The sequence below is a fragment of the Solidesulfovibrio fructosivorans JJ] genome, from assembly GCF_000179555.1.
GTDB lineage: Bacteria > Desulfobacterota > Desulfovibrionia > Desulfovibrionales > Desulfovibrionaceae > Solidesulfovibrio > Solidesulfovibrio fructosivorans.
Map to the genome: position 1 here is coordinate 1 of NZ_AECZ01000007.1, position 111308 is coordinate 111308.

Here is a 111308-nt window from a genome sequence, read left to right on the forward strand (position 1 = left end):
GACGGGCCCGCGTCATCTTGCAGACGCGGACCCGTCCCATACGCCGACGCGGACCCGATCAGACCTTACGACGACGCTGCCCCGATCAGACCCAGACCTTCGTAAGGAACCCGTTCCTGTCGGCTGGGCGGAGAAGACGATAGGAAGCGCGGAAGGCCGAAGCCTTCATCCAAATGTTTAAATGTTTACGTGTGATTCCGTCTACGCACACGAGAGGCCCGTCGCCTAAGCGGTTTTGCGCATCGCCCGTTGTAGGTGCGAAGCGTATAAGCGCGGAGTACCTAAACAAGCTCTGTAGGTGCGCGCGTGACGCGAGTGTATCCATTCAATCGACAACACGGCTTGCCCGGTTTCGCGGTGCAACTCAAGATACGGTCGGAGCTCGAGTAAGCAAACTCCTCACCCGCCATGGCCACAGCGTTGTGACTTTTCAATGGGCCGGGGCTTGGGCGCGTCTGAAGCTTGCGCCCGATCCTCTCATTCTGCCCATCACCGCCAAAATTATTATTGTTGTGAACTAGCCGGCGCAAAAACCAACACCTCTCCCCAGGGCGCGCGTGTGGTCATGACGGCCTTTTTCCCGGCCAGACAGGCCGCGGCGGCCGGGGATTCCATGACCACCGCCACGTCGAACCGGTCCACCAGCCGGCGCAGGGAAGGGCATTGGCGCATGTCGTAGCCTTCGCCGTCAAGGACGGTTGTTGGCGCGTCCTCGCCCATGACCAGCCAGTGCTGCCTGTGCCCGTAAAAAAGGATCGGGTAGACCCAGCTGTCCTTGCCGGCGATGAGCAGCCCCCGGCCGCCGGGATAGAGTCCCCGGGACAGGTAGTCGAGCAAGAGCGGGCCGTGAAAATAGGCGTCGTAGACGCCGCGGCGGCCGCCTGGACGGTCGAAAAGCGACGCCTCGAAGGGCGGATCGACCTTTGGCAGATATGTGGCGTCCATAATCGGTCGGTCCTGGTTGGCCAGGGTCGCCGCGCCGAGGGTCAAAACAGCCACGGCGAGGGCCGGCAGCCGGATCCATTTTCGGTCATGCCACCAGCCTTTGCCGGTGGCCAGGGCGGGGGCGCTTGCCGCGAAAAAAAGCGTCAGAAAGCGGTTGTTGAAGGAAAACCAGGTGATCGTGGCGCAAAGGGCCAGGAAAAAGGCCCACTGGGAGGCGGCGGCCAGTCGGGCAAGCGTATCGTGTCGGCGAAAAAGGGCCAGCAGGGCGCAGGGTATGATGAGCAAGGCTCCGAGCGGGCCGAAGCCCGCCGAATCCTCGCGCAGGGCGTTACCCGGGGCGAAATAGGCGTTATAGGCCATGGTCGCGCCCGGTCCCTTGCCTGGGCCGTAAAGGGCCGTGTGGAGGTCGTGGCGGGCCGTGAACCACCATTCCCCCGGAATATCGACGAGATTGAGGGCGTATCGGGTGAGGTTCGCCGCCGCGCCCCGCAACCCGTCATGGTTTTCATGTCTGGCCACGGCCTGGCGCGGACCGAAGGCGTCGCCGTAGCGGGTCAGGTTGATCCACTGGCTGCCAAGGCTGAGGGCCAGGATAACGAGTATGCCCAGGAGGCCGAATGCCAGGCGCAGGGGAGCCCGTTGCGCCCAGTTTCGCGCCATTTTGGCCAGTTCCCGGCGCCGCGCGATGAAAAGGAGCACGGTGAGCGTGCCTCCGAAGAAGGCGAAATGGGTCTTGGTCGAAAGTCCGTAGCAGGCGCAGATGACGAAAAAGGCCAGGCTGCCGGGACCGAAACGATCGAGGAGCCGGGCCGCGCCCAGCAGGCAGGCCACGGCCATGGCCGCCGCGCCGATGTCGTTTTTGGTGGACGTGGCTTCCAGGGGCAAAAGCGTCAGCGAGGCGATGATGAGCGCCGCGCGCAGGGCGAAACGGGTGTTGCCGTGGCGTCTGGCCAGGGAAAAGCTCCCCGTGATGATGGTCAGGTAGGAGAGCAGGGAAAAAATGGCGATGGCCCGGTCCGTGTGGTAGCGCAGGAAGAACCAGTGGAGCAGGTCGAAGCCCGGGCTGAAGGACACCTGCCGGAAGGTGTTGATATGCTCTGGTGCCAGGGTGTTTTCCCGCATCATGATGCACACCCGGGCCAGATTGTAGGTCATGGAATCCCAGTTGGCCGGCGGGGCGATCCAGACCGTCAACGCCAGCAGGGCGCAGGCGACAGTCAATATCCAGGCGCTGCCGGATGTGGCGGCGACGCGGCCGGCGGCGCGAAGATCCGGGAAAAATCGCCTCTTGCCACAGCGCAGGGCATAGGCGAAAAAGACGGCCGCGGCCGCATCCAGGAGCCAGGGGAAGCGGGCCAGGCCCAAGGCGAAAAAAAGCTGGACGACGATCCCCAACCCGGCCAACGTCAGGGCCAGCGCGCGCGTCAGCGCCTCGCCGATGCCGTACGCCGGGTCCTGCAGCCTGTACCAGGAAACAAAAACGCAGCCCAATGCGGCCAGCAAGAAAAGGGCGATGCAACTTTCGAGCATGGACCCCCCGCAGAACCTGCGCCGGAAAGCCAGGACGCGGCCAAGGGATGTTTCAGGAACGACGCGATCGGAAAGAAACAGGCTCACGCATGCATGGCGGAACGTTGCACGCAACAGTGCAAGCCCGGAATCGGGACAAGCGGTCCTTGCCAAACGCCGGCATCGGCATTATCTGACTCCCTCCCTCATTTCAACCCTCGCTGGAAGCGCCCAATATGTCTGAGCGAACACCGCATATATCACTTCCCCTTGAGCGGCTTGTGCCCCGCGTCCTCGACATCTCACCCGAAGAGATCGAGGCGTGGCCCGAGGACGCCAGGAATCTCGCCGTGGCCGTGGCCGCCGAACTATTTCTCGTACGCGCCAACCCTTTCATCAATCCCGACGACGTCAAGGCGTCCGTGGAGAAGCGTCTGGCCGGGGCCAACCCCAAGGCCTGGGGCGACTACCCGCGCCTGATCAAAAAGGCTTACAAGGCCTTTTGGGACGTCTACGAATCGGACAGGCGGTTCCGGGAAAACCTGGTCGAGCGCTTGCGCCGTTTTCTGCCGCCCGAAGACGTGGTCACCGCCGCCCACTCCCTGGTCGAGTGCTCCACCGACGCCACGGATTTGCGCATGGAGATGCCGATCTGCATGCTCCTGCCCGAAACCGCCGACCATATCCGCCAGATTCTGCGTCTGGCCTACGAGCTGGAATTCGCCATCATTCCGCGCGGCGGGGGCTCGGGACTGACCGGCGGGGCCGTGCCGGCCCACAGGCGTTCTGTCATCCTCAGCCTCTCCAAGTTCAAAAAAATTCTGGCCATCGACAAGGAAGCCAAGACCCTTTGCGCCCAGACCGGCGTCATCACCATGCAGGCCATCAAGGCGGCCGCGGCCAAGGGGTTGCTTTTCACCGTGGACCCGGCTTCCAAGGCGGCCTCGTCGCTTGGCGGCAATATCGCCGAGAACGCCGGCGGTCCGTTCGCCTTCGAGTACGGCACCACCCTCGACAACATTATCAGCTACAAGATGGTCGAGGCCACGGGCGAGATCATCGAGGTGCGCCGGGTCAATCACCCGCGCCACAAGATCCGCCCCGAGGAAACGGCGGAATTCGAGATTCTCGATGGGGAAGGCAACGTACGCGACGTGGTGCGCCTGCCCGGGGGGGACATCCGCGCCCCCAATCTCGGCAAGGACGTGTCCAACAAGTACCTCGGCGGGCTTCCGGGCGTGCAGAAAGAGGGCGTGGACGGTATCATCACCGAGGCCTGTTTCGCCCTGTACCCCATCCCCAAGTATTCGCGCACGCTGTGCCTGGAGTTTTTCGGGCGGTCGATGAAGACCGCCATGTGCGTCATCCGCGACGTGGTGGGGCTTCGCAACCGTATCCGCGAGGAAGGCGACGCGGTCAAGATTTCGGCCTTGGAGGAGTTCAACTCCAAGTATGTCAAGGCGATCAATTACGCCAAAAAGTCCTCGCAGTATGAGGGCGACCCGATTTCGGTGCTGCTGCTCCAGCTCGACTCCGACGACGAGGACGCGCTCATGCGCGCGGCGGCCGACATCGTGGACATCGTCGATCCGTACGACAATGTGGACGTCTTCGAGGCCAAGGACGCCAAGACGGCGGAGTTGTACTGGGAGGACCGGCACAAACTGTCGGCCATCTCCAAGCGTACCTCGGGATTCAAGATCAACGAGGACGTGGTCATTCCGCTGTCCGTGGTGCCGGAATTCGCGGAGTTTCTGGAGGACTTGAACCTCCACTGCATCGCCCGCGCCTACCGCACGGCCCTGCAAAACGCCAGCCGGCTGCCCGGCATTTCGGCTTCGGACGAGTTCGTGGCCATGGAGCTGGAATTTTGCGACCGGGTGCTGCGCGGCAAGATTTCGGGTCGGGAGCTGTCGGATTCGGAAGTGGAGGTGCAGACCCACTATTTCTTCACCGACCTGGCCTCGCGCTATCCCCGGCTCAAGGACCAACTCGCCGCCATCCACACCGAGATGACCGCCACCCGCATCGAGGTGGCGAGCCACATGCATGCCGGCGACGGCAACTGCCACGTCAACATCCCGGTCAATTCCAACGATCCTGAGATGATGCGCCAGGCCTGGGAAGCGGCGGAAAAGGTCTTTGAAAAGGTGACCGGGCTTGGCGGCGCGGTTTCTGGCGAGCACGGCATCGGCATCACCAAGATCGCCTTTTTGGACGAGGCCAAGATCGAGGCGCTTCGGGCCTACAAGAAGCGGGTGGACCCGAAGAACATCATTAACCCGGGCAAGCTGACCACCCGGACGCTGCGGGTCGAGCCCTACACCTTTTCGTTCAACAGGCTCATCCGCGACATCAAAAAGACCGCGTTGCCGGACAAGGATACGCTGATTTCGATTCTAAGCGGCATTCAGTTTTGCAACCGTTGCGGCAAATGCAAGCAGGTCTGCCCCATGTTCGCCCCGGAACATGGCATGCTCTATCACCCGCGCAACAAGAACATCGCCATCGGGGCGCTGATCGAGGCCATCTACTATTCCCAGATCAGCCACGGCGAACCCGACCCGGCGCTTTTGGACAAGCTGCGCAAGCTGGTCGACCATTGCACGGCCTGCGGCAAGTGCACGAGCGTGTGCCCGGTGAAAATCGAGTCCGGCCAGGTGGCTCTCGGGCTGCGCAATTTCCTCGACCAGCAGGGTTGCGGCGGCCATCCCATCAAGCACAAAATTCTGTCCTACCTCGTGGAGGACGTGGAGAACCGCGCGCCCAAGGCGGCCAAGCTCGCGGCCTACGGCCAGCAGTTCCACAACAAGGTCATGCCGCTTTTGCCCCGGTTCTGGCGCAACCGCATCGAGAACCCCGGCCTGCGCGGCCCCAACCCGAATCTCGGGCTGCGCAACCTGGAGGAGCGGCTCGATCTCGACAAGGGCTCCATCTTCATTCCCCAGGAAGGACGCGAGGCCCCGGAAACCGTGCTGTATTTCCCGGGCTGCGGCGCGGCGCTTTTTTCCAGCGCCATCGGCATGGCCGCCATCCATCTGTTGCTTCGGGCCGAAGTGGCGGTGCTCGTGCCCCATCGGCACCTGTGCTGCGGCTATCCGCTTCTGGCCGCCGGCATGGGCGAGGCCTACCGGCAGAACCGGGAGCACAACCGGGCCGCTTTGGCCGCGCTTTTGGCCGAGGCCGAATCGCTTGGCCTCTCCCCGGCCTATTGCCTCACCAGCTGCGGCACCTGCCGGGAAGCCCTGGAGGAGCACGATCTTGTGACCCTTCGCCCCGATCTTGCGCACATGGACGTGACCCAGTTCCTGCTCGACCGGTTGGAATTCCCGGCGGGCGAGGACAAGTCGCCCATCCTCTACCACGCCGCCTGCCACAGCGAATGGGCCGGCGTGGCGAAGAACAAGGCCGCTGGCATGTATATGGCCGCATTGCGCAAGGTCACGGGCCGGCCTGTGGAGCTTTCGCGCAACTGCTGCGGCGAGTCGGGCATGGGGGCCATGACCACGCCGGCCATCTACAACCGGCTGCGTGAACGCAAGCGCATCACCCTGGCCGAGGATCTGGCCGAGGCGTCGGAGGCCATGCCCATCCTGGTCGGCTGTCCGTCGTGCAAGATGGGCATCAGCCGCATCCTGTCCGAGATGCACGACAAGCATCCGGTCATGCACACGCTGGAATACCTGGCCGAGGCCCTCGACGGGCCGAAGTGGAAAAAGGTGCTGCGTAAAAACGTCAAGGCCGCCCGCGTGCGGGGGTAGACGCCGCCGCATGCCGCGACTGCTCGCCATCGACTACGGCCAGGCCCGGGTGGGACTGGCCGTTACGGACCCCGAAGCCCGGGTCGTCTTCCCACTGCGCACGCTGGCCTGGGAAACCCGGGACGCCTTGTTTCACGAACTGCTTGCGGTTATAAGCGACCAGGCCGTCACACGCATCGTGGTCGGCTACCCCATGCGGGCCGGCGGCGACGAAGGCCTCACCGGACGACAGGTGCGCAACTTCGTATCCCGGCTCACCCGGCGCACCACCGTCCCTGTGGAACTCGTCGACGAAGCCCATTCCACCGAAGAGGCCGCCGAACGACTGCGGGAAGCCGGATACGCCGGCAAGGAACTCCTCGCCCGTGTCGACGCCCAGGCGGCGGCCGTTATCCTGGAGCGCTATCTGCGCGGCGGAGCGTTATGCTGCGAACCATCCTCCTCGGAATCCTGATCTGTATCCTCGTCGTGGGCGGCCTCGTCGGCTACCACGCCTACAATTTCCTCACCATCCCGCCCCAATCGCCGGGCGAAACGAAAACCGTCACCATCGAACCGGGACAATCCTTCGACGCCACGGCCAAGATGCTCGTGGCCGAAGGCGTGCTGCGCGACGCCGCAGGCTTCAAACTCCTGGCCAAAGTCACGGAAATGGGCGGCAAGATCAAAGCCGGCGAATTCGAAGTCAGCACCGGCTGGACCCCCTATAAGCTGCTCAACTACCTGACCACCGCCAAAAGCATCCAGCACAAGCTCGCCGCCCCCGAAGGCCTGACCATGCGTCAGATCGCCAAACTGGCCGAGCAGGCCGGCCTGTGCTCCAGTCAGGCTTTCCTCAAGGCCGCCCGCGACCCGCAACTCCTGGCGAAATACCATATCCCGGCCAAAACCGCCGAGGGCTTCCTCTTCCCCAACACCTACCTCTTCACCCGCAGGCAGGACGGCGACGGCGCCTATGTCGTTGAAGCCATGCTCAAGGAATTCTGGCGCCAAGCCAACTTTGTCTGGCCCACCGCCAAACCCGAAGGCAAAAATCTTCTCGACGCCGTCACCCTGGCCTCCATCGTGGAAAAGGAAACCGGCGTCGATGCCGAACGCCCTCGCGTGGCCGGCGTCTTCCTCAATCGCATGGCCAAAGGCATGCTGCTCCAAACCGACCCCACCATCATCTACGGCCTCGGCGACAAATTCACCGGCAACCTCACCCGCGCCCACCTCGAAGACCCCACCAACCTCTACAATACCTACGTCCACCCCGGACTCCCCCCAGGCCCCATCTGTTCCCCGGGCCTCAAATCCCTCCAGGCCGTCGCCGCGCCCGAAATTCACGACTACTACTATTTCGTCGCCAACGGCCAGGGCGAACACAAATTCAGCAAGACCCTCGACGAGCACATCAACGCCGTGAACAGGTTTCAGCGCCACAGCCGGAAATAGTGTCTGGTGACGCCTCCGGCGGCCAGGGGAGGCTCTGCCTCCCCTGGACCCCACCGCCGGGGGACTTGATGTCCCCCGGACCCCCTTTTACCGGGTTGGGCTGGTGAGGCGGGAGTGTGGTCGGGGGTGAGGGAAGTCGGTTGGTATTGTTGGACGGCGGGACGCCGTATGTTTGTTGCCGCAATCGGCCTGGCGGCACGAGGCGCGTTGCGCCTCGACGCCGGACACGATTGCGGCAACAACCGCGCCAGCGGCGAAGCGCCGCATTTAAGAAAACCAGCTTTTCTTAAAGTTCGCCCCAAAGGGGCGACGGCGTGGTGGAGGCGGAATTTATTTGGAACGAGCTTGTCGCGAAGCGACATGCACCGTCCCAAACAAATTCCGCCTCCATCTTCAACCATCCGACTCCCGCCTGCCAGCGCCATACCCGCCCGGCCAAAGCACACCGGAAGGGGGGCCCGGGGGGCCCGTGGCCTCCCGGCGGGTCCAGGGCAGCGCCCTGGCGGGGTCTGGGGCGGAGCCCCAGCCTGTCGATGTCTAAAAGTTGAAGTTCAGCTTTTTCTTGAGGGCGTCGAGGTTGCGGCTGGCGCAGGCGCGGGCTTTGGCGTTGCCTTTTTCGAGCAGGTCCGAGACGAGGTCGGGGTCTTTGTCGAAGGCCTTGCGCCGGTCGCGGATCGGTTCGAGGAAGGCGGCCATGGATTCGACGAGCAGTTTTTTGCAGTCGCCGCAGCCCCAGGTGGCGTGGGTGCAGCCTTCGACGATTTCGGGCAGCCGGGTCTGGTCGGTGAGCAGCTCATGGTAAGGGTAGAGGTTGCATTCCTTGGGATCGCCGGGGTCGGTGAGACGGGCGCGCTTTTCGCAAGTGAGCATGCTCATGACTTTTTTCTTCATGGTGCCCGGGTCTTCGGCGAGGCCGATGGAGTTGCCGTAGCTTTTGCTCATCTTGCGGCCGTCGAGGCCGGCGAGTTTGGCGTCCGGGGTGAGCAACGCCTGGGGCTCGGGAAAAAAGTTGCCGTAGAGGTGGTTGGCCCGGCGGGCGATTTCCCGGGTGAGTTCCATATGGGGCAGCTGGTCCTGGCCGACGGGCACGAATCCGGGCCGGTAGATCAGGATATCCGAGGCCATGAGCACGGGGTAGCCGAGGAAGCCGTAGGTGGCGAGGTCCTTGGCGGCCAATTCGGTCAGCTGGTCCTTGTAGGTGGGGTTGCGTTCCAGCCAGGACACGGGGGTGACCATGGACAGGAGCAAATGGAGTTCGGCGTGTTCCTTGATCTGGGACTGTTGGAACAGCACGCATTTTTCCGGATCGAGCCCGGCGGCGACCCAGTCTTTGACCAGTTCCGGCACGAAGCCTTTGATGCGCTTGGGGGTGGCGTATTCGGTGGTCAGGGCGTGCCAATCGGCCACGAAGAAGAAGCATTCGTGGGTATCCTGGAGGGCGACCCAGTTTTTGAGCACGCCGAAGTAGTGGCCCAGGTGCAAGGGGCCGGTGGGGCGCATGCCGGAAACGATCCGTTTGTTTTCCTTGGGTGTGTTTTCGCTCATGGGAAGTGATCCGTTCGCCGTGAAGGGGATGGGGAAGGGACCGGCCGGGCCGGTCTAGACCAGTAGTTGATAGAGAAAGGAGACGGGGGGGAGGATGATCTTGCCGAGCACCCCGATCACGGCCAGCAGGATGAGCAGCAAAAATCCCCAGCGGCCGAACTCCTGGTAGCGAAGAGCCATATGCGGCGGCAGAAAGCCGGCCAGGATGTTGCTGCCGTCGAGCGGCGGCACGGGGAGCAGGTTGAAGATGCCGAGCGCCAGGTTGACCGTGACCCCGGCCGCGCACATGTAGAGCAGCGGTTCCAGGATGCGGTAGGCCATAGTGCCCTGGACCACGCCCACGGCGATGTATTCGATGCCGTGCACGGACAGGGCGAAGAGTATGGCCAGCAGGAAGTTCATGGCCGGCCCGGCCAGGGCCACGAGCATCATGCCGCGCGCCGGATTGCGGAAATAACGCGGGTCGACGGGCACGGGCTTGGCCCAGCCGATCATGCGCGTGATCAGGAAGGCCAAGGTGCCGAGCACGTCGAGGTGGCGGAGGGGGTTTAGGGTGAGCCGTCCGGCGAGTCGGGCCGTGGGATCGCCCAGCCAGTTGGCGACGAAGCCGTGGGCCGCCTCGTGGAAGGTCACGGCCATGAGCACCGGGACGACCAGCAGGGCGATTTCCTGGATTGTTTGGGAAATATCCGGAGACATGGAGATGGCGGCTAGCACGAACCGCTGGCCGGGGCAAGAGGCGTGTCCGCAGGGATTGTGGGCCGCCCCGGAGACGCTGCCCGCGCTCCGGGGCGGAAAAAGTATCGCGCGGCGGCTTAACCGGCCTTTTCCATGGCCATGGCCACCTTGTTCTTCAGTTCGCCGAGGTCCACGGATTTGACCACATAATAGTCGGCGGCAATGGATTTAAGGTCGTGCTGGAAGCTGTCGTAAGCGGTGCTCAGGATGACGGGCACGCTCTGGTCCTTGCCGCGGATTTCCTGAAGCAGGTCCAGGCCCGAGCGGTTGCCACCGAGCTTGATGTCGAGCACGACCACGTCCGGCGCGACTTTGGCCATGAGCGGCAGGATGTCTTCCTCGCCGTCCGAGGTCACGACCTCGTAGCCCTCTCCCTCGAGTTCTTCCTGATAGAGCATCCGAATGTGCTTCTCGTCGTCGACGACCAATATCTTCCCGCTCATAAGTACAGCTCCTTGCAGCACGACACGTTGTCGTCATTCTCTGCGTTTCTCGACTTGATCTTATGCGGAAAAGCCCGACCCCGGTCAACCGTTTTCCCGGATCGCTGCCTTGATTCCCAAGCCCCGCCGCGCTACACGGCCAGACCATGATTACCGTTACACTGGGTTCGGAAAAACAACCAGTCACTTATCCGAAAATCAAAACCGTGTTGCAATTGCTCCATAAACTCAACCTCCGCGTCAACGATGCCCTGATCATCCGCGACGGCGAGCTGCTCACCCCGGACAGGCATCTGCACGACGGCGACCATGTCACCGTGCGCCCCGTGACCTCGCGCGGATAGGCGGAGGCGGGGGCTCCGCCCCCGCACCCCCGCCAGGGCGCTGCCCTGGACCCGCCGGGAGGCCATGGGCCCCCCGGTCCCCCCTCCCGGTGTGCTTTGGCCGGGCGGAGGCTGCGCAGGCTGGCGGGAGCGCGGAGTGTGGAGAAGATGGAGGCGGAATTTGTCGGGACGGTGCATGTCGCTTCGCGACAAGCTCGTCCCGACAAATTCCGCCTCCACCACGCCGTCGCCCCTACGGGGCGAAGGGGATAGAATTATTGCTTTTGGATTATGGGGGAGGGTAATAGCCTTGTCCCCCATTGCAACCCTTTAAGAGTTTTTGGGGAGGGTGGGGGGGTGCGGGGGGAGGGGACCCCTTTTTGCAAAAAGGGGTCCCCTCCCCCCGCATCTCGCTCCTCCTCTCCCGGAAATATCCATGAAGTGCAAACGATGCGGCGAGACGGCGGCGGTAAAGCTGCCGAGCCATCATGCGGGCTTTTGTCCGGAGTGTTTCGAGCGGTTCTTCAAGAAGCAGGTGGAGACGGCCATACGGCGTCACGGGATGATACTGCCGGGCGAGAAGGTGCTGGTGGCGGTTTCCGGCGGCAAGGATTCGCTGGCGCTGTTACGGGTGTTGTCCGATCTGGGCCATGACGTGGCCGGGCTGCATGTGCATTTGGGGATCCCGGACAGTTCGGACCCGGTGTGCGAGCGCACCGAGGCGTATTGCCGGGAAAACGGCTTTGCGCTGCACGTGTTGCGCATGGCGGATGTGGGGCTGGCCATTCCGGAGGTGAAGGATGCGGTGCGCCGGCCGATCTGCTCGGTGTGCGGCAAGATCAAGCGGCATTATTTCAACCGGTTCGCCTACGAAAACGGGTATGCCGCCCTGGCCACGGGGCATAACCTGGACGACGAGGTGGCGCGGCTTTTTGCCAACGTGCTGCGCTGGGATGCGGCCTATCTGGGCGGCCAGGGGCCGATGCTGCCGGCCGAGGGACGCTTTGTGCGTAAGATCAAGCCGCTTTATCGCCTTACGGAGTTCGAGACGGCGGCGTACTGTTTTTTCAAGGGCATCGACCACTGGAAGGCGGCCTGTCCGTATAGCGGCGGGGCGAGCTTTACCGGGCACAAGCGGCTTTTTGCCGACCTGGAGGACAGGAGCCCCGGCCAGAAAACGGCCTTTTACGAGGCGTTTCTGGCCAAGGGCAAATCGCATTTCGCCGGAGTGGGCGAGGAGAACGGGCCGGTGCTTACGCCCTGCGAACGGTGCGGCTATCCGTCATCGAGCGAGGTCTGCGGCGTGTGCCGCATCCGGGCGCTGGTGGAGAGGGCTGGGGAATAGGACGCGCTTCAGCGGCCTGCCAGCGCCTCGCCGAGGGCGTCCAGGAATCCCCGCAGCATGTCCGGACTGATGTCGCCCATGTGCCCGATGCGGAAGATGGGCCGCTTGCCGGCCGCTTCCAGGTCTTCGTTGAGCTTGGCGTAGCCGGGGTCGAACAGGTAGCCCTTCGCGCGCATGGTCTCCTTGACGTCCTTGAGGTCGGCGAAGCTCGTGCCTTCGGGCGCGACGGCCGTGGTCACGGTGGGGGAGCGGAAGCCTTCCTGGGCGAAGGCGGCGAGGCCGGGCTCGGCGGCGACAAAGTCCAGGGCCATGTCCCGCATGGCCTCGTGGCGGGCGAAGCGGGCGGCGATGCCTTCTTCTTTCACGATGTATTCGAGCTGGACGAACATTTGGTTGCCGAGGGCGCCGTTGGGCGTGGACTGGGTCTGGAACTTCGCGGCCCGGCCGAGGTGGGAGAGGATGTCCGAGGCGTGTCCCCGGGCCGTGACGTGCTTGGCCTTGTCCACGGCTTCGGGGCTGACGAACCCGATGCCGAAGCCGGCATGGAGCCCGAGGGATTTCTGGGTGGCGGTGCAGTACATGGCGCAGCCGGATTCCCGGATGCCGGTCGGCGCGCCGCCGAAGATGCTCACCCCGTCGACGATGGGGAGGGCGCCGCGCGCTTTGACGGCCCGGCAAAGCGCGACCACGTCGTTGGCCACGCCGGTCGAGGTCTCGTTGTGGGTGATGGCCACCACGGCCGGCTTGTGTTCGTCCATGGCCGCCTCGATGGACGCGACGTCGGCGGCGCGGCCGGGCTCGAAAGCGAGCAGGGCGGCGTTTTTGCCGTTCTCCAGCGAAATCTTGTGCCACATGTCGCCGAAAGCGCCGACCGACACGTGGAGCACTGTTTCGTCCGCGGCGACAAGGGAGCGGATGGCCGCTTCCATGGCCGTGGAGCCGGAGCCGAGAAAGAGGATGGTCTTATAGTCTTGCGGCAGGTCGGCGATGGCCGCGAGGTCTTCGAAAATGGGGCGGAAGCGTTTGGCGTTTTCCGCATCGCGGTGGCCGAATTCCGGCCAGGCGGCGGCCGCGCGCACCTCGGGCCGGATATAGGTCGGACCGGTGATGAAAAGCTTGAGTCCCGGAAAAGGCGCGTCTGGCATGGTCATACTCCCTGGTTGCTGTGGGCGCGCACGATACGGCAAAAGCCCGGCCCGGGCAATCGGGCCGATTCGAGGATAACTGGGGCATGCATCATGCAGGGGAAGGAAGGGCGGCCGGAAAAATCGGCCGTTCAAGGAGTCCCGCCATGCTGCGCTACCTCGTGCCGCTTCTGGCCCTTGCGGCCGCCGCCTGCGCCCCCATTGCCAATGGCGAGCTGGAGCGGAAACTCGACTTCGAGACCAACAACTGCCTGACCCAGGTCCCGGAGCGGCAGGATTTTCGGACCTTTCGGCAGAAAATGCCGTCCTTTCTCTTGCCCTGACCCGTGACGCCGGCGGGGCCGCGCCCCGCGTTTCGCCCCTGACCGCGGGCATGGCAGGGGCCATATTCGCGGCCACGGGGCGGCGGTTGCCCCGGCTGCTTTTCGCGGGTGTGTGGTCGAAAAACGAAACGTGTCCATGGTCCCGGGAAGGTGTCGACCGCGAGAGAAACGGACGGCGTCCTTCCGGGGCCACGGAAGCAGTATGCGGGGCGGGGCGTATTTTGCACCTACGCCAAACGGCCGCGGCAGACGGTTATGAAGCGGGTTTGTTCGGCTCGGAGGCCGGCGTCTCGTCGGAAGCGGGGTCGGTTGCTGTTTCGGGCTCGGGATAGACGATTTCTCCCGTGGCCTCGTCGAAGTAGGGGCCGTCCTCGACCGAGGGGCGCGCGGATTTGCGCTGGAGTTTTTCTTCCTTTTTTTTCTTCTTGGCCAGTTCCTTGGCGCGCTTGGCGAAGGTATAGGCGTTTTTTGCCACTTGTCCTCCTGTGTCAGGTGTTCGGCTCTTGAGGCGGGATGCGGGATCGTGTCCCGACGCTACGGAGTGATGGAGACGGGACGATACCGTCTCTTGTTCAGGATAGCCGAAAGCAGCCAGGGGGGAAAGGGGAAATCCCGACCCCCAAAACGCATCCATGCTCCATCTTGCCCGCCGGCCCGGCTGACGCTATAGCCACCCGATGCACGAGCCCGAAATCATCCTCATTCGCGTTTCCGGCGAGGACAAGCCCGGCCTGACCGCCGCCGTTGCCGCCGAACTAGCCCGGCACGGGGCGGATGTCCTCGATATCGGCCAGTCCGTCATCCACGACACCCTGTCCCTTGGCATCCTGGTCAAGTCGCCGGCCGGGGGGGAATCCACGCCGTTTCTCAAGGATCTGCTTTTTTGCGGCCACAAGCTCGGCGTCAACCTCACCTTCAACCCGGTCGACGCCCCAAGCTACGAGTCCTGGGTCGACGCCCAGGGCAAGGAGCGGCGCATCGTGACCTTGCTGTCCCGGCATCTGACCGCCGCCCATATTGCCGCCGTCACCGGCGTCATCGCCCAAAACGGGCTCAATATAGACGTCATCACCCGCCTTTCCGGCCGGGCCTCCCTTGATCCGGCCAACAGCCCGCGCACGGCCTGCGTGGAATTTTCCGTGCGCGGCACGCCGGCCGACCTGACGGCGCTCAAAAGCGAATTTCTGGGCATCGCCGCCGAAATGGGCGTGGACATCGCCATTCAGGAAGACAACGCCTTTCGCCGTAACCGCCGGCTTGTGGCCTTCGACATGGACTCGACGCTTATTGCCGCCGAGGTCATCGACGAACTGGCCAAGGCCGCTGGCGTGGGCCAACAGGTGGCCGCCATCACCGAATCGGCCATGCGCGGCGAGATCGATTTCAAGGAGAGCCTGCGCCGCCGGCTGCGCCTGCTGCGGGGGCTTTCGGCCAATACCCTGGAGACCGTGGCCGCCCGGATTCCGCTCAACGATGGAGCCGAGCGCCTCATCGCCAACCTCAAGCGCTTCGGCTACAAGATCGCGATCATCTCCGGCGGATTCACCTACTTCGGACAGCGTCTCCAGGAGAAGCTCGGCATCGACTACGTGTTCGCCAACGAGCTGGAGATCGAGGACGGGGTGCTCACCGGCGAGGTGGTGGGCGACATCGTGGACGCGACCAAAAAGGCCGAGGTGCTGCGCATGATCGCCGAACGCGAGGGGCTTTCCCTGCAACAGGTCATTGCCGTCGGCGACGGAGCCAACGACCTGCCCATGCTCGGCATGGCCGGGCTCGGTATCGCCTACCACGCCAAGCCGGTAGTCAAGAAGGGCGCCGGGCAGGCCATCTCCACCCTGGGCCTGGACAGCATTTTGTACCTTGTCGGGGTTCGCGACCGCGACACATTATCGTAACGTATTTTCCCAAAAAAGTTTCCTCCTTCCGGCGGGTTGACGGCCCTAGGCCAAATTGTCACAATTCGAACATGAAGGCGTCACCGCAAACGGTTCGTGACAAGGGTTACGTCTGCAATTGCCACGCGGCGTGAAGCCGCCGCCAACCCGGGAGCCCGCTTTGGAAACCCCGCTCGACAATGCCATCCACAAACTCAAGGTGGATGTGCTGCAAATGATGCATCTGGCCCAGGATGCCGTGCGCAAGGCCGTGGCCAGCTTGCTGGAGCATAACGCCGCCAAGGCCCGGGAGGTCATCGACGCGGACCGCGAGATCAACGACTTCGAGTGCCGGGTCGATTCGGAAAGTCTCAAGATTCTCGCCCTGCACCATCCGGTGGCCAAGGATTTGCGCTTTATCGTGGGCTCCATGCGCATGCTGGTCAATATCGAACGCCTGGGCGACGAGGCGGTCAACATCGCCGAGCGGGTCTTGGTCCTGACCAGCGAGCCGCGCCAGCCCCTGCACGCCAATGTCCAGCAACTGGCCGATTTGGCCCTGGACCTGTTGCGCGCCTGCATAGCCTGCTACATGGACCTCGACGCCGAGGCCGCCCTTGGCGTCATCGAGCAAAACGCCGCCGCCTTGGACCTCAACGTGCGCATTTTCCGCGAAGTGACCAGCGAGATGATCCGCGAGGCCCGGCCCGTGGAGCGCGCCGTGCAGGAATCCTTCGTCGCCCACAGCCTCAAGCGCATCTGCGACCAGTGCGCCAATATCGCGGAGTCGACGATATTTATCCGCAAGGCTATCGACTACAAGCACAAGGGCGGTCCCCAGGGCTGATTCGCCCGGTCCCCGGGGCCGCGTCCCGCCGACCTCCGTTTTCTCCGCCTGTTGGGGCGGTTTCATTGCCGCAATTGGCCGGCCGTGTCGACGCGTGGCGCGCCTTCCGGCGTGTCGAAGCGCACGGTGACGGCACCGTCGCGGTTTGTGGCGTACACGGCGCAGCCCAGGCGCTCCAGGGTGGCCGCGACTTTTCCGGCCGGGTAGCGCCCGCCGTCGCCGCAACTGGCGATGGCCACGCGCGGGGAGACGGCCGCATAAAAGCGTTTGGCCAGGCCGGTCACGGAGCCGTGGTGCGGTAGGACCAGCACGGCGGCGTCAAGCGCTTCCCCGGATGCGGCCAGCCGGCGCAACACCCCACGCTCGGCGTCGCCGGGAATGACGGCCAGTCCCCGGCCGTTCCAGGTCAGCCGCAGGATGAGCGAGCCGTTGTTGCCGTCCAGGGCGTCGTCCGGACCCGGGTGCAGCACGGCAAGGCGCAGGCCGTCACCGAGGTCGAAGGCGTCCCCGGCGGCCAGGGACGCGTGGGGGATACGCCGTTTCGCCAGGGTGCCTTCGATCGGCACGGCCAGATTCCCCTCGGGCGCGCCGCCGTTGTCGTAGTAGTTGCCGATGGAAAAGCGGTCGAGCAGCGAGATGAACCCCTTGATGTGGTCACGGTGCGGATGGCTGGCAAAGGCCGCCGCAAGCCGTGGCGGCCGGCCGTCGGTCAGAAAAGCCCCGACCACGGCCCGGCCCACGTCGAAATTGCCGAAGAGTCCCCCCGCATCCACCAGCAGTCGTCTGCCGCCGGGCAGCGCGAGGGCCACGGACTGGCCCTGGCCCACGTCGAGGACCGTGATGCGTACGACCTCCCGCATGTCGGAAAAGGAGCGCCAGACCGTGGGAAAGACCAGGAGGACGAGGCTTGCCGCCATGGCGGCCACGGGCCGCCGGCCGCCGGAGACGGCCATGGCCAGGGCGGCCAGCAGTCCCAGACAGCCCAGCGTTTCGATCCAGCCCGGGCGCAGCACGGCCGAGGATAAAAGCAGCCCGTGGGCATTGGCCGCCGCCAGCAGGCGCATGAGCCCTTCGCAACAGGCCGCCGCCGCGCCGAGGAGTCCCGCGCCAAGTCCGGCCAGCCCTGGAAGGATCGATGCGACCAGCCCGGCGAGCGCCAGGGGCATGGCCACGCCGCCGAGGACCGGCAGCCACAGCAGGTTGATCCAGGGATTGGGCGTCAGATCGCCGTAGAGGCGGGAGATAAGCGGCATGACGGCCGCCTCGGCGCAAAGACTGACCCACAGCGTGCCCCCTACCCATAAGAAGACGGATTTGGCCGGTCCCGTAAACGGCACATGGCGCGAAAACCGGGGGAAAAGGGGCCAGAATACGCCGATGCCGGACACGGCCAGGGCCGAAAGTTGCAACCGGGGATCGTAGGCGGCTAGGGGCGAGACGAGAAGGATCGCGGCCAGGGCCAGAAACAGGCCGTCCAGAAGGGCCCTGTCGCGGCGCAAGAGCGCCATGAGCCCGAACGCGGCGAACATGAGCGCCGCCCGGGTAAGCGACGGCGTCAGCCCCCCCAGCCAGCAGTAGGCCGCGACCGGCGGAGCGGCGAAAAGCGCTATCAGGTGCGGCCGTGGGATGGAAAGGTGGATGCGTGGCCACAGCCGGCCGAGCAGCGCGGCGAGCGCCGCGCCCATGGCGGCGACGAAGCCCACGTGCATGCCGGAAAGGGCCAGCGTATGGGCCAGCGAGGCCCGTCGCACCAGATCGACGTCGGTTTCCGTCAGCCCGGAGCGGTCGCCGAAAACAAGGGCCGCCACCATGGCCCGGCCGGCCCGGCCGGCCGCGTCGGCATGCTCCGGCGGGACTAGGTTGTCCATGACCCGGCGCCGCAAGGCTTCGCGCCATACGGCCGGGAGATCGCGGCTTGGCGCGATGCGCCGCACCTGCCCGTCCTTGTCGCCCCGGGCATAGGCCCGGAAAAAGACGTCCTCCAGTCGCCTGGAAAAGGCGTAATCGGCGGTACCGGGGTTTTCGAATCCTCGGGTCGGCCGCACCCGGGCCGTGACGGCGAGGCGGTCGCCGGGGATGGGCCGGAAGGCCGGACGGTCGATGGTCAGAGACAACCGGCCGGGGAGCGGGGCGTCCTTGCAATCCGGGTCGGACAGCTGGACGTCCTCCAGGGTTACGGACAGGCGCGCCTCGGGATTGGCCCCGACAGCCGCCACGCGTCCGGTGACGGTCAGGGGCGCATGCGACGTCAGGCAGGGCGCGAGGTCTCGGGGAACGGCCGGCAAGGCGACAAGACCGACCAGCAATCCAAGCGCCCAGGTTCCCGCTATCGCCGCAATGGGGGGGCGTCCCTTGGCCGGTCGGGGAAAGGCCAGCAACAACAGGAGCGCGCAGAAGGCGGCCGTGAGAAAGTGCGCGGCCAGAATGCCCGCGCCGTAGGCCAGCAGGCATGGCTGCCAGGGTAGAAGCGGCGGCACGCGCGACGGCCCCTTGGGTTCTTGACGTTTGGCGCTTTGCCCCATGGCGAACCGCACCTTGCTTTTGTTGAGAAATCTTTACAATCGTAGAATCGTTGCCGCGCCAGGGCAAGGCCGGCTTGTCATGGTCGTGGCTTGCGGTTAGGAATGGTTGCAAAGAGGGAAGATCCCGCCGACCATGGCCGGGGAGGAGTGTACGTGCCGCGACCGATCCTGCTTGCCCTTGCCGTATGTTGCCTCGCCGCCTGCTGGGGCTGTGCCAGAGTCGAACCCATCATCACGCCCCAGGAATACGCGGCCTCCTGCCAGTCCGACCCGGCCGGGGCCGATGCGGCCTGCGCCTCCCGCGTCTGCGCCGTCTACCAGGCCGTGGTGACGGATTATTATGAGAACAAGGACGGTTGCCGGGCCGCTTGCAAGGCCAGGGCCGAGGAGCTCTCGCAAAGCGCCCCGGCCGCGTGCGGCGCCAAGATCGAGGCCGCCAGGGACGCCTGCCTGGAATTTTGCCAGCGCAAGTTCTTTCGGTGCAACTGCACCAAATAGCGTTGCGACCGTTCGGTTGGAACGCATTGCGCGCCGCCGCCCCGTCGCGGCGGCCAAACCATGCCAAAGGAGCGAGGTATGGCCGTGAAGAAAATCTTGATGCTTGTCGGCGACTATGTCGAGGACTACGAAGTCATGGTCCCCTTCCAGATGTTGCTCATGGTCGGCCATGACGTGCACGCCGTGTGCCCGGGCAAAAAATCCGGCGAACAGGTGCGCACCGCCATCCACGATTTCGAAGGCGACCAGACCTACAGCGAAAAGCCCGGCCACAACTTCACCTTAAACGCCAATTTCGACGATGTGGATCCGGCCGCTTACGATGCCTTGGTCGTGCCCGGCGGACGCGCTCCGGAATACATCCGCCTCAATCCCCGCGTCATCGAGATCGTCAAGCATTTCGGCGCGGCCAAAAAGCCCATCGCCGCCATCTGTCACGGGCCGCAGCTGCTGGCCGCCGCCGGCGTGGTTTCCGGCTGCTCCTTGATGGCCTACCCGGCCGTGCAGCCCGAGATCGAACTCGCCGGCGGTACCTATGTCGGCCCTAACGAAACCTTCACCAGCGCCACGGTCAGCGGCAACCTGGTGACCAGCCCGGCCTGGCCGGCCCACCCGGAATGGATTCGCAAGTTTCTGGAACTGCTCGGCACCAAGATCGAGCCCTAGGCCCGGTTTTTTGAAGCGGCGATGGTGATTCAGGAAAAATAATTTCCCAAATACGTAATTCACGAAATGCGCCTGGACGTGTTTCGAGGATGCGACACTGACCGAAGAATGCAGTTCGTCGGCCGCCGCCACTTGTCATATGTCGCACAGGGCGATCCAGGCCCACCCGGATCGCCCTTGATTCTTCTCTTTTTTCCCCTGTCCAAGGGTGGTATAGCCCTAGCCGTCACGCGGCCCGGCGGTCGATCCGACCACCGCCGGGACAACGAGGAGCTATGATCGATACGTTAAAGTTGGAACGGCTGCGGCAGGCCATCGGTGATTTCGCCGTCAATAAAGGAAAGATACTGCTCGTCCTTTCCTTTCTTCTTTTTATCGTGGCCGCCTACTATGTCGTCGATTTCGTCACCGAAGACAGCTTGGCCGTAAAATACAAAAAAACCACCGCCCTGGTGGAGGAAGTCCAGGAAACTAAAAACGTCCTGACTATCGTCACCAGCCAGGGCTTTTTCGTCGTCGACCCCGGTCTACGTTCGGATAAATTTAAAAATATCGCCGACTTCTTCCGTAAGGTGAAGGAGGACGGCTCCCCCGTGCGCATCGACTACAAGGACGTCGGCAACGACAAGGTCATCGAAAACGTTTTCTACCGGGCCGAATCCACCAAATTCGGCAAGATCGGTTCGTTGAAGTAGCCGCGCGGCGGGGTGGGGCTCTGCCCCAGGCCCCGCCGGGGGGCGGGCGCGCCCCCCGGACCCCCCTTCTCGGCTTTGGCTGGGTGGGGGAGGCATTGGCTTGGCGGGAAATCGGTTGGGAGAAGATGAAGGCGGAATTTGCCGGGACGGTGCCGCCGCTTCGCGGCAGGCTCGCCCCGACAAATTCCGCCTTCACCATGCCGGTCGCCCCAAGGGGGCGACACTTAAAAAATATCTTGTTCTTAAAATGCGGCGCTTCGCCGCTGGCGCGGTTGTGGCCGCAATCGCGTCCGGCGTCGAGGGGCGCAAGCCCCTCGTGTCGCCGGGCCGATTGCGGCCACAAACAGTCGAGGCCCGTCGCCGAAAAAACACCAACTCCACCCCCTCCCACCATCACGACCCGGTAAAAGGGGGTCCGGGGGACATCAAGTCCCCCGGTGGGGTGCAGGGGCAAAGCCCCTGCCGCCTGGACCCATCCGGCACCCTGGCTCCTTCCGACTCCAACCTCAAAAAAACGAATAACATAACAAATACCCTATGCCCCAACCCATCCCCCGCAAATCCGGTCCGGAGATTCGGGCGGCCCGCTTGTCCCTGGGGGTTGCCGTCATATTGCTGTGCGTCAAGATGGCGGCCTGGTGGCTGACCGGCTCGGCCGCCATCATGTCCGACGCGTTGGAGTCCATCATCAACGTCGTGGCCGCCGGGTTCGCGGTGGTAAGCGTGTCCGTGGCCGCCACGCCGCCGGACGAGGGCCATCCGTACGGGCATGGCAACATCGAGTATTACGCGGCCTGGCTTGAGGGCATGCTGATTTTGCTGGCTTCGGTCGGCATCTTTTACGAATCCTGGGACAAGATCTTCCATCCCGCGCCCGTGCCGCATCTGGGCGGCGGCATCGCGCTTTTGGCCGGGGCTGGCCTGGTCAATTTGTGGCTGGGACTTATGCTGTTGCGCGAGGGACGGCGGGCGGGCTCACTGACGCTTGTGGCCGACGGCAAGCATGTGCTGACCGACGTGTACACGTCGGTCGGGGTGCTGGTGGGCTTGGGGCTGGTCTGGGCCACGGGCTGGCTGTGGCTGGACGGCGCGGTGGCTTGTCTGGTCGGGATCAACATCGCCTGGGCCGGCGTGGACCTGGTGCGCCGGTCGGTCTCGGGATTCATGATCGAATCCGATCCGGAGTTGCTCGAGGGCATTTGCGCCCTGTTGTGTGAAAACCGCCATCCGGCCTGGATCGACATCCACCGGTTGCGGGCCATCAAGACCGGGCGGCGGGTGCATGTGGACATGCATCTGATTTTGCCCCGCGAGATGCCGCTTTTCGAGGCCCATGCCCAGGTCGACGCCGTGGAGGCTCTGCTTCATTCCTACCTGGGGCCGGACGCCGACATCATGATCCACGCCGACCCGTGCAATGACGGGCGGTGTTCGGCGTGCGACGCCGACCCGTGCGATTTGCGCACCGCGCCGGCCAGCGCCACGCCGGTCTGGACGCCGCAGACCACGGGCGCCCCCGGCGCAAAGGGGCGCTGACGCGCCGTCGCGGCCGCCGCTTTACAGCCGCTTTCCCCGGCGCTACCAACGAAGCCATGGTTTTGCGCGCCCTGATTGTCGACGATGAAAAGCCGGCCCGTGACGAGTTGGCCTATCTGCTCGACGCCCATCCGGACATTGTGGCCACCCAGGCCGATTGCGCCGACGCCGCTCTGGCCGCCATCGAGGGCGACAAGCCCGACATCGTGCTGCTCGATATCCGCATGCCCGGCCAGGACGGGTTCGAGGTCCTGCGACAGGCCAGGGATTTCGCCCAGGTGCCGCTCTTCATCTTTGTGACCGCCTACGACGAGTATGCCATCAAGGCATTCGAGCAAAACGCCGTGGATTACCTGCTCAAACCCGTCGCCCCCGAGCGTCTGGCCGAGAGTTTGGGCCGGGCCCGGAGGAGATTGGCGGCCGGACGCGGCCCCATGGCCGCCGCGCTGACCTCGCTTTTGGAGGGGCTTGGCCGGGGGACGCGCACGGCGCGGGTGGCGGTGGAGCGCCATGGCCGCATCGCGCTTTTGCCCACGGCCGAGGTCCTGTGCCTCGATGCCGACGACAAGGGTATCGCCGCCCTGACCGACCAGGGCCGTTTCCCTTGCCATGGGCTGCCGACGCTGACCAAGGCCGAGGAGCGCCTGGCCGGGCTGCCCTTTTTCCGGGCCAATAGGGCGGTCATGGTCAATCTGGAGCGCATCGCCGAGCTTTCGCCCTGGGTCGGCGGCAAATATCTTATCGTGCTCGACGATGCGGACCGCACCGAAGTCACGGTCAGCCGCAACCGGGTGCGGGAGTTCAAGGAACGGTTGGGATTGTAGGGGGAAGCCATGCAGATCGCCCTGTTCGCCCCGGAGGTCCCGGAACTTTTCATCACCTTGTCCCAGCGTTTCGGGCTCCTTTTGGCCGGCGGCTTCGCCATCATGACGCTTGCGCCCTTCGAGCGCATGAACATCGCTCGCGCCCGGCCGCTTTGGAGCACCCTCACCGCCATCGTGCTGTTCGGCGTCTTCGGCATCCTCGGCACCTACACCGGCAACTATGTTTTTCATTCCTACGCCAACCTGCGGGCCATCGGCGTGATTACGGCCGGGCTGTACGGCGGGCCGGTGGTCGGCATCGGGGCCGGACTCATCGCCGGCGGCGAGCGCTACCTCATCGATATCGGCGGGTTCAGCGCCGTGCCCTGCGCCCTGGCCACCATCCTCGAAGGCACGGCGGCGGGGCTCGTTGCCCGGCGTTTCCCCGGCAGGAGCCTGGACTGGGGCGTGGCCATGGTGCTTGGCATCCTGGGCGAATCCGCGCACATGGGCCTTGTGCTGGCCTTGTCGCGGCCCTTTGCCGAGGCGGTGGAGCTGGTGCGGGTCATCGGCGTGCCGATGATCGTGGTCAACGCCGTGGGCGCGGCCATTTTCGTCAAGGCGCTCCGGTTGCAGCGGCGCCTGCGCGAGCAGCGCGATTCCAGCGAGGCCCGGCGCATCCTGTCCATCGCCAGCCAGACCGTGGCCCATCTGCGCGGCGGCCTGACTCCGGAGTCGGCCCGGGCCACGGCCGCCATCATCCTGGCCGAGACGGGCGTGGCCGCCGTGGCCATTACCGGCGAGGCCACCATCCTGGCCCATGTGGGCGTCGGCGAGGACCATCATCAGGCCGGGAGCCACTGGCGCACCAAGGGCACCCGGCTGGCCTTCGAGACGGGCACGGCGCTGTTTCTGCGCGACCGCGACAGCATCGGCTGCGACAAGGCCGGCTGTCCGCTGTGCGAGGCCATCATCGTGCCGCTGCGCAAGGGCGAGGCCATTCGCGGTTGCCTCAAAATCTACGGCACCAAGAACCGTCCCCTGGACCAGCCGCTCTTCGAGTTGGCCAAGGGGCTGGCCGAGCTTTTTTCCACCCAGCTCGAGCTCGAGGACATCGGCATCACCAACCAGCTTTTGGCCCATGCCGAGATCAGGCGCTTGCAGGCCCAGATCAACCCCCATTTCCTGTTCAATTCCTTAAACACCATCGCCTCTTTTTGCCGCACCGCCCCGGGGCAGGCCCGGGATCTGCTGCTCGACCTGGCCCGCTACATGCGGCGCAATCTCGACAGCTCGCGGGGGCTTGTGCGCCTAAACGAGGAAATGGAGCAGGTGCGCTCCTATCTGGCCATCGAGCAGGCCCGATTCGGCGAGCGCATCACGAGCGAGATCGAGCTGGAGGACGGCTGTGACGCCTGGCTCGTGCCGCCGCTGCTCATTCAGCCCCTGGTGGAAAACAGCGTGCGCCACGGCTTGCAAGGCCGCCGGCAGGGGGGGCGGGTGCGCATCAAGGCCCACCGGGAAAATGGCCATCTGTGCGTGATGGTGGAGGACGACGGCCTTGGCATGAGCCCGGACACCATCCGGGAAATCCTCTCCCCGCGCGACCTCGAATCCATGACCGAGGGCGTGGGGGCCCGCAACTCCAACCAGCGCCTGGTCCAGCTCTTCGGCCAGGAATACGCTCTGCATATCGAGAGCGCCCCCGGCCGGGGCAGCCGCATCTCGTTTCGCGTCCCGCCTGCGGGAACGGCCGTCGGCGCGTGTCCGCCACCCCCGCAAACCGTCACTTCAGCCCCGTAATTATCCCTTTCGGCCTCACGGTATTGTTGTCGTCCCCCGGCCCATGCCAGAGCAGGGCCAACATCGGAAACGGGCTAACCGCAGGGGACGTCCAAAACACGGGAGGCAGTCATGAATGCGTTGACACTCGTCTTCGCCGCCCTGTGCGTATTTGCCATAGGCTACCGCTTTTATGGGATCTTTTTTGCCAAAAAGGTTCTTGGCGTCAACGACGCCCGTCTGACGCCGGCGGTGACCATGGCCGATGGGCACGACTACGTGAAGACCAACAAGTATGTGCTGTTCGGGCACCATTTCGCGGCCATCGCCGCCGCCGGACCGCTGATCGGCCCGGTGCTGGCCGCCCAGTTCGGCTACCTGCCGGGGGCGCTGTGGATTCTCGTCGGCTGCGTCCTGGGCGGGTGCGTCCACGACACGGTGGTGCTGTTCGCCTCGGTGCGGCACAAGGGCCGCTCCCTCGCCTATATCGCCTCCCAGGAAGTGGGCAAGGCCACGGGCTCGGTGGCCGGGTTCGCGGTGCTTTTCATCCTGCTTTTGACCCTGGCCGGTCTGTCCATCGCCGTGGTCAACGCCATGCACAACAGCCCCTGGGGCACCTTCACCGTTTTCGCCACCATCCCCATCGCCATCATCATGGGCGTGTACATGCAGCATGCCCCGGGCGGCGGCGTGGTCGGCGGCTCGGTGATCGGCGTGGTGCTTTTGGCCCTGGCCATCATCGTCGGGCCCTATATCGCCGCCAGCCCCTTCTGGTCCTCGATTTTCAACATGTCGCGCCCGACCATCGCCGTCACCATCCCGGTCTACGGTTTCGTGGCCTCGGTGCTTCCGGTCTGGCTGCTTCTGTGCCCGCGCGATTACCTCTCCACCTACCTGAAGGTGGGCACCATCGGCGCGCTGGCCATCGGCATCTTCTGGGTGCATCCGCAACTCGTCATGCCGGCCCTGACCGCCTTCGACGCCGGCGGCGGCCCCATCATCCACGGCCCCGTGTTCCCGTTCCTGTTCATCACCATCGCCTGCGGCGCGCTGTCGGGCTTCCATGCCATCATCGGCTCCGGCACCACGCCCAAGATGCTCGACAGCGAGCATAACCTGCTCTTTGTCGGTTTCGGCGCCATGCTGATGGAAGGCTTCGTGGCCATCATGGCGCTTATTGCCGCCTGCGTGCTGGTGCCGGCCGACTATTTCGCCATCAATACCCCGGTGGCCGTGTTCGCCAAGCTCGGCATGACCCCGGTCGACTTGAACAGCCTGGCCCAGGCCGTGGGCGAAAACATCCAGGGCCGTCCCGGCGGGGCGGTGTCCCTGGCCGTGGGCATGGCCCATATCTTCTCCTCGATCCCGGTCATGTCCCACCTCATGGCCTACTGGTACCACTTCGCCATCATGTTCGAGGCCGTCTTCATCCTGACCGCCGTGGACGCGGGCACCCGGGTGGGCCGGTTCTTCCTGCAGGAGATGATCGGCCAGGTGATCCCCAAGTTCCGCGAGAAGCACTGGGTGCCGGGCATCCTTTTCACCTCGGCCATCTTCACCTTCGCCTGGGGCTACTTCGTCTACACGGGCAACATCTCCACCATCTGGCCGCTTTTTGGCATGTCCAACCAGCTCTTGGCCGCGGTGAGCCTGCTCATCGGCACGACCATGATCATCCGCATGGGCCGGGCGCGCTACGCCTGGACGACGGCGATCCCGGGACTGGCCATGGTCGGCATCACCTTCTGGGCCGGCTACCTGCAGATCACCGGGACCTACCTGCCCAAGGGCCTGTACCTGCTGGCCTCCCTGGCGGTGATCATCCTGGTCCTCATGGCCATCGTCATCGTCGGCACCGTGCGTCGCTGGATGGAGCTGCTCGGCGTCGAGACGCCTGTCGTCGACACCTATGGCGAGAAGGTGCTGGAAGTGGTTCCGGAGTAAACGGAAACAATCCCGCCTCGCGCGGCGGGATGCGAGAGAGCCGGGGCGGCGTGGTCGCTCCGGCTTTTTTATGCGCCGACCGCCTGGCGCAGGACATCGATGAGCCGGCCCTTGCGAATGGGTTTGGTCATGAAGCCGTCGCAGCCGGCGGCCAGGCCTTTTTGTTCGTAATCGGCAAAGGTGTGGGCCGACAGCATGAGGATGGGGGTACGCCGGGACCCGTTGGCCGCTTCCAGACGCCGTATGGCCTCGGCGGCGGCGCAACCGTTCATCACGGGCATCTCCATGTCCATGAGGATCAGGTCGAAAGCGCCGGGCGTGAAAAGGGCCAGGGCCTCGCATCCCGTTTCGGCCATGACGATTTCATACGGTTCGTTTTCCAGGAAAAGCCGAATCAGTTCTCGGCTGGAAACGGAATCTTCGGCGATAAGCAGGCGGAAGCGTTTTTCGCTTTCCCGCAAGGCCGCTTCGGCTTCCTTGCGGGTGAGGAATTCCCCGCCCGTGCTTTGGGTCCGGTTCCACGAACCTTCCTCGACAGACGGCGGGACCTTGCCGATGGAGGTCCCATGGTCTTGCCGGGCGCGCGCCATGAAGGCGGCTCCCGGGGTGGGCTGGTACAGGGCGCAGAGGACATCGGCGTCGGGACAGGGGTGAGCGAAGACCGTAACGCGACAGACTTGCCGGGCACCGTCGGGCCGCAGCAGGGTGGCGGGATGCGGACGGCATGCCGCCTGGGCCTGCGACGCATTTTTGTATATTGCCAAAAAATCCAGACAGGCTGCAATGTCCTCGGGCGCATGCAGCGCGGCGATGCAGCATCCGCGCAGAGAGTCCCGGGAACGTCCGGTAAGTTCGCAGGCGGCATTGTTTGCGTCACGGATATCGCCGCTTTCGGCATTGATGAGTAATACGGCGTCCGTTAGAGCTTCAATAAAGATGGAATCGCCCAATATGCTCGAAAGAAAAGAGGAGTCGATGGTGTTGTCGTTACCTGAGGATTGGACTTGGTACGGCGCCTGCTTGGGGATAGCAATCATCTATTTTGATTTGTAATATGAATTGTTGTTCAATATTCTGATAATATCGCGTTCTTATTTTTGATTCGTTGCAAATAGTTAGGAAATACTATTGAATTTGCAATGGTTATATATACCATACTTTACATATAAGAATACCCTCATATGGGGCATTATGCAAGATGCTCCCGGCCATGCGTAGTGCCGTCTCTCGCTCCTGGATTCCCACTTTTGGGGTATAAGGGCCTTGGGTTGTGCCCGCGAGGGCAAGGCTCGGCGTTGTTGAGGGTGTGGAATCGGCCGGAGAAAACGCGCGGCATGAGATCCGCGAGAGACAAGAAAATGATGTCGGTTTGGCCGTATCGTGTTATGAATGTTTATTTCGTACTACTAGCCAAGGGTTCCAAAATAGCCTATCCATACGGTGCTGCCGCGTCGGATCCCCATGGACCGGGCGCGAAGGCGACAGACCAACTTCCGCAATCTGCTGGCAAGGGGCCGCCCCCGCGCCGAGGATGACGCCATGAATCAGGACACCTGCCAAGCCTTCCTACGCCCTCGGCGTTCGAAGGCTTTTTTTATTGCCCGGGGAGGGTGGACATGAACAGACGCATCGGCGTGATCGGCATCGTCATCGAAGAGCCCAAGCATGTTTCGGAAAAGGTCAATGCCATCATCAGCGATCACGGCCACCTCGTTCTCGGCCGCATGGGCATTCCCAAGCCGGAATACCAGGTCGGGGTCATGTCGCTGATCATCGAGGGCACAACCGACGAGATCGGTTCGTTAACGGGCAGGCTCGGGAATCTCCCCGGCGTGACAGTCAAATCCGCGCTCACGACCAAGACCTTGCACAAGGAGCAAGACCATGATTGACGAATCCCAGCGCACTTCCGACGCGTTCATCGACGAGGGCCGCATTGCCGCCGCGCTGGCGGCCGCCAAAACGGCTTCCAAAGACAAGGACGCCGTCTTCGGCATCATCAAGAAGGCGCTCGAATACAAGGGGCTTACGGCCGAGGAAGTGGCCGTGCTGCTCGAAGTGGACGACTCGGACCTGCTCGATTCCATGTACAAAGCCGCCAAGACGGTCAAGGAAGCCATCTACGGCAAGCGCATCGTTCTTTTCGCGCCCCTGTACCTGTCGAGCTTTTGCGTCAACAACTGCGTCTACTGCGGCTATAAGCGCAGCAACAAGGAACAGTTGCGCAAACGCCTGTCCATGGACGAAATCAAGCGCGAAGTGGAAATTCTCGAATCGCTCGGCCACAAGCGCCTGGCCGTGGAAGCCGGCGAGGACCCGAAAAACAATCCCATCGAATACATCACCGACGCCATCAAGGCCATCTACAGCATCCGTGACGGCAACGGCTCCATCCGCCGCGTCAATATCAACATCGCCGCCACCACCATCGAAGACTACCAGAAGCTCAAGGCCGCCGAGATCGGCACCTACATTCTGTTTCAGGAAACCTACCACCGCGAAACCTACGCCAAGCTGCATCCCTCCGGACCCAAGCACGACTACAACTGGCACACCACCGCCATGGACCGCGCCCAGACCGCCGGCATCGACGACGTCGGCATCGGCGTGCTCTACGGCCTCTACGACTGGAAGTACGAAACCGTGGCCATGTTTCTGCACGCCGAACACTTGGAAAAGACGTTCGGCGTCGGGCCGCACACCATCTCCGTGCCCCGTATGCGTCCGGCCGGGGCCGTCAACCTCGACACCTTCCCCTATCTCGTCGATGATCCGGCTTTCAAAAAGATCATCACCACCATCCGCCTCGCCGTGCCCTACACCGGCATGATCCTCTCCACCCGCGAGGACCCGGATTTTCGCGACGAGCTCATCGACTGCGGTATCTCCCAGATCAGCGCCGGCTCCTGCACCGGCGTCGGCGGCTACCAGAAGACCGTCGTCGAACACGAATCCACCCATAACACCAACAACGGCCAGCAGTTCGAGCCCAGCGACCAGCGCTCCCCCAACGAAATCATCCGCATGCTCTGCCAGCGCGGCTACGTTCCCAGCTACTGCACAGCCTGCTACCGTCAAGGCCGCACCGGCGACCGGTTTATGTCCCTGGCCAAGGTCGGAGCCATCCAAAACGTCTGCCTGCCGAACGCTCTGCTTACCTTTAAGGAATACTTGATCGACTATGCCGACCCGGAAACCAAGGCCGTCGGCGAGGAACGCATCAAGGAAGCCCTGGATACCATTCCCAAGGAAGGTATCCGCGACCTGACCATCCAACGTTTGAACGACATCGAGTGCGGGCGCCGCGATCTGTTTTTCTAACGGTGATTGCCGGGTTGCCTCCGGCGGCCAGGGGAGGCGCTGCCTCCCCTGGACCCCTCCGCCGGGGGGCTTGATGCCCCCCGGCCCCCCCCCCTTTACCGTGTTGGTTTGGCAGGGTGGGGTGTAGGGGAGGCAGCGCCTCCCCTCCCGACGGGTGGGGGCACGCGCCCCCCCCCCCACCCCTACAGTTGCGGGGCGTGCGGAAGGGCCGTATCGTCCGGCCCGCCATGTTGTTGTATATCCACGTACCGTTTTGCCGGGGCAAGTGCCGGTATTGTTCGTTCGTGTCGCGACCGTTCGATATGGGGCAGGTCGAGGCCTATGTGGCGACGTTGCTTTTGGAGATACGGCATTGGGGACGAAAGCTGTCGCGGCCGAAGCTGGAGACGATCTATTTCGGGGGCGGCACGCCGAGCTTGTTGCCGCCGTGGGCGCTTGCGCGGATCATGCCGGAATTGCGCCGACAGTTCGATCTGGACGATGTGGTCGAGTGGACGTTCGAGGCCAATCCGGATTCGGCCGTGGACGGTCCGTATCTCAAGTCGCTTTTGAAGTATGGCGTCAACCGGCTGAGCCTCGGCGTGCAAAGCCTGTCCGACGCGGATTTGCGGTTTCTCGGCCGGCCCCATGACGCGGGGCAGGCAATCGCCGCGTATGGGTTGGCCAGGCAGGTGGGGTTTAAAAACATCAGCCTGGATTTCATCTGGGGCCTGCCGGGGCAGCGGGAAGCGGTCTGGCTGGAGCAGTTGCGCACGGCGGTCAAGCTGCGGCCTGAGCATTTGTCGTGTTACGGGTTGACGGTGGAGGCCGGCACGCCCTTGGCCGAGGACGTGGCGGCGGGGGATGTGACGCTGCCGGGGGAGAACGAGCAGGGGCGCATGTATGTGCACGGGGCCGAGTTTCTGGAGGAAGCGGGCTACCTGCAATACGAGATCTCGAATTTCGCCCGCATGGGCTTTGTAAGCCGCCACAACAGCGGCTACTGGGAAGGCAAGGACTATCTTGGGCTTGGCCCGGCGGCGGTTTCCACGCTTGAGGGCGTGCGCCACGAGAACCCGTCCGATTTGCGGGAGTGGGGGGGGCTGGTGCGGGCCGGCAAGTGCGGTCAGGGCGGCGCGGCCCTGACCGAGGCGGAAAAGACCCGGGAAATGGTGATGCTGTCCTTGCGCACGGCCAAGGGGTTGCGCCTGGCCGCTTACCGCAAGGCCACGGGCCGGGATTTTCTCAAGGACAACGAGGGACTCGTCACGGCGCTGCGTCAAAACGGGCTTATCCGCATCAGCGCCGGCCATCTGCGGCTAACCAAAAACGGCTTTTTGGTCAGCAACGTCATCCTGGAGCGTCTTTCCTACTGAATACCCTTGGTATCCGGGGTGTCGCGCGCGGCCAGGTCCTTGGTCTGCGGGGCCTGGTCCAGAAGGGCTTCCAGTTTTTCGACCTGCCGCTTGAACCGGGCCAGTTTGGAGGCCGGCAGGGGATCGGCCTGCATTTTGGGGTTGGCCAGGGCGTTGACCGGCTTGCCGTTCTTATAGATGCGGAAGTCCAGGTGCGGGCCGGTGGCGAAGCCTGTCTGGCCCACGTAGCCGATGACCTGTCCCTGGGCGACCTTGGACCCTTTGCGGATTCCCTTGGCGAAACGGCTGAAGTGGTTGTAGCGCGTGACCCAGGTGCGGCTGTGGCGGACGGTGACGTAGTTGCCGGCGGCCCGGTTGCGGCCGCGCTCGACCACGACCCCGGCCCCGACGCTCCAGACCGGCGTGCCGGTGGGCGCGGCGTAGTCCACGCCGTAGTGCGGCTTGCGGACTTTGAGGATGGGGTGCAGGCGCGAGCTGGTAAAACGCGAGGTGATGCGCAGAAAGGACAGCGGCGCGCGCAAAAAGGCCTTGCGCAACGCCCTGCCGTCGGCGTCGAAGTATTCGGGCTTTCCTCCCCGGCCGAGCAGGGCGAAGCCTTCGTAGGTTTTCCCCTCGTTCACGTAACGGGCGGCCAGCACCCGGCCGATGCCGATGAGCTTGCCTTCGGCGTAGCGTTTTTCCACCACCGCGCGGAACGTGTCGCCGGGCTGCACGTCGCGGCAGAAGTCGATGTCGCTGGCAAAGACGTCGGCCAGGGCCACGGCGGTTTGGGCGTCGCCGCCGGCCTCCTCCACGGCCTTGAACAAGCTTGATGCGACCGTGCCGGCCATGACGCCGGTGCGCGTCTCGCATTGTTTGGTCTCGACGCGGGCTTGCAGGTCGCCTTTTTCGCCGTCGATGACCAGGGTCTCGGTGGGGCTGATGTCGTATTCGAAGGTCACGAGTTCCTTGTCGCGCACGGTGAGCCGATAGGGCTGTCCGGACTGGATGCTGGCGAAGGAAAAATCGTCGGGATTGTCGAGTCCGGCCAGGGCGCCCGCGTCGACGTAATCGCCAAGGATGCCGCCGAGTGTCTGGCCGGGTTTGATTGAACCCTCGAGCACTTCCTCGGAAGGGTCTTCCTCGGTGCGGGCGAAAAGGTTCTGGCTGGGATCGCAGTACTGTTCTGCCCAGGGCGGGCAGGCTTCGATGAGCGGAGTCGACCGCTTGGGGGCGGCGTTGTGGAAGAAGGCCAGATATACGGCGCTTCCCCCCGCGACGAGGACCAGGAACGCAAGCAGGCGGATGCGGCCGCGTTTGGGCTTGAAAAACATCCGGGAACTACCTTGGCGCATGAAAAAATTCCGCATGCGTCTCTCACGGGATGGCTTGGCGTTTCAAAAAAGGCCGGCCGCGCCGTCGTTCCGGATACTGCCCCGGAGCGACGGCGCGGCTGCGGCGGTAATCTCTACAACCAGGAATCCACGAGCTTCGGGTGCTCGGCAATGAACTTCTTGGCGTTTTCGTAGGGCTTGCCGTTTTCCTTGTTGGCGGCCATGAGGGCCTGCAAGTCGGACATGGACAGCTTGTACTTGGACAGGAAGGCGTAGACCTCGGGCTTGTCTTCCTTGAGCCCCTTGCGGACGATGGCGTCGATGGTTTCGTCGCCGCCGAAGACGCCCTTGGGGTCCTTCAGATACTTGAGGTGGAAACGGCCGAACATCCAGTGCGGGGTCCAGCCGGTGATGACGATCCACTTTTTGTGCTTGACCGCGTCGGCCAGGGCGGCGGTCATGGTGGCGTCGGAGCCTTCCACCAGCTTGTAGCCTTTGAGGCCGTAGTCCTTGATGGCCGCTTCGGTCTTGCTCATGATGCCCGCGCCGGGGTCGATGCCGATGATTTTGCCGTTGAATTTGTCCTTGGCCCCTTCCAGGTCGGCGATGGAATCGATGGTCACGTAATCCGGGACGACGAGACCGATTTTCGCGCCGCGAATGATGACGCCGAGGTTGACGATCTTGTCCTTGACCTTTTTGAGGTAATTGCCGTGGGTGACGGGCAGCCAGGCGGTGACCATGCCGTCCACATCGCCCGAGGCCACGGCCTGCCACATGGCGGCGGCGGACACGGGCAGGATCTCGACCTTCTTGTGCAGCTTTTCCTCAAGCACGGCTTTGACCAGATTGGTGGAGGCCGTGGCGCAGGCCCATTCCACATAGGCGAGTTTCACGGTGTCCTTCGAAGCGGCCGGCGCGGGCGTGCCCCACAGCACGGCGGCTACGGAAACGAGAGTGGCGGCGATGACGTACCAGGCGGTCTTTTTCATGGGGCCTCCTTGGTTTGCGGTTTCGGGTTTCAGGAGTTTTTCGAACCGAGTTTCTGCGTCACCCGGTCGAGGATGACGGCGACGATGACAACGGCCAGGCCGGCTTCGAAGCCAAGTCCCGGCTCCAGGCGCTGGATGGCCTTCCAGACCTCGCCGCCGAGGCCCCGGGCGCCGATCATGGCCGCGATGACCACCATGGAAAGCGACAGCATGATGGTCTGGTTGATGCCGGCCATGATGGTGGGCAGGGCCAGAGGCAGCTCGACCTTGCGCAGGCGCTGCATGCGCGTCGCCCCGAAGGCGTCGGCGGCTTCGGTCAAGGACTCCGGCACCTGCCGGATGCCGAGGCAGGTGAGCCGTATGGCCGGGGGCATGGCGAAGATGACTGTGGAAAAGATGGCCGAAACCGGTCCCAGGCCGAAAAAGGGAATGGCCGGGATCAGGTAGACGAAGGCCGGCATGGTCTGCATGAAATCGAGCAGCGGCATGATGATGCGGCCCCACCCCGGGCGCATGGCGGCCAGGATGCCGAGCGGCACGCCGATGGACGTGGCGATGACCGTGGAGAAAAGGACCAGGATGATGGTGGAGATGGTGGGCTCCCAAAGCCCGAGGTCCCAGACCAGGGTCAGGCCGAACAGCGCCAGCAGGCCGATGCGCCGCGAACCGAGACGCCAGGCGAGGATGGCTATGACGATAATCAGCGCCCAGGGCGGTACGGCCATGAGCGCCGTGCCCATGGCGTCGATGGCGGTCTCGAGGATCAGGGAAATGGATTTGGTCAGCGGCGCCAGATGGTCGGACAGAAAGTCGATGCTGAACTCGATGCCCTGGCCGAGAGGAATGCGCGGAAGTTCATACGCCATTTTCGCCCCTCCCCTTGTCGGCCAGGCCGGCCAGAAGCGATCCCTGGACGATGATGCCGAGCAGTTTGTTGTTGTCGTCGACCACGGCCACGGGGTCGCGGTCCGCGGCCAGAAGCGGCATGACGTCCTGGACCGATGCGTCGGGAGAGACGCGTTTGTCGACCCGGCGCACGACGCCGTCGAGGCTGCGTTCGCCGCGCCGGGCGGCGTCCGAGGCGTCCACGGCCGTGACCATGCCCTCCAGGCGTTTGTCGCGGCCGATGACGAAAAGGCTGGAAATGCCGGCCTCGGCCATCTTGTGCAGGGCGAGCCTCGGGCCGTCGTGGCGGGCCAGGGCGGTCACGGCCGGGGACAGCATGACCGAGCGGGCGGAGAGCACCTTGGAGAAATCCACGTCTTCCACGAAACGTTCGACGTAGCGACTGGCCGGGTTGGTCAGGATGTCCTCGGCCGTGCCGGTCTGCACCACGGCCCCGTCTTTCATGAGCACGATGTGGTCGCCGAGCTTGACGGCCTCGTCGAGGTCGTGGGTAATAAAAAGAATGGTTTTCTTGACGGTGTCCTGCAGCGAAAGCAACTCGTCCTGCATGTCGCGGCGAATCAGCGGGTCCAGGGCGGAAAAGGCCTCGTCCATGAGCAGGATGTCCGGGTTCAACGCCAGGGCCCGGGCCAGGCCCACGCGCTGCTGCATGCCGCCGGAAAGTTCGGCGGGCTTGCGGTCTTCCCATCCGGCCAGGCCCACCTGCTTGAGCGCCTCCATGGCCCGATCATGGCGCGTCGCCTGCGCAACACCCTTGATCTCCAGGCCGAATTCCACGTTGGCGGCCACGGTGCGATGGGGGAGAAGGGCGAAATTTTGGAAGACCATGCCGAACTTGGTGCGTCGAAATTCCGTGAGTTCGCTTTCCGAGAGGGCGCCCACGTCCTGGCCGTCGATGACGACCTTGCCGCTGGTGGGCTCGATGAGGCGGTTGATCATGCGTACGAGAGTGGATTTGCCGCTTCCGGAGAGACCCATGATGACCATGATCTCGCCCTCGTCCACGCTGAACGAGACGTCGGCCACGCCCACGGCCTGCCCCGTGGCGGCCAGGATGTCCTTCTTGGACCGGCCCTGGCGTAGCAGGGAGAGGGCTTTTTCCGGTTTGTCACCGAAAATCTTTACTAAATTTTCTATGATTATTTTTTCCATGCGTATCCTGGGTACAGGTGAAAGAAGATGAAAACATATACTGATCGTGATGAGGTTATCATCTCAAGAAATAAGGTCAAGGCGACGAATTTCTATGGAGTATCGGAAGTAATGATGTGTATTTTTTAAGTGAAAGACAGGGAAGGCGTGTGCTGTTGATTTTGTATTTTTCAAAAAAAGTGGTAGAAATGGCAATGCATAACGCAAAAATTTTTTATTGCAGTGTCACATTTCTATTGCTTGGACTGATTGTGCTGATGCAGTACGGCCGGGCTCTGTGTTGGCCGCCGCTCTCCCTTTTTTTCGTATCTGCCGCCGTTTCCGGCCCGCCAAGCCCCGGTTGGGCCGTCACGACCGGGGTCTGGGCCCGGAGGCCTCGTTGCCGCATGTCGGGATGTCCGCTCCTTCTGGCCGGACTGCTGCTCCTGGCCGCCTGTTCTTCGGCTCCCGAGCCGCCCTCGGGTGTCGCCGGTTTGCGCTTCGGCGATCCGCCGCCGCAAAACGCAACGCCCGAGCGGGTGCCGCTGCCCTCCGCCGTGGCCGGGGATTTGCGCTTTTACACCCTGCCGACGGACGAAGCCGCCTTGGACGGCGTGCGCCTGCCGCGGCCCGTGCTGGCTTTTTACCGGGGCCGTTTTTTTTCGGCCGCCGCCACACTGGGATCGTCCGGCGACGCGGTCGCGCTTCGCCAACGCCTGACCAAGGCCTACGGCGCGCCCTATTGCCGCGACGCGGCCAAGCTGGCAATTTGCCTGTGGCGCGTGGGCGCGGTGGATGCCGTTTTGGAAGTTCCGGAGGCGTCGCCGGCCCGGTTCATGCTGCGCCATCGGACGATGGCGGATCAGGTCGCCGCCGCGACCGGGCGGGCAAAGGACATGCCCGGCGGGGAAGGCCCGCCCGGAAAATAGACATCCCTTACGACGTAAAAAATAAAAGGTTTTCATGGACTTGCTCGGTAATGAAAAACGGCCCCTGGCCGAACGCGTTCGTCCCGGGGCCCTCGACGGTTTCGTCGGCCAGACCCACGTCATCTCCAGGCTCACGACCATGCTGGCCGCGCCGCGTTTGCCGAGCCTGCTTTTTTTCGGCCCGCCGGGCTGCGGCAAATCCACCCTGGCCCTGATCCTGGCCCGGGCCAAGGAACGGCCTTATGTGCGGGTGAGCGCTCCGGAAGCGGGGTTGGCGGCGCTGCGTGAGCTTATCAAAGGCAAGGAGATTTTGATCCTCGACGAGCTGCACCGGTTTTCCAAGGCTCAGCAGGACTTTTTTCTGCCACTTCTCGAAACCGGGGAGATCGTGCTTCTGGCCACCACCACGGAGAACCCGTCGTTTTCCGTGACGCGGCAGCTTCTTTCCCGGCTGCACGTCTTTCGGCTGCGGCCCTTGTCCCAGGCCGAACTGCTTGTCCTGGCCGAGCGGGGGGCCAAGGAGGCCGGCATGGAGCTTGCGCCGGAGAGCCTCGAGGCCGTGGCCATGCTTTCTTCCGGCGACGGGCGCACGCTCCTGAACCTCATCGAATACACGGCCGCCTTGCCCGAGGAAAAGCGCGCCCCGGAGGAGCTCAAAAAGCAGCTGCCCGAGGCGCTCGCCCGGGGCGACCGCGACGGCGATTCCCACTATGAACTGGCTTCGGCCATGATCAAGTCCATCCGGGGCAGCGATCCGGACGCGGCGCTTTATTACCTGGCCTGCCTGCTCGAATCCGGCGAGGACCCGCGCTTTTGCTGCCGCCGACTCATGATCTCCGCCTCCGAGGATATCGGCCTGGCCGACCCCATGGCGCTGCCTCTGGCCGTTTCCGCCGCCGAGGCCGTGGAGCGCATCGGCATGCCGGAAGGGTTCATTCCCCTGGCCCAGACCGCCGTCTATCTGGCGCTTGCGCCCAAGAGCAACAGCTCCTACGCCGCCTATCTCGCCGCCAAAAAGGAAATCATGCAGTTCGGGCTCAAACCCGTGCCCCTGCACCTGCGAAACCCATCCACGAAGCTCCAGCGGGAATGGGGGTTCGGCAAGGGCTACAAATATCCCCACGCCTACCCCGAAGCCTGGGTCGACCAGGATTATCTGCCCGAGGCGCTTATCGGCCGGCAGTTCTACCAGGCCAAGGACCAGGGCCAGGAGCCGCGTCTGGCCGCCCGGCTGGCGCGGCTGCGCAAAAGGCAGGGATAAGGAAGGCGGCCGCGTCTGGGTAAACGCGCCCCAGGCCGGAGGAAAAAAGGACAAATGTCGCCAACGGCCTCCCTTGCCCCAAGGCGGTAAAAAAGCTATTTTTTCCAAGGCCACGGCCTCGGCGCCGGAGCCGTTTTCGGAAAGGCCTTCGGGCGCGCCGTCGCGTCCGGGGCTTTCCCCCACCCGGCCGGGGGCAGGCAAGCCCCGGCCCCTACCCGCGGGTGCGCCCATGACCGATCCCCGTTTCGAGGCTTTCTTCGCCGGCCCGGCCCGGCAGTTCCTGGTGCGCGCCATCGACCTCGCCCTGGAGGAAGACGGCGAGGACCGCACTTCCATGGCTGTTTTCACCACTGACGACCGCCTGCGCGCCACCATCGTGGCCAAGCAGGAGACGCTGGTCGCCGGCCTGCCCATCCTGCCCCTGGTGCTAAAGCGCATGGGCGAGGCGGAGCGCTGCCAGACGGACCTCAGGGTCGCCGACGGCGACAAGGTGCCGGATCGGACCGTGGTCGCGGTCATCGACGGCCCGGCCGTAACCTTGCTCAAGGCCGAGCGCGTCATGCTCAATTTTCTGTGCCACCTCTCGGGCATCGCCAACATGGTGGCCAAGGGCGTGGCTGCCCTGGCCGGCACGAAAACGCGCCTGCTCGATACCCGCAAGACCCTGCCCGGACTGCGCTATCCCGAGAAATACGCCGTGCTGGTCGGCGGCGGGGTCAACCACCGCCTGGATCTGGCCGCCATGATCATGCTCAAGGACAACCACATCGACCGGGCCGGCGGCATCGCCCAGGCCATGGCCGCCGTGCGCCGCGCCTACAGGGACGATCCGGCCGCCATGCCGCCGGTGGAAATCGAGTGCCGCAGCCTGGACGAGGTGAAGCTGGCCGTGGCCGAGCGGCCGGCGCGGCTCATGCTCGACAACATGCCCCCGGACGTCATGCGGCAAGCCTTGAAACTCGTCCCGGAGGACATCGAAACCGAGGTCAGCGGCGGGGTGGAGCTTTCCGCCCTGGGCTCCATCGGCGCCCTTGGCGCGGATTTCGTGTCCGTGGGGCGCATCACCCATTCCGCCCCGAGCGCGGATTTCAGCATGCTGCTTTAAGGAGCCCCCATGAACCCTTCCCTTGCCGAGCGGATCACGGCGATCCGCCGCAGCCGGGGCGAGTCCCTGGCCATCCTGGCCCATCATTACCAGCGCGACGCGGTGGTGGCCCATGCCGATATTCTCGGCGATTCCCTCGAGCTTTCCCGCAAGGTGGCCGGGCTCACCGCCCGGGACATCGTTTTTTGCGGCGTGTTTTTCATGGCCGAGACCGCGGCCATGCTGGCCAAAGAGGGCCAGCGCGTGCTTATCCCGGCCCCGGACGCCGCCTGCGTCATGTCCGAGATGGCCCCGGCTTCCCTCGTCGCCACGGTGCTCGATCGCATAAGCGCCGCCGGCCGCGACGTGCTGCCGCTCACCTACGTCAACTCCTCGGCCGCGGTGAAGGCTGTCGTCGGGGCGCGCGGCGGGTCGGTGTGCACCTCGGCCAATGCCGGGAAAATGCTGCGCTGGGCGCTCGACCAGGGCCGGGGCGTGCTTTTTCTGCCGGACAAGATGCTCGGACAAAATACCTGCGACACCCTGGGCGTGGCTCCCGAGCGCCGGCATATTCTCGATATCCGGGGCGGCGGCGCGCAACTGGATTTGCGGGCGGCCCGGGAGGCCGAGGTGCTTTTGTGGCCCGGCCAGTGCGTCATTCATTCGCGGTTCAAGGCCCGGGACATCGCCGCCGCGCGCAAGGCCCATCCCGGCGTCAAGGTGGTGGTCCATCCCGAGTGCGCCCCGGAAACCGTGCGGGCCGCCGACGCCGCCGGTTCCACCTCCTTTATCATCAAATACGTGGCCGAGGCACCCAGGGGCGCGGAGATCGTCATCGGCACGGAGATCAATCTGGTGTCCCGGCTGGCCCGGCGCTACCAGGGCGAAAAAAACATTCGCCCGCTTTGCGTCTCGAGCTGTTCGAACATGGCCAAGGGGACCGAGGAAAACCTGCTGGCCCTGCTCGAAGGGCTGGACGCGGCCGCGCCGGTGACCGTTTCGGACGCCGTGCGCGTGCCGGCCACGGCCGCCGTGGCGCGGATGCTCGAAGTTTCGGCCTGACGCGTCGCCACTGTCGGCCGTAGGGGAGGATGATTTATGGTCTACCGCATGCACACAGGCGCCCTGGTCGTCGGATCGGGGTTGGCCGGACTCACGGCGGCGCTGACATTGGCCGACGCCGGCCTGGAAGTGATCCTGCTGACATCGGGGGAAGACCTCGACGACGGCAACAGCGCCCTGGCCCAGGGCGGCATCGTCTTTCGCGGGGAGGAGGATTCGCCCCAGCTCCTGGAGCGCGACATACTGACCTGCGGCTGGCGGCACAACTACCCGCGCGCCGTCAAGTACCTGGCCAAACGCGGCCCGCAGGTGGTCCAGGAACTTCTTATCGACCGCTTGCAGTTGCCCTTCGACCGCAAGGCCGAAGGCGGGGGCTACCATCTGGGCAAGGAAGGCGGGCACAGCGTGGCCCGCATCCTCCACATGGCCGACCGCACCGGCCGGGCCATCATGGAAGGGCTCATAGCGGCGGTGAAGGCCAATCCGGCCATCAAGGTCCTGGCCCGGCGCACGGCCGTGGACCTGCTCACTTCGCACCACCACGCCACGCTTTTGGAATTCAAGTACCAGCTGCTCAACCAGTGCCTGGGGGCCTACGTCTTAAACGAAGTCTCGGGGCAGGTGGAAACCATCCTGGCCGATTACACGGTCCTGGCCACGGGCGGCTGCGGCCGGCTGTTCCTGCACACCTCCAACACCCGCTCCTCCATCGGCTCGGCCTTGGCCATGGCCTCGCGCGCCTTCGCCAAGGTCATGAACGTGGAGTACGTGCAGTTCCACCCGACCACGCTCTTTCACCGGGCCGAACGCCGGCTGCTCGTCACCGAGGCCCTGCGCGGCGAAGGGGCGCGGCTCGTCAACGACAAGGGCGAGCCCTTCATGCCGCGCTACGACCCCAGGGCCGACCTGGCGCCGCGTGATATCGTGACCCGGGCCATCCTGGCCGAGATGCTCAAGACCGACCACGACTGCGTCTATCTGGACGCGGCCAGCTACGTCAAAGGCCTGGAGACGCATTTTCCCACCGTCTACAAGGGCTGCCTCCAGCTCGGCATCGACATCACCAAGCAGTCCATCCCGGTGGTCCCGGCCGCCCACTACTTCTGCGGCGGCGTACTCACCGACACGACCGGCCGCACCACCCTGGAGCGGCTCTACGCCGCCGGCGAGTGCGCTTGCACCGGTATCCACGGGGCCAACCGCCTGGCCAGCACCTCGCTGCTCGAGTGCCTGCTGTGGGGCTACAGCGTCGGCCACGACATCGGCAAGCGGGCCGGACACAAGGCGTCGCTCGGCCGCCGGCTGGTGGACAGCATCCCGGACTGGGTCAGCCCCGGCTCCAACCGCAATGAGGACCCGGCGCTCATTGCCCAGGACTGGGCCACCATCCGCAACACCATGTGGAACTACGTGGGCATCAACCGGTCGAGTTCGCGCCTCAAGCGGGCCTTCGAAGACCTGCGCGAACTCAACAAGCACATCCACGATTTCTACCGCGAAACGCCCCTGTCCAAGGCCATCGTGGACCTCTTCCACGGCTGCCAGGCCGCCTACACCATCACCATCGCGGCCATGCAAAACCGCCGTTCCCTGGGCTGCCACTACCGTATCGATTAGAGGAAAGAAGATTGGGAAAAGAAAGTGCGAGAGGGGAAACCCTTTAAAAAAGGGTTCTCCCCTCTCGCGCTCTCTCTTTCCTAAATTTTTCAACGGGGAGGGATGTCCTCGTATCAGGGCAATTTTTTGAGAAGTTTTTGGAGAGGGGGTCCGGGGGAGAACCTTTTTTCAAAAAGGTTCTCCCCCGGCTTCATTTCACGAAATCACTTCCCCGGTCTCGGGCCGCCGCCCTGGCCGCCGGGACGTCCGCCGCCACCCTGCTGGGTGCAGGCGGCATAGCCAACGTTGCAGTTGTTGATGCAGTTGGCCACGCCGGCGCAGATCATGACGCAGCGCTGGTAGCTTTGCATGCAGCTGTTGTTGCCGCCGCCTCCGCCGCCGCCCATCGGGCGACCCTGCCCTTGCATGGGCGGTCCTTGCGCCAGAAGGAGGTCACCGGCAGCCGCCGGCGTGGCCGTGGCGAAGGCGAACAGGAAAAGGAACAACACGCCTGCCAGGAGTGTGGTGGTTCGAAAGCCCATGGGTGTACCTCTTGTTGGGGGTTATATCACACCATGGGCATGAAACCACGGAGCCATTCATGCGTCAAGGCCGTGGGCGGAAGCCGCAAGAAAAGCGCTCCGGCCGGTGGCTGGTTCCGGGCGGGCGGCTTGTGAACTCAGTCGAGGGGCGTTTTGGCCGAGGGATCGATTTTTTTGACCTGGAGAAAGTCCTCGCGGGCTTTTTCCGGTTCCCCCATGGCCTCGTAGACCTTGCCCCGGTTGAGGTAGATGTCCGGATCGTCGCCGTTGATGGCGATGGCCAGGGTGTAGTTGGCCAGGGCGCTTTGCAGGTTGCCCTTTTTGAACCAGGCCGCGCCCCGGTTGTTGAGGGCCTTGGCGTTGGCCACGTCGATGTCCAGGGCCAGGGAATAATCCGCGATGGCCTTGTCGTAATGGCGCAGGGCGAACTGGGCGTTGCCGCGGTTGAAGGCGGCCGGCGCGTAGTGGGGATTTTTTTGGAGCGCGGCGGAATAGTCGTCTATGGCCGCGAGCATGTCGCCGTCGGCCTTGCGGGCGTTTCCCCGGGCCACATAGAAGAGGTAGGCTTTTTCCTCGGGCAGCTCGTTGGAATCAATGGCTTCGGTCAGGTCGGTGATGGCCTTGGCGTAGTTGCCCTTGGCCAGGGCGTTAAGCCCCGTCTTGGCCTGGTCCAGGCCGCCGGCCGGGACTTTTCGCGGCGTGGCCGCGACCAGGAAGCAGACGCTTAGGGCGGCGGCGAACAGATGGGTCGGGCGCATCAGCTGTCTTCTCCGTCGTGGCCCGGCTCGAAGGCCGGAACCTGCAATTCCCGGTCGATTTGGTCCGCGTCGTCGGCCGAGTAGCGCACCATGTTGCGCAGGTGGAAAAAGGCGTTTTCGTCCATGCTCTCGAAATCGATGGCAACGCCTTCCTCGTTGGCGCGCACGATCTGGCCCTTGAGCCTGACGGTGATGTCCTTGGCCAGACTGAAGACGAGGGTGCACTCGCGCCCCTCGGCCAGCCGGGATTCCGGACAAAAAAGCGCGCCCTTCATGCTGATGTTCTGGGTGCTGACCGGTATTTTTTCGCCGTCGATGTAGACGTAGGCGTCGAAGTGGGCGCTGACCCGGCTGCGCCGGCGTTTGTCCTCTCCCATGCTTCTCCTCGGTGCCGGGCAAGGCTTCCCGGCTGTTTGGCGCGTGGCCAAGCATGCGCGCCTTCCCCCTCATAGCGGGTTTGGGCGGTTTGATAAAGCCGGAATCATGCCCGCGACAGGGCGCACAGGGGCGGGGCGAGCCATGCCGTGACGTATAGAGTAAAATTATTCAAGCAGGTTGCGCATGCAATGGGGAAATGGCTGTTTCAGGGATTCGCCACGAGGCCCAGGGCCAGGACAGCCAGGCCCGCCGTTTCGAAGCGCAGCACCCGCTCGCCGAGGCTTAGGGGCGCATAGCCCGCGTCCTGGAAGATGGCCGCTTCGGCGTCCGTAAGCCCGCCTTCGGGCCCGAGCACGAAGAGCGCCTCGCCCGGCGCGCCGACGTCGTCCAGGCGGATACGGCGATCGAGTCCCGGCGCTTCCCACAGGAGATAGCGGCGGTCGAAGTGGTGGGAACAGGCGGCGACAAGCCCGGCCGCCCCGCCTGAAACCGTGTCCAGTTCCGGCAGGTTGGCCGCGCCGCACTGCTTGGCCGCGGCAACAAGCGTCGCCTGCCAGGATTCCTTGGGCGCCTCCGGCATGCGGCCCTGGCTGCGGGCGGCCTGCCAGAAGAAGATGCCGGCCGCGCCCAGTTCCACGGCTTTTTCCAGAAAGAAATCGCGCCGGGTGGATCGGGAAAAGCCGGCGGCGAGATACAGGCGCGTCGCCGGAAGCGGGGCCTCGGCCAGGGACCGCGCCTCCAACTCCACCCGGTCCCGGGACACGGCGGTGATGCGGAAAAGCCCCTCCCGTCCCAGGCCGTCAAAGGCCCGGATGATTTCCCCGGCCTTTTTGCGCAACACCTTGGCGCAATGCGCCGCCTCCCCGCCGGTCAGGGCGTAGGGCTCCCCGAAGGCCCCGGGGGGAATGTAAAATGCGTCGGGTCTGCCCATGCCAGGCTTCAAAACCCCCGTAGAAGTTTTTGAAAGGGGTCCAGGGGGAAACTTTTTGAAAAAAGTTTCCCCCTGGCCGCCGGAGGCATTTTTTTTACCCCGCCACGCTTTTGCGGGCGGTGCCGGACTTGTAGAAGGGCAGGGCGCGGCGAATGGCCGGCAGTTCGGCCCGGGCGGCCGTGACGATGAAGTTCTTGGCTTCGGCCGCGTCGGCGGCGACGTAGGCCAGGGCGATGGCATGACCGAGGCTCGGGGCGAAGGAGGCGCTTGTCACCACGCCCACGGTCTTGCCGGCCTTGTCCTTGACCGCGTCGCCGTGGCGGGCGCTGCGACGCCCCGGGATCTCCAGGGCGATGAGTTTTTGACGGACGGCCCCCGCCCCCTTTTTGCCCGCGTACTCGGCCGGGGACGTGAGCAACCAGCCGTAACCGGCCTCGGCCGGGGTGTGTTCCTCGTCGAGGTCCTGGCCGTAGAGGGGGTAGCCCATTTCCAGGCGCAGGGTGTCACGCGCGCCGAGTCCGGCCGGTGCCACCCGGGGATCGGCCAGAAGGGCCTCCCACAGGGCCACGGCCTTGTCGGCCGGCAGGAAGAGTTCGTAGCCGAGTTCGCCCGTGTAGCCGGTGCGGCTGACCATGAGTTTTTGGCCGTCGAAGTCCGTCCAGGCGAAGTTGAAGTATTTGAGTCCCGAAAAATCGCCCGGCACGCGGTCCCGCAGCACGTCGAAGGCCAGCGGCCCCTGCAAGTCGATCTTGGCCGTCTCGGCCGAGGCGTCGGTGAAGGTGAGCCCGGCCGGCAGCCGCGATTTGACGGTCTCGAAATCCACGGCGATGCGCGCGCCGTTGACCACGAGCATGTAGCTGTCGACATCCAGGCAATAGATGATGAGGTCGTCGACCACACCGCCGGCGTCGTTGAGCAGGAAGCCGTAGCGGCATTTGCCCGGGGCCAGGGTCTCCAGGTCGTGGGTGACGGCCAGACCCAGGGCCGACGCCGCGCCTTCGCCCGAGAGGTGGAATTCGCCCATGTGGCAGATGTCGAACACGGCGGCCTTGTTGCGGGTCTGCTCGTGCTCGGCCAGGATGGAGGCGTACTGCACGGGCATGTCGAAGCCGGCAAAAGGGACCATCTTGCCCCCATGTTCGCGGTTCCAGTCAGAAAGAGGCGTTTTTTCAAGGTGTTGCACGTAAATGCTCCGCTTGTGGGTTGCGGTATGCGCGAGACGTCAGTTTTGCGCCACCAGGGGAACGACGAGGCCCTGTTCCTTTTTGGTCTTGCGGATGGCCCGGAACTCGTCGAGCAGGGCCACCAGACGGCCGTAGGTCTTTTTCACGGATTGGCCGTAGGCGGTCAACTCCGTGTCCTTCTTGCGGATGTAATGGCGCAGCAGGTAGCGATCGTTGAGGATCATGTCGCCAAGGGAAAGCACGCGCTCCACAAGGGGATCGAAGTAGTTGACGATCTCGAATTTGAGGTCGTTCAATATCTCTGTAAAGAGCGTGAGCATGCGTTGGTAAGTGAGATACTCTCCCTTGTAGTTTCGGTCCTGAAGATCCTCAAGCATCTTTACCTTGCGGGCTTGCTGGATGTAGCTGTATTTCGACCAGACTTCCTGGTAGAGTTCTCGCACGGCGTTAAAATCATCATAATGGTCGGCGCTTAACAGATAATTGTCGAGCACCTTGACGACATTGGAGTAGAATTCGTCGGAATAGCCGATGATGCGGCGTTGGTGCTTGGACAGCCAGGAATATAGAAATTTGAGTTTCTTTTCGTGGGTGTCGGTGTTTTCCACGATCTCGTTGCGCTTGTAGACGATGCGGCCGTTATACTCGCCGCGCACGATGTCGTTCAAGCGGAGAAAGAGGCTGTAGGTGTCCTTGACGAGATTGAGCTTGGAAAACGCCTTTCCGGTGATGGGGTGGATGATTTCCTGCGCGGCCACGGACAGAGCCCGGTCCTGGCGGACGTTGTTGGGGTCGTATTTGTGCTGGCGGTAGACTACCCGCACGATGACCACCCGCCGGTCGGGGTCGATGAAATAGCCGCCGTCGCCGAGGACCTTGATGGCCTCGGTCTGGGTCTTGTCCACGCCGACCAGGGCGATTTTTTCCACGCGCGGGTAGAACCGGGCCTCGGGATGGGAGTAGAGCGAGGTGATGGTCCGGTCGGTCTGGCCGAGCACCCGCACCATGAATTTCTCGCCCATGCGGAAAAGGCGCCGGGCGAAAAGGGCCGAGGACGTGCGGCGCTCGGACACGATGGGAAAGCCGTAAAGTTCCATCAAAAACTGGTAGACGAAATTGCGGTGCCGCTCGTAGCGCCGGTCGTCGCCGACCAGAAATTTCTTGATGTTGAGTCCGAAGCGCTTGAGCTCGGTGTCCAGGTAGGACGGAAAGGAGCAATAGACGCCGGACAGGTAGAAGTCGTTCTGGCTGTCGAGGGACATGACGTGGGCCCGGTCCATCTGAAGGATGGTGGGCAACAGCGCGGCATAGTTCTCGAGGCTCGTGACGTCCACATCCGTGAAGCCCTTGCGAAACTGGTCCTGGGCCGACTTGGGCAGGTGGGCGCAAAACGCCCGGGTGTTTTGGCCGAAGATGGAGGTTTCGAGCGGACACTGGTCCCGGTAGGCCTCGTTGGCGTAGTCGAGCAGGCAGTGCAAAATGTCGTATTGGAAGATTTCCTGGAAATACTTGAGCGGCCGGCCGAGGGCCACCATGGAAAAGCCGGGCAGTTCCTTGTATTCGAAAGCGTCGGCTTCGAAGGACGGCAAAAGCTCGCGGAAATCCACCACCGGGTAGTTGCTGTGCTCGAAGTAGGGCTTGATCAGGCACAGCTTGATATGGACCCAGTCGAGAAACCGCTTGAGGCCGGACAGGGATTGGACGCGCAAAATCTCGCCTTCCTTCGGGCGTGGGGCGTCCTGAAAGAAGGAGGTTTCGGCCACCTGGCTGAATGCCTTGGTCCAATCGAAACTCATGTTTGTCCCGCGTGTTCGTGGGGGTACTCGTGCGCCCCGGTCAGCCATCCCCTGGCCGGGCGCGTTAAGCCGGAATAAAATATTTAGATAACCTACTTTGTATTTTTTATAAAGAGGTCCCGTCGAGGTGTGTGCGCCCGATGCGGCGAAAGTTTGACGCGACAGGGCACGCCTCGTATGGTGGCGGGAAATGGCGCGGTCGGGCATGGGTCCGGCCGGGAAACAAAAAAAGCCTGATTGGCGACCGGTCGCGACGCTGTATGGCGGGCCCGCGCCAAGAGCCGCTTTTCGCCATACGGAAAGAAAACGCCCCGTTTGCCGCGGCCTGCCTTGCCCCGGCGGGAACGCCCGAAGCGACAGAAATGGACGCACCGTTTTACGACCAGCTCCTGGCCATTGTCGGCAACGTCTTCGACGCCTATTCGGCCGTGCTTTTTCTGCCCGGTCCGGGTGGGGAGGAGTGCCGCATCCAGGCTTGCTTCAGCCTCAGCGACAACCTGAACCGCGAGGCGGCGGTCGCGCCGGGCATGGGACTTGTGGGCTGGATACTGCGCGAGGGCAAGCCGCTTCTCATCAGCAATTTCGACCAGCGCCGCGGGGTGCTCGGCTATTACCGGAACGGGGAGGAGGAGCGCATCCGGGCCTTCATGGGCTATCCCGTGGCCACGACCGGCGGGGCGCTTTGCCTGGATAGCCGCAAGACCTACACCTTCGGCGACAAGGACCTCAAAATCCTCTCCCAGTTCGCCGATCTGGCCGGCTACCATCTGGCCAAATCCCGCGAGGTGGAAACGAGCCTTTACGAGCATCGTTTCTACCAGTGCCTGCGCCTTATCGCCACGTTGCACAAGACCCACCCCAAGTGGACGGCCTTTCGTTCCGGGCTGCTGGAGCTTCTGGCCAGCACCACGGGCTACCGCTATTGCATCCTGACCGTGCGCGACGAATCCGGTCGCTCGTATTTTCTGGAAGGGGCCAATGAAAGCCCGTTTCCCGGCGGACGCGACGCGGCCCGGCGTTTCCCGGTGGGCCAGGGGCTGGTGGGCTGGGTTTTCAAGAACCATACCCCGGTTTTTTCCGGCGACGGCGACGAGGCCGGCGCGGCCCGGCTGCCGCTTTTCGGCCTGGACGCTCCCGGCGGGGATTACAAAAGCGTGCTGTGCCTGCCCATCCGCTTCTCCAAGAAAACGCGGGGCGTCCTCACCCTGGCCGACCCGCGTCCGCTGCCCGTCACCGAGGAGCTCAAGGCCTTCGTGGGCATGGTGGCGGAAAATCTCGCCCTTTTTCTGGAAAACCTGCATCTGCGCACCCGTGTCGATCCGCCTTCGGCATAGACTTTTCGGGTCCCGCCATCTACTATGCCGCAATTGTGGCAACGTGGGGCCCAGGCCCCGGGAACCCGAACTCCAACTCGAGCGTGGGCATGTTTTTTAGCAAATTCTTCAATTTTCTCGGGAAAGACCTGGCCATGGACCTGGGAACGGCCAATACCCTCCTCTATACGGCCACGGAAGGCATTGTCTTAAACGAACCCTCCGTGGTGGCCATCGACATCCGAAGCGGCGAACTGTTGGCCGTCGGCGCCGAAGCCAAGGAGTACCTGGGGCGCACCCCGGATCGCATCCGGACCATCCGCCCCATGAAGGACGGCGTCATCGCCGACTTCGAAGTGACCCGGGCCATGATCGCCTATTTCGTCCGCAAGGTGATCAAGGGCATGCGCTTCGCCAAGCCCAAGATCGTCATCTGCGTGCCCACGGGCATCACCCAGGTGGAAAAGCGCGCGGTCATCGAGTCGGCCCAGATGGCCGGGGCCCGCGAGGTCAAGTTGGTGGAGGAGCCCATGGCCGCCGCCATCGGGGCCGGGCTGCCCATCGAAAAACCCACGGGCAACATGGTCGTGGACATCGGCGGCGGCACCACCGAAGTGGCTGTGGTGTCCCTTTCCGCCATCGCCTACGCCGAATCCGTGCGCGTGGCCGGCGACGAGCTTAACGAGACCATCCAGCGCTTCGTACAGGACGAGTTCCAGATTCTCATCGGCGAGAACCTGGCCGAGGAGATCAAGATCACCATCGGCTCCGCCATGCCCCAGCCCGAGACGTTGTCCATGGAAGTGGCCGGCAAGTCGCTCATCGACGGCACGCCCGCCTCGGTCACCATCACCGACGAACAGGTGCGCGAGGCCATCCGCGAGCCGGTCAACATCATCGTGGGCGCGGTGATGAAGGCCCTGGAGAAGACCCCGCCCGAGCTGGTCACGGACATTTCCCGAAACGGCCTGCTCCTGGCCGGCGGCGGGGCGCTTTTGAAGGGCCTCGACGCCCGCATCAGCCAAGTCAGCAACCTGTCGGTCATGCTCGACGACGCGCCCCTGACCACGGTCGTGCGCGGCACGGGCCGGGCCATGGAAGACCGGCTGCGCTACCGGGACGTGTTCATCAACTAAAAGGAGCGCGGCGGACGGGATGGCCTTGGACATCACGGAAATTCTCTTCCCCATGCGCGCGGCCGTGGCCGCGGCCGGGGAGCGCATCCGGGACGATTTCGCCAATCCGGCCGATGTGCGCCACAAGGGCCGCATCGACCTGGTCACGGCCACGGATCTGGCCGTGGAGGCCCTGCTCAAGGAGCAACTGGCGGACATCCTGCCGGAGGCGACTTTTTTGGCCGAGGAGACGGCGTCCGTGGCCGACATGTCGGGGCTGACCTGGATCATCGACCCCGTGGACGGCACCACCAACTTCGCCCACGGCTTTCCCTTTGTCTGCACCTCCGTGGCGCTCTATGACGGCCCGACCGCCCTGGCTGGCTGCGTCTACGCCCCCATCCTGGGCCAGTTTTTCTGGGCCGGGCGGGGCCTTGGCGCCTACTGCCACGACGAGCGCATCCATGTTTCCGGTACGGCCGAGCCCATCGCCGCCCTGGTCGCCACCGGCTTTCCCTACGCCATCCGCGAAAATCTCGACGAAATCACGGCCGACCTGCGCACCATGCTGGCCGAGACCCAGGGTATCCGCCGGCCTGGTTCGGCCGCCTTGGACCTCGCCTACGTGGCCTGCGGCCGGGTCGACGCCTTTTACGAGATGGCGCTCAACCCCTGGGATGTGGCCGCCGGGGCGCTGCTCGTGACCGAGGCCGGGGGTACGATCAGTTCCTACCGGCCCTCGCGCCCCTACGCCCTGGGCGATTTCCGCATCCTGGCCAGTAACACCCGCCTGCACGACGCCATGCTCACACTGTTGGGTGAGTAGGGAGTAGGGAATGCACCGGGGGGAACCCTTTCTGCAGAAAGGGTTCCCCCCCGGGCCCTCTTCCCAAAGACTTCTAGTGATGACAACTGGTTGTCGATATTCCATCCATAACCGGTAAAAGGTTTGGGAAGGGGAGAGCGCGAGAGGAGAGAACCCTTTGCAAAAGGGTTTCCCCTCTCGCATCCTCCTCTCCCTTTCCTACTCTGTTGGACTGAACAGGGCTTTTTCCTCGAAAAAGCGCACCACGGCCGGGGTGAGCATATCGCGGTAGCTTCGGGTGAGGGCGGCCAGTTCTCCGGCGTCCACGAACATGCCGCCCGCGACTTCCTCGGGATTGGGGCGGGGTGTTTCCGGGATGCGGCCGGCGGAAAAAAGCGTCACGAATTCGTAAGCCGTTTCCTGGGATGCCGGGATGGCGTCGATGAAGGTGAGCGTCTTGGCCCGCAGGCCGAGTTCCTCGTGCAGTTCCCTGGCGGCGGCGTCGCGGCGGGCTTCCCCGGCCCGGACATGGCCCGTGGCCGACAAGTCGAACCGGCCGGGGTAGAGGTCCTTGTTGGCCCCGCGTTTTTGCAGGTAGAGCTTGCCTTGGGCGTTATAGACGAGCACCATTACCGAACGGTGAAAGAGTGATTGGCGGTGCGCCTCGGCCTTGGACATGACGAGCAGCGGACGGTCGCTTGCGTCGACGATGTCCACGAGTTCCGGTTCCGGGGTGGGGGATTTTTTTTTCGCCATACGTGTGTTGGCCGTAAAGCCGCAACGAACATGCCACAGGACCCGTGAAATGAAAACGCCGGATGCCGCCGAACCCATGCGCCTGGGGCCCGAACATGCCCGGGATCTGGCCGGTCTGGAGGGCCGCACGTTTCCCGATCCCTGGGACGAGGCCGCTTTCACGGCCGCCTTTGCCCGTCCGGCCTTCGCCGCCTTCGGCATCCCGGGCGGGGAGGGGCTAGTCGCCTACGCCACGTTCCATTTCCTCGGGGACGAGTTCGAGGTCATCAACATCGCCGTGGACCCGGCCTTGCGCGGCCGAGGGCTGGCTTCCCTGCTTTTCGCCCACGTCTTGCAACAGACCGATAAAATGGGCATGAACCGAGGGTACTTGGAAGTTCGCGCGGGCAATGTCCCGGCCAAACGGCTTTATGCCCGGCACGGATTTACCGTGGCCGGCGCGCGCAAACGGTATTATCCCGACAACGGGGAGGACGCCCTGGTCATGGTCCGTGACGCCGGGCGGGCCGGGAACGCCTCCGCATAAGAAACGCTTAAGCGCCAAGGAGCACGCATGGCCCTTCTTCGCATTGACCAAGTCGACGTCGCCGGCAAGAAGCTTCTTATTCGCGTGGATTACAACGTGCCGCTGCAGGGCGGCGTCATCACGGACGATCTGCGTATCCGGGCAAGCCTGCCCACGTTGGAGTACGCCCTGTCCCAGAAGTGCTCGCTGATTTTGTGCTCGCACCTGGGCAAGCCCAAGGGCGCGCCTGACCCCAAACTGTCGCTGGCCCCGGCCGCCAAGCGCCTGTCCGAACTGCTCGGCCGCGAGGTGCGCATGGCCCCGGACTGCCTGGGCGATGCCACCAAGGCCATGGCCGAGGCCCTGGCCCCCGGCGACATCCTCATGCTGGAAAACCTGCGCTTTCATCCCGGCGAGACGGCCGGCGACATGGACTTCGCCAAGGAAGTCATGGCCATGGCCGAGGTCTACGTCAACGACGCCTTTGGCACGGCTCACCGGCCCCATGCCTCCATGGTCGGCTTCCCGGCTGTGGCGAAAAAATGCTGCGCCGGCTTCCTGCTCATGAAGGAATGGCAGTTCTTGGGCGAGGCGGTGCAGAATCCGACCCGGCCGTTCGTGGCCGTTTCCGGCGGGGCCAAGGTGTCCTCCAAGCTCGGGGTGCTCAAGAACCTGCTGACCAAGGTCGATGCCATGGTCATCGGCGGGGCCATGGCCAACACCTTCCTGGCCGCCCAGGGCTACAAGGTGGGCAAGTCGCTGGTGGAGCCCGATCTTTTCGACGCGGCCCGCGACATCCTCAAGGAGGCCAAGGAGCGCAACGTGGGCTTCTACCTGCCGGTCGACTGCATCATCTCCCGCGACGCGGGCAAGCCCATCGCCGAGATGCGTCCGGCCGGGCAGGTGCCTTTCGCCGCCATCCCGGACGACGCGGTGGTGCTCGACATCGGACCGGTGACGGCGGGGCTCTACGCCCTGGCCATCGAACCGGCCAAGACCATCGTCTGGAACGGCCCCATGGGCGCGTTCGAGAACCAGGCCTTTGCCCAGGGGTCGTTTACCCTGGCCCACATCATTGCCGGCGCGCCGGCGGTGAGTATCGTCGGCGGCGGCGACACCGACGTGGTGGTGCATCAGGCCGGGCTGGCCGAGAAGATGACGTTTATTTCCACGGGCGGCGGGGCGTCCCTGGAATTCCTCGAAGGCAAGGAACTGCCGGCCTTTGCGGCGCTTATGGAGTGTCAGTCATGAAAAAGCTCATGGCCGCCAACTGGAAGATGTACAAGGTGCGGGCCGAGGCTTCGGCCACGGCTGCGGATCTGGCCGCGCGCCTGGACGGCAAGCTGCCGGAGGACCGCGAGGTGCTGGTGATCCCGCCGTTCACCGCCCTTTGGGCCGTGGGCGAGGCTTTTGCCGGCAAGCCCGGACTGTCGCTTGGCGGGCAGGATTTCTATCCGGCCAAGGAGGGGGCCTTTACCGGCGAGATCGCGCCGGCCATGCTTCTCGACGCCGGCTGTCGCTACGTGTTGACCGGCCATTCCGAGCGTCGGCACGTCCTGGGCGAGGACGACGCCTTTGTCGGCCAAAAGACGGCCTTTGGCCTGGCCGCCGGGCTGTCCGTCATCTTGTGCGTGGGCGAGAAGGTGGAAGAGCGCAAGGCCGGGCAGGTCGAGGCTGTCGTCACACGCCAGCTGGCCGCCGGTTTGTCCGAGATCCCGACCGATGTGTTACCCGAGAAGCTGGCTATCGCCTACGAGCCGGTGTGGGCCATCGGCACGGGGCTTACCGCCGGGCCCAAGGAAGTCGAAGAAGCGCATGCCATGATTCGCGCCTGGCTGATCGGGCGTTTTGGGCCGCAAAACGGGGCCCTCGTGCGCATTCTCTATGGCGGCAGCGTGAAGCCGGGCAACGCCGGGACGCTTTTGGGGATTGACAATGTGGACGGAGTGCTGGTAGGTGGCGCGAGCCTTGAGGCTGAAAGCTTCTCGGCCATTGTGACGGCTTGATGAACGCGGAGGCATCTCCGCGAAAATAACGGGAAAATTCAGTTGACAACGCTCATAATTACGGTACATGTACTCGCCTGCGTCGCGGTGATCGTCCTGGTTCTGCTCCAGTCGGGCAAGGAAGGGATGGGGGTCATCTTCGGCGGCGGCAGCCAGTCGGTGTTCGGTAGCACGGGTGCCGGTGGATTGCTGGTCAAGCTGACGGCGCTTTTTGGAGCGATCTTTCTCATTACTTCGCTTGCCTACAACGTCTATACGGGGTCGCACGAACGCAACGCCAAGTCGGTCATGATCGACGCCAGCGGCGCGCCCATCGCTCCCCCGGCGGGCGTGGCTCCCGAGGCGACCAAGGACGCGCAGCCGAAAAAGGGCGTGACCTTCGAGGACGTCCCGGCCAAGCAGGCGCCGCAAAAGCCGGACGCCGGCGCGAAGTAGTCGAGTCGATATTTGCCGAAGTGGTGGAACTGGTAGACACGCCATCTTGAGGGGGTGGTGGGCCATGCCCGTGGGGGTTCGAGTCCCCCCTTCGGCACCATATTAGAGTCCAGGACGGTCCGATAAAGACCGCAACAACCTGGGAACATTAACTAAGCCGGGCTAGAGATAGTCCGGCTTAGTCTTTTTACGTCCTTTGACATCCGCCATTTGACCGGATAGCAAACCGGATAGGCAAGAGCGTGGTGGTCTGGAAGACCGGATATCCGGCCGCAAAAGCTCGCCACGCCTGCATCCGGAGGTTATCCGCATGGCCTTGACCGATGTCGCCGTAAGGAACGCCAAGCCAGGTCCTAAAACTATCCGCCTCAAGGATGAGCGCGGGCTTCATCTGGAAATCAGCCCCAAAGGCGGAAAGTGGTGGCGGCTTCGCTACTGGATATCCGGTAAGGAGCGGCTCATTTCCCTGGGCATCTATCCGGATATCTCCCTCAAGGACGCCCGCGAACGTCGCGACGAAGCCCGAAAGCTCATCGCCAACGGCATAGATCCGGGCAGGGCGCGGCAGGACGAGAAGTCTGCTGCCGAGGCCCGGGCAGCAGAAGATGCGAATACTTTCGAGGTCGTGGCCCGAGATTGGCATGCCAAGCAGGTCAAGGCCTGGAGTGAGGGGCATGCCGCCAAGGTCCTGGCCCGGATGGAACAGCACCTTTTTCCCGCCTTTGGTCATTTCCCTATCACGACTCTTCGCGCCCCGGCGATCCTCCCCACACTTCGAGAGATCGAAGCGAAGGGGCATAATGAGACGGCCAAGCGCCTGCGCCAGTACTGCGAGGCCGTTTTTGCCTTCGCCATCTCCACGGGCATTGCCGAAAGAAACGTCGGGGCGGACCTCCGCGGTGCATTGGCCCCGGGGCGTGTCACGAACCGGCCGGCCATCATTGATCCCAAAGGCGTGGCACAACTGCTGCGGGCCATAGATGGCTACCAGGGAAGTCCTGTGACCCTGGCAGCTCTACGACTGGCTCCTCTCGTCTTCGTCCGTCCTGGAGAACTGCGCCAAGCCGAGTGGTCGGAAATCGACCTGGACGCCGCCGACGGTCCCCGCTGGTCAATCCCTGCCGAGAAGATGAAAATGCGCCGAAATCATGTTGTACCGCTCTCAAGGCAGGCTGTGGAGATCATCGAGGACCTTCGTTCTCTGACCGGCCATGACCGCTTCCTTTTCCCCTGCAACCGGACCAAGGACCGCTGCATGTCGAACATGACCCTCAATGCGGCTTTGCGACGCCTCGGGTATGAACAAGGCGAGATGTGCGCACATGGATTTCGGGCCATGGCGTCCACGCTCTTGAACGAACAGGGCTGGAACAGTGACCTAATCGAGCGCCAGCTTGCCCATGCCGAGCGTAATTCCATCCGGGCCGCGTACAACCGCGCCGAATATTTGCCTGAGCGGCGAAAAATGATGCAAGCCTATGCCGACCACCTGGACAAGCTCAAGGCCGGGGCGAAGGTGACGCCGATCCATGCCACGGCAGGCGACTAGGGGAGATGCCATGGCCTACACGGAATCCGACCATAAGCGGCAAGGGACGCGCCGGGCGCGCTGCGCCTCATGCAAATGGTGGTTTGACGGCACATGCCGCAAGCGGTCCCCGTGGATCGTTGCCGGGCAAGTGGCCGGCGGCCAGGGCTTTGACGGCGTATGGCCCCGCACACCATCCGATTCCTGGTGTGGCGACTTCGCTTTCGGCCAGGAGATTTAACCCCTTGCCCTGGTGACGGGTACAGAGCCAAACGAGCAATTGCGTGCATAGCTGACATTTCCAGGGCCTGGCCGGGGCCTCATGACCCTGGCGAAAAGCCGCGTCCCTGGCGGTTGGGCCTGGTTCAATACAGGGAAGTCGAGGGAGCTTGTGATGCAGGGATTAGATGTAGGTATATTCGCACAAAAATATAAATTCTGGCAATATGAATATGCATCGAGAAACAAAGAGGTTGTTGAATTTAGAACACAAGCAAACAATAGAAGAAAAGAACTAACACAAGGGCACGGGATAACTAGCCTTGAAGTTTGCCTGTTCATGAATGACAGTATTTCTACATTGGTTAATAAATACGGATATGGCAGAGAATCTACTGATTCGACCACGCTCATAGAAAAGATTGCAAAAGGTGATGCTATTATAGATGCAAATGCTGTATTATCTACTGGCTCAATCGAAGTGGGGCTTACTAGTCCAGCGATTAGACAACCATATGGATATGGAGAATTGTTTGTTGACATTACAATTGATATAGCAGCAAATTTAGATTTAATCGTTGAAGATGTTAAAAATTTTGTCCTGTCGATGCGTGCCGTTGCTGCCGGTGAAATATCAACAGACAGTGGATTCATAAATCGACATCGTAGTCTTGCTATTCAAAAGATCATTGCCGACAAGAAATCCTCAACTAGCGGAGGATATACCCCAGCAAGCGACCGAGTCCGAGCGGTTGGTTTGTGGCTTTGGGATCGCAGTGAAGCGCTTGGTGGTGAGCGAGGTGCGATTAAACAGGCGATCGCCGATTTGCACAAAACCGACTTCCTGCCCCAGTTAGGGCTTGAAGACACAGAAGCCGCAGACCTTCGTTTCTTTCGCCGCCGGACGGATGAGTGCATTGAAGCGAGAAAGGTCTTACCTTTCAGCAAGCCCAAAAAGGGAACTTCAAAATAAGTTCAGGTTCCCGGAACTCAAACTTTTTTTGAGGTTCTTTTCCATTCCCGGCCTTTTTTGGTCTTAGCTGGACATTCGCCCCACAGAGGGCGTCCCCGAAACGGGAGAATGTCCAGATGCAACCCGGTCCCCCTGTCTCAAAGCCTGAGCGCTTCGTTCGTTTCCCTGAGTTTAAAGCCCGAATTGGCTACGGTAAATCCCGAATCTACGACCTGATCAAAGATGGGAAGCTGCCTGCGCCTGTCCGTCTGCCTGGTGGGCGGGCCGTAGCGTGGCCGGAATCCGTAGTTGATGAACTGGTGGCCAGGGTGGCCGCTGGCGAGGGGGTGGGCCATGCCCGGTAATCCCCTCGTTGAAAAGCAAAGACCCGCCGGCCAGGGCGGGTCCTGCAAGAAAAGCATGGAAAGTGGTGACACCCATTCCCTGCCAGCCATCGTCCCTTCCGTCAACTTAGAATCGTCCCGGCTTTGGTCGGTCTTTCGCCGCTACGCCCGGGATCACCGGCGTATTGCCCGGCTTGTCGCTGACAACGAAATTTTGCTGGAACGCATGAAGCAAATCCAGGGGGTGGCATTATGACCGCCCTTAAGTTGGCCCTGGGCTTGTGGGTGCGTGACGGCATCATTTCCCTGGTCGCCGTTACCGGGTGGCCCCGCTGGGGGTGGGCGCATCGGGCCGTGGACCGGTGTGAGGTTGCGGCCGAGGCCCTGCGTGGTCAGGAGGAACGGGAGGGCCATGAACGTGCCTGACCCTCAATCCGGGATTGCCCTCGACCGGGAAAGTATCCTTACTGCGGTCCACGCCCGGGTTTCCCAGGAAGAGGCCATTCATGGGGCCGGCGGGCACGGCAAGGGTGAGACGTCCGTCTTCGCCCGGCTGAACCTCGCCGACTTTGAGGCCCGCCAGTTGCTGGCCGACGATCTTCCGCCCTTAGCCTGGACCTTCACCGATTTCATGCTGACACAGAACGTCGGCCTCCTGGTTGGCCCTCCAGGGACAGGGAAGAGCTTTTTTGCCCTCCTTCTGGCTTCTGCCGTGGCCTGCGGTAGGGGCTGCGAAGGGATCCTTGAAGCCGGCGTTCGGGGCCGTGTGCTGGTCCTGGCTGGTGAGGAAGACGCCCGGATCATTCCCCGCCGCCTGCGTCGTCTGCGTGATCACCTCCTTCCTGATGGATATGGACGGGACTCCAACGCCGATTCCGATGAAGCAGATTTCCTTGAAAATCTGATCGTGGTTCCTCTGGCTGGGCAAAGACTGCGGCTGCTCGACAAAGATGGCCCTGGCGCGCCGGCAACAACGAACGTCTTTGACGATCTGGTTTCACTCTGCCGGGGGAAGAATCTTCAGCTTGTTGTCATCGACCCGCAGAGTCGGTTCTATGGGCTCGACGAAAACGACAATAGTGCCAGCACCGTCTATATTGAAATTCTCGAAAGGCTGGCCGCTGAAACTGGCGCGTCCATCCTCTGTCTGCACCATGTCAACAAGACTGCCATGGTCAAGAAGGATGGTTTCCGCGTTGCTCTGGGACAAGGGGCGGCGCGTGGAGCCTCAGGATTCACCGGGGCTGTCCGGGCACAAATGAACCTCGTGACCCTGACCGCAGAAGAAGCCCGGCGGGAACTAGATCTGACTGGTCCAATTGAAGAGGGGGAATATCTAGCCCTGGCCTTCCCGAAGTGCAGTTATGGCCCGCCCCGGCCTGTTGTTTTCCTGAAGCGTCTTCCCGGCGGCGTGCTGGTCGCCGTCGAAGCGCCCGAGCGGGTGGAACAAAAAGAAGCTGAAGCCGCAATCCTCGAATGGATCGTCACCAAGGTTCGGGAGCACGCCGAGCAAGGCAAGGAAGCCCTGACCATTCGAGACCTTGGGCGGTTTTCCTCGGAATGGAAGGACATCCCCGGTACCAGCCGGCAACGAGTTGAAGACGCGGCCCGGGTGGCGGTCCTTGATGGGAGCCTCTTTACCGTCACGCGGGCAAACAAATCTGGCCGAAAGACCGAATACCTGTCCCTCTCCCCAGATGTGCCAGAAGCGCCCAGAGAAGCGCCCAGCTTTGAAGCGCCAGAAGCGCCCAGAAGCGCCCAAAATGCTCGGGCGGTTCTAATCCCTAACGATTCAGGCATATTGAGAAGCGCCCAGGAAAAGAAGCGCCCAGACGAATTCCAACCCTCGAAAACCCGCATAAACAGGGATGTGCCAGAAGCGCCAGAAGCGCCCCTTCTAAAGAAGGAGAGAGCAGGCGCTTTGGGCGCTGCTTCTCCTCTTCTTTCGGGAGGGCTGCCGCAATGACAATCCTCGAACATCCTGTTCTTGCCGGGGCCATGAAATACGTCTCCGCGACAAGCGGCGGCGAGTACGCCGGCCCCTGTCCTTGGTGCTCCGGCACTGATCGTTTCCGGCTTTGGCCAGCCGAAGGCGCAACCGGCCGCTGGATGTGTCGCGGCTGTGGCCGCCAGGGCGACGGCATCCAATTCCTTCGGGACATGGAGGGCCTGAGCTACCCAGACGCCTGCAAGCGCCTGGGGACAACGCCCAAAGCGGCTGGAACCACGCACACCCTCAAGCCTGCCCCTTGGGAGCCCAAGCCCGCCGTACTGCCTGGGGAAGCCTGGATTGCCCGCGCTGGCCAGTTCATTGACCGCTGCGCCGCCGCTTTGGCCGCTGGTGGTCCAGGCATGGAGTACGCCCGGGGTCGGGGCCTGACCGCCCGGACGTGCGCCGCCCTGCGGATCGGCTGGAATCCTTCGGACCTCTACGAGGACCGTGCCGCCTGGGGCCTGCCCGAAGAGATCAACCCCAGAACGGGGAAGCCCAGACGTGTCTGGCTTCCGTCTGGTCTGGTCATCCCGACCCTGCGTGAAGGGCAAGTGGTGGCCATCAAAATCCGTCGCTCCAAATGGACGCCCGAGGACCAGCTTCCGAAGTACGCGGCCGCCAGTGGCGGCGGGAAGTTGCCCATGGTCCTGGCCCCGGGCGAGGGCAAACCCTGTGTTGTCGTAGAGTCCGAGCTTGATGCCATCCTGGCCGCTCAGGAGGCCCGTGACGCCGTTTCCTGTGTCGCCCTCGGCACGGCAAAGGGAAAACCCGATGCTGCGGCCAACGCGCTTTTTATGGCCGCCCCCGTGGTCCTGGTAGCTCTGGACTTCGACGAGGCCGGGGCGACGGCATGGCCCTGGTGGCGTTCAACCTACCCGAAGGCGAAAAGGTGGCCGGTCCCAGCAGGGAAAGACGTGGGCGACCTAGCCGCCCAGCCGGGCATGATCCGGGCATGGATCGAAGCCGGGCTGCCCGATCCCGAGCGGAACGTGGAGCCAGAGCCGGTCCCTGAATCATCCCATGTTGTCGGGCCTATCCTGCGCCGTGCTGCCGATCTGGCCCATGGTGCGCCCTGCACCACATCCGAAGCCGAGCTTGCCAAACTTCGGGAGACGTTCCCGCATCTGTATGTGTGCCCGGCTACAACGCCGCCATGGAACTTTCGCTACGTCTCGGACTGCGCGACCCGGTGCGCGACACCGTGCGAACTGCAAGCAACAAACTAAATTTCGAGGGATATAGCATGGAAACTTTGACCTACAACGAAATCTTGGCCTTGGAGCCGCGCATCCTGGAAGCCGAGGCCCTTGCCCGGGAACTCGCCGGCAGTCCAACCTATGACCTCTGGTACAGCGCCGTGAAGCCGGCCTTCAAGTTCTTGGTCGGCATCATGTCCAAGCACGCCGACCCGCGCCTTCGGACCAGCGAAGCCTATGACGTTGTGTACCGCCACCTCCTGGCCATCTACGAAACCCGGCCCACGGACGGCGCTATGCCGCCCCCGGTCGCTGCGCCCGCCTCCCCATCCTCCGACCCGGGCCAACGCATTTGCCCCGCCTGCGGCCAGGATATGCGCGATGCCGAGTCCTGCGGCGGTCCCCTGATTCAGGTTGCCGGGCGCGTCTACGAGCGCGTGCGCTTCGGCCAGGAGAGCGGGAACCGCTGGGAGGAGTTCGACTTTTGCCCGGAGTGCGGCGTTTCCCATGGCGGCCTGCATCACCCTGGCTGCGACATCGAAGAGTGTCCCAGGTGTAGGCGGCAATATTTGTCCTGCGACTGCGGAGAAGAAGAAGACGGCCCCGGTGGTCCTGAAGCAATCCCGGCTATGATGCCATGCGAGGTGCTGCAATGAACGTGAATACTTCCAAGAACGCCAAGGCGAAGTCCGACGCCGAACTTGAGGCCGAGGCTATCCGGGAGCTCGAGCGCATGGAGCGCGCCTTGAACGCCAAAAAGAGCGGCTACCGGCCGAAGCGCAGGAGGGCATATGCGGATCATCGCTGACACCAGGGAGCAACGCGTTTTCTCCTTCGCCAAGTATGAGGCCGAGGTGGAACGCGCCGCCCTGCCGACCGCTGATTACTCGCTGCCGGGCTTCGAGGACCGTGTGGGCATTGAGCGCAAGGAGCTTGGCGACCTCATTTCCTGCCTCATGGGGGCAAACCGGGAACGGTTCGTGAAAGAGCTTCGCCGCCTGTCCTCATACGAGCTCAAGGCCGTGGTGGTCGAGGCATCCATGCGTGACGTGGCGGACGGCCAGTATCGATCGGAAATGCGGCCACACGCCGTGCTTCAGTCGGTCTTCGCCTTCCAGGTGCGCTACGCTGTCCCGTTCCTCTTCTGCGGGGACCGGGCCGGCGCGGAATATACAACCTTCTGGCTCCTGGCGAAGTACGCCCGCGAGATCGAGGAGCGCATGAAGGCCCTGACCAAATCCCAAGCCCCGGCAAAGGGCGAAGCGGCATGAGGGATAATATGGCTGAAAGTCCCCTGAAAAAGCAGCCAAAGCAGCGAGGAGCAGGGAAACGCTTCGAGCCAGGCCAGTCGGGAAACCCGGCAGGTAAGCCCAAGGGGTGCCGCTCCCGTGCCACCATGGCCGCACAAGCCTTGATCGACGGCAAGGGCAAGGAGGTCGTGGAGAAGGCCCTTGATTTGGCCCTGGCCGGTGATGGTCCGGTGCTGCGCGCCATCCTCGACCGGCTTTGTCCCGTCAAGCGCGATGCCCCCGTGTCCATTTCCCTGCCGAGCATGGAGACCCCGGCGGATTTGCCCAAGATCACCGGTGCCATCATGCAGGCCGCCGCCGAAGGAAAGATCACCCCGAGCGAAGCCGCCGCCCTAGCCGGATTGGTGGAAGCGCACCGCAAAGCGATTGAGACGGCCGAACTATCAGACCGCATCGCAAAACTTGAAGAAAGGAGCGGGTTATGAACTCAAGAACTCTTACCTCACGCGTCCAGCGCCTGGAAGACGACGCGCCCCGCACATATTGCCTGTGCCTTGAACCCAAACAAGGGCAGACAGACGAGGAGTGCATTGAAGAGTTTTATGCCAAACATCCAGAAGCGCGGAATGATAAGAGCGGTCTTCCGTTCCTGTTCCCATAGGTGACACCATGCGAAACATTGAATCCAGATTGAAGCGGCTTGAGGAAGACGGACTGAAAGAAACTTGTATGGTTATAAAACATTACAATGGCGAAACGAAGAAACAAGCCATGGAGCGTTATTACGAGGAACATCCTCACATGCGGGCATACGACGGCCATTGTCCGTTCATCCTCTTGGAAACTTTTCGGGATGAAAGACATGCGTGATCTTCAAAAGCGTATTGCCAGACTGGAACATGCCGGCCCGGGCGGGAAAACGCATGTCGTTGTTGTCCGTGCCGGGCAGGACCGTGAAGCGGTGAAGCAGAGCTATTTGCGTGACCATCCCGAAGCGGCCCAGGGAAGGATAGCCTTCTTTCATACGAATATCCCTGAGCGCCAGCCACTGCCGGCGGAATTTGCATAACCATCAACCGCCGGCACCCCGGCAAAGGATCTGCTCATGACCGAACACACCACCGTTGAGATGGCCCCCCAGCCTCAAGCATCCCCCAGGACCTCAACCGACATACCCAGGCAAGAAGGCAAAGGGGGCAACGTGAAGGCGCTCACTGCCCGTGGCGAAGACGAGCACGGCCCCTACACTGACACCTTCAGCTATCCCGCCCCGGGAACCCCGTCAGCCGAGGCGTAGACATAAACCGGAGGGGCGGCGCTCTGGCGTGGCTCCTCTCTGCTGGGAATCACTATGAATGTCCAAGAATGGGCCGAATACAAGCGCACAGGGATCATCCCCTTTGCCGATCAGGTCTTCTGGAGTCTCCAGGGGGACCGGCAGCGCGCGGACGGCCTGCGGGGTTTGGCCATGCAGGTGGTCAACCGCCTGAAGGCGGCCAACGCGACCAATCAAATCGCCTCGGATTCCCTGCGGCTGGACGACGGCTCCATTATCCAGGTCAACAAGGCGTACAATTTTATCTACGTGACCGTGTTCTGTCCTGAGAAGAAGCCGCTTCAACCCGGGCAGGAGCCTGTGAATATCCCGGTGTTGCAGCCGGGGCAGTTCTACTATGTGCCGGGTTGCATCGGACGATACTTCTTCGGCAATGATGATTTGCGCAATGAAATATACCTCCCGCCCTCATATTTTGCAGAAGGGGCAGACACGATGAATACCGGCCGAGGGATGTCGTTTTTGACACTCAAAGAGGTTGGCCTCCCTTATCCGTCTGCCTCGCCTGACGGCTCCATCTCGCGCTACGCCAAGGCCTGCTATCTCCCTGGTGCCAATCCAGACTTGGGTTACAGTGGGTCGCGCCTGGAAATGGCCCCTCCACACATTCCGACCAGTGGCCCATTTTCCATCTCTTGCGTCGTCAGGCTGCGCAAAGAAATTGCCATCGACTACACGTCCACGAGTAAGACAAAGGAATTAGACTGCGGTTATCAGGTCTATAACCCGGTGAAGCCGCGTTTTCTCTTTTCCGATGATGGCGAGGTGTGGACGGCTACTTGCCCTGGAAGCATGGCCCCGTTGGTGGGCTACAAAATACCTTCGCGCTTCTCTACGCATTGGGTCAAGTTCACCTACCCGTGGCCAGACTACAACACGAATTTTGTCACCAAAGAGGAAAAGCAGATTGGTTACCGCGAGATAGCGACTGTCTGCACGGACGAACCGCTCATGGAATCGGATTACGACACCGCGTCTCCGTATTGGGACAAGGTGGAAACTGGCGAACAGGAAACGCTATCCGGAGAGTTCCAGACGGGATGGGAGGAGAACGCGGAAGTGGCCAACGCCGCGCCCTATGCTTCCTTCTGCACGTTCAAGGTCGATGGCGAACATGGGAAGGCGGCCGGCACGCGCGCGGTTGCCTCGCTTTCCGATGGATCGAAACGCTATTCGACGGTAGTCTCATACATCTACGAGTACAATGAAGATAGTTCAATAAAGGATACCATCCTTACGCTCAAGGACTACCAGTACAAACTCTACATGACGGAAGCGCAGCCGTCTTTGACGTTTGGTTCGCAGCCGTTCCCGGTCAATCACCCACAGGGCTACATGGTGGGTATGAATTTGCTCGGCATGGCATGGTATAACGGGGACCGCATCATTGCCGGGAAGATTTCGGATTTTCAGACCGAGTATTCCACACAGCCCATTGTCTCAGAACCATTGAATATCGGAGAATGGCATCATGTCTGCGTGACCTATGGAGAGAGCGGGGAGACAAGGCTGTTTGTTACAAAACTTGGGTCGAAGACAATCAACATAACTGAGGGAACGTCAGCGCAATCGAATTTTGTAAACACTGACGGTTGGGGCAATTCTGTAAAAATTATGGTCGGCGCTGACGACTGGCACATTGCACCTTCCGAAGACAGCGAACCAGCCAAGTGGACATCGGAATGGATTTTCTCGGCATACATGGACATCGCCATGTTACGATTCTACAAGCGCGAACTTTCAAAGGGAGAGGCTCGGCTTCTACTTTTTGAAGCTTTTCACGGTGCATTTGTAGCTGATGATTTAGAGGCCGCACAGCTACAGGGAAACGGCCTTATACCAATTACCTTGCAGGGGGATTAAATGGAACTTTTGACGCAATATTACAATGAGGGTGGACAGATCGCTTCTAAAGCGCCGGGGATGGACACTCGGGAGTTTTACCGAGACGTTTTATGTCAGCATGAATTTAACGAAATGTTTGTAGGTTGTACTGAATCCGTTCCTCTTAGCTATTTTGTGTCAAGTGAGGGTATCGTATTATCGTTTGGTAAATACTTAGGAGGTAAAAGGCCAGAAACGATTATGCACTCAGGAAATGATGCGCCTGGGTATATTATTGTTGACGGTCCAAATGGAGGAAAGGCTATTACTTTGTCTTGGAGCGGAGCCGGCAGCTCGAAAACATTAGAATTTTATTGCAAGCCCTCTCCCCTTGTCGATTTGTCCGGAAGCGATCTAAGATTCCGCTCAATCATAAAGAGCCCACCTTTATTGGAAGACTATCCAGGGTCAACATACTTACTTTCAAGTTTCAACTCAACTGGATTGACTGGAAGTTTTTCGGCATATTCTTTTGGCCCAGGCGGTTATTTAACGGCAGACATTTTCTCAATAATGTACGGTGATGCTAATGAAGATACAGTATCTGCAATGTTTGACGGAGAATGGCACATTTATGACATATTAATAAATATCGGAAGAAAATCGCAGTATTTAATTGATGGTTCAGTTATATTAGAACAGTCATCAACTGATTACTATAATGGCGTATGCCCATTAGACACTATATGGTTTAAGTATGATTCTGATAGCCAAGAAACTGGGATGGCGATTCAATCCATATCTATAACACGGGTATAATACAATGGAACTAATATATCCACAGTCTATACCCTGCTCCTTTCATAATTTCCCCATTGCTTTAGACATCCGTATGGGAGCATTGGGCGGCGACATTGTGTCCGGCGCATCTCTCGGGACCAAGTTCACGTTGACCAGGACGCCAAAATGCGGAGTCGCACAAGGGGCCTATGTTGTCGGCTCCACACTTCCCGAATGCCGCATGATTTACAGCGATACCGGGAGTGACGATGATTTCAATATCAAGGTATCGTTCCTCGGGTACGGCACGTTTTATAAGCTGACAGAGGCTGACGAGTATCTTCGATTCCAAGTTTATAAGGCCATAGCCATCGAAACAGCGGCCGTCGAAAAGGTATTTGGGGATACATTCGATTGCGAGACGCTCATCCCCGCTGAAACAGATATAACGGCGTTGTTCAACTATGATGGCCCAACAGTAAAATATGCCGACGGTGTTGAAGTTTCAGAAGAAGGAGTATTTGTATGGAATGGTCAAACATACCATCTTTTTGATGGCGCTTCGTTGACCATAAATTCGACAACAGGCGGAACGCAGACCATTACGCGCATCGGCAACACGTTTGTTGTTGGGTAGAACGACCACTTGTAACTTCCCCACCCCTTCTGGCGACATCATTGCTGGCGAAGTTCTAAATGTGGTTCCCCCTCCCTTGAAGCCTCGGGCCTCCCCCCGGGGCTTTTTTTTGCCCTCCCTTGGCGACCCTCCTCGCCCGTGGCATCCTGTGGACATGCCCAGACCGTTCGACCCGTTGGCGTGGCTGGCCAGCAAGAGCACCGAGGCGATACTCGATCCTGCCGGGCAAGTCCGCCTCCGCTTTGGGCAGTATGTTCGCCAGGAGGACCGGCAGCGCATCCGCCGGGTGATCGAGCGTTGGTATCTGCCCGTGCTGCGGCTTCAGCTTGACGTGGGACCAGGGACGCGGCCGAGGTCCGTCTACCAGTTGATGGCGAGTGGGAAGCTCAAGATCGTGGAAGGGCGGTATCGGATCACGGCAAAAGGGTAGGTGGATTCCTCCCTGGAGGGGGCTTTAATAACGCAAGCACATATTGACGTTTTCTATTCACAGGGGTTGACGCGGACAAACTGGCAGGAGAATAGAAAGGCAAATATCCTTTTCCAGGATGTGCCAGATGATCGGGAATATAAAAAATATTGGCTGGTCTTTAATAATACCCGGAATTTACTGTGCTTTATTCCTTTTGCCCGCGCTACTCCAAGATCAAGACAAAACGCGAGAAAGGGGTAGACAACATATTATAGAGATGGTTTCTTGCTATACAACGCACTATAAAGATATATTGCACTTTGTTTTAGAAGAATACAATATAAACAACAAAATGCTCGAAAATGACTTGTACAACCTGCGCTACAAACAAGCGGAAGATTTTCTTCCTGACGCAGGAAAGTACTTTGCCGAAATTTTAGTGTCAGCAATCCCGAGTGATAATTCCTTTTGCAGCAAGTGCTACCAGCATGGGATGACCTACAATCAGTGCAAGAAAATATATGGCGCGGTAGTCTACATTGAACAAATGGACCCGCCTAATCCCGAGTGCGTTCAAAATTAACGGGCTTTAGCATTCCTTGGCTTGCAAGGGAGTTGACTGCATAGACTGCGCAAGTCGCCCAAGCGCCAGACCGGGGTACACCCTATGTAGCGCTGTTTTGGGATGGCCCCATTCTTAATATACCGGTAGAATGTCGAGATTGACATATTTCCGAGTATGATGCAGGCCTCATTCACTCGTAATAGCCGGTCGTCATCATTGAGCAAAACTTGATCCGTAGTAGCCTTCATTTTTTCTTCAGCCGCTTGGCTGGCTGGCTTATCCTTCCTCTGTATTCGTCTCTGTGCACCTGTTATCTCCCTGGCCAACTCCAACGCGACATCATCTTGTCCCGCTTCAAGGGCAGCCTTTAGTGTGTCCAACCGCCTCATCAGGTCCTGGCCGGCCTCCAAGGCTATCTCAAGAGCTTTTAAACTCATCGGCTCCTCCTCGTCTTCCTATAAGCTAGCTTTTATAACGCCGGCCTGTCACGCCGGAGGCCAAGGTAGGGCATGAAAGGCCTGTGCCAAGGCAGGCCGGCTGCTTAGAAGGCAGGTGCTCTACCCCCGTCTACCCGTTGCCCGCTTAGCAGGCGAGCGCCTTTACAGTAGGGATGGGACGGCGTGACTCGGTCTTTTTTGTTATGCCGGGTCCCTGCATCGCGGCAGAAGTGGCTTGGTAGAAAAGAGAGGAGGCGCGATGGACGTTCAAGGCCCGTTCTTCACCCTTGCCAAGGCGGCGGAATATTGCGGCTACAAAAGCCCCGAGCACTTTGCCGAACTTCTCCGGGGGTATGTGGTCCCCAAGTTTGGACCGAAGCGCAATCGTTACGCCCGCTCTGTGCTTGACGCGTTCATGGCTGATCCCGAAGCCTTTGAGAAATTCCCCTCGGCAAGCCGATATGTCCCTAAAAAGGTGGTCGCGTAGGGAGCATATCCCTTGCCGCGTCACTCCTCTTCGTACAAGTCCTTCGTCCCGACCCCGAGCGCCCCGGCGATGGTGGCGAGGGTGGACAGTCGGCATGGGGGGAACTCCCGATGGTGAAGGCGCTGTAAGGCTTCAGGTTGCTACTGGCTGGTCGAGAAGGTGATTTGCCCCGATATCTCCATTTCCTACCGCTCATCGTCCTTTTCGTATTTTTGCAGAATGTGCATCCCATGGATTTTACCGGATCTGTTGAATAGTTCAGTTCCAAAGATGCTTATCATTTCAGCTTTTCCTGACAGTAGGACCATATGGACGTGATGTAGCAAATTCCAGTTAAGCCAAATATGCATTTCTATCGATACCTTGTTTTTATCAATAAACCCAATTGACTTATTGGGTTCATAATTATCGTCCGCATGTATTGTTATATCAACCTTGATACCAATTTTTATTTTTTTGCTGTCTGTTTCCGTCAGTTTTGAAGAAATGTTTAATGACGGGTACGACATCAACTCCTCAACAGCCTTTCCATTTTTCTTACTATGATGTAACAAGTGGACTAATTCACCACACCATTCATATCCATCCCTTAGGTCAAACGAATAACTTGCCTGTGTTTTATCAGGATCAATCTTACGTTTAGCGTTGCTTTGCATAATTTTTCTCCATCCCCTCTGGGGCGGCAGTGACCTTGGGGTTGATCGGCCGATACCACGCCCCAAAATATTCGGGAAGGGTTTGGGCCGATTTGGCCGATGTCTCAGGGATGAGATTCTTGTAAAAGAACGGATGATTACACCTGTGCCCGACGGGGTGGGGCCAAATATTTTTTTCAGGCCGTGCAGGTCGCCAACGAAAGAGGGTTGACAGGGGTGCTCACCATAGGTAGCTTCTTCACTAAGGAGGAATGAATGAGCGCGGTAAACATCAAGAACTTTCCCGAAGACCTTCACCACGCGGCAAAAATCGCGGCTGTGAAGGAGGGGCGTCCCCTCAGAGATTGGATTATCGAAGCCGTCAAGGAGAAGTTGGAGCGAGAAAAAGAATTCAAATAAGCAGCCCCGGCAGGGTGGTGGAACACCCGACCGAGGCCTAACCACAACCGACCTTCTACGGAGGTACGACCATGGCTGCAAATGCCTTATCTCGGGTACGTTCCCGAGGCAACCCCACCCCTTTGCCCGGCTTCCAGGGCAAGCGCCAAACCCCGCTTCTGGCCATCCAAACCTTCTGCCGTTCCTGCATGGGCGGGAACTCCCTGCTGGTCGGGGCCTGCGCGTCGACCACGTGCAAGCTCCACGCGTACCGCTGCGGCTCCATCGCTACCGGGGCGGATCGCCGGCTGTTGCGGATCATCAAATCGTACTGTGCGGAAAGCTGCCTTCCATTGGAGGACGCGGCCACCTGTGTCGCGGGCATGGACTATCTGGACCACCCGGCTTGCCCACTTTGGCCATACCGCCAAGGACGCAACCCGTTCTACTCGGAAGTCGCCAGGGAGAAACGCCGCCTTCAGGCTCTCGAACGCGGTCTAGGGCAAGGTTGCGACGGCATATCGAGCGTCAGAACCGACGAGAGCGACCGGACCCATAGTTGCGGTCACCCCGTCGCCAAAGCCTCGCTTCTGACGCTGATTCCCCGTCCTGTCTCCCCGGCTACCGAAGCCGCCAGCACGCTCGACCAGATGGAGGTCCGCCATGCGTAAGCCGTCTTTCCCCCACGTCCGCGTTCAATCCCAACCCCACGCCCTCGCCGCCGTCCACGCCTGGACGCTCCTGAAGGCCCTGTGCGGCCATTCCCGCCCGTTCTTTGGTGATGGCCCGGCTTCGCTGCCCGTGGAGCCCTGCGCGCCCATTTGCCCCATCCTGCCGGGTACGGTGGAGGTGTGCCATGGATAAGCACAACAACTGTGAGTCCGTCGCCACTGTCCCCACGCCCCGGGCCGAACTTCTCGCCAAAGTCAACGGCATCGTCGCCGGCATGGCCCAATGGCATGGACTGCTGACCGCACTGGTGGAAGGGTTCCCGCCCACGGCAAGTAATCTGGCCCAGGTCGCCAAGCTCGGCGCGGGGCTTTTGATGCAAGAGGGGGCGGGACTGGCTGAACTGTCCCAAAAGCTGACCAAGCCTACGATGCCGCCGGCAGTCGTCGAAAGGACGGGTAAGGAGGTGCGCTCATGAGCCGCTTCACCTACCTAACCCCGGCCCTGTTCCGTGAACTGGACGCCCCGGCCCGGACCTTCGCCGGCAAGCCCATCGTCGTCGAGCGGGCCGAGAAAATGGAAGGCTGCTACGGGTTCGCATCCGCGTGGGCAATGGGCCTTGTCATCCGATTGGGGGAGCCCTGGCGAACCGAGCGAAACTGCATCACCATCGCCAATAAGGTGGACCTGGACACCCTCGGCAAGAATCCCGCCCGTGTGCTGGATTGGAGCGCCATCCCTGCCGAAGACTTCTATCGCTTCCTGACGTGGCACGAGATCGCGCACGTGATCCACATGGACGCCATGACCTATTTCCGCATGGACATGGATGTCACGCCCACGGACATCAAGCGTCGTGTCTACCGGCTGGCCGAACATCGCGCCGACCGCCATGCCTGGAACGTGCTCTATCCCGGCAAGGAAATGCCACTGCTGCCCGGGGCCAAAGCTCACTTGGCAGAGATCGAGGAGACCGCCGTCACCTGCAAGGCCATTCTGGAGAAGGAAAAGCGCCGCAAGCCCATTGAACCGCTTCCCACGGACCCGTGCCAGTATGTGCCGGTCTGTCATGCGGAAAAGGGCATCCCATGGGCTTCCGATGTGGGCGCGGACCCGTTCTGTCTGTGGGGGACGGTCGAGGATGGGCGGATCGTGCCGGCAGTGCGGGAGGTGGCCCATGGATAGCACGACGCTGGCCCAAGCCTTCGAGGGCTACAAGGAGCTCGTGAACCACGCCATGGACGAAGGCCACGAGATCGCGGACGCCCTTGGCTTCCTGGCCCAAGCGGTGGACGACATGAACCACAACGACCGGGAATGGAGCGTTGGCGCACTAATCCTTTTTCTTCGCGCCCTGGAGAAGCAGGCCCGCGACCTGGGCACGTACATGGACGAGGAGGGGACGGCCAGGAGTCCCAAGCCCACGGCAGAGGAAAGTGCCTTGCACGAGAAACAGGACGCCGCCTCCCGGGTATGGAGCGAAGGTATGCGCGTCATCTACCAGCATCCCGACCTTGCCGGGGACGTGGCGGATGCGCTCAAGAAGATCGTGGCCAAGGTGAAGACCGAGGCAGGGGAGGTGGAACATGCATAGCCCTGTTGCGCCCGAGGCTATCGCCGTCTTGCTGGAACAACTCGCCAAAGTAAAAGGCGGACTGGATTCCATTAAAAATGAGTTAGATGGACACGCCCCCCAGGAAGCTGAAGCCCTGCAAACAGCGATAACGGAGGCAGCGGTCAATCTCCTCTTCAGTGCCTCAGAGCTATCCAGCGGTGTTGCCAGTGGAGACGAAAAGGACGGGCAAGAGAAATCTGATTGCGCGGAGCCCCCGTCCAACAAAGCCCGACGACTTTACGAGGAGATCACGAAGAAAGACAGTGAGCTATCTTACCTCCTTGATGATCACTGGCACAAGCTGCGTCTGTTGGTGGATATGCTCAAGCCCAAGACCGATGACGAGATTGACCCCCGCACCAAAACAGTGGGGTTGCTGCTGGCCGACGTTGCCGAGAGCTTCATAACTGGCGTTGAGGACTTCAGCAGCCCGCCTCTGTACGTCCAGTTGCGAGAATATGCCGCCCTGGTCGAGGCTGAGGCGAAAGCCGAAACGGTGGAGGCTGGCGTGTAGGGGATAATTCAGAATCCTGGACATTCACAGCAACAGGATCATGGGCGGCCTGCTTCTTCGGAGGTGGGCCGCTTTTCGTTAAGTTGTATTGATAGTATTTTATGATCAGCCTAACGTATTAAGGGGTTTTGTTGAAAAATGTTATCGATCATATCCGCATAGTGTCTTTCGCTTTTTAGTCCGATAATTTTTGAATACTTAGACAGGATTTGGCTGTTGTGTGATGAAATAATAAAATCGACGGCCAAACTGGCGGACATCATATTTATTTCGGACGAATCAAGATGTATAAATTGAGTCTCAGAGCTCCCGATAATAATTTTAGATGAACTAATTGGTAAAATTATCAATAAAATATCTTTTGCGAAAATAGGTGGTACAATGTCTCCATTTTTTACAATAGCAATTGGTCCGATGTCTCCCAAAATTAAGTTGCTGTCAGCGTATGTTTTGACTTGCCAATTTAGAGTTTTATATTGACGAAAACGCTCTGTTTCGCTTCTTGATTTTGATAATACGTCAATTTGTGCGGTTTTTATTTCTGGAAGAGTCTTGTCTTTCAGTGCCGAAAATAGCTGAGGCCCTACGACTTTGGCCCCTGTGAATACAAAATTCGCAAGGTTATGTTTTTCACTCTTCAGCTTTTCCCTGCACAATTGTTTGATTTTGTTGTTGTCAATTTCAGGATGTTCTTTGCAAATATCATCAATGCATTTTGTAAGTCTAGTGTCGTCAGCAAGCATCCCCGATATGAGCCTAATAAGATTTTCGTCGTTTAATAAATCTTCCTTTGCCCTGTCTATTAAATGATTTGTCGAAGATGTAATTATGCTTCTAAAATATCTTGTTCGTACTACTAGGGATTCAATAAAAGACGCAACGCTCGCTTCGTATTGTTTTGTCAATGTTTCATTTGTGCGTGTATATTCTATAGCTTTAGCATAACCATATTCATTGTCAGTGATGTAGTCGTCAGCGCTTACATCTTGGTATTCGTAGAACTTACTTTCAACGGCAACATTCTTGATGTTTGTTTCAATTGGGGGGGTGTTTCGCCTGGTAATATAGGTAAAAGATTCTTTTTTTGTTTCTTTCGAAATAAATCCCCTAAGCAAGAACCTCGGTATGAAATGTTGTCGTTTTCCTGCCATGGTGCTTCCTTGATTGTCTTGGTGATTCAGTTAGAGTTGTGTGAAGATTTTTGATGTATTATGAAATAATTCTGATAGTAATACCAAAAGCTAGTCATCCTGGCAATGACAATCAGGACAGTAGGGGAGGCGCTTTGCGTTCTTTTCCCGAATCCTGACAAAATCGTCGAATGGGCTTATATCGCTCGTGTTTGGCAGGTATCACAACTTTGGTGTGATAGCCATCGGCGACTCCGCAAGTCTGATACAATGTCGAGACGGTAGGGCAGGGTGCTTCTAAACCGGATAACTTTCCGGATAACGTGAAAATATCGAATTGAATTTGTTGTTTAATTAAAATAAGATATAATTATATTTCGAGTCCCCCCTTCGCACCATATTAGAGTCCAGGACGGTCCGATAAGGACCGGAACAACCTGGAAACATTAACGAGGCCGGACTAGCAATAGTCCGGCCTCGTCTTTTTGTGTCCGCTGATATTCTTCCCTATGGGGCCCTTTTGGGGCTAGATTCGCCGAGGCGGCATTACCTCAATCCCGCATGGCGACTTCACATTTCGATGTGAGGAAATACCCCTTAGGAGCCATGGTTTGGGCTCAAGTTCGCACGGACTCCTTGCATGAGAGCGCTCCCCGCGTGAGTTGCCGGAGCGCACATGCGGCCGAGCCCCGAACCTCGGGCGAACGAAGTCTCTTGTCCGCGCCATGCCCGCGCTGATTCCCACGCGCGAAGCCACGGGCATCCCGGCCAAGTTGACCAACCCGCGCAAGCGGTTCTCAGCGTCAACCGGTGGTAACACCCGCGCTCCTTGTGTAGAGTTGCGATCAGTTCGCTGTCCCTTCACCCCTGATGATTTCAGCAACTGTGGAGGCTTTGCACGGGAATGCCATTTGTCTACCGTATCACCTCTCTTTCATCACTTTTGCTCAGCGCTCTCCTGCTGTTATTGATTTGTACCCTTGGTCACGCCGCCGTGGTGGACGTGAAGCAGGGGTGGCAGTATCGCTGGGGAGACTCTCCATTTCGTGCCGATGGAGAGGCGATTTGGGCTGTGGAGGGTGGAAAATCCTCTGACAAGTGGCTGGATATCGTCTTTCCATCCAATCCTCCGCAACGACAAGGCAGAGAGAATGTCTGGTTCCGTGTCATGTTGCCCAAGGGAAAGTGGCGTGATCCTGTGCTCTATATCTACAGTGTGGACTTGATCGTACAAGTGTATCTCGAAGGAAAAAAGATCTATCAATACGGTAAATTTGATGAACATGGCCGTAAAAAATTTTTTGGATGGCCATGGCATATGATAACGCTGCCACAGGATTGCGGCGGCAAGACTCTCTATTTTCGTGTCTTTTCAAACTACATGGATATTGGTCTTTGGGGTGAGATTAAACTTATGGAGCGCACCGAACTGCTGCACTATATTGTTAATAACTCTCTTCAAAGCCTGATTATCGGCAGCTTTTCCTTGGTTGTTGCGCTGTTGGCCCTGTTCTTTGCTCTGGTGCAAACAAAAAAAGGGACGTTCTGGGCTATAGCTCTCTATGCCCTCTCCGCCGGGGGGATGGCTATTGGCGATACACAGGCGACTTTGCTCCTCTGGTATCGGCCACTGTTTTGGGATTATGTCTCGGCGGCGTCCTATTTTCTCGTCCCCATAGCGAGCGCCCTGTTGTTGGAACAATGGTTTGATGGTGGTCTGCGCAGAATGTTTCGCACGATCTGGGTCTTTTTTCTTTGTTATTTTGTGCTTGCCCTTGGCCTCTCCTTGCAAGGCCTGGTCATGCTTTCCCATACATTTCCTGTGTTTGACATGCTGTTTGCGCTTAGTTTGCCCCTCTGCCTTGTGCCGTTTTGGTGGTTTAAGCAGATGACTCTGGAGCAGCGGTCCATCCTGGTGGCCTATGCCCTTCTCTGTCTGTTGCTGTTGTTGGATATGGCTGTGGCCCATAGTGTAGTGCCGTGGGGGCGCATTCCCGTAAGCTGGGGGTCTCTGTTCTTTATTGTAACAATTATCATAATTTCATTGCGTTACTATGGAAGGATGCAAAAAGAACTGCAGGCCCTTAATCGCTCTTTAGAAGAAAAAGTTCAGGCACGCACACGTGTTTTGTCCTTAGAGAGTGAGAAGAAGGGGGTGATTGGTGAGCTTATAACAGGTCTTCAACAGTGTATTAATGTAGAGCAAGCGCGCGCTGTATTACGCAAGGAGCTGCCAAGACTTTGGCAACCGATTCCGGGATGCTTTTATGAGGTTCAGGTTCACGGCGAGGCGTATCATTTAAGCTGTTGTTGGGGAGACTATAAAATGAGCGAAGCCCAACCTATCATTTCTTGGAAACAAATGATGGAACATCTTGAGGTGCAAGAGGAAATTTCGTGGTATTTTCCAGTTAGGATCGAACATCCACGTTTGGGTCCCCAACAGGTTGGGGCGTTTATGTTGCGGGTAGACCAGAATACTTGGTTACAGGATTCGGAGTTTCACCATGCGACACTGCTGAGCTTGGCTCGCCGGGCTATGGATCGCATCAACTTCACGTTGACACAACTACGACTGCAACAAGAGCTTAGAAGCTATTCCTATGAGGATGCCCTTACTGGATTGAAAAACAGACGTTTTTTTGATGACGCTTTGGAACGGGAGATAGCCCAGGCATTAAAGCAACAGAGTGATCTTAGTTTGATTATGCTTGATATCGATTATTTTAAGTTTTTTAATGATTCCTATGGCCATGCCGCGGGCGATGAAGCGTTGCGCTTTTTAGCTGAACAGATGAACAAGACTTTCCGCCATACAGATATTATATGTCGCTATGGCGGCGAAGAGTTCGTCATTCTTATGCCTCATGCCAAGGCTTCGGAATGTCATGCTCGAGTCCTGGAACTGCTTCAAACTATAGCGCGGAGTACCATACAATACGCAGGGCGGGATTTGGGGACTATAACTCTTTCCGTTGGTATTTCCAGCTGGCCCAGTTTCGTGGAGAATCCGCAAGAGCTCTTGTCCCATGCGGATAGAGCCCTGTATCAGGCTAAGGAACGAGGGCGCAACAGGGTGGTGCTCTATGGAGAGTAAGCGCTTGTCAATCCGTTGAGTGGAGCGCACGATAAACGACACAACCAAGCGCATTGCGGGAACGGCAGGTGGGCCGTCCAAAAGAAACCCGGGCCGAAGCCCGGGTCTTTTCCTGTTTTGAATGGGGCGCGCCCCTCGGTTTTTTTCCGAATGGCGCTTAGACGCGCGGCGTCTGCCCGCTACCCGGCGACTGCCTTGGGGCCGGCTTCCCCGCTGTGTTGCAGTTCCCCGATCAGGGCGGACAGCTCCTCGACTTGCCCGGCAACCGAGGCGACCACATCGCCCGATTGGCGCATGGCGTCGGTGGTGGTCGACGAGATGGCGCTGATGTCCCCGATGCTTTGGTTGATGGCCTCGCTTGTGGCCGATTGTTGCTCGGCGGCCGTGGCGATGGCATGGACCTGGTCCGCCGTGGAATCCGCCAGCGCTTTGATCCGGCTCAAAATCCGGCGGGATTCCTCGGCCAGGGCGACGGTCTTGTCGATGGTCGCGGCATCATGGTCCACGGCCTGGCTGCTGTGGCGCGTGCCGTCCTGGATATCGCGGATCGCCTTGTCCACTTCCTTGGTGGCATGCATGGTTTTTTCGGCCAGCTTTCTGACTTCGTCGGCGACCACGGCGAATCCCCGGCCGGCCTCGCCGGCCCGGGCCGCTTCGATGGCCGCGTTGAGCGCGAGCAGGTTGGTCTGGTCCGCGATGTCGGAGATGATGCCAAGCACGCGCCCGATGTCTTCCGCCTGCCGGCCGAGCCGTGTCATGCGTTCGCGGGCCTTGGAGGCGTCGGCCTTGACCTGTTCCATGGACGCCGCCACCTGGCCGATGGTGGCCGCGCCTTCCTCGGCCTTCTCCCGGGCCTGGGCGGAAATGTCGGCCGCGGCCGCGGCGCTTTTGGCCACCTCGAACACCGTGGCGTTCATTTCCTCCATGGCCGAGGCGGTTTCCTCCACGCGCCGGGCCTGGACCTCTGCGCCGTCGGACGCCTGCCCGATGTGGTCCGACAATGTCCGAGCGGCCGAAGACACCACCGAGACTACCGCTTCCAGGCGGTTGGCGGCCACCAGCATGCCCTCGGCCTTGGCCCGTTCGGCTTGGCGCGAGGCTTCTTCGGCCTTGTCCGTGGCGGCTTGGCAGGCCAGGGCCTTTTCCTCGGCTTCACGGCTTTTGGCCCGCACGCTGGCCATGGTTTCGCCCAGGCGTTGCGCCATGGCGCCCAGCGCGGCGTACATGGCCGCGATCTCGTCCTTGAAGCGCGGTGGTTGCAGGCGTGCTTCGTACCGGCCCGCACTGACGGCCTGCAAAAATTCCCCAACCCGCGACAAGGGGCGAATCACCGACCGGTCCATGAAGAGCCAGATGCCGCCGACGACCAGCATCAAGCTGGCCAGCGCCACCCAGGCGATGGTCGTCACGGTCGCGCGTGCCGGCCGCATAAGCTCCCGTTTGGCGATGCAACTGACGAAGCGCCAGCCGGTCTCCGGCGCGTCGAAGACATTGGCCACATAGGTTTCGCCGCCGAGGTCGACCTCGACCTTGCCCGCCGGACCCGAGAAAAGCGATTCCAGGGAGGCGTCCCCAAGTTCCGTAAGTTTTTTGAGGCTGTGTTGCGGCTGCTCGGTATCGGCGATGATGGTGCCGTTTCGGGTGGCCACGATGACGAAGCCGGTTTTGCCCGGACGGATATCCGCCACCATATCGGTGATGACGGAAAGGGAGATATCGGCCGAGACCACGCCAAGGATATGGCCGGAGGCGTCGGAAAAGGCCCGGGCCGCGCTGATGGAGGCCCGCCCGTCGGTGGAGCGGAAGGGTGCGGACAGGACGGCCGTGTCCGGCGCTGCTGCCGCGGCCTTGTACCAGGCGCGCCCGCGCGGATCGTAGGCGGCGCGAGGGGCGTCCGAACTGCTGATGAAGCCGCCGAACCGGCTGCCCAGATAGACCTTGCGGTAGTTGGGATGGGACTTTTGCATAAGGAGGCAGCGCTCCCGCAATTGTCGACCCAGGGCGTCGTCCGCGCGCGGCAGGGTGGCGACCTTGCCCGTGACGGACAGGAAATCGGTCAGGCCGGCATCGATGCCGCGCAGCTCCGGGTACGAGGCCAGATGGTCCATATTGGCCTTTGCCTCGTGTAAAAACAGCTGGATGGCCGTATTCGTTTCGGCAAGATCCCTTTTGGAATCGGAAATGTAGTTGTCATAGGAAAGGACGACGATATCATAGGCGGTAATGCCCAAGATGCACAAAAAAGGAATGATGATGATGGCGATGACGCCGCAGATCAGTTTGATTTTGATGGAGCATCGCATGCTCGCCTCCTTTGTCCGTTTTCCATCGACCCGGGTCCGGGCGGCAGGGTGCATCCCGCAAAAAGGGGACCGGCGTGTTTTTCCATGCCGGAAAGGGGCGGGCGCATGAAAAAGCGGGGCGACGTTTGCCTGCGCCGCCCCGCTGCGAATACGGGCACTTCTGCCGGAACAGGCGCGTTGCGCCTGGCGGCGCTTCGCGCCTTATGACCGGCCGGCGCGTTCCGCCTGGCGCAAGGCCGGCCTGGGGTCGACGATATGCCTCCCCAGCGCCATGTCCTTTTTCCCGAGCCCCAGGGCCTGCCCGACAAGCTGGGCCAGATGCAGCACCGGCACGGGCTTTTCGCCGCAAGCGGCGGAGAGCGCGTCCGGCTGGTACATGTCGAGCTGCATGTGGCACAGCGGGCAGGGGGTCAGCAGGCAATGCGCCCCGGCCTTGGCCGCGCTGGTCACGGCCGAAGCGGTCATGCGCATGGCCGTGTGCTCGGCCGGGAACACGGCGTGGAAACCGCAACAGCGCAGGCGTTCCGGAATGGCCACGGGAGTGGCCCCGCAGGCGCGGATGATCCGCTCCAGGCTCTGGGGATTGAGGTGGCTCTCGTAGTTCATGATTTCCGGCGGCCGCACGGAATGGCAGCCGTAAAACGGGGCCACGCGCAGGTTGCCCAAGGGTTTTTCGACCATGGACGACCAATCGTCGCAGGTGTCGGCCAGAATCCACAGGAAGTGGTTCACTTCCGACGTTCCCCGGAAACGCAGGCCGATTTCGGCCAGGCGCTCGTTGGCCTTGTCCATGGTTCCGTCCAGCAGCTTGGCCCGGGCCTGGCGCAGCATCAGGGCGCATGTGCTGCAGGCGGTGACGACCGGCAGGCCCATGTTTTCGGCCAGGGCCAGGTTGCGGGCGTTGGCCAGGAGCGCCGCTTCGGGATCGACGTCCTGCACGTGGCTGGCCCCGCAGCAGGACCAGCCGGGAATTTCCACCAGTTCCATGCCGAGCCGCTTGGCCACGGCCAGGGTGGAGACCAGCGCCTCCTTGGCCGCGGCATGGAGAACACAACCGGGAAAGAACGCATACTTCATGGCTAGTTCCTTTCGGGGGCGATGACCTTGCGCAGGCCGTCGATGTTTTCCACGGGGGAATTGTCGGCCACGAACAGGCGGGCCGCTTCCACGACGCCGAGCTTGCCCTTGGCGAACATGCGCAGGGTGAAGGGCAGGTGCTTGGTGGCGGCGCTGGCCATGCCCTCGGTGCGGGGCACGAGTCTGACTTCGTTGAGCCGGCCGGTCTTTTCCAGGTCGGTGCGGAAGGCCTCGGCATGGCGCGGACCGGGGCCATCGGTATGGCCGGAAGCCACGGCCATGTGGCGCATGGCGGCGATGTCCTCCCCGGGGCGGATGTGCTTGGGGCATTTGGTGACGCATTCCATGCAATGGACGCATTTCCACAGGCCGTGGGCCAGGACGCTTTCCACGTGGAGCATGGGCTCGGCCGAGCGGGAGTCCTCGGCGTAGCGGGCGGCGTGGGTGAAGACGAAGGGCTCCAGGAAGTCCTCCCCGGAGTCGGCGAGCTTGTTGCATTCCGAGGCGCAACTGCCGCACAGGATGCAGTCCCACTGTTTGGCCACGGCCTGCATCTCCCGCGGGGACTGCCGGCACCCCTTGTCGGCCGAGAATTCGTGCTTGGCCAGCAAGCCCGGCTTGGCCAGGCGCAGGTGCTCGATCTTTTCTTCCCACGCCACCACCAGGTCGCTTATGACCTTGGCGTTGCCAAGCGGGCTTATGCGCAGCGCTCCCTCGCCCCAGATCTTGAGCAGGTCGTCGACCATGGTGTCGCAGGCCAGCACGGCGTTGCCGTTGACGCGCACGGCGCAGGCTCCGCAGATGGCGCTGCGGCACGAGGCCGTGAAGTTGAGTGTCGGGTCCAGATGCTCCTTGATGTGAATCAGGCAGGCGAGCACCGTCATGCCGGGCCGGTAGGCGAACGTGTAGCGCTGGCACCAGGTGTCCTTGCCGTCGAACCGGTCGATGAGAAAGGCCAGGGTATCCATCAGTATTTACGCTCCTGCGGTTGATGGCGGGTGACGGCCACCGGGCGGTAGTCGAGGCGGTAGTCGCCGTCCGCGACGGTCACCAGGCTGTGCTTGAGGAAGCTCGCGTCGTCGCGGGCGGGATAGTCCTCCCGGGTATGGGCCCCGCGGGACTCGTGGCGGGCCGTGGCCGCGACCAGGGCGCACCGGGCCAGGGTGAGCAGGTTGCCCACCTCCAGGAAGTGGGCATAAGCCGTGTTGCAGACCGGATTGGCGTTGCCGACCACGGCGGTCCCGTATTCCTTTTGCAGGTCGGTCACGGCGGCAAGGGCTCCGGCGAGCTTTTCCTCGGTGCGGAAGATGCCCATGCCCTCCCACAGGATGGCGGCCAGCTTTTCGCGCAGCTCGGGCGCGGTGGGGCCGTTCTTGCGGACGGTGGTTTCGACGAAGTGCCCGCGCCATTTCGCGGACAGCTTTTCCAGCGCGCTCTCGCCGCCCAGGGACTTGCCCGGCACGTACGAGGCCGCGCCGATGCCGGCCTGCTTGCCCGTGACCATGGCGTCGGCCAGGGAGTTGCCGCCCAGGCGGTTGGCTCCGTGGATGGAGACGCAGGAGCATTCGCCGGCGGCGAAGAGCCCGGGCACGGCCGTCTTCATGTGCTCGAAATCCACCACGTCGATGCCGCCCATGGAGTAGTGGGCCGTGGGGCGCACGGGAATGGGCTGCTCCACCAGGTCCAGGTTCTCGAAGAGCAGGCCCACATGGCGGATTTGCGGCAGGCGTTCCAGGATGCGTTCGCGGCCGAGATGGCGCAGGTCGAGGAGCACGTGGGCCCCGAGGCCGCTGCCGTAGCCGCGCCCCTCGATGATCTCCGTCTCGATGGCCCGGGCGGTGATGTCGCGCGGGGCCAGTTCCATGCGGTCCGGGGCGTAGCGGGCCATGAAGCGCTCGCCGTCGGCGTTGACGAGGTAGCCGCCTTCGCCGCGCGCCGCCTCGGTGATGAGCACGCCGCCGTTGGCCACGCCCGTGGGGTGGAACTGGACCATTTCCGGGTCCTTGAAGGCCACGCCGGCGCGCAGGGCCACGCCTACGCCGTCGCCCGTGGCGATATAGGGCGTGCTGGTGCGGGCCCAGAACATGCGGGTGTAGCCGCCGGTGGCCAGGACCACGGCCTTGGCCTTGATCGGGGTCACCTGGCCGGTGTTGGTGTCGCGCACCACCACGCCCCGGCACACGCCGTCCTCTATGGCCACGTCCAGCACCTGGGAATTGATGCGGAACTTGACGCCGCACTTGAGCGCATAGTCGAAGTTGGAGTGCAGCAGGATATGCCCGGTCTTGTCGGCCGAGAAGTTGGTGCGGGCGTACTTGTGGCCGCCCATCAGGCGGCAGGCCACCCGGCCGTCGTCCTTGCGGCTGTAGGGCGTGCCCCAGAAGTCGGTCTCGCGCACGGCCTCGGACGCCTTTTGCACGAAGAAGTCGATGGCGTCCTGGTCGCCCAGGTAGTCGCTGCCCTTAACTGTGTCGAAGCTGTGCGCCTCGAGCGAGTCCTCCTGGCCGGGGAAGTCCAGCACGCCGTTGATGCCGCCCTCGGCCATGCAGGTGGCCGAGCGGGTGGGCATGGTCTTGGTGACGACCAGGATGTCCAGGTCCGGATTGATCTGGAGCGCGCCGACGGCCGCCCGCAGTCCGGCCCCGCCCGAGCCCACGATGACGATGTCGTGCGATTCCTTTGCGCTAGCCAAGGGCGGCCTCCAGTTCGGGCACGGCGTACAGGTCGCCGCCGTGGCAATCGTTGATGACCAGCACCGGGAAGTCCTCAACGGTCAGCTCGCGCACGGCCTCGGGGCCGAGGTCCTCGTAGGCGATGACCGTGGCCTTTTTGATGCGAAGCCCAAGCAGCGCGCCGGCCCCGCCGGTGGCCCCGAAGTACACGGCCTTGGGCTCGGCCATGGCCGCCTTGACCTCGGGCGCGCGCATACCCTTGCCGATCATGCCCTTGAGGCCTTCGGCGATCAGGCGCGGGGCGAAGGAATCCATGCGGTAGCTGGTGGTGGGGCCGGCCGCGCCGATGGCGTAGCCGGGCCGGGCCGGGGAGGGACCGACGTAATAGATCACAGCGCCCTTGGGATCGAAGGGGAGGGGCTCTCCGGCGTCGAGGGCCTCGACGAGGCGTTTGTGGGCCGCGTCGCGGCCGGTGTGGATGATGCCGGTGAGGTGGACCACATCGCCGGCGCGCAGCTTTTCCACGTCCGCATCGGAAAGCGGCGTGGTCAGATGATATTCGGCCATTAGAGCGTGACCTCCTTGTGCCGGGAGCTGTGGCACTGGATGTTGACGGCCAGCGGCAGGCTGGCCAAGTGGCAGGGGGCGGTCCTGATCTTGACGCCAAGACAGGTCGTCGCGCCGCCAAGGCCCATGGGGCCGATGCCGAGGCGGTTGATGGAAGCGAGCAGGTCCGCTTCCATGGCCGCCACCTCGGGATCGGGATGGACGTCGTCCACCCGGCGCATGAGCGCCTTTTTGGAGTTGATGGCGGCCAGCTCGAAATTGCCGCCAATGCCGACGCCGACCAGAATGGGCGGGCAGGGGTTGGAGCCCGATTCGGCCACGCGGCGGATGACGAATTCGCGGATGCCGGGAAGCCCCTGGGCCGGGGCCAGCATCATCACCCGCGACATGTTCTCGGAGCCGCCGCCCTTGGCCATCATACAGATCTTGAGCGCATCCCCGGGGACCATGTCGAAATGGATGATGGCCGGGGAATTGTCGCCCACGTTCTTGCGGGTGAAGGGATCGCAGGTGGATTTGCGCAGAAAACCGTCGCCGTAGCCCTTGACCATGCCGGCGTTTATGGCCTCGCGCAGGCTGCCGTCCTCCAGGCGGACGTCCTCGCCCGCTTCGACGAAAAAGACGCCCAGGCCGCAGTCCTGGCACAGCGGCAGCCCGGTCCGGGCGGCCAGGGCGGCGTTCTCCTCGAGCTGGCCGAAGATTTCACGGGCCGAGGGTACGGTTTCGGCCGCCTTGGCCTTGGCGAAGGAGGCCAGCACATCGGCCGGCAGGTAACGGTTGGCGTCGATGCACATGGCGGCCACGGCGTCGACAACGCTTTGTCTGGAAATGGTGCGCATGAGAACTCCTTGTCTATAAGTCCGCTGCTCTGCCGGCGCGTTAGCCACGCATGAGGATCCAGGGGAAACCGACCAGCAGGTACACGCCGAGGAAAATGGCGCCGAAAACGAGGCCAAGAAGCCAGAATTCGCGGCTCTTGATGTAGCCGGAGCCGAAATAGAGCGGCGAAGGACCGGTGCCGTAGGGGCTGATGATGCCCATGATGCCAAGCGATCCGCACAGGAGCATGGAGACGACCTGCATGTTGAGGGCGGGCACGGCCATGGCCGTGGCCAGCATGACCGGGAGCAGGGCGGCGACGTGGGCGGTGACGCTGGCGAACATGTAGTGGCTGACGAAGAAAAGGATCACCAGGCCGATCATCATGGCGGTGGGGGAAAAGCCCTGCATGTGCGCAGCGGCCGCCTCGGCGAACCACTTGAGAAAGCCGGTTCTTTTCAGGCCGTCGGCCATGGTCACCAGGGTCGCGAACCAGGCCAGCACGTTCCAGGCCTGCTTGTAGCGGATGATGTCGTCCCAGGTGACGACCTTGGTCAGGGCCATGACGCACACGGCGGCCAGGGCCACGGTGGTGGAGTTGATGGAGCTCTTGAGGAATATCCAGCCCAAAAGCGCGGCCACGGCCAAAAGGCCCATGGTGATTTCCCGCCCGGTGATGGGGCCGAGCTTCCTCAGTTCCTCGCCGGCCCAGATGGGGGCGTTTTCCGAGGTCTTCTGGGTGGGCGGGTAGATGAGGTACGTCAAAAGAGGGGTGGCCAGGAACAGGATGGCTCCCACGGGCAGGACGCTGATGAACCATTGGCTCCAGCCGAGTTGGATATGGGCGGTCTTTTCCACCAGGGACTGGGCCAGGACGTTGGGGGCCAGGCCGGTTAAGAACATGGACGAAGTGACGCAGGTGGTGGCCAGCGCTGTCCACATGATGTAGGCGCCCAGCCCCCGGGGATTGTTCTCCGGCGTGGAGCCGTACAGCGGCGGAATGTTTTTGATGATGGGGAAGATGGTGCCGCCGCTGCGGGCCGTGTTGGACGGCATGAACGGGGCCAGGATGAGGTCGGCCAGGGCCACGGCGTAGCCCAGGCCCAGGGTCTTTTTGCCCATGCGCTTGATCAGCGTCAGTCCCAGCCGCTTGCCAAGCCCGGTCTTTTCATAGCCCAGCGCGAACATGAAGGCCGCGAAGATGAGCCAGACCGTGCCGTTGGAAAATCCCGACAGTCCCCACTTGATGGCCTCGCCGGCCGAAGGGAGCTTGCCCGGGGTCATGGGAACGATCCGCAAGACGGTGGCCAGGGTGACGCCGATCAGCCCGATCAGGGCCGGGGCCACGGGTTCCAGAACCAAACCCAGCACAACGGCCGCGAACACGGCGAAATAGGTCCAGGTGGCGGATGAAAGTCCTTGCGGGGCGGGCAGCAGCCAGATGATCAGGCCGAGCAACACCGGCGCCAGGAGCTTGATGGAGCGCTGCATGGGAATCTCCTCGGGATTGGGCGGTTGGATCTGGGCCGGTCTCGGCGGCCGGCGGCCGTTACGACAATGCCGGGCACGGCGGCACACCTTCCGTGCCCGGCGGAGAGAAGAGGGGCATGGCGATCGCGCCATGGGGAGCGCAAAAGCAGGATGGGTGCCAAGCTGGCCGAACTGTGGCAGTCTATTGAAATAAAAGACAAAGTCGGGAAAATACGATGACCATCACAAAAGAACCCCCATAACCTTGGTTATGGGGGCTATACGCCATACGGATTAAAAAACGATGTTTTACAGGAAGTTGGCGGCCATTCCCCAAAGGTTATGGCCATTGCCCGGGTTATGAGGGTTTGGCGGCGTGCTTGAGGCGTTTGCTGAGCGCGGGCTGGGAAATGCCGAGCAGGCGCGCGGCCAGGGTTTGGTTGCCGCCGGAGCGGGCCAGGGCTTCGTCGACCAGGAAGCGGGCCGCCTCGGCAAAGGTGGGCAGCTGCTCGAAGGGCGCGAAGGGATTGGGCGGGGGATCGGCGGCCGGGCAGGGCTTGACGCGACCCATGGCCGCAAGAAAGCTTTTCATGGAGAGCATGCGGGAGGTGTGGAGGCTTACGGCGTCGAAAACCATGGCCCGAAGCTCCCGAATGTTGCCGGGAAAGGCGTAGGCGCCCAGGCAGCCGACCAGTTCCGGCGGGAAGGCGGGCGTCGGCTTGCCGAGGGCCGTGGCGGCCTCGGCCAGGAAATGGCGCAACAGCGGCTCGATGTCCTCCTTGCGCTCCCGCAGGGCCGGGATGTGGACATGGTGGGTGCGCAGCCGGAAATAAAGGTCGCGGCGGAATTTGCCCTCGGCCTCGTCGGCGGCCAGGTCCCGGTGGGTGGCGACGACGACCCGGGCCGCAAGCCGCCTGGGCTGGTCGCTGCCGAGGGGATAATACTCGCCTTCCTGGAGCAGGCGTAACAGCTTCACTTGCGAGGCCACGGACAAGTCCCCGATTTCGTCGAGAAAAAGCGTTCCCCCGGCCGCTTCTTCGACCATGCCGCGCCGCACCGCTTCGGCTCCGGTGTAGGCCCCCCGGACATGGCCGAAGAGCGTGTCGGCAAAGACGGCGTCGTCGAGGCCGGCCACGTTGACCGCCACGAGCGGCCCTGTGCGCCCGCTTATGGCATGGGTGGCCCGCACCAGATTTTCCTTGCCTACGCCGGATTCGCCGGTGACGAGCAGCGGCTGGTAACTGGCTGCCACGGCCTCGATGTAGGCGAATACGGCGTGCATGGCCCGGGAGCGGGTGACGATGCCGGCAAAGGCCTCGGGATGGGCCGGACCGCCGGCCACCAGCCGGCTTTTGACGGCCCGGTTTTCGTCGCGCAGCTCCAGCATGCGGATGGCCCGCAGCACGCCGCTGACGATGCGGTCCTCCTCGTCGGTCTTCACGTAATAATCGAAGGCCCCGAGCTTCATGCAGCGCACGGCGGTGTCGAGTTGGTTGACGCCGCTGATGATGATGCAGGCCACGTCCGGATGCCGTTCGCCGATGGCGGCAAGCAGCTCCTCGCCCGACTTGCCGGGCATGGTCAGGTCGAGCAGGACGAGGCCGATGCCGCCCTTGTCCAAAAGCGGCAGGACCTCCCGGCTGTCCTGGCACAAGAACGTGTTGGTGATGCCGGCCGCCGATTCGAGGGTCAGCGACAGGGAGCGCAGCCAGGCTGGCTCGTCGTCCACGATCAGGATGGCGAAGGCCGGGGACGGGGCGGTGGTCATGCCGGCGATTCCTCCTTGGGCACGGGCAGTTCCAGACAGGCCGTGGTCCCCTGTCCGGGCGCGGATTCGAACGTCAGGCAACCGCCGTATTCCTTGACGATGCTCGCCGAGACGGAAAGGCCAAGCCCCGTGCCGCCCGTTTCGCGCTTAGTGGTGAAAAACGGGTCCGTGAGATGCGCCATGTGCTCGACGCTGATGCCGCTCCCTTCGTCGCGCACGCACAGGATGACCTTGCCGGCCTCGACGTCGTGACGGGTGGTGACTTCGATGGCCCGACTCTTGTCGGGCAGGGCCTGGCAGGCGTTTATGACGAGGTTGACCACCACTTGCTCGATGCGCTGGGAATTGCCCCAGACGAGCGGCAGGTCCGCCTCGTAGTCGGCTGAAAAGCGGTCCGTATGCTTGCGGATGGTGGTCTCGACCAGACGCACGGCCTTGCGCGAGCAGTCGCCCACGTCGATCAGCGCCTTGGCCGCGCCTTCCTCGCGCCGGGCGAAGTCTTTGAGATCGTTGACGATGCGCTTGATGCGCATGGCCCCTTCCTGCATCTCTTCGAGCATCCGGGGGAGTTCCTGGCGCATGCGGGAATAGCGGATGCCGCCCAGGGTGAACTCGCCTTCGCGTTCGTGCCAAGCGTCGAGCAGCCGGGCAACATCGGCCTGGACTTTGCGCAGAATGGGGATGTTGAGCAGGATCAAGCCGTTGGGATTGTTGATTTCGTGGGCCACGCCGGAGACCAGGGTGCCGAGTGCGGCCATCTTGTCGGCCTGGACGAGCTGGCGCTGGTTGCTGGACAGTTCGTCCAGGGCCTTGGTCAGGGACCGGGTGCGCTGGGCCACCTGCCGGCGCAGCATATGGGCCCAGAGCATGGAGCCGCCAAGCAGGGCCAGGAGCGGTGCGACCACGGCTCCCACGTAGACGGCGAGGGTTTGCCATTTGACCTTGCCGTTTTCCAGCACCCCGAGCCACTTGTCGTGAATGGCCTGGTAGCGTCCGGTTTCGCGCAGGATGGCCAGGCCCTCGCTGAAGCGGGCGAGCAGGGCGTCGTTGCCTTTCCTGGTGGCGTAGCCGTAACGCACGGTGGCGACGCTTCGGGCCACGGGCTGGATGTTGTCCAGTTTGTTCTCGCGGATGATGGAGATGCCGGGCAGCATGGCCACCACGGCGTAATCGCCTACGCCCGAGGCGAGAAGCCGCAGACCGTCGGCCGGGGTTTCGGAGAAGATGAGGTCCTTTTCCATGCCCTTGGCGGCCAGGGTGTCGTGCATGAAGCCGGCGCGGTGCACGATGACCTTCTTGCCGGCCAGATCGTCGAGGCTCGATACGGGCGGCGCGCCGCGTCGGGCGAAAATGGCGTGGTTGACGATGGTGTGGGGGGCGAAGTCGAGGATCTGGGCCCGTTCGTCGGAATAGGTCATGCCCTCCAGGATATCCAGGCCGCCGTCCATGAGCGCTTCGCGTTCGCCCGCCCAGGCCCCGAGGCGGAATTCCACCTTCATGCCCATGACCTCGGCCACGGCCCGGGTCAGATCCACGTTGAACCCGGCCGGCTTGCCGTCCTTGTCCAGGAATTCGTAGGGCGGGTAGTCGCGGTCGCCGCCGACCCTGACCGGTCGGCCGATTCCGGGCATCTTCGAGTTGCCGTAGAGGCCGTCGACGGCCCGGGCATCGAGCGCGACGCCCAAGGCGGCGCAAGAGAGAATGGAAAGCGCGAATGCGAAACGCAGCATAACGCCTGTCATGGCGATGCCCTGCCGGCTTTCCGCCTTTTCGTCAATTGAATGAGGATGAGAAGAGGGTGCGAAAGGGGAAACCCTTTAAAAAGGGTTCTCCCCTCTCGCGCTCTCCCCTTCCTAAACTTTTTGACGGTTACGGGCGAGATGCCGGTAACACGTTTTTATGTGAAAAGTCTTGGGAAAGGGGGCTGGGGGAAACCTTTCTTCAGAAAGGTTTCCCCCAGGTCTTATTTCGACGAAGTCTTCTCCGCCGGCAGGTTGCCGTCGGCGGAGAGTTTGTCCAGCACTTGGCGGCACAGCAGGTCATAGCCGTTCATGGTCATGTGCACGCCGTCCTTGGCCCGAAGAGACACTTTCTTGCCGCCGATGGTCTTGGCCTGGACGAACTTGCCCGAATCGTCGGTGAAGATGGTCGAGGCCTCCATGTAGGAGCAGCCGCCGACCTTGGCGCAGGCCGCCTTGGCCGCCTCGTTGACCGCCTCGACACGCTTGTTGTAGGCCGCGTCGCGCATGGCCGGCAGCCCCACCCACAACACCTTGATGCCGGCCTTCGAAGCGATGTGCAGGAAGTCTTCGGCCTTTTCCTGGTAGGCGGCGCTCCATTCCGGCGTGCCGGCCGCCTTGCCGGCAATGGGATTGTTGGCGTCGTTGCCGCCCATCATCACCACCACGGCCGTCAGCTTTTCCTTGGCCACAAGTTCGGTGAGCTTTTTGTCCCAGTCGAAAAATCTCTTGGAAATAAGCCCGGTCGAAACCTTGCCCAGGGGGACGCAGCCCAAGCCTTCGTAACGTTTCATGCGGTTGCTCATGGTCATGCCGATACCAACGGCCAGGGAATCGCCTACCACGGCCACCTTGCCGCCAGCCGCCTTGGGCGCGGCGGAAGCGGTTTTCTCCGCTGCCGGGCCGGTCGGCTCCTGGGGCGTTTTCTTTTTCAGGCCGGGCAGGGCGGGAGCGGCGGGCTGTTCCACCGAGGCGACGGTGGTCTCCTTTGCCGGGGGCGCCTTGTCCGTCTCGGTCGGCTGGGCCGGCTTCGCGGTCGTCGTGAAGGGCGTCTTGACCACGGGCGCGGCCGGTTCGCTCTTGGGTTGGGGCAGGGCGGCCGCCTGGACCGGTTTGGGCTCCAGGGTCGCCTTGGTCTGCTCCTCGGGCGAAGCCGGGCGGGTGGACGCCACGGGCGGCGGCGCGAGAGGCACGCCGGCCGGAGGGGCGGCCGCCGGCGGGGCCGGTTGGGGCGCGGATTTGACTTCGGCCTCGGGCGCGGTCGGGACCGTGGGGGTGTGGGCCGGATAGGTGCGCGCTTCGTACGCGGCGTTCTTCGACGATTTGCCGGATGTGTTGATGCACGCCGGCAGGATGGACATGGCCGCCGTCATACAAACGGCCAACGCGATTTTCATGATCGATTGCACGCGGCTACTCCGCCGAAAATAAGGATGTGGTTGCAACGGGGAACGGGACCGGACAGACCGGTCGCCGGATGCGGGCCGAACGCCTCGCCCGGTAAGCGGGCGATACGGACATTCGGATGGATTCAACGGGCCGGAGGGATACTCCGGCGGACAGCCCCAGCCTCATGGCCAAGCTTATGACCCAAGGTGGGGCGGTGGTCAAATGAAGAAGCGCCCGTGTCCGGCGGTTTGAGCGGCGCCGCCCCGCGCGGCCAGGGGAGGGCTCATTTGGGGATCGATTTTCCATGAAAAACAGGGCCAAGGGCGGTTGCAACGCTCCTTTCCCCGGTCTATTGATGGATAAACCGGCGCGGGAAACTTCTCCCCGCGCGGCCAAACGAGGTTGCATGCGCCCGGACGACGCCGAAAAAACGCTTTCTCCCCTTGATGCCGTGCGGCGGTATTGCCTTGCCGCCTGCATGGGCGGGCAGCGCAGCCTGGTCGCCTCCTGCACCGATCGGGACTGCCCCTTTCACCCCCTGCGCATGAAGGAAATTCCCGAAGGGTTTTCCGTGCGCGTGGTGCGGGTAGTGCGTCGTTTCTGCCTGCGCTGTACCGTCGGCGACCGCGAGGCCGTGCGCCGTTGCACCGAAAAAGGCGTATGCCCGGTCTGGCCATACCGTGTGGGCGTTTCGCCCCGTAAACTCAAGCGCCTCATCGCCGAAAAACGCCGTCCCAAACAACTCGATTTGCCATTCTAGGGTAGGTTATGAGGCCGGGGGAGAACCTTTCTGGAGAAAGGTTCTCCCCCGGACCCCCTCTCCCAAGACTTTTAATAATGATAATGTGTTATCGGTGTATTATCCGTAACCATTAAAAAGTTTAGGAAGGGGAGAGCGCGAGAGGGGAGAACCCTTTTCAAAGGGTTTCCCCTCTCGCACGTTTTTTTTCCCCCTCCATACCTCCCCCCGCCGGTAAACGGTCCTTTGGGGCCGGCAAGCGGCGTTTGGTCTTGTTCTCCTGCCGTTCACCATTCCTCGGGGCATTGTCGCCGTCCGTCGAAATCCGCGTGCGTTTTCCCGGGCGGGCCGCTTACGACGGCCTCATCCCGCGTGGCCGCGTCCGTTTGCGGCGGCCGGGAAGGGCGGCGATCCCCGTCGTCCCGGACACCCGAAGGCCCGGCCGACCGCCGGCGGCAAGGAGATTCCCATGCACACACCAACGGCCGACCCCACACGCGACAACCGGTTTTCCGCCCTGGTGCGCAAGCGCTGGAGCGTTTCGCTGACGCTTACGGCGCTGATGCTCGCCATCTATTACGGCTTCATCGCCATCCTGGCCTTTCGTCCCGATCTCTTTGCCGCCCGTGTCGGCGCCCATATGACCGTCGGCATTCCCGTCGGCCTCGGCGTCATTGTCGTCTCCTGGCTTTTGACCGGCATTTACGTGCGCTGGGCCAACGACGATTACGACACGGCCGTGGAAAATTTCAAACACGCCATGCGGGAGGATCGGGGATGAACACTTTCGCCACCACCATCGGACAGCCCAACGCCACGTCCATCGCCTTTTTTTTCGTCTTCATCCTGGGCACGCTGGCCATCACCTGGTACGCGGCCAGGAAAAGCCGTAGCGCCTCCCAGTTCTACGCCGCCGGCCGCTCGGTCACGGGCTGGCAAAACGGCATGGCCCTGGCCGGGGACTACATGTCCGCCGCCTCCTTTCTCGGCATCGCGGGACTCGTGTCCATGAAGGGCTATGACGGGCTCATCTACTCCATCGGCTTTCTCGTCGGCTGGCCCATCATCATGTTCCTGATCGCCGAACCCCTGCGCAACCTCGGCAAATACACCTTTGGCGACGTGGTGGCCTACCGGCTTTCCCAAAAGCCCGTCCGCATCGCCGCCTCCATCGGTTCGCTTCTGACCGTCTGCTTTTACCTCATCGCCCAGATGGTGGGCTCGGGCATGCTTATCAAGATGATGTTTGGCCTGCCCTACGAAACGGCCATCATCGCCGTGGGCGCGGTCATGATCGCCTATGTGCTTTTCGGCGGCATGCTGGCCACTACCTGGGTGCAGATCATAAAGGCCATGCTGCTTCTGGCCGGGGCCACGGTCATGGTCGGCATGGCGCTGTCCCGCTTCGGCTTCGACGTGACATCGCTTTTCGACGCCGCGGCCAAGACCTACGGCGATAAGGTGCTCAATCCCGGCGGGCTCGTGTCCAATCCCCTGGACGCCCTCTCGCTCGGCATCGCGCTCATGTTTGGCACGGCCGGCCTGCCGCATATCCTTATGCGCTTCTACACCGTGCCCGACGCCAAGACCGCCCGTAAATCCGTGTTCTACGCCACCGGGCTCATCGGCTACTTCTACGTGCTCACCTTCATCATCGGTTTTGCCGCCATGGTGCTGGTCGGCCGCGACATGATCGGTTCCGTGGACAAGGGCGGCAACATGGCGGCGCTGCTTCTGGCCGAGGTCACGGGCGGCACGGTCTTCCTCGGCTTCATCGCGGCCGTGGCCTTCGCCACCATCCTGGCCGTGGTGGCCGGCCTGACGCTGGCCGGGGCCACGACGCTCTCCCATGACCTCTACGTCAACGTGCTGCGTTCCGGCCGGTCTTCCGAGGAGGACGAGGTGAAGGTGGCCAAGCGGGCGACGGTGGGCCTTGGCATGGTGGCCATCCTGCTCGGACTGGCCTTTAAGGGGCAAAACGTGGCCTTCATGGTGGGGCTCGCCTTCGCCATCGCGGCCAGCGCCAACTTCCCGGCCCTGCTCCTGTCCATCTTCTGGAAGGGCACCAGCACCTACGGCGCGGTGGCCAGCATCGTCACCGGCACCGTGACCGCCGCCCTGCTCATCGTGCTTTCGCCCACGGTCTGGGTGAGCGTGTTCGGCAATCCCGCGCCGATCTTCCCCTGGAAAAATCCGGCGCTCATCTCCATGCCCCTGGCCTTCGCCGCCGGCTGGTTGGGCTCGGTGCTGGTCCCGGACGCCAGGGCCCGTTCCCTCTACGAGGCCCAGCAACTGCGCAACTACCTTGGCGTCGGCGCTGAATAAGAAAGTTGGGAGGGGCGTGGCCCCTCCCAAACCCACCTTGCCCGGGGAATTCCCCCGGCCCCCTTTAGAGGGGGAAGGAGGGCGGTTGTGGGAATGATGGAACCGGGTGTTGCCGGACAGGCACAACAATTGATGGGCCGACTGGACGCGGCGGCAAGCACGGAGGCGTTGGAAAAGGTTTTACGCGAAATACGCGGGCTGGTGGCGATGCGGGCGAGAAATAATGATGATGCCCTGGAAACCGGTCGGCTGGCGAGCGGGTTGTACGACCGGCTGCTGGCGCGGGCCGCCTGGATGGCCCGGGCCGGGCCGGATGCCCCTGGCGGGGGATACTGTCTGGTCGTGCTCGGCAGCCAGGGCCGCCGGGAACAGTTTCTGGCCACGGACCAGGACAATGCGCTCATTTTGGGGGACGGTGCGCAAGAGGGCGCATTCGCGGCCTTTGCCGGGCGGCTGGCGGAAATTCTGGAAGCCGCCGGCATGCCGCCTTGTCCCAAGGGCATCATGGCCGCCAATCCTTTTTGGCGCAGGTCTTTTGACAGCTGGAGCGAGGCTGTCGATGCCGCCGTGGACCGGCCCGACGCCCCGGACGTATTGCTCGTTTCGCTCCTGGCCGATGCGCGCCCCGTGGCCGGCGATTCCGTCCTAGCCGCGACCCTTGCCGACCATCTGCGCCGCCGTCTGGCGGAAGCGCCGCTTGCGACGCGCCTGCTCGCCCGTGAGGCGCTGGGCTTCGGGCCGCCGGCCCATTTGCCCGGTCATCTGCCCCTCGGGCGTTTCGGGCTTGGACACACCACCATGGACCTCAAGCGTCAGGCCGTTTATCCTCTGGTGCTCGGCATCAAGGCGCTCGCTCTGGACGCGGGGCTCGCCGAGACGGAGACCGTGGCCCGGATAGCCGGCCTGGCCGGGCTTGGCCACTTCGGCGACGATCTGGCCGGGCGGCTGCGGCAGGCTTTCGGGCATATCCAATCCCTGCGCCTTGGCGTGCAGGCGTCCGCCCATGCCGGCGGCCGCACGCCGGACAATGGCCTCGACCTGACCGACTTGCATGACGGCGACAAGGAGCGATTGCGCGAAGACCTGGCCGCCCTGGACCGGCTTGCCGCCATTCTCGAACACCATTTCAGCCTTCACGCCCTTACCTGAAGGAGCATGTATGCAGGCACGCGATCCTTCCCGCCAACCCGAAGCCGTGGCGGAATTTCTGGCCACGGTGCCGCCTTTTGACGCCATTCCCCCGGCCGAACTCGCCGCCCTGGCCGCCGGCAGCCGGGTGGCCTTTTATCTGGAAAACGAGTGGGTGGCCGGCCCGGACGAGGCCGCGGATTGGATTTGTTGCGTCCAGCGCGGCGGCGTGCGCCTGTCCGTGCCGTCCGGGATGGTCTGCTCCTGGCCCGACGCGCCGGGCGACGTGCGCGGGGAGGGGGAATGTTTCGGCCTGCCGGCGGACCTTGGCGGACCGGGGCAGGCCTGTGAGGCCCGCGCCTTGGAAGATACGTTTCTGGTGCGTCTGCCAAGGGAGACGTTTGTCGCCCTGGCCCGTCGGCACCCCGGGGTTGCCGCGTATTTCACCGATGCCTTGTCCCAGGCGTCCGGATCCTCCGGGGCACGCCAGGAAACGGCCTGTCCCGGAGGAGACGACGGGGACTATCTCTTTACGCGCCTGACCGGGGAGGTGGCGTCGCATGGGCTGGTGTGCGTGGCGCGCGGCACGGATTTGCGCCGGGCGGCCGGCGTCATGGAAGACGGCCGGGTCGGGTCGGTGCTTGTGCGCGAAACCTCGGGATCGGTCATCGGCATCGTCACCGACCGTGACTTGCGCCGGGCCGTGGCCCGGGGCATTGCCCTTGCCGCCCCGGTGGAAACGCTCATGTCCGCGCCCGTGGCTGTCATCGATGCCGGCGCGCCGTGTTTCGACGCCCTTATCCGCATGACCGGCGGCGGCATTCGTCATCTGTTGGTGACCGAGGGCGGCACTCCCGTCGGCATGGTCACGGCCAGCGATTTGCTGCTGTCCCATGGCCGCTCCCCCCTGGCGTTGCTGCGCGCCGTGGGCCGGGCCGGGGATGTGCCCGACTTGCGGTCGCTTTGTCGGGGAATACGCCCTCTGGCCGCCGCGCTCACCGCCCGGGGGGCCACGGCCATGGCTGTGGGCGGCATTTTGGCGCTTCTGGCCGAACGGGTGCTGACCCGGCTGCTCGCCATCCTTGAAAAGCGCTACGGCCCGGCCCCGGCCCGCTGCCGCTGGCTGGTCTATGGCGCGGCCGGACGCCGGGAAATGCTGCCGGACGCCGGTCTGGCCCTGGCTGTCATCACCGAGGACGGCGGCGATCCCATCATCGCCCGGGCGGCCAGGACCTATCTGGCCGCCCTTGTGCCCATGCTCGAAGAGGAGCTTGCCCGGTGCGGCCTGCGCACGCCCGCGACCGGACTGTGCCTGGGTGATCCCCGCGAACGCCTGGACCCGGCGGCCTTTGCCGGGGATGGCGATCCGCTGACGTTGGAAGCAAGCCTTGAAGCCTTCGATGCGCGGGAGGTCACCACAACCGGTCCCACCGGCGAGGAAGGATCGGAGGCGGTTCTCCACGAATTGCCCCGGGAAACGCTTTTGCGTCTGCTTGCCGCGCTGACCGTCCATCCCGCGCCTCTTGGCATCTATCAAGGGCGTCTCGTGGAGCGCGACGGCGGCCTCGCCCCGTCTTTCGATCTGGCCGCCCGGGGCTCGCGGCCCATCATCGCCATGGCCCGGCTGGCCGCCCTGGTGCAGGGAATCGGCGAGATGGGCACCCTTGCCCGCCTGGAGCGGCTGGAGCAGGGGGGGCATCTCCCCGAGGCGGTTTGCCGGGGAGCCAGGGAGGCGCTTGTTTTCTTCGAGGGCGAGCGGCTTGCCTGGATGCTTGGCGCCGGCGACGCCTTGGGGGAGCGATACGGGGAGCCGCGCCCCGAAAGCCTTTCCCCGCGCCGTCGTCACGGTTGCCGGGCCGCGTTCGCCGCCGTGGAAGGGCTGCGCTTGGCCCTTTCCGAGCCGAAATGGCGGCCATGAGACGTTCGGGCTTTCCCTGGCCCTTCGGTTCGTGCCCGATCGCCGCGCCTCTGGCCGCCCATCTGCGCTCTCAACGCGGCTACGATCGAACAGCGCTTCTCGACGACCTGCCCTTCGTGGTCGTGGATACGGAGCTGACCGGCTTCGATCCCCGTCGCCACGCCATGGTGGCCATCGGCGCGGTGCGGCTGCGTGGGCTGACGCTGCTCCCCGGGGAAAGCTTTTTCAGCCTGGTGCGCCCCTCGCGCGACGTGCCTCGCGATGCCTCGCTCATCCACGGCCTTACCGACGCCGCGTTGGCCGATGCCCCGGAAACGGCCGAGACCCTGGCCGCCTTTTTGGATTTTCTGGGGCCGGCCATCATCGTCGGGCATCACGTGGAACTGGACATGGCCTTTATCAACGCGGCCAGCCGTCGTTATTTCGGCGGGGAACTGGCCGCGCCCTGCATCGACACCCTGCGCTTGGCCCTTACTTATGAAGAAAAGCGGCAGATGGGGCAGGGAGGGCAGGGCGATTTCGAGCGGCTGGAATTCGATCTGGCTTCGCTTTGTCGGCGCTACGGCCTGCCGCCCTTTGCCGCTCATGACGCCCTGGGCGACGCTTATGGCGCCGCCTACCTTTTTCTTTATCTGGCCCGCAAAAGCGCCCGAGGCCGGCCCTTGACCCTTGGCGGGCTGTGGCGGTCGGGCCGGCTGTGGTGGCGGTAACGGAATTCCCCCCCCCCCGCACATTCCCCCTTCTTCCCCTCAAAAAAACGTCTTGACGGGCCGGGGCGAATTCTCTAAATAGGAATGAACAGCAACTAGGAATAAAAACTATGTCGACTGAAGCCCTTAAGCAACTCTTCGCCAAAAGCGGCCTGAAGTTTACCAATCAGCGATATCTGGTATACAGGGCCATGGCTGAGGCCAAGGACCATCCGTCCGCCGAGACGGTGTGGCGGCGGGTGCGCGTCGAGGCCCCGGCCATATCCCTCGACACCGTCTACCGGACTCTGGCCTCGTTCGAGGCGCGCGGGCTGGTGACGCGGGTCCCGGGCGGCGGGGAGGAGGGGCGCTTCGACGGCGATGTGACGCCGCACCACCATCTGGTGTGTTTGTGCTGCGGCTCCATCGAGGATTTTACCATGTCCGGCGCCGGGCTGGACGACCTGCCCGAGTCGGTTGCCGCGTGGGGGCAACCGCGCGACGCCCAGGTGCTGGTGCGCGGCGTGTGCCGCAAATGTCTCTGCAAGATGGAACCTGTCAAACCCGAATCCGAAAAAAGGAGAACCTGAAGATGAGTAAGACCCTCGAAGATCTCAAGGAAGCTTTTGCCGGCGAATCCCAGGCCAACCGCAAGTACCTCGCTTACGCCGCCCAGGCCGAGAAGGAAGGGCATATCGGCGTGGCCAAGCTGTTCAAGGCCGCCGCCGCCGCCGAAACCGTCCACGCCCATACCCATCTGCGCAACATGGACGGCATCGGCGATACGGCCGCCAACCTGAAGGACGCCATCGCCGGTGAAACCCATGAGTTCAAGAGCATGTACCCGGGCATGATCGAGGACGCCAAGGCCGAGGGGAACAAGGCCGCCGAGCGGGGCTTCACCTTCGCCAACGCTGTCGAGGAACTGCATGCCAAGCTGTATTCCGAGGCGGCCCAGGACGTCGCCGGCTTCCCGGATCAGGACTGGTACGTCTGCTCCGTGTGCGGCTATACCGTCGCCGGCTCCGTGCCGGACAAGTGCCCGGTCTGCCAGGCCCTGGCCAAGGCTTTTTTCAAGGTCGACTGAGGAAGCGCTGGGGGGAAACCTTTCTATAGAAAGGTTTCCCCCCAGCCCCCCTTTCCCAAGACTTTTAATAATGATGCAAGGTTATTGAAATAAAGTTTAGGAAAGGGAGAGCGCGAGAGGGGAAACCCTTTGAAAAGGGTTCTCCCCTCTCGCATCATCCTACTCTCTTCTAAAGGAGCACCCCATGGCTGCGCCGGAAGAAATGTGGCAGTGCCAGACCACCAATTGCGGCTACATTTACAATCCCGACAAGGGCGACCGTAAAGGCAAGATACCGGCCGGGACCAGGTTCGAGGATTTGCCGGACGATTGGAAATGCCCGGTCTGCGGCGCGGGGAAGAAGTGTTTTCGGCCTTTGGCCGGCCCCGGGTCGACCAAGAGCGCGGAGTGTCCGACTTGATGGCCGGGCGGTCCGTCGGGGCCGCCCGGAATCGGCGCTCGAGCCCTCCGAAAGGGGGGCTTTTTATTTGAATTCAGGGGGGGGCGACTCGCACCCGTTGCCCAGGTTGCGGTCGTTGAGCACGTGGCTGTAATCCTCGGCGTAAAGCGACAGCATCACCATGGCGAACCCCAGCACCAGCGGGCCGTAGAGGATGCCGAGCGCCCCGAAGAACTTGATGCCGCCGATGATGGCCAGAAACACCCAGAAGGTGGACATCTTGGATCGGTTGCGCATGAGGATCGGCCGCATGATCGAATCGATGCTGGAAACGACCAGCGCGCCCCAGGCGATGAGAAAAACGCCCCATTGCCACTGGCCGGTCACGATGAGGTAGAGGGCCACGGGCAGCCAGATGATGGCCGTGCCGACCACCGGAATGAGCGAGGCGAAGCCCATCATGCAGCCCCAGAAAAAGGGCTGGATGCCGACGATGAAAAGCCCGAGGCCGCCGGCCGCGCCCTGGGCCAGGGCGATGAGGAACGCGCCGAGGATGACCGACTTGGCCACGTCGTCGAGCTGGCGGAAAATCCGGTCCTCCTGGTCCGTGGACAGGGGGAGCAGGTAGCGCACTCGCGCGAGCATGGCCTCGCCGTCGCGGATAAGGAAAAACAGCACGAAGATGAGGATGACGAAGTTCATCGTCAGCACGAAGAAGTTGCCGATGATGGTCGTGCCGCTGTTGAGCAGAATCTGGCCGGCGTTTTTGGAGATGGAGAGCAGGTCGGCCCGAAGCGCCAGTTTCTTCACGTCCAGAAAGGGCAGGTGTTCATGCAGCCAGTTGATGTAGGGGGCCACGGCCTCGTGGCTGAAAAAGGCGTTGAAGTCCATGCTGGAAAGGTGCGCCTGCAGGGCGTTGACCGACTGGACGCCCTGGGTCACGAGCGAACCCAGGAAGAAAAAGACCGGAATGATGAGGCAGGTGAAGATGAGGCAGGTCGTAATAAGCGCCGAAACGGTCGGCCGCTTGCCGCAAAAGGCGTCGATGCGGCGGTGCACCGGCCTAAAAAGAGCCGAAAGGACTACGCCGATGATGAGAATGTCCACAAAAGGCCGCAGCACGACATAGGCAAGGTAGAGGGCGGCGGCCAGGATGATGAGCAAAAAGGCGGAATAAAAAATCCGGCGTTCTTGGTTCATGGTGGTGGCTTTATCAAACGGGCGGATGCGGCGGCAAGGGCCAAGGGGGCCGGAAGGGTGCCGCGTTGCGAATTGTCGCCGGTTTGTCGTATAGGATGCCGGGTATGACCGTTTCCTTTTCGCGGTGCCATCCTCCCGGCGGCCGGCCATGATCGGCCGCGCCCGCCATCCCTCCGTGGCCGACGGGGCGTCGCCTTCTCCCCGGCGGCCGCTTCTGTGGCCGCGCCCGGGGCTGCGCGACCTCACCCCCGATCTGCCGACCGAACAAGGCTATCCGGTCACGGAAATCCGGGCCAGGGACTGGACGTACGTGCTGACCGCGCGGGGCATTCCCCATGCGCTCAGGCGCCAGGACGGGGCGTGGCGCCTGTACGTTCCCCGTCGCCGGGCCGAGGAGGCCCTGGCCGAGATACGGGCCTACCTTGACGAGCGGGAAAACGTCGTCTTGCCCGATCCCGAGGCCGTGGCGCCGACGCGGCCCCCGGTGGTCTGGTCCGTCATGGCCGTCATGGGCGTGACGGCCGGACTTTGGGGGCTGCTGCTTGGCGACGCCACGCTTTTGGGCCGGCGCGTCCCCTGGAAGGCCATCGGCGGCGGCGACACGGCCTCTATGCTGGCCGGTCAGTGGTGGCGCGCGGCCACGGCCCTTTGCCTGCATGCCGATCCGGCCCATCTTTTCGGTAATGTCGCCTGCGCCGCGCTCTTTCTGAGCTTCCTGTGCCGGGAGACCGGGCTTGGCCTGGGGCTTGCCCTGACGGTCGCGGCCGGGGTCGGCGGCAATGTGCTCAAAGCCTGCGTCCAGGGGCCGGGGCTTTATTTTCTGGGCGCTTCGACTGCGGTTTTCGGGGCGCTTGGGGCTCTGGGCGGGGTGCGTCTGGCCTGTCCGCACCCCGGACTTTCGGTGCGCCGGTTTCTCGCGGCCGGCGCGGTGTTGATGCTTCTTGCCATGCTCGGAGCCGGCTCCGAGGATACCGGTGCGGTGGATCTGGCCGGCCATCTCTTCGGTTTCGCTTCCGGGGCCATCCTGGGGCTTGCCGCCGGCTGGGCGCTTGGGCGGGTGGGGCGGCCGGGCCGGGCCGCGCAGACGCTTTTCGGGCTGGTCGCGGCCGGGACGCTTCTTGCCGCTTGGGGACTTGCTGTGGCCTCGCTTGCGGGATGAGTCCGAGGAAGGCTTTGCCTTGGGCAACGTTTTCGGATAAGGCCTCGGATTGCCTGTGGTCGCGTCGGTAGCGGCCGAGGGCGGATACGTCGCCTTGGGGGTAGGGAAGCCATGAGCCTAAACGGCCTCGTTTTCGAGGAAGAGGAAATTCTGTACCGGACCGGCAAGCACTGGGTGGTGCTGGCCAAGGCCGTGCTGCTTTTCGTGGTGGCGCTCGTGATCTGGTCGAGCGGCCCGACCCTGCATTCCCTGGCCCAGTTCAAGGCCCCCGAGGAAATCGAGAAATTCCTGCCCAAGATCATCACCGTGGCGGTGTGGCTTGTGCGCTACGTTTTTTTCATCCTCTTCACGCTTCTGGCCCTGGTCCGGCTTTTTTCCTATTTCACGTTGCGGGTGGGGGTCACGGACAAGCGGCTTTTGTGTGACGACGCTCTCTTTGGCACCTTTTCCCTGGACATTGGCAAGATCGAGTCGGTCAAGTGCGAGCCGGGGCTATTCGGCGGGCTTCTCGGTTACGGCAAGGTCATCCTCACCGCCTCGAGCAGCCAACGGCTGGTGCTGACCAACATCCGCCGGCCCCATACACTCGAGCAGGAACTCTTCGCCGCCAAGTAACAAAGGGACAGGGCTTCCTCCCGCATCCCTTCGCCGCGCGCGCACTCCGCCCTGCCGCCGTCCCCCACCGCCATGTACCTCTACCGCAGACCCATCAAACAATACGGCATCCTTTTCAAGCTGTTGGCGGTCTATATCGGCATCATGGTCGTGGCCTACTTCACCACGTCCACACTGCTGATCTACATCAAGGAATCCGTCAACATCTCCCGGGATATCGTCAAGGTCCGCATCGAGGTCTTGAGCATCTCCCAGCGGCTGGTCGACAGCCTGCTGGCCATGGAAGAAAACCAGAAGAAGTACGAGATCCTGCATTCCGACGAGTACAAGAAGAATTTCCTCAATGCGCTCAATGAATACAAGAATGCCATCTGGAGCATTCTGTGGTTTCGCTACGAGGGTTTTTCCGCCTGGGAGGAGCTGCATGCCGAGTTCCGCGAGGCCTTCCCCGATCTGGCCCAGGGCAAGGAGCTGGCCGGCGAACCCTGGATCGACCAGGAAAAGCTCAACAAGTGGATGCGCATCGTGGTCAGCGCCCGCCAGGACAACGAGCGGGTGTTGGAATCAGGCATGCGGGAACTCTTCCGCATCGGCGAGGTGGCGTCCAATCGCGGCGTCACCGGCCTTGCCGTTTCCATTGCCGTGGGCCTGCTCGGCATCCTCTACCTGACGTATTCCCTGAGCCGATCCCTGCGCGAGCTGCGTCGCGGCATCCGGGCCTACACCCGCGACGGACGCCTGGAGCCCATCCGGGTGTTGTCCAAGGACGAATTGGGCGAACTCGGGGCGGCGTTTAACGACATGACCAGGCGCCTCAAGGAAGAGGAACGCATGCGCACGGACTTCATCGACATGGTGAGCCACGAGATCAGGACGCCGCTGACCTCCATCCGCGAATCGGTCAATCTCATGCGCGAGCGGGTCCTCGGCGAGGTCAACGAACGCCAGAAGCGTTTTCTCGACATCGCCAGCGACGAACTCCAGCGCATCTCCGTCATGCTGACAAGCCTGCTCAAGGTCTCGAGCATGGCCTCCCAGATCGTGGACCTGTCCCCGTCGACCTTCAATCCCGAGGAGCTGGCCCGGGAAATCCTGGAAAAAGCCGCGCCGGCGGCCGAGGCCAAGCACATCCGCTTGACGCCGCGTGTGGGCCGCGACATCGTGTCCGTGGTCGGCGACCGGGAGCTCTTGGGGCAGGCCCTGTACAACCTGATCGGCAACGCGGTGAAGTTCTCGCCGGCCGAGCGCACGGTGCTGGTGGGGTTGGAAATGGCCGACGGCGGGCGTAAGCTGCTTTTCAGCATAACGGACGAAGGTCCGGGCATTCCCGAGGAGGAACAGCCCCACGTCTTCAGCAAATACTACCGGGGCGCGCGCACCAAGCGCACCACCGACGGCATCGGTCTTGGCCTGTCCATCGCCAGAACCATTGTCGAGGCCCATGGCGGCGACATCTGGCTGTCGAGTCTGCCCGGCAAAGGCTGCACGTTTTACTTTACAATCCCTGTCGATGGGACAACAAGCTGACATGGTCCACCACGCGACTTTTTCGTTCAAAAAGCATATTACGCCCGCGCTTTGCGTCCTGGCGCTTTGCGCCGCCATCGGCTGCGCCAAAAAGGAACCCGTATCCGTCGTTCCCGCGCCGTCGACGGCGACGCATACGGCGTCCGCTTCCCCGGCCTGCGAACCCGACCGCAATACCCTCTACGACCAGGGGGTGTGCGCCTATGACGAAGGCAAGCTGCGCTATGCCATGGCTTTGTGGCGCGAAGCCTACACCGTCGAAACCGACCATGCCGTGCGCCTGCGTTCCCAGTTCGCCCTGGGCGCGGTCCGGCTGGCCCAGGCCGCCAACGACACCGAATACGCCGCCGCCCTCGACCTGCTCGACGCCTGGGCCAAGGCCTCGCCCCCCGGCGGCAGCGGCGAGAACCCGCGTTTCCTGTTGCCGGCCCTGCATACCCTGCGACCTGCTTCCGCGCTCAAGGAGCAAAAAACCGCCCTGGACAAGGAATGCGCCAAGAAACTGGCCGAGCGCGAGGCCCAGGTGCGCAAAAGCATCCAGCAGCAGGTCCGGGCCCTGGAAACCATTCACCAGCAGATCCAGGAAAAGAAAAAGGGTCTGAGCAATTTCTGATGCCCGCCGCCCTGGCCGCGAGCTCGCAATGCCCATGAAAAACGCCTCGGAACCGCGCAAGACCATTTTGGCCGTGGACGACGACCCCCACATCCTGGAGGTGCTGGAAGTCCGTCTGGTTTCGGCCGGCTACGACGTGGTCACGGCCGAGGACGGAACCGAGGCCCTGGAAATTCTTTCCTCGCGGCCTGTGCGCCTGCTTATCTCCGATATCCGCATGCCCGGCATGGACGGCATGCGTCTGCAGGAAGAGATGGTGCGCCGGGGCCTGTCCCTTCCCATCATCTTTCTCACCGCCCACGGCAGCATTCCCGGCGCGGTGGAGGCCATCAAGCATGGGGCCGTGGACTACCTGACCAAGCCTTTCGACGGCCAGGAGCTGCTCTCCCGCGTGGCCGAGGTGTTCGCCAGATCCGCCGGAGGCGGGGAAAAGCCCCTGCCGTCGGACATGGCCGAGTCCGGGCTTGTGGGCAAGAGCCCGGCCATGCGCGATCTGGGCGCGCTTATCGAGCGTGTGGCCTCCCGCGACGTCAACGTGCTCGTCCTTGGCGAATCCGGCACCGGCAAGGAGCTTGTCGCCAACTGCATTCACCGGAAAAGCCTGCGCAAGTCCGGTCCGCTGGTGACGGTCGACTGCGGCTCCACGCCGGCGGGGCTGCTCGAATCCGAGCTTTTCGGCCACGTCAAGGGCTCGTTTACCCACGCTGTCAAGGACAAGAAGGGGCTTATCGAGCAGGCCGACAAGGGGACGCTTTTTCTCGACGAGATCGGCAACATCTCCAACGAGATGCAACTGCGGCTGCTGCGGTTTCTGGAAAACCATCGCATACGCCGCATCGGCGACGTGCGGGAAATCCAGGTGGACTGCCGGGTCATCGCCGCCACCAATGCCGACATCTTCGAGCAGGTCTCCCAGGGCGTTTTCCGCGAGGACCTGCTGTATCGCCTCAAGGTGGTGACCATAAACGTCCCGCCCTTGCGGGAGCGGCGTGAGGACATCCCCGTTCTCGCCGAGCATTTCATCCGCCAGTTTTGCGCCGCCCAGGGCATACCGGCCGTGACCGTTCCGGCCGAGACCATGGCCTACCTGACCGCCTATCCCTGGCCGGGCAACGTGCGCCAGTTGCGAAACGCCCTGGAGGCCGGCGTGGTCCTGTGTACGAACGGTGTGCTGGCCCCGGAGGACCTCCAGTTGCCGCTGGCCGGTAAGGGGCCGCGCCGTCCGGCCGAGGGCGAGAAGCCGTTGTCGCTTGACGCCAGCGAAAAGGCGGCCATCGTGCGGGCCCTCGAGCAGGCGAACTGGGTCCAGAAGGCCGCCGCGCCGCTGCTTGGCGTCAGCCGCCGGGCGCTCAATTACAAAATCCAGAAGTACGGCATCGAGATTCCCAAAAAGCGCGCCAAAAAATAAGGACCTTGTCACGCGCCCGGCATGGCGCGGCCTTGGCAACGGTCAGTCTTTCTGTCAAGAATCAAAATTAACCTTTTCGTATTTTGGGAAAAACAGGAACGGGGCCGGTGTTGTCAGCCCACGGACGGTCGATGCGGCACTCGCGCGGTATTTCCGACTCCCTTGCCCCCCGTCGGGCGAAGATCGCCAGGCAGGTCGTGCTGCCGTTTCGCAAGTCGCTCGAAATCAGCGTCAAAAACATCCGTGTCCGGTTTTTACGCTCCATGGTCACGGTGGCCAGCCTCGTTTTGGCCGTGGCCTTTTTGAGCTTCATCCTCACCGGTTCCGAGATCGCCGCCGGCATGTTGCGCGCCGGCAACCCCGGCTTTCGCGCCGCGCTCATCGACGCCGGCTACGATCTGCCCGCAACGCCGCCGCCGCCGGCCCTGGCCGCCGCCGAGGCCGAGCGCCTTGGGGCCAGCCCCAAGGAACGCTGGATCGTCATTCTGTCGCTTTTGGTGTGCACGGTGGGCATCGTCAACGCCCAGCTCATGGCCGTGACCGAACGCTTTCGCGAAATCGGCACCATGAAGTGCTTGGGCGCGCTTGACCGCTTCATCCTGCGGCTTTTCCTGCTCGAAGCCGGCATGCAGGGGCTGGCCGGCTCGCTCGCCGGAGCTCTGGTCGGCATCCTGGGCGCGCTGTTGGCGGGGCTCGTCCGCTACGGCCTGTCCGGGACGGCGGCGACGTCCGTGGCCGGCCTTTCGCGCGTGCTGGTCGTCTCCATCGCGGTCGGCGCGGGTTTGAGTCTTCTTGGCGTGGTGTACCCGGCCATCGTGGCCGCCCGAATGCGGCCCGTCGAGGCCATGCGGGCCCAGGAATAGGAAGCGAGATCGGGAGACGGCGCGGTATGGCCGAGGCGCACAATATTGTCCGCGTGGCCGGGGTGGCCAAGACCTTCACCATGGGCTCCCAGGAGGTCACGGCCCTTCGCGGCGTGGACCTGACCATACGGGCCGGCGAATACCTGTCCATCATGGGGCCGTCCGGCTCAGGCAAGTCCACGCTTTTCAACATGATCGGCGGCCTGGACAAGCCGAGCTCCGGCAAGGTCTTCATTGACGAGGTGGATATCGCCCAGCTCGACGCCTATGAGCTGGCCTGGCTTCGAAATCGCAAGATCGGCTATATTTTCCAGACCTTCAATCTCATCCAGGTCATGACGGCGCTGGAAAACGTCACGCTGCCCATGACCTTCGCCGGCGTGCCCCAGGACGAGGCCACGGAAAAGGGGCTCGAGCTTTTGGGCTTGGTCGGGCTGCGCGAGCGCCATGCCCACAAGCCCCAGGAGCTTTCCGGCGGCCAGCAGCAGCGCGTGGCCATCGCCCGGTCCCTGGCCAATACCCCGTCCATCATCCTGGCCGACGAGCCGACCGGCAACCTGGACCTCACCACCGGCGAGGAGATCATCGCGCTTTTGAAGCGCCTGAGCAGCGAGCGGGGCGTCACGGTCATCTCGGCCACCCACGATTACAAGATGCTCAATGTTTCCGACAGGGTTGTCTGGATTCGCGACGGCCGCATCGACAAGATCGAGGAACGCGACCAGCTGCATATTTCCGTGGGAACCATCGGGGCCAAAGAGGACTGACGGTCCATGGCGCTGCCCCTTACGCAAAAAAGCCGGTCAGTTGGGCGGCTGGCCGTCCGGGCGGCGCTTGTCGTCTGTCTGCTGTGCGTCGCCGCGAGCGCCTGGGCCAGACCCGCCCATAAGACCGCCAAGGCCGATCCTCGGGCTACGGCCATGGCCGCGGCCTGGCTTGCCGCGCCGCTTGAGGGCGGCGTCCTGGAGCGCGACGTCACCCGCGCCCTGGCCGGGCTTGGCGACCGTGAAACGGGCTCGGCCGGTTGCGCCGTGGCGGCGGACGCCCTGGAGGCGTATTTCAAGGGCCTTGGCGTGGGGGAGGTGGAGCGGCTGGCCTACCGCCTGCCCGTGGTGGCCCATGCCCCGGCCACGCTGGCCGTTGTCGGCGGCAAGGCGGCCCCCGTCGCCCCCCTGGCGCTCAATGCCCTGTCCCCCGGCACCGTGCCCCCGGGTGGCCTCACCGGTCCCGTGGTCTATGCCGGCAAGGGGGCCTACCGCGACTTCGACGGCAAGCTTCCGGACGGGGCCATCGTGCTTATGGACCTCGATTCGGGCCGCAACTGGCAGGCCGCCGCCCAGCTCGACGCCAAGGCCGTGGTCTATGTCGACGACAGCCCCGCCGACGATCCGGCCGACGCCGGCATGTTCAAGGACAAGTTCGAGCTGACCCCGGTGCGGTTTCCGCGCTTTTTGTTGTCCGCCGCCACGGCCCGGGAGCTGTTCGGGGATTACACGAAGCTGACCGGCGATCCGGCCGGGTCGGTGGCGACCCTTGCCGGCCAGGCCGTCTGGCGTCCGGCCGTGGCCCATGACGTCATGCTGCTTTTCCCCGGCACGGACCCGTCCCTTGCCGGCGAATTGCTCGTGGTCGAGGCTCCCTACGATGCCGCCGCCTTCGCCCCGGGCCATGCCCCGGGCGCGGACGAGGCCGGCTCCGTGGCGACGCTTTTGCGTCTGGCCGGAAAGCTGGCCGCCGCGCCGCCGGCCCGGCCGACCCTGCTCGTGGCCACTTCGGGCCATGCCCAGGCCCTGGCCGGACTGCGGGAATTTTACGCCGCCCTGCGGACCAAGGGCAAGTCTCTGCGCGGAAGGCTCAAGGGACTCAAGCATTCCATTAAGGAAGATAAGGCCACGCTCGCGGCTCTTTCCGCTTTGGAGCAGGCCGGGCCGGCCGCGTTGACCGCCATCGCGCCCAAGCCCGGGACCGCGGCCAAGGACGAGGCCGGCGAGGATCGCACAAGGGTGCACAAGGCGTTGCTCGAAACCTTGAAAGACGAGGTGGACGGCCTGAGCACCCAGCTTATGCGCCTGCGCCTGGCGCCGGGGCGCAAGGACACGGCGGCCATCGACGCCTTGGCCCAAAAGCGGGCCGGGCTGCGCAAGCTTTTGTGGCGCGAGGAGTATTCCGGGCTCACCAAAGCCGAGGCGGCATCCATGCTCGCCTTGATCCCCGATACCCGCAAGCGCCTGCGCTTCGGCATGGCCGGGGCCGAAACCGAGGCGGAGTGCGTGGCCAGCGCCCGGGCGCTGCGGCGGCTCGTCGGCGACAAGGATATCCTGGCCCAGGTCTCGCTTTATCTTTCCAGCCACGGCGACGGGGTGGGGAGTTTCGCCCAGGGATTCGCCTTCGAAGTCAAGCCCGGGGTCAAACCCATCCAGGCCTACGGCCGCATCAACCGTTCCCTGGCCAAGGCGGCGGCCGCCGCCGTCAAGGCCCAGGATCTCCCGGCCGGGTATTACCGCGACGGCATGCGCGACGACCGCGAACAGCCCTGGCAGGGGCTTTTGCCCGACCGGCCGCCCCTTGGCGGCGAGATCGGCAATATCGCCGGCGTGCTCGGCGTGACCCTGGCCACGGTCGACGATGCGCGCCTTGCCTGGGGCACGCCAGGGGATACGCCGGACCGTGTCGACGAGGCCTCGCTTGCGCGCCAGTCGCGCTTCGTCGCGGACACGGTCGCGGCCATGGCCGCCCCGGATTTCGCCGTTGGCGACAAACGGCCGCGAAACGTCTTTTCCACGCTCGCCGGCCGGGTCAACTTCATCCGCCAGGGCGAGCTTTTTCCCGAACGGCCGGCCCCGGACACCGTGCTTTGCGTCTACCAGGGCAAGACGCGGTTTTATGCCATGACCGACCCAAGAGGCTCCTTTCTGGTCAGCGGGCTGGCCAACAAAAAATACGTCCTGGACAAGGCCGTCATCGAAGGCTTCCGGTTCGATCCGGACACGGGCGCGGCCATGTGGGCCATCGACAAGAAGCAGACCGGCAAGGAGGCGTATCGGGTCAAGATGAACCGCAACGCCATGGAGACCGATCTGATCATGTTCGCCTGCGAGCAGACGACGCTCTTTTCGGCCTTCGATCCGCGTTCGTTTCGCTATTTCACCCGCATCGACCTGCTCGACGCCAGGCGCGAGGCCCCGCCGCTGCGCTACTGGTTCAGCCGGCTGGACACCCTCGATTCCACCTTGCTTTCCATTTTCCTCGAGCCGGGCACGCCCTTTAAATGTATCCTGTCCGACACCGTCCTGGCCCGTAAGCTGATCCTTTTACACGCCAGCCCGGCGCATCCGACCGGCACCGGCTACCTGATCGACTCCTGGCCGCTTTTGCCCGCGACCGAAATGCTCGGGGCCAGGGACATGTGGGAACTGCTCGGGCCGCGCATCAAGAACCTGGAAAACCACGGCATCGTCAGCGAGCGCATCCGCGAGTTGGAGGCCAAGGGCCGGGGCCTTTTCGACAAGGCCGTCGCCGCCGGCAAGGCCAGGCGTTACGACGCCATGATCGCCGACGCCAGGGCCAGCTGGGGGCTCGCCGTCCGCGTCTACAACGATGTGGAAAAGACCCAGCGCGACGTGCTGCTGGGCGTGCTTTTCTACATCGCGCTTTTCATTCCCTTCGCCTACTGCGTGGAACGGGTGGTCTTCAACTACGCCGACATCCACAAGCGCATTGCCGCCTTTCTGGGCATCCTCGCCGCCGTCATCGCCGTGGTCTACCAAGTGCACCCGGCCTTTGCCCTGACCTACAGCCCGCTGGTCGTCATCCTGGCCTTTTTCATCCTGGGCCTTTCGGTCATGGTCGGGCTTATCATCTTCATGCGCTTCGAGCGGGAGATGACGGCCCTGCAGCGTCGGGCTTCCCATGTCAAATCGGCGGAAATCGGCGGCATGCGCGCCTTTGTCGCCGCCTTTGTGATCGGGGTGAGCAACCTGCGCCGCCGCAAGGTCCGCACCGCGCTTACCTGCCTGACGCTGGTCATTTTGACCTTCACCATCATGAGCTTCACCAGCGTCAAGTCCACCCGGGACGAGGGCGCGGTGCTCTATGCCGAGCATGCGCCTTATCACGGCGTGCTGCTCAAAAACGTGGGCTGGCGGTCGCTGCCGCCGGAGGCCCTTTCCGTGCTGCGCGACGCCTATGGCCCAACGGATGTCGTCGCGCCCCTGGCCTGGCTGGAACTGCCGGAAAAGACTCTTTCGCCGGCCACTTCCGTGCGCGCCGGGGGGAACGTCGAAATCGTCCAGGGGCTTATCGGCCTCTCCCCGCAGGAGGCCGGGACCGGGCGGATGCGCGGCGTTTTGGCGGCCGGGCGGTGGTTCGCGCCGGGGGAGCGCGACGCCGTCATCCTGCCCGTGCCCATGGCCAGGCGACTTGGCGTCGGTCCGGGCGACACGGTGACGCTTTTCGGGCGGCCGTTCACCGTGGCCGGCCTTTTCGACAGGAATTCCCTGGATACGCGGGTGGACCTGGACGGCGAATCGCTCACCCCGGTGGTCTACCCCTCCGAAGCCTCGGTCGAGGTGTCCGAGGCCGAGAAGGAAGCCGCCGAGTCGGGCGAGGACGTGCGGACCATGCAGAGCCGTTACCAGCATGTGGACGACGACCTGACCGCCATCATCCCCTACGATACCCTGATGGGCCTTGGCGGGCAGCTCAAGTCCATCCTGGTCGCGCCGCGAAACGCCGCCCTGGTCCTCGGCAAGGCGCAGGCCGACGACGGTTCCGCCCTGGCCCTGCGGCTGGCCGACCGGTTCGGGTTGACGGTGTTCTCCGGCCAGGATGGCGGCGTTTTCCTCTACCATGCCGGTGATTCCCTGGGCTATGCCGGGGTCCCCAACATCCTGATCCCGCTCGTGATCTCCGTGCTCATCGTGCTCAATACCATGATCGGCGCGGTCTTCGAGCGCAAACGCGAGATCGGGGTCTACACCGCCGTGGGCTTGGCCCCGTCCCATGTCTCCTTTCTTTTTATCGCCGAGGCCCTGGCCTTTGCCGTCATCAGCGTGGTGCTGGGCTACCTCCTGGCCCAGATTTGCGCCGGGCTCCTTTCCGGCACGCCCCTTTGGGCCGGCATGACCGCCAACTATTCCTCCATGGCCGGAGTGGCGGCCATGGCGCTGGTCATCGGCGTGGTGCTGCTCTCGGTCATCTATCCCTCCCGCGTGGCCGGACAGATCGCCATCCCGGACGTCAACCGTTCCTGGACCCTGCCCGCTCCCGTGGACGGGACCATCCGGACCCGGTTGCCGTTCCTGGTGCGCGTGCGGGAGCAGGAATGCGCCGGCGGCTTTCTTTTCGATTACTACCAGACCCACCAGGATGTTTCCCACGGGCTTTTCGCCACGGCCGACGTGCGCTGCCTGTTCGATTGCCCCTGGGAGGTCCCGGGCGCGTCGCCGCATCCCCGGGAACGCCATGTGGCTTTCTGGGACTTGTCCTCCTGCATGAGCCTGACCGGCACGGTGTGGCTCGCGCCCTTCGATTTCGGCATCAAGCAGGAAGTGACCATCGTTTTCGTGCCCTCGACCGAGACGCCGGGCTATATGGAAATCGACGTCGAACTGACGCGGCTGGCTGGCGAGGCGGCCATGTGGAAACGGCTCAACAAGGGGTTTGTCAACGATTTGCG

At 62.7% G+C, this 111308-nt stretch carries 105 protein-coding genes, 1 tRNA gene and 1 pseudogene (1 of these 107 running past the window's edge); 74 read left to right on the forward strand and 33 right to left on the reverse strand.

Annotation, left to right across the window (positions count from 1 at the left end; all coding sequences use genetic code 11):
- Nucleotides 1-504: 504 nt before the first annotated feature.
- Entirely contained in the window at nucleotides 505-2475 is a 1971-nt protein-coding gene (locus DESFRDRAFT_RS06380; RefSeq protein ID WP_005992273.1) for an ArnT family glycosyltransferase, read from the reverse strand.
- Between the two features lie 215 nt (nucleotides 2476-2690).
- On the opposite strand from DESFRDRAFT_RS06380, the gene DESFRDRAFT_RS06385 reads away from it, so the two are divergent.
- The 3 genes from DESFRDRAFT_RS06385 to mltG are packed head-to-tail and all read left to right on the forward strand — an operon-like array spanning nucleotide 2691 to nucleotide 7652.
- Nucleotides 2691-6215 (forward strand): FAD-binding and (Fe-S)-binding domain-containing protein, encoded by a 3525-nt coding sequence (locus tag DESFRDRAFT_RS06385; RefSeq protein WP_005992276.1) that lies wholly within the window; start codon nucleotides 2691-2693, stop codon nucleotides 6213-6215.
- Between the two features lie 10 nt (nucleotides 6216-6225).
- A complete protein-coding gene (gene ruvX, locus DESFRDRAFT_RS06390; RefSeq protein WP_005992278.1) occupies nucleotides 6226-6669 on the forward strand; it encodes a Holliday junction resolvase RuvX in 444 nt (147 codons plus the stop codon).
- Nucleotides 6639-7652: an endolytic transglycosylase MltG gene (gene mltG / locus DESFRDRAFT_RS06395; RefSeq protein ID WP_005992280.1), complete on the forward strand. Its 1014-nt coding sequence runs from the start codon at nucleotides 6639-6641 to the stop codon at nucleotides 7650-7652. The genes ruvX and mltG overlap by 31 nt, the downstream gene beginning before the upstream one ends.
- Nucleotides 7653-8189: 537 nt before the next feature.
- Here mltG and trpS read toward each other — a convergent pair.
- From trpS to DESFRDRAFT_RS06410, 3 genes are all read right to left on the reverse strand, one after another.
- Nucleotides 8190-9197 (reverse strand): tryptophan--tRNA ligase, encoded by a 1008-nt coding sequence (trpS, locus tag DESFRDRAFT_RS06400; RefSeq protein WP_005992282.1) that lies wholly within the window; start codon nucleotides 9195-9197, stop codon nucleotides 8190-8192.
- A 54-nt stretch (nucleotides 9198-9251) separates the two neighbouring features.
- Nucleotides 9252-9896 (reverse strand): site-2 protease family protein, encoded by a 645-nt coding sequence (locus tag DESFRDRAFT_RS06405; RefSeq protein ID WP_005992284.1) that lies wholly within the window; start codon nucleotides 9894-9896, stop codon nucleotides 9252-9254.
- 116 nt (nucleotides 9897-10012) lie between these two features.
- Nucleotides 10013-10378, reverse strand: a complete 366-nt coding sequence (locus DESFRDRAFT_RS06410) for a response regulator (RefSeq protein ID WP_005992286.1) — start codon at nucleotides 10376-10378, stop codon at nucleotides 10013-10015.
- Between the two features lie 146 nt (nucleotides 10379-10524).
- Here DESFRDRAFT_RS06410 and DESFRDRAFT_RS21155 point away from each other — a divergent pair, with 146 nt between their 5' ends.
- Both DESFRDRAFT_RS21155 and DESFRDRAFT_RS06420 read left to right on the forward strand, forming a co-directional pair.
- On the forward strand, nucleotides 10525-10722 hold the full coding sequence (locus tag DESFRDRAFT_RS21155; RefSeq protein WP_005992289.1) for a ubiquitin family protein: 198 nt from the start codon (nucleotides 10525-10527) through the stop codon (nucleotides 10720-10722).
- A 415-nt stretch (nucleotides 10723-11137) separates the two neighbouring features.
- On the forward strand, nucleotides 11138-12046 hold the full coding sequence (locus tag DESFRDRAFT_RS06420; RefSeq protein ID WP_005992291.1) for an ATP-binding protein: 909 nt from the start codon (nucleotides 11138-11140) through the stop codon (nucleotides 12044-12046).
- Between the two features lie 8 nt (nucleotides 12047-12054).
- On the opposite strand, the gene DESFRDRAFT_RS06425 is transcribed toward DESFRDRAFT_RS06420, so the two are convergent.
- Complete coding sequence (locus tag DESFRDRAFT_RS06425) at nucleotides 12055-13191, reverse strand: pyridoxal-phosphate-dependent aminotransferase family protein (RefSeq protein ID WP_005992292.1); 1137 nt, start codon at nucleotides 13189-13191, stop codon at nucleotides 12055-12057.
- 146 nt (nucleotides 13192-13337) lie between these two features.
- On the opposite strand from DESFRDRAFT_RS06425, the gene DESFRDRAFT_RS22675 reads away from it, so the two are divergent.
- Complete coding sequence (locus tag DESFRDRAFT_RS22675) at nucleotides 13338-13514, forward strand: hypothetical protein (protein ID WP_005992295.1); 177 nt, start codon at nucleotides 13338-13340, stop codon at nucleotides 13512-13514.
- 253 nt (nucleotides 13515-13767) lie between these two features.
- Here the strand turns inward: DESFRDRAFT_RS22675 and DESFRDRAFT_RS06430 are convergent, their stop codons facing one another.
- Entirely contained in the window at nucleotides 13768-13989 is a 222-nt protein-coding gene (locus tag DESFRDRAFT_RS06430) for a hypothetical protein (protein ID WP_005992298.1), read from the reverse strand.
- A gap of 202 nt (nucleotides 13990-14191) precedes the next feature.
- Between DESFRDRAFT_RS06430 and serB the strand changes: the two genes are divergently transcribed.
- Both serB and phoU read left to right on the forward strand, forming a co-directional pair.
- On the forward strand, nucleotides 14192-15412 hold the full coding sequence (gene serB, locus DESFRDRAFT_RS06435) for a phosphoserine phosphatase SerB (protein WP_005992300.1): 1221 nt from the start codon (nucleotides 14192-14194) through the stop codon (nucleotides 15410-15412).
- A 160-nt stretch (nucleotides 15413-15572) separates the two neighbouring features.
- Nucleotides 15573-16238: a phosphate signaling complex protein PhoU gene (gene phoU, locus DESFRDRAFT_RS06440; protein WP_005992302.1), complete on the forward strand. Its 666-nt coding sequence runs from the start codon at nucleotides 15573-15575 to the stop codon at nucleotides 16236-16238.
- A gap of 62 nt (nucleotides 16239-16300) precedes the next feature.
- On the opposite strand, the gene DESFRDRAFT_RS06445 is transcribed toward phoU, so the two are convergent.
- The gene (locus tag DESFRDRAFT_RS06445) at nucleotides 16301-18760 is read right to left on the reverse strand and encodes a ComEC/Rec2 family competence protein (protein ID WP_005992304.1); all 2460 of its coding nucleotides are present in this window, start codon (nucleotides 18758-18760) and stop codon (nucleotides 16301-16303) included.
- A gap of 153 nt (nucleotides 18761-18913) precedes the next feature.
- On the opposite strand from DESFRDRAFT_RS06445, the gene DESFRDRAFT_RS06450 reads away from it, so the two are divergent.
- The 7 genes from DESFRDRAFT_RS06450 (at nucleotide 18914) to DESFRDRAFT_RS06480 (ending at nucleotide 26684) form a co-directional block, all read left to right on the forward strand.
- A complete protein-coding gene (locus tag DESFRDRAFT_RS06450) occupies nucleotides 18914-19258 on the forward strand; it encodes a hypothetical protein (RefSeq protein ID WP_005992307.1) in 345 nt (114 codons plus the stop codon).
- 78 nt (nucleotides 19259-19336) lie between these two features.
- Nucleotides 19337-19924, forward strand: coding sequence for a DJ-1/PfpI family protein (locus DESFRDRAFT_RS06455; protein WP_005992309.1), 588 nt, complete (start codon nucleotides 19337-19339; stop codon nucleotides 19922-19924).
- A gap of 275 nt (nucleotides 19925-20199) precedes the next feature.
- Nucleotides 20200-20619 carry a hypothetical protein gene (locus DESFRDRAFT_RS06460; protein ID WP_005992311.1) on the forward strand — a complete coding sequence of 140 codons (420 nt, stop codon included), beginning with the start codon at nucleotides 20200-20202 and terminating at the stop codon, nucleotides 20617-20619.
- 537 nt (nucleotides 20620-21156) lie between these two features.
- On the forward strand, nucleotides 21157-22155 hold the full coding sequence (locus DESFRDRAFT_RS06465) for a cation diffusion facilitator family transporter (RefSeq protein ID WP_005992313.1): 999 nt from the start codon (nucleotides 21157-21159) through the stop codon (nucleotides 22153-22155).
- Between the two features lie 56 nt (nucleotides 22156-22211).
- A complete protein-coding gene (locus DESFRDRAFT_RS06470; RefSeq protein ID WP_005992314.1) occupies nucleotides 22212-22979 on the forward strand; it encodes a LytR/AlgR family response regulator transcription factor in 768 nt (255 codons plus the stop codon).
- 9 nt (nucleotides 22980-22988) lie between these two features.
- Nucleotides 22989-24761, forward strand: coding sequence for a LytS/YhcK type 5TM receptor domain-containing protein (locus DESFRDRAFT_RS06475; protein WP_005992315.1), 1773 nt, complete (start codon nucleotides 22989-22991; stop codon nucleotides 24759-24761).
- A 111-nt stretch (nucleotides 24762-24872) separates the two neighbouring features.
- Nucleotides 24873-26684, forward strand: coding sequence for a carbon starvation CstA family protein (locus tag DESFRDRAFT_RS06480; protein WP_005992316.1), 1812 nt, complete (start codon nucleotides 24873-24875; stop codon nucleotides 26682-26684).
- Between the two features lie 68 nt (nucleotides 26685-26752).
- Here DESFRDRAFT_RS06480 and DESFRDRAFT_RS22870 read toward each other — a convergent pair whose 3' ends face one another.
- Nucleotides 26753-27274, reverse strand: coding sequence for a response regulator (locus tag DESFRDRAFT_RS22870; protein WP_233489568.1), 522 nt, complete (start codon nucleotides 27272-27274; stop codon nucleotides 26753-26755).
- A 129-nt stretch (nucleotides 27275-27403) separates the two neighbouring features.
- A pseudogene (locus DESFRDRAFT_RS23235) lies at nucleotides 27404-27721 on the reverse strand (PAS domain-containing protein); the annotation flags it as partial.
- 579 nt (nucleotides 27722-28300) lie between these two features.
- On the opposite strand from DESFRDRAFT_RS23235, the gene DESFRDRAFT_RS06490 reads away from it, so the two are divergent.
- The 3 genes from DESFRDRAFT_RS06490 (at nucleotide 28301) to hemW (ending at nucleotide 31360) form a co-directional block, all read left to right on the forward strand.
- Nucleotides 28301-28576, forward strand: coding sequence for a TM1266 family iron-only hydrogenase system putative regulator (locus tag DESFRDRAFT_RS06490; protein WP_005992320.1), 276 nt, complete (start codon nucleotides 28301-28303; stop codon nucleotides 28574-28576).
- Nucleotides 28569-30005: a [FeFe] hydrogenase H-cluster radical SAM maturase HydG gene (hydG, locus tag DESFRDRAFT_RS06495; protein WP_005992322.1), complete on the forward strand. Its 1437-nt coding sequence runs from the start codon at nucleotides 28569-28571 to the stop codon at nucleotides 30003-30005. The genes DESFRDRAFT_RS06490 and hydG overlap by 8 nt, the downstream gene beginning before the upstream one ends.
- Nucleotides 30006-30232: 227 nt before the next feature.
- Nucleotides 30233-31360 (forward strand): radical SAM family heme chaperone HemW, encoded by a 1128-nt coding sequence (gene hemW / locus DESFRDRAFT_RS06500; RefSeq protein ID WP_005992324.1) that lies wholly within the window; start codon nucleotides 30233-30235, stop codon nucleotides 31358-31360.
- On the opposite strand, the gene DESFRDRAFT_RS06505 is transcribed toward hemW, so the two are convergent.
- The 4 genes from DESFRDRAFT_RS06505 to DESFRDRAFT_RS06520 all read right to left on the reverse strand — a co-directional run bounded on the left by DESFRDRAFT_RS06505 (nucleotide 31354) and on the right by DESFRDRAFT_RS06520 (nucleotide 35723).
- Nucleotides 31354-32694: a peptidoglycan DD-metalloendopeptidase family protein gene (locus tag DESFRDRAFT_RS06505; protein ID WP_233489570.1), complete on the reverse strand. Its 1341-nt coding sequence runs from the start codon at nucleotides 32692-32694 to the stop codon at nucleotides 31354-31356. The genes hemW and DESFRDRAFT_RS06505 overlap by 7 nt on opposite strands.
- Before the next feature lie 113 nt (nucleotides 32695-32807).
- Nucleotides 32808-33665, reverse strand: coding sequence for a glycine betaine ABC transporter substrate-binding protein (locus DESFRDRAFT_RS06510; RefSeq protein ID WP_005992328.1), 858 nt, complete (start codon nucleotides 33663-33665; stop codon nucleotides 32808-32810).
- Nucleotides 33666-33694: 29 nt separating this feature from the next.
- Complete coding sequence (locus DESFRDRAFT_RS06515) at nucleotides 33695-34531, reverse strand: ABC transporter permease (RefSeq protein ID WP_005992329.1); 837 nt, start codon at nucleotides 34529-34531, stop codon at nucleotides 33695-33697.
- On the reverse strand, nucleotides 34521-35723 hold the full coding sequence (locus DESFRDRAFT_RS06520; RefSeq protein ID WP_005992330.1) for a quaternary amine ABC transporter ATP-binding protein: 1203 nt from the start codon (nucleotides 35721-35723) through the stop codon (nucleotides 34521-34523). The genes DESFRDRAFT_RS06515 and DESFRDRAFT_RS06520 overlap by 11 nt, the downstream gene beginning before the upstream one ends.
- A 386-nt stretch (nucleotides 35724-36109) precedes the next feature.
- Between DESFRDRAFT_RS06520 and DESFRDRAFT_RS06525 the strand changes: the two genes are divergently transcribed.
- From DESFRDRAFT_RS06525 to nadB, 5 genes are all read left to right on the forward strand, one after another.
- On the forward strand, nucleotides 36110-36631 hold the full coding sequence (locus DESFRDRAFT_RS06525; RefSeq protein ID WP_005992331.1) for a hypothetical protein: 522 nt from the start codon (nucleotides 36110-36112) through the stop codon (nucleotides 36629-36631).
- Between the two features lie 34 nt (nucleotides 36632-36665).
- A complete protein-coding gene (locus DESFRDRAFT_RS06530; protein WP_005992332.1) occupies nucleotides 36666-37892 on the forward strand; it encodes a replication-associated recombination protein A in 1227 nt (408 codons plus the stop codon).
- Between the two features lie 229 nt (nucleotides 37893-38121).
- Nucleotides 38122-38997 (forward strand): carboxylating nicotinate-nucleotide diphosphorylase, encoded by an 876-nt coding sequence (gene nadC, locus DESFRDRAFT_RS06535; RefSeq protein WP_005992333.1) that lies wholly within the window; start codon nucleotides 38122-38124, stop codon nucleotides 38995-38997.
- Nucleotides 38998-39006: 9 nt separating this feature from the next.
- Nucleotides 39007-40038: a quinolinate synthase NadA gene (gene nadA, locus DESFRDRAFT_RS06540; RefSeq protein ID WP_005992334.1), complete on the forward strand. Its 1032-nt coding sequence runs from the start codon at nucleotides 39007-39009 to the stop codon at nucleotides 40036-40038.
- 36 nt (nucleotides 40039-40074) lie between these two features.
- Entirely contained in the window at nucleotides 40075-41655 is a 1581-nt protein-coding gene (gene nadB, locus DESFRDRAFT_RS06545) for an L-aspartate oxidase (protein ID WP_005992335.1), read from the forward strand.
- Nucleotides 41656-41858: 203 nt separating this feature from the next.
- Here nadB and DESFRDRAFT_RS06550 read toward each other — a convergent pair whose 3' ends face one another.
- The 6 genes from DESFRDRAFT_RS06550 to DESFRDRAFT_RS06575 form a co-directional block, all read right to left on the reverse strand.
- Nucleotides 41859-42176, reverse strand: coding sequence for a hypothetical protein (locus DESFRDRAFT_RS06550; protein WP_005992336.1), 318 nt, complete (start codon nucleotides 42174-42176; stop codon nucleotides 41859-41861).
- A gap of 137 nt (nucleotides 42177-42313) precedes the next feature.
- The gene (locus DESFRDRAFT_RS06555) at nucleotides 42314-42934 is read right to left on the reverse strand and encodes a tetratricopeptide repeat protein (protein WP_005992337.1); all 621 of its coding nucleotides are present in this window, start codon (nucleotides 42932-42934) and stop codon (nucleotides 42314-42316) included.
- A complete protein-coding gene (locus DESFRDRAFT_RS06560; RefSeq protein ID WP_005992338.1) occupies nucleotides 42934-43311 on the reverse strand; it encodes a PilZ domain-containing protein in 378 nt (125 codons plus the stop codon). Before DESFRDRAFT_RS06560 ends, DESFRDRAFT_RS06555 begins: the two co-directional genes overlap by 1 nt.
- A gap of 206 nt (nucleotides 43312-43517) precedes the next feature.
- Entirely contained in the window at nucleotides 43518-44243 is a 726-nt protein-coding gene (locus tag DESFRDRAFT_RS06565) for a 16S rRNA (uracil(1498)-N(3))-methyltransferase (RefSeq protein WP_005992340.1), read from the reverse strand.
- A gap of 94 nt (nucleotides 44244-44337) precedes the next feature.
- Complete coding sequence (gene gcvT, locus DESFRDRAFT_RS06570) at nucleotides 44338-45426, reverse strand: glycine cleavage system aminomethyltransferase GcvT (RefSeq protein ID WP_005992342.1); 1089 nt, start codon at nucleotides 45424-45426, stop codon at nucleotides 44338-44340.
- Nucleotides 45427-45465: 39 nt separating this feature from the next.
- Entirely contained in the window at nucleotides 45466-47223 is a 1758-nt protein-coding gene (locus DESFRDRAFT_RS06575) for a hypothetical protein (RefSeq protein ID WP_005992345.1), read from the reverse strand.
- 362 nt (nucleotides 47224-47585) lie between these two features.
- On the opposite strand from DESFRDRAFT_RS06575, the gene DESFRDRAFT_RS06580 reads away from it, so the two are divergent.
- The 3 genes from DESFRDRAFT_RS06580 to DESFRDRAFT_RS06590 all read left to right on the forward strand — a co-directional run bounded on the left by DESFRDRAFT_RS06580 (nucleotide 47586) and on the right by DESFRDRAFT_RS06590 (nucleotide 50477).
- The gene (locus DESFRDRAFT_RS06580; RefSeq protein ID WP_043794119.1) at nucleotides 47586-48557 is read left to right on the forward strand and encodes a GAF domain-containing protein; all 972 of its coding nucleotides are present in this window, start codon (nucleotides 47586-47588) and stop codon (nucleotides 48555-48557) included.
- Nucleotides 48558-48646: 89 nt separating this feature from the next.
- Complete coding sequence (mreB, locus tag DESFRDRAFT_RS06585) at nucleotides 48647-49672, forward strand: rod shape-determining protein (protein ID WP_005992349.1); 1026 nt, start codon at nucleotides 48647-48649, stop codon at nucleotides 49670-49672.
- 19 nt (nucleotides 49673-49691) lie between these two features.
- Complete coding sequence (locus tag DESFRDRAFT_RS06590; RefSeq protein WP_005992351.1) at nucleotides 49692-50477, forward strand: inositol monophosphatase family protein; 786 nt, start codon at nucleotides 49692-49694, stop codon at nucleotides 50475-50477.
- 198 nt (nucleotides 50478-50675) lie between these two features.
- On the opposite strand, the gene DESFRDRAFT_RS06595 is transcribed toward DESFRDRAFT_RS06590, so the two are convergent.
- A complete protein-coding gene (locus tag DESFRDRAFT_RS06595) occupies nucleotides 50676-51212 on the reverse strand; it encodes an NUDIX hydrolase (protein ID WP_005992352.1) in 537 nt (178 codons plus the stop codon).
- Between the two features lie 49 nt (nucleotides 51213-51261).
- On the opposite strand from DESFRDRAFT_RS06595, the gene rimI reads away from it, so the two are divergent.
- The 23 genes from rimI (at nucleotide 51262) to DESFRDRAFT_RS06695 (ending at nucleotide 68118) form a co-directional block, all read left to right on the forward strand.
- Nucleotides 51262-51738: a ribosomal protein S18-alanine N-acetyltransferase gene (rimI, locus tag DESFRDRAFT_RS06600; RefSeq protein ID WP_005992353.1), complete on the forward strand. Its 477-nt coding sequence runs from the start codon at nucleotides 51262-51264 to the stop codon at nucleotides 51736-51738.
- 27 nt (nucleotides 51739-51765) lie between these two features.
- Complete coding sequence (locus tag DESFRDRAFT_RS06605) at nucleotides 51766-52968, forward strand: phosphoglycerate kinase (RefSeq protein ID WP_005992354.1); 1203 nt, start codon at nucleotides 51766-51768, stop codon at nucleotides 52966-52968.
- Nucleotides 52965-53723, forward strand: a complete 759-nt coding sequence (gene tpiA, locus DESFRDRAFT_RS06610; RefSeq protein WP_005992355.1) for a triose-phosphate isomerase — start codon at nucleotides 52965-52967, stop codon at nucleotides 53721-53723. Before DESFRDRAFT_RS06605 ends, tpiA begins: the two co-directional genes overlap by 4 nt.
- Before the next feature lie 42 nt (nucleotides 53724-53765).
- The gene (secG, locus tag DESFRDRAFT_RS06615; RefSeq protein WP_005992356.1) at nucleotides 53766-54158 is read left to right on the forward strand and encodes a preprotein translocase subunit SecG; all 393 of its coding nucleotides are present in this window, start codon (nucleotides 53766-53768) and stop codon (nucleotides 54156-54158) included.
- A 14-nt stretch (nucleotides 54159-54172) separates the two neighbouring features.
- Nucleotides 54173-54258: transfer RNA gene (locus DESFRDRAFT_RS06620), tRNA-Leu, on the forward strand.
- Nucleotides 54259-54468: 210 nt separating this feature from the next.
- Nucleotides 54469-55707, forward strand: a complete 1239-nt coding sequence (locus DESFRDRAFT_RS06625) for a tyrosine-type recombinase/integrase (protein WP_005992357.1) — start codon at nucleotides 54469-54471, stop codon at nucleotides 55705-55707.
- Between the two features lie 10 nt (nucleotides 55708-55717).
- Entirely contained in the window at nucleotides 55718-55927 is a 210-nt protein-coding gene (locus tag DESFRDRAFT_RS21165) for a hypothetical protein (protein ID WP_005992358.1), read from the forward strand.
- Nucleotides 55928-56080: 153 nt separating this feature from the next.
- Nucleotides 56081-56878, forward strand: a complete 798-nt coding sequence (locus DESFRDRAFT_RS22050; protein WP_005992359.1) for a hypothetical protein — start codon at nucleotides 56081-56083, stop codon at nucleotides 56876-56878.
- A 116-nt stretch (nucleotides 56879-56994) separates the two neighbouring features.
- Entirely contained in the window at nucleotides 56995-57222 is a 228-nt protein-coding gene (locus DESFRDRAFT_RS23240; protein WP_081458431.1) for a helix-turn-helix transcriptional regulator, read from the forward strand.
- Entirely contained in the window at nucleotides 57212-57457 is a 246-nt protein-coding gene (locus tag DESFRDRAFT_RS22055) for a hypothetical protein (RefSeq protein WP_005992361.1), read from the forward strand. The genes DESFRDRAFT_RS23240 and DESFRDRAFT_RS22055 overlap by 11 nt, the downstream gene beginning before the upstream one ends.
- 156 nt (nucleotides 57458-57613) lie before the next feature.
- Complete coding sequence (locus DESFRDRAFT_RS06635; RefSeq protein WP_005992364.1) at nucleotides 57614-59167, forward strand: AAA family ATPase; 1554 nt, start codon at nucleotides 57614-57616, stop codon at nucleotides 59165-59167.
- Nucleotides 59164-60420 carry a primase-helicase zinc-binding domain-containing protein gene (locus DESFRDRAFT_RS06640; protein WP_005992365.1) on the forward strand — a complete coding sequence of 419 codons (1257 nt, stop codon included), beginning with the start codon at nucleotides 59164-59166 and terminating at the stop codon, nucleotides 60418-60420. The genes DESFRDRAFT_RS06635 and DESFRDRAFT_RS06640 overlap by 4 nt, the downstream gene beginning before the upstream one ends.
- A gap of 17 nt (nucleotides 60421-60437) precedes the next feature.
- A complete protein-coding gene (locus DESFRDRAFT_RS06645) occupies nucleotides 60438-61046 on the forward strand; it encodes a hypothetical protein (protein ID WP_005992366.1) in 609 nt (202 codons plus the stop codon).
- Complete coding sequence (locus DESFRDRAFT_RS22680; RefSeq protein WP_005992367.1) at nucleotides 61043-61198, forward strand: hypothetical protein; 156 nt, start codon at nucleotides 61043-61045, stop codon at nucleotides 61196-61198. Before DESFRDRAFT_RS06645 ends, DESFRDRAFT_RS22680 begins: the two co-directional genes overlap by 4 nt.
- Nucleotides 61182-61661: an ERCC4 domain-containing protein gene (locus DESFRDRAFT_RS06650; protein ID WP_005992368.1), complete on the forward strand. Its 480-nt coding sequence runs from the start codon at nucleotides 61182-61184 to the stop codon at nucleotides 61659-61661. The genes DESFRDRAFT_RS22680 and DESFRDRAFT_RS06650 overlap by 17 nt, the downstream gene beginning before the upstream one ends.
- An 8-nt stretch (nucleotides 61662-61669) precedes the next feature.
- Nucleotides 61670-62125, forward strand: a complete 456-nt coding sequence (locus DESFRDRAFT_RS06655) for a DUF5681 domain-containing protein (protein ID WP_005992369.1) — start codon at nucleotides 61670-61672, stop codon at nucleotides 62123-62125.
- A gap of 184 nt (nucleotides 62126-62309) precedes the next feature.
- On the forward strand, nucleotides 62310-62510 hold the full coding sequence (locus tag DESFRDRAFT_RS22060; protein ID WP_144004960.1) for a hypothetical protein: 201 nt from the start codon (nucleotides 62310-62312) through the stop codon (nucleotides 62508-62510).
- Complete coding sequence (locus DESFRDRAFT_RS22065) at nucleotides 62503-62709, forward strand: hypothetical protein (RefSeq protein ID WP_144004961.1); 207 nt, start codon at nucleotides 62503-62505, stop codon at nucleotides 62707-62709. Before DESFRDRAFT_RS22060 ends, DESFRDRAFT_RS22065 begins: the two co-directional genes overlap by 8 nt.
- 282 nt (nucleotides 62710-62991) lie before the next feature.
- Nucleotides 62992-64839, forward strand: coding sequence for a LamG domain-containing protein (locus DESFRDRAFT_RS06670; RefSeq protein ID WP_005992376.1), 1848 nt, complete (start codon nucleotides 62992-62994; stop codon nucleotides 64837-64839).
- Nucleotides 64840-65619 carry a hypothetical protein gene (locus tag DESFRDRAFT_RS22070; RefSeq protein WP_005992378.1) on the forward strand — a complete coding sequence of 260 codons (780 nt, stop codon included), beginning with the start codon at nucleotides 64840-64842 and terminating at the stop codon, nucleotides 65617-65619.
- A 202-nt stretch (nucleotides 65620-65821) separates the two neighbouring features.
- Nucleotides 65822-66217: a hypothetical protein gene (locus DESFRDRAFT_RS06675; RefSeq protein ID WP_233489571.1), complete on the forward strand. Its 396-nt coding sequence runs from the start codon at nucleotides 65822-65824 to the stop codon at nucleotides 66215-66217.
- A gap of 557 nt (nucleotides 66218-66774) precedes the next feature.
- Nucleotides 66775-67212, forward strand: coding sequence for a hypothetical protein (locus DESFRDRAFT_RS06685; RefSeq protein WP_043794094.1), 438 nt, complete (start codon nucleotides 66775-66777; stop codon nucleotides 67210-67212).
- A gap of 678 nt (nucleotides 67213-67890) precedes the next feature.
- Complete coding sequence (locus DESFRDRAFT_RS06695; protein ID WP_005992384.1) at nucleotides 67891-68118, forward strand: hypothetical protein; 228 nt, start codon at nucleotides 67891-67893, stop codon at nucleotides 68116-68118.
- Between the two features lie 185 nt (nucleotides 68119-68303).
- On the opposite strand, the gene DESFRDRAFT_RS22075 is transcribed toward DESFRDRAFT_RS06695, so the two are convergent.
- Nucleotides 68304-68774 (reverse strand): hypothetical protein, encoded by a 471-nt coding sequence (locus tag DESFRDRAFT_RS22075; RefSeq protein ID WP_144004962.1) that lies wholly within the window; start codon nucleotides 68772-68774, stop codon nucleotides 68304-68306.
- 255 nt (nucleotides 68775-69029) lie between these two features.
- Here DESFRDRAFT_RS22075 and DESFRDRAFT_RS06700 point away from each other — a divergent pair, with 255 nt between their 5' ends.
- The 7 genes from DESFRDRAFT_RS06700 (at nucleotide 69030) to DESFRDRAFT_RS06725 (ending at nucleotide 71950) form a co-directional block, all read left to right on the forward strand.
- Nucleotides 69030-69173 (forward strand): hypothetical protein, encoded by a 144-nt coding sequence (locus tag DESFRDRAFT_RS06700; RefSeq protein WP_005992386.1) that lies wholly within the window; start codon nucleotides 69030-69032, stop codon nucleotides 69171-69173.
- Between the two features lie 71 nt (nucleotides 69174-69244).
- Nucleotides 69245-69823 carry a hypothetical protein gene (locus DESFRDRAFT_RS06705; protein WP_005992388.1) on the forward strand — a complete coding sequence of 193 codons (579 nt, stop codon included), beginning with the start codon at nucleotides 69245-69247 and terminating at the stop codon, nucleotides 69821-69823.
- A complete protein-coding gene (locus tag DESFRDRAFT_RS21175; RefSeq protein ID WP_005992390.1) occupies nucleotides 69816-70016 on the forward strand; it encodes a hypothetical protein in 201 nt (66 codons plus the stop codon). Before DESFRDRAFT_RS06705 ends, DESFRDRAFT_RS21175 begins: the two co-directional genes overlap by 8 nt.
- Nucleotides 70009-70299, forward strand: coding sequence for a hypothetical protein (locus DESFRDRAFT_RS06710; protein ID WP_005992393.1), 291 nt, complete (start codon nucleotides 70009-70011; stop codon nucleotides 70297-70299). Before DESFRDRAFT_RS21175 ends, DESFRDRAFT_RS06710 begins: the two co-directional genes overlap by 8 nt.
- Nucleotides 70296-71006, forward strand: a complete 711-nt coding sequence (locus tag DESFRDRAFT_RS06715) for a hypothetical protein (protein WP_005992395.1) — start codon at nucleotides 70296-70298, stop codon at nucleotides 71004-71006. Before DESFRDRAFT_RS06710 ends, DESFRDRAFT_RS06715 begins: the two co-directional genes overlap by 4 nt.
- Nucleotides 70999-71415: a hypothetical protein gene (locus DESFRDRAFT_RS06720; RefSeq protein WP_005992397.1), complete on the forward strand. Its 417-nt coding sequence runs from the start codon at nucleotides 70999-71001 to the stop codon at nucleotides 71413-71415. The genes DESFRDRAFT_RS06715 and DESFRDRAFT_RS06720 overlap by 8 nt, the downstream gene beginning before the upstream one ends.
- On the forward strand, nucleotides 71408-71950 hold the full coding sequence (locus DESFRDRAFT_RS06725; protein ID WP_005992399.1) for a hypothetical protein: 543 nt from the start codon (nucleotides 71408-71410) through the stop codon (nucleotides 71948-71950). The genes DESFRDRAFT_RS06720 and DESFRDRAFT_RS06725 overlap by 8 nt, the downstream gene beginning before the upstream one ends.
- A gap of 110 nt (nucleotides 71951-72060) precedes the next feature.
- On the opposite strand, the gene DESFRDRAFT_RS21180 is transcribed toward DESFRDRAFT_RS06725, so the two are convergent.
- The gene (locus DESFRDRAFT_RS21180) at nucleotides 72061-73101 is read right to left on the reverse strand and encodes a DUF4238 domain-containing protein (protein WP_005992401.1); all 1041 of its coding nucleotides are present in this window, start codon (nucleotides 73099-73101) and stop codon (nucleotides 72061-72063) included.
- Nucleotides 73102-73984: 883 nt separating this feature from the next.
- On the opposite strand from DESFRDRAFT_RS21180, the gene DESFRDRAFT_RS06730 reads away from it, so the two are divergent.
- Nucleotides 73985-76177, forward strand: a complete 2193-nt coding sequence (locus tag DESFRDRAFT_RS06730) for a diguanylate cyclase (protein ID WP_005992403.1) — start codon at nucleotides 73985-73987, stop codon at nucleotides 76175-76177.
- A gap of 179 nt (nucleotides 76178-76356) precedes the next feature.
- Here the strand turns inward: DESFRDRAFT_RS06730 and DESFRDRAFT_RS06735 are convergent, their stop codons facing one another.
- The 10 genes from DESFRDRAFT_RS06735 to DESFRDRAFT_RS06780 all read right to left on the reverse strand — a co-directional run bounded on the left by DESFRDRAFT_RS06735 (nucleotide 76357) and on the right by DESFRDRAFT_RS06780 (nucleotide 90001).
- Nucleotides 76357-78480, reverse strand: a complete 2124-nt coding sequence (locus DESFRDRAFT_RS06735; RefSeq protein ID WP_005992405.1) for a methyl-accepting chemotaxis protein — start codon at nucleotides 78478-78480, stop codon at nucleotides 76357-76359.
- A 201-nt stretch (nucleotides 78481-78681) separates the two neighbouring features.
- A complete protein-coding gene (locus DESFRDRAFT_RS06740; RefSeq protein WP_005992407.1) occupies nucleotides 78682-79557 on the reverse strand; it encodes a CoB--CoM heterodisulfide reductase iron-sulfur subunit B family protein in 876 nt (291 codons plus the stop codon).
- A 2-nt stretch (nucleotides 79558-79559) separates the two neighbouring features.
- Nucleotides 79560-80525, reverse strand: coding sequence for a succinate dehydrogenase/fumarate reductase iron-sulfur subunit (locus tag DESFRDRAFT_RS06745; protein WP_005992409.1), 966 nt, complete (start codon nucleotides 80523-80525; stop codon nucleotides 79560-79562).
- On the reverse strand, nucleotides 80525-82249 hold the full coding sequence (locus tag DESFRDRAFT_RS06750) for an FAD-dependent oxidoreductase (protein WP_005992411.1): 1725 nt from the start codon (nucleotides 82247-82249) through the stop codon (nucleotides 80525-80527). Before DESFRDRAFT_RS06750 ends, DESFRDRAFT_RS06745 begins: the two co-directional genes overlap by 1 nt.
- Nucleotides 82242-82796 (reverse strand): Fe-S-containing hydro-lyase, encoded by a 555-nt coding sequence (locus DESFRDRAFT_RS06755; protein WP_005992413.1) that lies wholly within the window; start codon nucleotides 82794-82796, stop codon nucleotides 82242-82244. The genes DESFRDRAFT_RS06750 and DESFRDRAFT_RS06755 overlap by 8 nt, the downstream gene beginning before the upstream one ends.
- Nucleotides 82796-83635: a fumarate hydratase gene (locus DESFRDRAFT_RS06760; protein WP_005992415.1), complete on the reverse strand. Its 840-nt coding sequence runs from the start codon at nucleotides 83633-83635 to the stop codon at nucleotides 82796-82798. Before DESFRDRAFT_RS06760 ends, DESFRDRAFT_RS06755 begins: the two co-directional genes overlap by 1 nt.
- Nucleotides 83636-83675: 40 nt before the next feature.
- The gene (locus DESFRDRAFT_RS06765; RefSeq protein WP_005992417.1) at nucleotides 83676-85106 is read right to left on the reverse strand and encodes an anion permease; all 1431 of its coding nucleotides are present in this window, start codon (nucleotides 85104-85106) and stop codon (nucleotides 83676-83678) included.
- Nucleotides 85107-85443: 337 nt separating this feature from the next.
- Nucleotides 85444-86853: a sigma-54-dependent transcriptional regulator gene (locus DESFRDRAFT_RS06770; protein WP_005992418.1), complete on the reverse strand. Its 1410-nt coding sequence runs from the start codon at nucleotides 86851-86853 to the stop codon at nucleotides 85444-85446.
- Nucleotides 86850-88583: a transporter substrate-binding domain-containing protein gene (locus tag DESFRDRAFT_RS06775; RefSeq protein WP_233489572.1), complete on the reverse strand. Its 1734-nt coding sequence runs from the start codon at nucleotides 88581-88583 to the stop codon at nucleotides 86850-86852. The genes DESFRDRAFT_RS06770 and DESFRDRAFT_RS06775 overlap by 4 nt, the downstream gene beginning before the upstream one ends.
- A 233-nt stretch (nucleotides 88584-88816) precedes the next feature.
- Nucleotides 88817-90001, reverse strand: coding sequence for an SGNH/GDSL hydrolase family protein (locus tag DESFRDRAFT_RS06780; protein ID WP_005992422.1), 1185 nt, complete (start codon nucleotides 89999-90001; stop codon nucleotides 88817-88819).
- A gap of 386 nt (nucleotides 90002-90387) precedes the next feature.
- On the opposite strand from DESFRDRAFT_RS06780, the gene DESFRDRAFT_RS06785 reads away from it, so the two are divergent.
- The 9 genes from DESFRDRAFT_RS06785 to DESFRDRAFT_RS06825 all read left to right on the forward strand — a co-directional run bounded on the left by DESFRDRAFT_RS06785 (nucleotide 90388) and on the right by DESFRDRAFT_RS06825 (nucleotide 98267).
- Nucleotides 90388-90741, forward strand: coding sequence for a hypothetical protein (locus DESFRDRAFT_RS06785; protein WP_005992424.1), 354 nt, complete (start codon nucleotides 90388-90390; stop codon nucleotides 90739-90741).
- A 448-nt stretch (nucleotides 90742-91189) separates the two neighbouring features.
- A complete protein-coding gene (locus DESFRDRAFT_RS06790) occupies nucleotides 91190-91501 on the forward strand; it encodes a DUF485 domain-containing protein (RefSeq protein WP_005992426.1) in 312 nt (103 codons plus the stop codon).
- Complete coding sequence (locus tag DESFRDRAFT_RS06795; RefSeq protein WP_005992428.1) at nucleotides 91498-93045, forward strand: sodium:solute symporter family transporter; 1548 nt, start codon at nucleotides 91498-91500, stop codon at nucleotides 93043-93045. The genes DESFRDRAFT_RS06790 and DESFRDRAFT_RS06795 overlap by 4 nt, the downstream gene beginning before the upstream one ends.
- 93 nt (nucleotides 93046-93138) lie before the next feature.
- Nucleotides 93139-94194: a DUF294 nucleotidyltransferase-like domain-containing protein gene (locus DESFRDRAFT_RS06800; protein ID WP_005992430.1), complete on the forward strand. Its 1056-nt coding sequence runs from the start codon at nucleotides 93139-93141 to the stop codon at nucleotides 94192-94194.
- Nucleotides 94195-94204: 10 nt separating this feature from the next.
- Nucleotides 94205-96091, forward strand: a complete 1887-nt coding sequence (locus DESFRDRAFT_RS06805) for a CBS domain-containing protein (RefSeq protein ID WP_005992432.1) — start codon at nucleotides 94205-94207, stop codon at nucleotides 96089-96091.
- Nucleotides 96079-96801 (forward strand): 3'-5' exonuclease, encoded by a 723-nt coding sequence (locus DESFRDRAFT_RS06810; protein WP_005992434.1) that lies wholly within the window; start codon nucleotides 96079-96081, stop codon nucleotides 96799-96801. The genes DESFRDRAFT_RS06805 and DESFRDRAFT_RS06810 overlap by 13 nt, the downstream gene beginning before the upstream one ends.
- A 110-nt stretch (nucleotides 96802-96911) precedes the next feature.
- Nucleotides 96912-97370, forward strand: coding sequence for a Fur family transcriptional regulator (locus DESFRDRAFT_RS06815; RefSeq protein WP_005992436.1), 459 nt, complete (start codon nucleotides 96912-96914; stop codon nucleotides 97368-97370).
- A gap of 2 nt (nucleotides 97371-97372) precedes the next feature.
- Nucleotides 97373-97867 carry a rubrerythrin family protein gene (locus DESFRDRAFT_RS06820; RefSeq protein WP_005992438.1) on the forward strand — a complete coding sequence of 165 codons (495 nt, stop codon included), beginning with the start codon at nucleotides 97373-97375 and terminating at the stop codon, nucleotides 97865-97867.
- A 184-nt stretch (nucleotides 97868-98051) separates the two neighbouring features.
- Nucleotides 98052-98267 (forward strand): rubredoxin, encoded by a 216-nt coding sequence (locus DESFRDRAFT_RS06825; protein ID WP_005992440.1) that lies wholly within the window; start codon nucleotides 98052-98054, stop codon nucleotides 98265-98267.
- A gap of 63 nt (nucleotides 98268-98330) precedes the next feature.
- Here the strand turns inward: DESFRDRAFT_RS06825 and DESFRDRAFT_RS06830 are convergent, their stop codons facing one another.
- The gene (locus DESFRDRAFT_RS06830; RefSeq protein WP_005992442.1) at nucleotides 98331-99446 is read right to left on the reverse strand and encodes an AI-2E family transporter; all 1116 of its coding nucleotides are present in this window, start codon (nucleotides 99444-99446) and stop codon (nucleotides 98331-98333) included.
- A 148-nt stretch (nucleotides 99447-99594) separates the two neighbouring features.
- On the opposite strand from DESFRDRAFT_RS06830, the gene DESFRDRAFT_RS06835 reads away from it, so the two are divergent.
- The 8 genes from DESFRDRAFT_RS06835 to DESFRDRAFT_RS06870 all read left to right on the forward strand — a co-directional run.
- Nucleotides 99595-100605: a rhomboid family intramembrane serine protease gene (locus tag DESFRDRAFT_RS06835; RefSeq protein WP_005992444.1), complete on the forward strand. Its 1011-nt coding sequence runs from the start codon at nucleotides 99595-99597 to the stop codon at nucleotides 100603-100605.
- 111 nt (nucleotides 100606-100716) lie between these two features.
- Entirely contained in the window at nucleotides 100717-101220 is a 504-nt protein-coding gene (locus DESFRDRAFT_RS06840; protein WP_005992446.1) for a PH domain-containing protein, read from the forward strand.
- Between the two features lie 72 nt (nucleotides 101221-101292).
- The gene (locus DESFRDRAFT_RS06845; RefSeq protein ID WP_005992448.1) at nucleotides 101293-102747 is read left to right on the forward strand and encodes a HAMP domain-containing sensor histidine kinase; all 1455 of its coding nucleotides are present in this window, start codon (nucleotides 101293-101295) and stop codon (nucleotides 102745-102747) included.
- Entirely contained in the window at nucleotides 102731-103360 is a 630-nt protein-coding gene (locus tag DESFRDRAFT_RS06850; RefSeq protein WP_233489573.1) for a hypothetical protein, read from the forward strand. The genes DESFRDRAFT_RS06845 and DESFRDRAFT_RS06850 overlap by 17 nt, the downstream gene beginning before the upstream one ends.
- Nucleotides 103361-103394: 34 nt before the next feature.
- Complete coding sequence (locus tag DESFRDRAFT_RS06855) at nucleotides 103395-104768, forward strand: sigma-54-dependent transcriptional regulator (RefSeq protein WP_043794130.1); 1374 nt, start codon at nucleotides 103395-103397, stop codon at nucleotides 104766-104768.
- 131 nt (nucleotides 104769-104899) lie between these two features.
- Nucleotides 104900-105631, forward strand: coding sequence for an ABC transporter permease (locus DESFRDRAFT_RS06860; protein WP_005992453.1), 732 nt, complete (start codon nucleotides 104900-104902; stop codon nucleotides 105629-105631).
- 26 nt (nucleotides 105632-105657) lie between these two features.
- Nucleotides 105658-106398 (forward strand): ABC transporter ATP-binding protein, encoded by a 741-nt coding sequence (locus DESFRDRAFT_RS06865; RefSeq protein ID WP_005992455.1) that lies wholly within the window; start codon nucleotides 105658-105660, stop codon nucleotides 106396-106398.
- A 6-nt stretch (nucleotides 106399-106404) separates the two neighbouring features.
- Nucleotides 106405-111308, forward strand: the 5' portion of a protein-coding gene (locus tag DESFRDRAFT_RS06870) for an FtsX-like permease family protein (RefSeq protein ID WP_005992456.1). It continues 121 nt past the right edge of the window; only the first 4904 of its 5025 coding nucleotides appear in the window; the start codon lies at nucleotides 106405-106407; its stop codon lies beyond the right edge, outside the window.

Bases quoted from the DNA above. Each gene is read 5' to 3' on its own strand.
- DESFRDRAFT_RS06590 (WP_005992351.1), top strand. From the start codon at position 49,692: ATGGCCTTGGACATCACGGAAATTCTCTTCCCCATGCGCGCGGCCGTG.
- DESFRDRAFT_RS06385 (WP_005992276.1), top strand. From the start codon at position 2,691: ATGTCTGAGCGAACACCGCATATATCACTTCCCCTTGAGCGGCTTGTG.
- DESFRDRAFT_RS06460 (WP_005992311.1), top strand. From the start codon at position 20,200: ATGATCGATACGTTAAAGTTGGAACGGCTGCGGCAGGCCATCGGTGAT.
- DESFRDRAFT_RS06730 (WP_005992403.1), top strand. From the start codon at position 73,985: ATGCCATTTGTCTACCGTATCACCTCTCTTTCATCACTTTTGCTCAGC.
- DESFRDRAFT_RS21175 (WP_005992390.1), top strand. From the start codon at position 69,816: ATGCGTAAGCCGTCTTTCCCCCACGTCCGCGTTCAATCCCAACCCCAC.
- DESFRDRAFT_RS06555 (WP_005992337.1), bottom strand. From the start codon at position 42,934: ATGCGCCCGACCCATCTGTTCGCCGCCGCCCTAAGCGTCTGCTTCCTG.
- DESFRDRAFT_RS06740 (WP_005992407.1), bottom strand. From the start codon at position 79,557: ATGAAGTATGCGTTCTTTCCCGGTTGTGTTCTCCATGCCGCGGCCAAG.
- DESFRDRAFT_RS06830 (WP_005992442.1), bottom strand. From the start codon at position 99,446: ATGAACCAAGAACGCCGGATTTTTTATTCCGCCTTTTTGCTCATCATC.
- DESFRDRAFT_RS06820 (WP_005992438.1), top strand. From the start codon at position 97,373: ATGAGTAAGACCCTCGAAGATCTCAAGGAAGCTTTTGCCGGCGAATCC.
- DESFRDRAFT_RS06850 (WP_233489573.1), top strand. From the start codon at position 102,731: ATGGGACAACAAGCTGACATGGTCCACCACGCGACTTTTTCGTTCAAA.
- DESFRDRAFT_RS06525 (WP_005992331.1), top strand. From the start codon at position 36,110: ATGTCGGGATGTCCGCTCCTTCTGGCCGGACTGCTGCTCCTGGCCGCC.
- DESFRDRAFT_RS06575 (WP_005992345.1), bottom strand. From the start codon at position 47,223: ATGAGTTTCGATTGGACCAAGGCATTCAGCCAGGTGGCCGAAACCTCC.
- DESFRDRAFT_RS06855 (WP_043794130.1), top strand. From the start codon at position 103,395: ATGAAAAACGCCTCGGAACCGCGCAAGACCATTTTGGCCGTGGACGAC.
- DESFRDRAFT_RS06760 (WP_005992415.1), bottom strand. From the start codon at position 83,635: ATGCGCACCATTTCCAGACAAAGCGTTGTCGACGCCGTGGCCGCCATG.
- DESFRDRAFT_RS06380 (WP_005992273.1), bottom strand. From the start codon at position 2,475: ATGCTCGAAAGTTGCATCGCCCTTTTCTTGCTGGCCGCATTGGGCTGC.
- DESFRDRAFT_RS22055 (WP_005992361.1), top strand. From the start codon at position 57,212: ATGCCCGGTAATCCCCTCGTTGAAAAGCAAAGACCCGCCGGCCAGGGC.
- DESFRDRAFT_RS06775 (WP_233489572.1), bottom strand. From the start codon at position 88,583: ATGCTGCGTTTCGCATTCGCGCTTTCCATTCTCTCTTGCGCCGCCTTG.
- DESFRDRAFT_RS06490 (WP_005992320.1), top strand. From the start codon at position 28,301: ATGAACAGACGCATCGGCGTGATCGGCATCGTCATCGAAGAGCCCAAG.
- DESFRDRAFT_RS06840 (WP_005992446.1), top strand. From the start codon at position 100,717: ATGAGCCTAAACGGCCTCGTTTTCGAGGAAGAGGAAATTCTGTACCGG.
- DESFRDRAFT_RS22060 (WP_144004960.1), top strand. From the start codon at position 62,310: ATGCGAAACATTGAATCCAGATTGAAGCGGCTTGAGGAAGACGGACTG.
- DESFRDRAFT_RS06675 (WP_233489571.1), top strand. From the start codon at position 65,822: ATGATTTACAGCGATACCGGGAGTGACGATGATTTCAATATCAAGGTA.
- DESFRDRAFT_RS06455 (WP_005992309.1), top strand. From the start codon at position 19,337: ATGGCCGTGAAGAAAATCTTGATGCTTGTCGGCGACTATGTCGAGGAC.
- tpiA (WP_005992355.1), top strand. From the start codon at position 52,965: ATGAAAAAGCTCATGGCCGCCAACTGGAAGATGTACAAGGTGCGGGCC.
- DESFRDRAFT_RS06405 (WP_005992284.1), bottom strand. From the start codon at position 9,896: ATGTCTCCGGATATTTCCCAAACAATCCAGGAAATCGCCCTGCTGGTC.
- DESFRDRAFT_RS06645 (WP_005992366.1), top strand. From the start codon at position 60,438: ATGGAAACTTTGACCTACAACGAAATCTTGGCCTTGGAGCCGCGCATC.
- DESFRDRAFT_RS06745 (WP_005992409.1), bottom strand. From the start codon at position 80,525: ATGGATACCCTGGCCTTTCTCATCGACCGGTTCGACGGCAAGGACACC.
- serB (WP_005992300.1), top strand. From the start codon at position 14,192: ATGCACGAGCCCGAAATCATCCTCATTCGCGTTTCCGGCGAGGACAAG.
- DESFRDRAFT_RS06670 (WP_005992376.1), top strand. From the start codon at position 62,992: ATGAATGTCCAAGAATGGGCCGAATACAAGCGCACAGGGATCATCCCC.
- DESFRDRAFT_RS22070 (WP_005992378.1), top strand. From the start codon at position 64,840: ATGGAACTTTTGACGCAATATTACAATGAGGGTGGACAGATCGCTTCT.
- DESFRDRAFT_RS22675 (WP_005992295.1), top strand. From the start codon at position 13,338: ATGCTGCGCTACCTCGTGCCGCTTCTGGCCCTTGCGGCCGCCGCCTGC.
- DESFRDRAFT_RS23240 (WP_081458431.1), top strand. From the start codon at position 56,995: ATGCAACCCGGTCCCCCTGTCTCAAAGCCTGAGCGCTTCGTTCGTTTC.
- DESFRDRAFT_RS06635 (WP_005992364.1), top strand. From the start codon at position 57,614: ATGAACGTGCCTGACCCTCAATCCGGGATTGCCCTCGACCGGGAAAGT.
- mltG (WP_005992280.1), top strand. From the start codon at position 6,639: ATGCTGCGAACCATCCTCCTCGGAATCCTGATCTGTATCCTCGTCGTG.
- DESFRDRAFT_RS06565 (WP_005992340.1), bottom strand. From the start codon at position 44,243: ATGGGCAGACCCGACGCATTTTACATTCCCCCCGGGGCCTTCGGGGAG.
- DESFRDRAFT_RS22050 (WP_005992359.1), top strand. From the start codon at position 56,081: ATGCAGGGATTAGATGTAGGTATATTCGCACAAAAATATAAATTCTGG.
- DESFRDRAFT_RS22870 (WP_233489568.1), bottom strand. From the start codon at position 27,274: ATGGCGCGCGCCCGGCAAGACCATGGGACCTCCATCGGCAAGGTCCCG.
- DESFRDRAFT_RS06420 (WP_005992291.1), top strand. From the start codon at position 11,138: ATGAAGTGCAAACGATGCGGCGAGACGGCGGCGGTAAAGCTGCCGAGC.
- DESFRDRAFT_RS06550 (WP_005992336.1), bottom strand. From the start codon at position 42,176: ATGGGCTTTCGAACCACCACACTCCTGGCAGGCGTGTTGTTCCTTTTC.
- DESFRDRAFT_RS06800 (WP_005992430.1), top strand. From the start codon at position 93,139: ATGATGGAACCGGGTGTTGCCGGACAGGCACAACAATTGATGGGCCGA.
- DESFRDRAFT_RS06655 (WP_005992369.1), top strand. From the start codon at position 61,670: ATGGCTGAAAGTCCCCTGAAAAAGCAGCCAAAGCAGCGAGGAGCAGGG.
- DESFRDRAFT_RS06425 (WP_005992292.1), bottom strand. From the start codon at position 13,191: ATGCCAGACGCGCCTTTTCCGGGACTCAAGCTTTTCATCACCGGTCCG.
- DESFRDRAFT_RS06795 (WP_005992428.1), top strand. From the start codon at position 91,498: ATGAACACTTTCGCCACCACCATCGGACAGCCCAACGCCACGTCCATC.
- DESFRDRAFT_RS06505 (WP_233489570.1), bottom strand. From the start codon at position 32,694: ATGCGCCAAGGTAGTTCCCGGATGTTTTTCAAGCCCAAACGCGGCCGC.
- DESFRDRAFT_RS06725 (WP_005992399.1), top strand. From the start codon at position 71,408: ATGCATAGCCCTGTTGCGCCCGAGGCTATCGCCGTCTTGCTGGAACAA.
- trpS (WP_005992282.1), bottom strand. From the start codon at position 9,197: ATGAGCGAAAACACACCCAAGGAAAACAAACGGATCGTTTCCGGCATG.
- DESFRDRAFT_RS06700 (WP_005992386.1), top strand. From the start codon at position 69,030: ATGAGCGCGGTAAACATCAAGAACTTTCCCGAAGACCTTCACCACGCG.
- DESFRDRAFT_RS06520 (WP_005992330.1), bottom strand. From the start codon at position 35,723: ATGGAAAAAATAATCATAGAAAATTTAGTAAAGATTTTCGGTGACAAA.
- DESFRDRAFT_RS06695 (WP_005992384.1), top strand. From the start codon at position 67,891: ATGGACGTTCAAGGCCCGTTCTTCACCCTTGCCAAGGCGGCGGAATAT.
- DESFRDRAFT_RS06710 (WP_005992393.1), top strand. From the start codon at position 70,009: ATGGATAAGCACAACAACTGTGAGTCCGTCGCCACTGTCCCCACGCCC.
- DESFRDRAFT_RS06470 (WP_005992314.1), top strand. From the start codon at position 22,212: ATGGTTTTGCGCGCCCTGATTGTCGACGATGAAAAGCCGGCCCGTGAC.
- DESFRDRAFT_RS06765 (WP_005992417.1), bottom strand. From the start codon at position 85,106: ATGCAGCGCTCCATCAAGCTCCTGGCGCCGGTGTTGCTCGGCCTGATC.
- DESFRDRAFT_RS06685 (WP_043794094.1), top strand. From the start codon at position 66,775: ATGATCGGGAATATAAAAAATATTGGCTGGTCTTTAATAATACCCGGA.
- hydG (WP_005992322.1), top strand. From the start codon at position 28,569: ATGATTGACGAATCCCAGCGCACTTCCGACGCGTTCATCGACGAGGGC.
- DESFRDRAFT_RS06560 (WP_005992338.1), bottom strand. From the start codon at position 43,311: ATGGGAGAGGACAAACGCCGGCGCAGCCGGGTCAGCGCCCACTTCGAC.
- mreB (WP_005992349.1), top strand. From the start codon at position 48,647: ATGTTTTTTAGCAAATTCTTCAATTTTCTCGGGAAAGACCTGGCCATG.
- DESFRDRAFT_RS06705 (WP_005992388.1), top strand. From the start codon at position 69,245: ATGGCTGCAAATGCCTTATCTCGGGTACGTTCCCGAGGCAACCCCACC.
- DESFRDRAFT_RS06785 (WP_005992424.1), top strand. From the start codon at position 90,388: ATGCGCCCGGACGACGCCGAAAAAACGCTTTCTCCCCTTGATGCCGTG.
- DESFRDRAFT_RS06445 (WP_005992304.1), bottom strand. From the start codon at position 18,760: ATGGGGCAAAGCGCCAAACGTCAAGAACCCAAGGGGCCGTCGCGCGTG.
- rimI (WP_005992353.1), top strand. From the start codon at position 51,262: ATGAAAACGCCGGATGCCGCCGAACCCATGCGCCTGGGGCCCGAACAT.
- DESFRDRAFT_RS06860 (WP_005992453.1), top strand. From the start codon at position 104,900: ATGCGGCACTCGCGCGGTATTTCCGACTCCCTTGCCCCCCGTCGGGCG.
- DESFRDRAFT_RS06815 (WP_005992436.1), top strand. From the start codon at position 96,912: ATGTCGACTGAAGCCCTTAAGCAACTCTTCGCCAAAAGCGGCCTGAAG.
- DESFRDRAFT_RS06835 (WP_005992444.1), top strand. From the start codon at position 99,595: ATGATCGGCCGCGCCCGCCATCCCTCCGTGGCCGACGGGGCGTCGCCT.
- DESFRDRAFT_RS06650 (WP_005992368.1), top strand. From the start codon at position 61,182: ATGCGGATCATCGCTGACACCAGGGAGCAACGCGTTTTCTCCTTCGCC.
- DESFRDRAFT_RS06530 (WP_005992332.1), top strand. From the start codon at position 36,666: ATGGACTTGCTCGGTAATGAAAAACGGCCCCTGGCCGAACGCGTTCGT.
- DESFRDRAFT_RS06605 (WP_005992354.1), top strand. From the start codon at position 51,766: ATGGCCCTTCTTCGCATTGACCAAGTCGACGTCGCCGGCAAGAAGCTT.
- DESFRDRAFT_RS06720 (WP_005992397.1), top strand. From the start codon at position 70,999: ATGGATAGCACGACGCTGGCCCAAGCCTTCGAGGGCTACAAGGAGCTC.
- DESFRDRAFT_RS06715 (WP_005992395.1), top strand. From the start codon at position 70,296: ATGAGCCGCTTCACCTACCTAACCCCGGCCCTGTTCCGTGAACTGGAC.
- DESFRDRAFT_RS06825 (WP_005992440.1), top strand. From the start codon at position 98,052: ATGGCTGCGCCGGAAGAAATGTGGCAGTGCCAGACCACCAATTGCGGC.
- DESFRDRAFT_RS06735 (WP_005992405.1), bottom strand. From the start codon at position 78,480: ATGCGATGCTCCATCAAAATCAAACTGATCTGCGGCGTCATCGCCATC.
- DESFRDRAFT_RS06510 (WP_005992328.1), bottom strand. From the start codon at position 33,665: ATGAAAAAGACCGCCTGGTACGTCATCGCCGCCACTCTCGTTTCCGTA.
- DESFRDRAFT_RS22075 (WP_144004962.1), bottom strand. From the start codon at position 68,774: ATGCAAAGCAACGCTAAACGTAAGATTGATCCTGATAAAACACAGGCA.
- DESFRDRAFT_RS06465 (WP_005992313.1), top strand. From the start codon at position 21,157: ATGCCCCAACCCATCCCCCGCAAATCCGGTCCGGAGATTCGGGCGGCC.
- DESFRDRAFT_RS06790 (WP_005992426.1), top strand. From the start codon at position 91,190: ATGCACACACCAACGGCCGACCCCACACGCGACAACCGGTTTTCCGCC.
- DESFRDRAFT_RS06475 (WP_005992315.1), top strand. From the start codon at position 22,989: ATGCAGATCGCCCTGTTCGCCCCGGAGGTCCCGGAACTTTTCATCACC.
- DESFRDRAFT_RS06580 (WP_043794119.1), top strand. From the start codon at position 47,586: ATGGACGCACCGTTTTACGACCAGCTCCTGGCCATTGTCGGCAACGTC.
- DESFRDRAFT_RS06755 (WP_005992413.1), bottom strand. From the start codon at position 82,796: ATGGCCGAATATCATCTGACCACGCCGCTTTCCGATGCGGACGTGGAA.
- DESFRDRAFT_RS06640 (WP_005992365.1), top strand. From the start codon at position 59,164: ATGACAATCCTCGAACATCCTGTTCTTGCCGGGGCCATGAAATACGTC.
- DESFRDRAFT_RS06770 (WP_005992418.1), bottom strand. From the start codon at position 86,853: ATGACCACCGCCCCGTCCCCGGCCTTCGCCATCCTGATCGTGGACGAC.
- DESFRDRAFT_RS22065 (WP_144004961.1), top strand. From the start codon at position 62,503: ATGCGTGATCTTCAAAAGCGTATTGCCAGACTGGAACATGCCGGCCCG.
- DESFRDRAFT_RS06810 (WP_005992434.1), top strand. From the start codon at position 96,079: ATGGCGGCCATGAGACGTTCGGGCTTTCCCTGGCCCTTCGGTTCGTGC.
- hemW (WP_005992324.1), top strand. From the start codon at position 30,233: ATGTTGTTGTATATCCACGTACCGTTTTGCCGGGGCAAGTGCCGGTAT.
- DESFRDRAFT_RS21165 (WP_005992358.1), top strand. From the start codon at position 55,718: ATGGCCTACACGGAATCCGACCATAAGCGGCAAGGGACGCGCCGGGCG.
- ruvX (WP_005992278.1), top strand. From the start codon at position 6,226: ATGCCGCGACTGCTCGCCATCGACTACGGCCAGGCCCGGGTGGGACTG.
- DESFRDRAFT_RS06805 (WP_005992432.1), top strand. From the start codon at position 94,205: ATGCAGGCACGCGATCCTTCCCGCCAACCCGAAGCCGTGGCGGAATTT.
- DESFRDRAFT_RS22680 (WP_005992367.1), top strand. From the start codon at position 61,043: ATGAACGTGAATACTTCCAAGAACGCCAAGGCGAAGTCCGACGCCGAA.
- DESFRDRAFT_RS06625 (WP_005992357.1), top strand. From the start codon at position 54,469: ATGGCCTTGACCGATGTCGCCGTAAGGAACGCCAAGCCAGGTCCTAAA.
- DESFRDRAFT_RS06865 (WP_005992455.1), top strand. From the start codon at position 105,658: ATGGCCGAGGCGCACAATATTGTCCGCGTGGCCGGGGTGGCCAAGACC.
- DESFRDRAFT_RS06480 (WP_005992316.1), top strand. From the start codon at position 24,873: ATGAATGCGTTGACACTCGTCTTCGCCGCCCTGTGCGTATTTGCCATA.
- DESFRDRAFT_RS06595 (WP_005992352.1), bottom strand. From the start codon at position 51,212: ATGGCGAAAAAAAAATCCCCCACCCCGGAACCGGAACTCGTGGACATC.
- nadA (WP_005992334.1), top strand. From the start codon at position 39,007: ATGAACCCTTCCCTTGCCGAGCGGATCACGGCGATCCGCCGCAGCCGG.
- DESFRDRAFT_RS21180 (WP_005992401.1), bottom strand. From the start codon at position 73,101: ATGGCAGGAAAACGACAACATTTCATACCGAGGTTCTTGCTTAGGGGA.
- nadB (WP_005992335.1), top strand. From the start codon at position 40,075: ATGGTCTACCGCATGCACACAGGCGCCCTGGTCGTCGGATCGGGGTTG.
- DESFRDRAFT_RS06845 (WP_005992448.1), top strand. From the start codon at position 101,293: ATGTACCTCTACCGCAGACCCATCAAACAATACGGCATCCTTTTCAAG.
- DESFRDRAFT_RS06515 (WP_005992329.1), bottom strand. From the start codon at position 34,531: ATGGCGTATGAACTTCCGCGCATTCCTCTCGGCCAGGGCATCGAGTTC.
- nadC (WP_005992333.1), top strand. From the start codon at position 38,122: ATGACCGATCCCCGTTTCGAGGCTTTCTTCGCCGGCCCGGCCCGGCAG.
- DESFRDRAFT_RS06410 (WP_005992286.1), bottom strand. From the start codon at position 10,378: ATGAGCGGGAAGATATTGGTCGTCGACGACGAGAAGCACATTCGGATG.
- DESFRDRAFT_RS21155 (WP_005992289.1), top strand. From the start codon at position 10,525: ATGATTACCGTTACACTGGGTTCGGAAAAACAACCAGTCACTTATCCG.